The organism is Streptomyces sp. NPDC048636 (genome assembly GCF_040650655.1).
GTDB lineage: Bacteria > Actinomycetota > Actinomycetes > Streptomycetales > Streptomycetaceae > Streptomyces.
The window spans coordinates 1-113,490 of the sequence record NZ_JBEZHR010000001.1; the positions used below are offsets into that span (position 1 = coordinate 1).

Annotated in this window: 102 protein-coding genes and 2 rRNA genes (1 of these 104 only partly in view); 69 read left to right on the forward strand and 35 right to left on the reverse strand. The window is 70.6% G+C overall.

The window, feature by feature from the left end; translation table 11 throughout:
* From AB0C66_RS00005 to AB0C66_RS00050, 10 genes are all read left to right on the forward strand, one after another.
* Positions 1-1,398, forward strand: a 23S ribosomal RNA gene (locus AB0C66_RS00005); the annotation flags it as partial.
* A gap of 73 nt (positions 1,399-1,471) precedes the next feature.
* Positions 1,472-1,588, forward strand: a 5S ribosomal RNA gene (rrf, locus tag AB0C66_RS00010).
* 88 nt (positions 1,589-1,676) lie between these two features.
* Positions 1,677-2,333, forward strand: coding sequence for an HAD family hydrolase (locus AB0C66_RS00015; protein ID WP_362430850.1), 657 nt, complete (start codon positions 1,677-1,679; stop codon positions 2,331-2,333).
* Between the two features lie 25 nt (positions 2,334-2,358).
* Positions 2,359-3,579, forward strand: coding sequence for an MFS transporter (locus tag AB0C66_RS00020; protein ID WP_362430851.1), 1,221 nt, complete (start codon positions 2,359-2,361; stop codon positions 3,577-3,579).
* Positions 3,548-4,720: an acetoin utilization protein AcuC gene (locus tag AB0C66_RS00025; protein WP_362430852.1), complete on the forward strand. Its 1,173-nt coding sequence runs from the start codon at positions 3,548-3,550 to the stop codon at positions 4,718-4,720. Before AB0C66_RS00020 ends, AB0C66_RS00025 begins: the two co-directional genes overlap by 32 nt.
* A gap of 103 nt (positions 4,721-4,823) precedes the next feature.
* The gene (locus AB0C66_RS00030) at positions 4,824-5,639 is read left to right on the forward strand and encodes a phosphatase (protein ID WP_362430853.1); all 816 of its coding nucleotides are present in this window, start codon (positions 4,824-4,826) and stop codon (positions 5,637-5,639) included.
* Positions 5,640-5,767: 128 nt separating this feature from the next.
* On the forward strand, positions 5,768-5,977 hold the full coding sequence (locus AB0C66_RS00035) for a helix-turn-helix domain-containing protein (protein ID WP_014053989.1): 210 nt from the start codon (positions 5,768-5,770) through the stop codon (positions 5,975-5,977).
* A gap of 128 nt (positions 5,978-6,105) precedes the next feature.
* Positions 6,106-6,204, forward strand: coding sequence for an AURKAIP1/COX24 domain-containing protein (locus tag AB0C66_RS00040; RefSeq protein WP_003948845.1), 99 nt, complete (start codon positions 6,106-6,108; stop codon positions 6,202-6,204).
* A gap of 222 nt (positions 6,205-6,426) precedes the next feature.
* Positions 6,427-7,470 carry an NAD-dependent epimerase/dehydratase family protein gene (locus AB0C66_RS00045; protein ID WP_362430854.1) on the forward strand — a complete coding sequence of 348 codons (1,044 nt, stop codon included), beginning with the start codon at positions 6,427-6,429 and terminating at the stop codon, positions 7,468-7,470.
* A gap of 14 nt (positions 7,471-7,484) precedes the next feature.
* Positions 7,485-8,543, forward strand: a complete 1,059-nt coding sequence (locus tag AB0C66_RS00050; protein WP_362430855.1) for a lysophospholipid acyltransferase family protein — start codon at positions 7,485-7,487, stop codon at positions 8,541-8,543.
* A gap of 211 nt (positions 8,544-8,754) precedes the next feature.
* On the opposite strand, the gene AB0C66_RS00055 is transcribed toward AB0C66_RS00050, so the two are convergent.
* The 4 genes from AB0C66_RS00055 to AB0C66_RS00070 form a co-directional block, all read right to left on the reverse strand.
* Positions 8,755-9,981, reverse strand: a complete 1,227-nt coding sequence (locus tag AB0C66_RS00055) for a DUF5667 domain-containing protein (protein ID WP_362430856.1) — start codon at positions 9,979-9,981, stop codon at positions 8,755-8,757.
* Between the two features lie 217 nt (positions 9,982-10,198).
* Positions 10,199-11,005, reverse strand: a complete 807-nt coding sequence (locus AB0C66_RS00060; protein WP_362430857.1) for an ECF subfamily RNA polymerase sigma factor, BldN family — start codon at positions 11,003-11,005, stop codon at positions 10,199-10,201.
* Positions 11,006-11,519: 514 nt separating this feature from the next.
* Complete coding sequence (locus AB0C66_RS00065) at positions 11,520-12,443, reverse strand: HAD-IB family hydrolase (protein ID WP_362430858.1); 924 nt, start codon at positions 12,441-12,443, stop codon at positions 11,520-11,522.
* A 182-nt stretch (positions 12,444-12,625) separates the two neighbouring features.
* Entirely contained in the window at positions 12,626-12,910 is a 285-nt protein-coding gene (locus AB0C66_RS00070; protein WP_362430859.1) for a glutaredoxin family protein, read from the reverse strand.
* A gap of 306 nt (positions 12,911-13,216) precedes the next feature.
* Here AB0C66_RS00070 and AB0C66_RS00075 point away from each other — a divergent pair, with 306 nt between their 5' ends.
* The 5 genes from AB0C66_RS00075 to hemB are packed head-to-tail and all read left to right on the forward strand — an operon-like array spanning position 13,217 to position 19,149.
* Complete coding sequence (locus AB0C66_RS00075) at positions 13,217-14,023, forward strand: redox-sensing transcriptional repressor Rex (protein WP_362430860.1); 807 nt, start codon at positions 13,217-13,219, stop codon at positions 14,021-14,023.
* Complete coding sequence (locus AB0C66_RS00080; protein WP_362430861.1) at positions 14,020-15,489, forward strand: glutamyl-tRNA reductase; 1,470 nt, start codon at positions 14,020-14,022, stop codon at positions 15,487-15,489. The genes AB0C66_RS00075 and AB0C66_RS00080 overlap by 4 nt, the downstream gene beginning before the upstream one ends.
* The gene (gene hemC, locus AB0C66_RS00085) at positions 15,486-16,484 is read left to right on the forward strand and encodes a hydroxymethylbilane synthase (protein ID WP_362430862.1); all 999 of its coding nucleotides are present in this window, start codon (positions 15,486-15,488) and stop codon (positions 16,482-16,484) included. The genes AB0C66_RS00080 and hemC overlap by 4 nt, the downstream gene beginning before the upstream one ends.
* Positions 16,481-18,145 (forward strand): uroporphyrinogen-III synthase, encoded by a 1,665-nt coding sequence (locus tag AB0C66_RS00090; RefSeq protein WP_362430863.1) that lies wholly within the window; start codon positions 16,481-16,483, stop codon positions 18,143-18,145. The genes hemC and AB0C66_RS00090 overlap by 4 nt, the downstream gene beginning before the upstream one ends.
* Complete coding sequence (hemB, locus tag AB0C66_RS00095) at positions 18,142-19,149, forward strand: porphobilinogen synthase (protein WP_362430864.1); 1,008 nt, start codon at positions 18,142-18,144, stop codon at positions 19,147-19,149. Before AB0C66_RS00090 ends, hemB begins: the two co-directional genes overlap by 4 nt.
* 22 nt (positions 19,150-19,171) lie before the next feature.
* On the opposite strand, the gene AB0C66_RS00100 is transcribed toward hemB, so the two are convergent.
* From AB0C66_RS00100 to AB0C66_RS00110, 3 genes are all read right to left on the reverse strand, one after another.
* Complete coding sequence (locus tag AB0C66_RS00100; protein ID WP_362430865.1) at positions 19,172-19,792, reverse strand: nucleoside/nucleotide kinase family protein; 621 nt, start codon at positions 19,790-19,792, stop codon at positions 19,172-19,174.
* Positions 19,793-19,841: 49 nt separating this feature from the next.
* The gene (locus AB0C66_RS00105) at positions 19,842-20,648 is read right to left on the reverse strand and encodes an SDR family NAD(P)-dependent oxidoreductase (protein ID WP_362430866.1); all 807 of its coding nucleotides are present in this window, start codon (positions 20,646-20,648) and stop codon (positions 19,842-19,844) included.
* 101 nt (positions 20,649-20,749) lie between these two features.
* Positions 20,750-21,331, reverse strand: a complete 582-nt coding sequence (locus AB0C66_RS00110) for a hypothetical protein (protein WP_362430867.1) — start codon at positions 21,329-21,331, stop codon at positions 20,750-20,752.
* Between the two features lie 226 nt (positions 21,332-21,557).
* Here AB0C66_RS00110 and AB0C66_RS00115 point away from each other — a divergent pair, with 226 nt between their 5' ends.
* Positions 21,558-23,054: an alpha/beta fold hydrolase gene (locus AB0C66_RS00115; protein WP_362430868.1), complete on the forward strand. Its 1,497-nt coding sequence runs from the start codon at positions 21,558-21,560 to the stop codon at positions 23,052-23,054.
* A 123-nt stretch (positions 23,055-23,177) separates the two neighbouring features.
* Here AB0C66_RS00115 and argS read toward each other — a convergent pair whose 3' ends face one another.
* Entirely contained in the window at positions 23,178-24,971 is a 1,794-nt protein-coding gene (gene argS / locus AB0C66_RS00120) for an arginine--tRNA ligase (RefSeq protein WP_362430869.1), read from the reverse strand.
* Between the two features lie 148 nt (positions 24,972-25,119).
* Here argS and lysS point away from each other — a divergent pair, with 148 nt between their 5' ends.
* Positions 25,120-26,874 (forward strand): lysine--tRNA ligase, encoded by a 1,755-nt coding sequence (lysS, locus tag AB0C66_RS00125; RefSeq protein ID WP_362430870.1) that lies wholly within the window; start codon positions 25,120-25,122, stop codon positions 26,872-26,874.
* Between the two features lie 94 nt (positions 26,875-26,968).
* Here lysS and AB0C66_RS00130 read toward each other — a convergent pair whose 3' ends face one another.
* The 3 genes from AB0C66_RS00130 to AB0C66_RS00140 form a co-directional block, all read right to left on the reverse strand.
* Complete coding sequence (locus AB0C66_RS00130) at positions 26,969-28,384, reverse strand: DUF2637 domain-containing protein (RefSeq protein ID WP_362430871.1); 1,416 nt, start codon at positions 28,382-28,384, stop codon at positions 26,969-26,971.
* A gap of 95 nt (positions 28,385-28,479) precedes the next feature.
* Positions 28,480-29,292: a hypothetical protein gene (locus tag AB0C66_RS00135; RefSeq protein WP_362430872.1), complete on the reverse strand. Its 813-nt coding sequence runs from the start codon at positions 29,290-29,292 to the stop codon at positions 28,480-28,482.
* A gap of 144 nt (positions 29,293-29,436) precedes the next feature.
* Positions 29,437-30,372 carry a DUF3558 domain-containing protein gene (locus tag AB0C66_RS00140; protein WP_362430873.1) on the reverse strand — a complete coding sequence of 312 codons (936 nt, stop codon included), beginning with the start codon at positions 30,370-30,372 and terminating at the stop codon, positions 29,437-29,439.
* Positions 30,373-30,531: 159 nt separating this feature from the next.
* Between AB0C66_RS00140 and AB0C66_RS00145 the strand changes: the two genes are divergently transcribed.
* A complete protein-coding gene (locus tag AB0C66_RS00145; protein ID WP_362430874.1) occupies positions 30,532-31,725 on the forward strand; it encodes an RtcB family protein in 1,194 nt (397 codons plus the stop codon).
* Positions 31,726-31,875: 150 nt separating this feature from the next.
* Here AB0C66_RS00145 and AB0C66_RS00150 read toward each other — a convergent pair whose 3' ends face one another.
* Positions 31,876-32,631 (reverse strand): SDR family oxidoreductase, encoded by a 756-nt coding sequence (locus AB0C66_RS00150; RefSeq protein ID WP_362430875.1) that lies wholly within the window; start codon positions 32,629-32,631, stop codon positions 31,876-31,878.
* A 221-nt stretch (positions 32,632-32,852) separates the two neighbouring features.
* Between AB0C66_RS00150 and AB0C66_RS00155 the strand changes: the two genes are divergently transcribed.
* Complete coding sequence (locus tag AB0C66_RS00155; protein ID WP_362430876.1) at positions 32,853-34,091, forward strand: hypothetical protein; 1,239 nt, start codon at positions 32,853-32,855, stop codon at positions 34,089-34,091.
* A 69-nt stretch (positions 34,092-34,160) separates the two neighbouring features.
* Here AB0C66_RS00155 and AB0C66_RS00160 read toward each other — a convergent pair whose 3' ends face one another.
* Together AB0C66_RS00160 and AB0C66_RS00165 are read right to left on the reverse strand one after the other, a co-directional pair.
* A complete protein-coding gene (locus AB0C66_RS00160; protein ID WP_362430877.1) occupies positions 34,161-34,967 on the reverse strand; it encodes an aminotransferase class IV family protein in 807 nt (268 codons plus the stop codon).
* A 103-nt stretch (positions 34,968-35,070) separates the two neighbouring features.
* Entirely contained in the window at positions 35,071-35,619 is a 549-nt protein-coding gene (locus tag AB0C66_RS00165; protein ID WP_362430878.1) for a hypothetical protein, read from the reverse strand.
* A 116-nt stretch (positions 35,620-35,735) separates the two neighbouring features.
* On the opposite strand from AB0C66_RS00165, the gene hemL reads away from it, so the two are divergent.
* From hemL to ccsB, 7 genes are all read left to right on the forward strand, one after another.
* Positions 35,736-37,052 (forward strand): glutamate-1-semialdehyde 2,1-aminomutase, encoded by a 1,317-nt coding sequence (gene hemL / locus AB0C66_RS00170; RefSeq protein ID WP_362430879.1) that lies wholly within the window; start codon positions 35,736-35,738, stop codon positions 37,050-37,052.
* Positions 37,053-37,060: 8 nt separating this feature from the next.
* Positions 37,061-37,747 (forward strand): histidine phosphatase family protein, encoded by a 687-nt coding sequence (locus tag AB0C66_RS00175; protein WP_362430880.1) that lies wholly within the window; start codon positions 37,061-37,063, stop codon positions 37,745-37,747.
* Positions 37,748-37,957: 210 nt separating this feature from the next.
* Positions 37,958-39,136 (forward strand): hypothetical protein, encoded by a 1,179-nt coding sequence (locus AB0C66_RS00180; protein WP_362430881.1) that lies wholly within the window; start codon positions 37,958-37,960, stop codon positions 39,134-39,136.
* A 101-nt stretch (positions 39,137-39,237) separates the two neighbouring features.
* The gene (locus AB0C66_RS00185; RefSeq protein ID WP_362430882.1) at positions 39,238-39,852 is read left to right on the forward strand and encodes a TlpA disulfide reductase family protein; all 615 of its coding nucleotides are present in this window, start codon (positions 39,238-39,240) and stop codon (positions 39,850-39,852) included.
* A 5-nt stretch (positions 39,853-39,857) separates the two neighbouring features.
* Positions 39,858-40,622: a cytochrome c biogenesis protein CcdA gene (locus AB0C66_RS00190; RefSeq protein ID WP_362430883.1), complete on the forward strand. Its 765-nt coding sequence runs from the start codon at positions 39,858-39,860 to the stop codon at positions 40,620-40,622.
* Between the two features lie 3 nt (positions 40,623-40,625).
* Positions 40,626-42,488, forward strand: coding sequence for a cytochrome c biogenesis protein ResB (locus tag AB0C66_RS00195; RefSeq protein ID WP_362430884.1), 1,863 nt, complete (start codon positions 40,626-40,628; stop codon positions 42,486-42,488).
* The gene (gene ccsB, locus AB0C66_RS00200) at positions 42,485-43,591 is read left to right on the forward strand and encodes a c-type cytochrome biogenesis protein CcsB (RefSeq protein WP_362430886.1); all 1,107 of its coding nucleotides are present in this window, start codon (positions 42,485-42,487) and stop codon (positions 43,589-43,591) included. Before AB0C66_RS00195 ends, ccsB begins: the two co-directional genes overlap by 4 nt.
* Positions 43,592-43,695: 104 nt before the next feature.
* On the opposite strand, the gene AB0C66_RS00205 is transcribed toward ccsB, so the two are convergent.
* Entirely contained in the window at positions 43,696-44,112 is a 417-nt protein-coding gene (locus AB0C66_RS00205) for a PLD nuclease N-terminal domain-containing protein (protein WP_362430888.1), read from the reverse strand.
* A gap of 89 nt (positions 44,113-44,201) precedes the next feature.
* Between AB0C66_RS00205 and AB0C66_RS00210 the strand changes: the two genes are divergently transcribed.
* The 3 genes from AB0C66_RS00210 to AB0C66_RS00220 are packed head-to-tail and all read left to right on the forward strand — an operon-like array spanning position 44,202 to position 47,291.
* Entirely contained in the window at positions 44,202-45,653 is a 1,452-nt protein-coding gene (locus AB0C66_RS00210) for a menaquinone biosynthesis decarboxylase (protein WP_362430889.1), read from the forward strand.
* Positions 45,650-46,552, forward strand: a complete 903-nt coding sequence (gene mqnP / locus AB0C66_RS00215; protein WP_362430890.1) for a menaquinone biosynthesis prenyltransferase MqnP — start codon at positions 45,650-45,652, stop codon at positions 46,550-46,552. Before AB0C66_RS00210 ends, mqnP begins: the two co-directional genes overlap by 4 nt.
* Before the next feature lie 34 nt (positions 46,553-46,586).
* A complete protein-coding gene (locus AB0C66_RS00220; protein ID WP_362430891.1) occupies positions 46,587-47,291 on the forward strand; it encodes a UbiX family flavin prenyltransferase in 705 nt (234 codons plus the stop codon).
* Here AB0C66_RS00220 and AB0C66_RS00225 read toward each other — a convergent pair.
* A complete protein-coding gene (locus tag AB0C66_RS00225) occupies positions 47,288-47,455 on the reverse strand; it encodes a hypothetical protein (protein WP_362430893.1) in 168 nt (55 codons plus the stop codon). The genes AB0C66_RS00220 and AB0C66_RS00225 overlap by 4 nt on opposite strands.
* A gap of 115 nt (positions 47,456-47,570) precedes the next feature.
* Here AB0C66_RS00225 and AB0C66_RS00230 point away from each other — a divergent pair, with 115 nt between their 5' ends.
* From AB0C66_RS00230 to AB0C66_RS00260, 7 genes are all read left to right on the forward strand, one after another.
* The gene (locus AB0C66_RS00230) at positions 47,571-48,032 is read left to right on the forward strand and encodes an Lrp/AsnC family transcriptional regulator (protein ID WP_362430894.1); all 462 of its coding nucleotides are present in this window, start codon (positions 47,571-47,573) and stop codon (positions 48,030-48,032) included.
* Positions 48,033-48,099: 67 nt separating this feature from the next.
* The gene (gene mqnE / locus AB0C66_RS00235) at positions 48,100-49,293 is read left to right on the forward strand and encodes an aminofutalosine synthase MqnE (protein ID WP_362430895.1); all 1,194 of its coding nucleotides are present in this window, start codon (positions 48,100-48,102) and stop codon (positions 49,291-49,293) included.
* 35 nt (positions 49,294-49,328) lie between these two features.
* Complete coding sequence (locus tag AB0C66_RS00240; protein ID WP_362430896.1) at positions 49,329-49,853, forward strand: GNAT family N-acetyltransferase; 525 nt, start codon at positions 49,329-49,331, stop codon at positions 49,851-49,853.
* Positions 49,854-49,914: 61 nt separating this feature from the next.
* Entirely contained in the window at positions 49,915-50,202 is a 288-nt protein-coding gene (locus AB0C66_RS00245) for a DUF4229 domain-containing protein (protein ID WP_362430897.1), read from the forward strand.
* A gap of 346 nt (positions 50,203-50,548) precedes the next feature.
* Positions 50,549-51,904 (forward strand): dicarboxylate/amino acid:cation symporter, encoded by a 1,356-nt coding sequence (locus AB0C66_RS00250; protein WP_362430898.1) that lies wholly within the window; start codon positions 50,549-50,551, stop codon positions 51,902-51,904.
* A 235-nt stretch (positions 51,905-52,139) separates the two neighbouring features.
* On the forward strand, positions 52,140-52,757 hold the full coding sequence (locus AB0C66_RS00255) for a TetR/AcrR family transcriptional regulator (protein WP_362433249.1): 618 nt from the start codon (positions 52,140-52,142) through the stop codon (positions 52,755-52,757).
* Between the two features lie 143 nt (positions 52,758-52,900).
* Positions 52,901-53,344 (forward strand): cupin domain-containing protein, encoded by a 444-nt coding sequence (locus AB0C66_RS00260; protein ID WP_362430899.1) that lies wholly within the window; start codon positions 52,901-52,903, stop codon positions 53,342-53,344.
* A 177-nt stretch (positions 53,345-53,521) separates the two neighbouring features.
* On the opposite strand, the gene AB0C66_RS00265 is transcribed toward AB0C66_RS00260, so the two are convergent.
* Entirely contained in the window at positions 53,522-54,403 is an 882-nt protein-coding gene (locus AB0C66_RS00265; RefSeq protein WP_362430901.1) for a MurR/RpiR family transcriptional regulator, read from the reverse strand.
* A 122-nt stretch (positions 54,404-54,525) separates the two neighbouring features.
* On the opposite strand from AB0C66_RS00265, the gene AB0C66_RS00270 reads away from it, so the two are divergent.
* From AB0C66_RS00270 to AB0C66_RS00295, 6 genes are read left to right on the forward strand one after another with little or no spacing between them, the layout of a single operon-like run.
* Positions 54,526-55,689 (forward strand): C45 family peptidase, encoded by a 1,164-nt coding sequence (locus AB0C66_RS00270; protein WP_362430903.1) that lies wholly within the window; start codon positions 54,526-54,528, stop codon positions 55,687-55,689.
* A 20-nt stretch (positions 55,690-55,709) separates the two neighbouring features.
* Positions 55,710-57,398, forward strand: a complete 1,689-nt coding sequence (locus AB0C66_RS00275) for an ABC transporter substrate-binding protein (protein WP_362430904.1) — start codon at positions 55,710-55,712, stop codon at positions 57,396-57,398.
* Positions 57,399-57,403: 5 nt separating this feature from the next.
* A complete protein-coding gene (locus AB0C66_RS00280) occupies positions 57,404-58,354 on the forward strand; it encodes an ABC transporter permease (RefSeq protein WP_362430906.1) in 951 nt (316 codons plus the stop codon).
* A gap of 23 nt (positions 58,355-58,377) precedes the next feature.
* A complete protein-coding gene (locus AB0C66_RS00285) occupies positions 58,378-59,208 on the forward strand; it encodes an ABC transporter permease (protein ID WP_362433252.1) in 831 nt (276 codons plus the stop codon).
* Positions 59,209-59,212: 4 nt separating this feature from the next.
* Positions 59,213-60,214: an ABC transporter ATP-binding protein gene (locus tag AB0C66_RS00290; RefSeq protein WP_362430907.1), complete on the forward strand. Its 1,002-nt coding sequence runs from the start codon at positions 59,213-59,215 to the stop codon at positions 60,212-60,214.
* Positions 60,214-61,044, forward strand: coding sequence for an ATP-binding cassette domain-containing protein (locus AB0C66_RS00295; protein ID WP_362430909.1), 831 nt, complete (start codon positions 60,214-60,216; stop codon positions 61,042-61,044). Before AB0C66_RS00290 ends, AB0C66_RS00295 begins: the two co-directional genes overlap by 1 nt.
* Before the next feature lie 92 nt (positions 61,045-61,136).
* On the opposite strand, the gene AB0C66_RS00300 is transcribed toward AB0C66_RS00295, so the two are convergent.
* On the reverse strand, positions 61,137-61,340 hold the full coding sequence (locus tag AB0C66_RS00300) for a cold-shock protein (protein WP_009715975.1): 204 nt from the start codon (positions 61,338-61,340) through the stop codon (positions 61,137-61,139).
* 397 nt (positions 61,341-61,737) lie between these two features.
* Between AB0C66_RS00300 and AB0C66_RS00305 the strand changes: the two genes are divergently transcribed.
* From AB0C66_RS00305 to AB0C66_RS00325, 5 genes are all read left to right on the forward strand, one after another.
* Complete coding sequence (locus tag AB0C66_RS00305) at positions 61,738-62,574, forward strand: menaquinone biosynthesis protein (protein WP_362430913.1); 837 nt, start codon at positions 61,738-61,740, stop codon at positions 62,572-62,574.
* An 87-nt stretch (positions 62,575-62,661) separates the two neighbouring features.
* On the forward strand, positions 62,662-64,416 hold the full coding sequence (locus AB0C66_RS00310; RefSeq protein ID WP_362430916.1) for a protein kinase: 1,755 nt from the start codon (positions 62,662-62,664) through the stop codon (positions 64,414-64,416).
* A 107-nt stretch (positions 64,417-64,523) separates the two neighbouring features.
* Positions 64,524-65,723 (forward strand): cyclic dehypoxanthinyl futalosine synthase, encoded by a 1,200-nt coding sequence (gene mqnC, locus AB0C66_RS00315; RefSeq protein WP_362430919.1) that lies wholly within the window; start codon positions 64,524-64,526, stop codon positions 65,721-65,723.
* Between the two features lie 10 nt (positions 65,724-65,733).
* Positions 65,734-66,297: a hypothetical protein gene (locus AB0C66_RS00320; protein WP_362430922.1), complete on the forward strand. Its 564-nt coding sequence runs from the start codon at positions 65,734-65,736 to the stop codon at positions 66,295-66,297.
* A gap of 74 nt (positions 66,298-66,371) precedes the next feature.
* Positions 66,372-67,064, forward strand: a complete 693-nt coding sequence (locus AB0C66_RS00325; protein WP_362430924.1) for a demethylmenaquinone methyltransferase — start codon at positions 66,372-66,374, stop codon at positions 67,062-67,064.
* Between the two features lie 24 nt (positions 67,065-67,088).
* On the opposite strand, the gene AB0C66_RS00330 is transcribed toward AB0C66_RS00325, so the two are convergent.
* Complete coding sequence (locus AB0C66_RS00330) at positions 67,089-67,595, reverse strand: GNAT family N-acetyltransferase (RefSeq protein ID WP_362430927.1); 507 nt, start codon at positions 67,593-67,595, stop codon at positions 67,089-67,091.
* A 105-nt stretch (positions 67,596-67,700) separates the two neighbouring features.
* Between AB0C66_RS00330 and AB0C66_RS00335 the strand changes: the two genes are divergently transcribed.
* The gene (locus AB0C66_RS00335) at positions 67,701-69,011 is read left to right on the forward strand and encodes a geranylgeranyl reductase family protein (protein ID WP_362430929.1); all 1,311 of its coding nucleotides are present in this window, start codon (positions 67,701-67,703) and stop codon (positions 69,009-69,011) included.
* A gap of 58 nt (positions 69,012-69,069) precedes the next feature.
* On the opposite strand, the gene AB0C66_RS00340 is transcribed toward AB0C66_RS00335, so the two are convergent.
* Positions 69,070-69,858: a VOC family protein gene (locus AB0C66_RS00340; protein WP_362430931.1), complete on the reverse strand. Its 789-nt coding sequence runs from the start codon at positions 69,856-69,858 to the stop codon at positions 69,070-69,072.
* Positions 69,859-70,107: 249 nt separating this feature from the next.
* On the opposite strand from AB0C66_RS00340, the gene AB0C66_RS00345 reads away from it, so the two are divergent.
* Entirely contained in the window at positions 70,108-70,530 is a 423-nt protein-coding gene (locus tag AB0C66_RS00345) for a CBS domain-containing protein (protein ID WP_362430933.1), read from the forward strand.
* A 94-nt stretch (positions 70,531-70,624) separates the two neighbouring features.
* Here AB0C66_RS00345 and AB0C66_RS00350 read toward each other — a convergent pair whose 3' ends face one another.
* Positions 70,625-71,431, reverse strand: coding sequence for a C40 family peptidase (locus tag AB0C66_RS00350; RefSeq protein WP_362430936.1), 807 nt, complete (start codon positions 71,429-71,431; stop codon positions 70,625-70,627).
* An 823-nt stretch (positions 71,432-72,254) separates the two neighbouring features.
* Between AB0C66_RS00350 and AB0C66_RS00355 the strand changes: the two genes are divergently transcribed.
* The 14 genes from AB0C66_RS00355 (at position 72,255) to nuoN (ending at position 88,580) form a co-directional block, all read left to right on the forward strand.
* Positions 72,255-72,614 carry an NADH-quinone oxidoreductase subunit A gene (locus AB0C66_RS00355; RefSeq protein ID WP_176181410.1) on the forward strand — a complete coding sequence of 120 codons (360 nt, stop codon included), beginning with the start codon at positions 72,255-72,257 and terminating at the stop codon, positions 72,612-72,614.
* Between the two features lie 32 nt (positions 72,615-72,646).
* The gene (locus tag AB0C66_RS00360; protein WP_362430939.1) at positions 72,647-73,201 is read left to right on the forward strand and encodes an NADH-quinone oxidoreductase subunit B family protein; all 555 of its coding nucleotides are present in this window, start codon (positions 72,647-72,649) and stop codon (positions 73,199-73,201) included.
* Between the two features lie 30 nt (positions 73,202-73,231).
* Positions 73,232-73,966, forward strand: coding sequence for an NADH-quinone oxidoreductase subunit C (locus AB0C66_RS00365; protein ID WP_362430941.1), 735 nt, complete (start codon positions 73,232-73,234; stop codon positions 73,964-73,966).
* Entirely contained in the window at positions 73,966-75,351 is a 1,386-nt protein-coding gene (locus tag AB0C66_RS00370) for an NADH-quinone oxidoreductase subunit D (RefSeq protein WP_362430943.1), read from the forward strand. Before AB0C66_RS00365 ends, AB0C66_RS00370 begins: the two co-directional genes overlap by 1 nt.
* 109 nt (positions 75,352-75,460) lie before the next feature.
* On the forward strand, positions 75,461-76,270 hold the full coding sequence (nuoE, locus tag AB0C66_RS00375) for an NADH-quinone oxidoreductase subunit NuoE (RefSeq protein WP_362433254.1): 810 nt from the start codon (positions 75,461-75,463) through the stop codon (positions 76,268-76,270).
* A complete protein-coding gene (gene nuoF / locus AB0C66_RS00380; RefSeq protein ID WP_362430945.1) occupies positions 76,270-77,652 on the forward strand; it encodes an NADH-quinone oxidoreductase subunit NuoF in 1,383 nt (460 codons plus the stop codon). The genes nuoE and nuoF overlap by 1 nt, the downstream gene beginning before the upstream one ends.
* Positions 77,649-80,144: an NADH-quinone oxidoreductase subunit G gene (locus tag AB0C66_RS00385; RefSeq protein WP_362430948.1), complete on the forward strand. Its 2,496-nt coding sequence runs from the start codon at positions 77,649-77,651 to the stop codon at positions 80,142-80,144. Before nuoF ends, AB0C66_RS00385 begins: the two co-directional genes overlap by 4 nt.
* Entirely contained in the window at positions 80,141-81,496 is a 1,356-nt protein-coding gene (gene nuoH / locus AB0C66_RS00390; RefSeq protein ID WP_362430951.1) for an NADH-quinone oxidoreductase subunit NuoH, read from the forward strand. Before AB0C66_RS00385 ends, nuoH begins: the two co-directional genes overlap by 4 nt.
* The gene (gene nuoI / locus AB0C66_RS00395) at positions 81,489-82,082 is read left to right on the forward strand and encodes an NADH-quinone oxidoreductase subunit NuoI (protein WP_362430954.1); all 594 of its coding nucleotides are present in this window, start codon (positions 81,489-81,491) and stop codon (positions 82,080-82,082) included. Before nuoH ends, nuoI begins: the two co-directional genes overlap by 8 nt.
* Positions 82,079-83,074 carry an NADH-quinone oxidoreductase subunit J gene (locus AB0C66_RS00400; protein ID WP_362430956.1) on the forward strand — a complete coding sequence of 332 codons (996 nt, stop codon included), beginning with the start codon at positions 82,079-82,081 and terminating at the stop codon, positions 83,072-83,074. Before nuoI ends, AB0C66_RS00400 begins: the two co-directional genes overlap by 4 nt.
* A complete protein-coding gene (gene nuoK, locus AB0C66_RS00405; RefSeq protein ID WP_254746398.1) occupies positions 83,071-83,370 on the forward strand; it encodes an NADH-quinone oxidoreductase subunit NuoK in 300 nt (99 codons plus the stop codon). The genes AB0C66_RS00400 and nuoK overlap by 4 nt, the downstream gene beginning before the upstream one ends.
* Before the next feature lie 15 nt (positions 83,371-83,385).
* The gene (gene nuoL, locus AB0C66_RS00410) at positions 83,386-85,281 is read left to right on the forward strand and encodes an NADH-quinone oxidoreductase subunit L (RefSeq protein ID WP_362430959.1); all 1,896 of its coding nucleotides are present in this window, start codon (positions 83,386-83,388) and stop codon (positions 85,279-85,281) included.
* A gap of 3 nt (positions 85,282-85,284) precedes the next feature.
* Complete coding sequence (locus AB0C66_RS00415) at positions 85,285-86,931, forward strand: NADH-quinone oxidoreductase subunit M (protein WP_362430962.1); 1,647 nt, start codon at positions 85,285-85,287, stop codon at positions 86,929-86,931.
* A complete protein-coding gene (nuoN, locus tag AB0C66_RS00420; RefSeq protein WP_362430965.1) occupies positions 86,928-88,580 on the forward strand; it encodes an NADH-quinone oxidoreductase subunit NuoN in 1,653 nt (550 codons plus the stop codon). Before AB0C66_RS00415 ends, nuoN begins: the two co-directional genes overlap by 4 nt.
* Positions 88,581-88,706: 126 nt before the next feature.
* Here nuoN and AB0C66_RS00425 read toward each other — a convergent pair whose 3' ends face one another.
* From AB0C66_RS00425 to fahA, 8 genes are all read right to left on the reverse strand, one after another.
* On the reverse strand, positions 88,707-91,445 hold the full coding sequence (locus AB0C66_RS00425) for a fumarate reductase/succinate dehydrogenase flavoprotein subunit (RefSeq protein WP_362433256.1): 2,739 nt from the start codon (positions 91,443-91,445) through the stop codon (positions 88,707-88,709).
* Between the two features lie 38 nt (positions 91,446-91,483).
* The gene (locus AB0C66_RS00430; RefSeq protein ID WP_362430967.1) at positions 91,484-92,275 is read right to left on the reverse strand and encodes an ABC transporter ATP-binding protein; all 792 of its coding nucleotides are present in this window, start codon (positions 92,273-92,275) and stop codon (positions 91,484-91,486) included.
* A complete protein-coding gene (locus tag AB0C66_RS00435) occupies positions 92,272-93,171 on the reverse strand; it encodes an ABC transporter permease (RefSeq protein WP_362430970.1) in 900 nt (299 codons plus the stop codon). Before AB0C66_RS00435 ends, AB0C66_RS00430 begins: the two co-directional genes overlap by 4 nt.
* Complete coding sequence (locus AB0C66_RS00440) at positions 93,168-94,526, reverse strand: ABC transporter substrate-binding protein (protein WP_362430972.1); 1,359 nt, start codon at positions 94,524-94,526, stop codon at positions 93,168-93,170. Before AB0C66_RS00440 ends, AB0C66_RS00435 begins: the two co-directional genes overlap by 4 nt.
* Positions 94,527-94,537: 11 nt before the next feature.
* On the reverse strand, positions 94,538-94,765 hold the full coding sequence (locus AB0C66_RS00445) for a ferredoxin family protein (protein ID WP_362430974.1): 228 nt from the start codon (positions 94,763-94,765) through the stop codon (positions 94,538-94,540).
* A 45-nt stretch (positions 94,766-94,810) separates the two neighbouring features.
* Positions 94,811-95,593 carry a GntR family transcriptional regulator gene (locus AB0C66_RS00450; RefSeq protein WP_362430976.1) on the reverse strand — a complete coding sequence of 261 codons (783 nt, stop codon included), beginning with the start codon at positions 95,591-95,593 and terminating at the stop codon, positions 94,811-94,813.
* A 244-nt stretch (positions 95,594-95,837) separates the two neighbouring features.
* Positions 95,838-96,338, reverse strand: coding sequence for a hypothetical protein (locus AB0C66_RS00455; RefSeq protein ID WP_362430978.1), 501 nt, complete (start codon positions 96,336-96,338; stop codon positions 95,838-95,840).
* 49 nt (positions 96,339-96,387) lie between these two features.
* The gene (fahA, locus tag AB0C66_RS00460) at positions 96,388-97,656 is read right to left on the reverse strand and encodes a fumarylacetoacetase (RefSeq protein ID WP_362430980.1); all 1,269 of its coding nucleotides are present in this window, start codon (positions 97,654-97,656) and stop codon (positions 96,388-96,390) included.
* Between the two features lie 209 nt (positions 97,657-97,865).
* Here fahA and AB0C66_RS00465 point away from each other — a divergent pair, with 209 nt between their 5' ends.
* From AB0C66_RS00465 to AB0C66_RS00490, 6 genes are all read left to right on the forward strand, one after another.
* On the forward strand, positions 97,866-99,110 hold the full coding sequence (locus tag AB0C66_RS00465) for an ATP-grasp domain-containing protein (protein WP_362430983.1): 1,245 nt from the start codon (positions 97,866-97,868) through the stop codon (positions 99,108-99,110).
* Positions 99,111-99,129: 19 nt separating this feature from the next.
* Positions 99,130-100,335 carry an FAD-dependent oxidoreductase gene (locus AB0C66_RS00470; protein WP_362430985.1) on the forward strand — a complete coding sequence of 402 codons (1,206 nt, stop codon included), beginning with the start codon at positions 99,130-99,132 and terminating at the stop codon, positions 100,333-100,335.
* A 236-nt stretch (positions 100,336-100,571) separates the two neighbouring features.
* Positions 100,572-101,582 carry a polyprenyl synthetase family protein gene (locus AB0C66_RS00475; protein ID WP_362430988.1) on the forward strand — a complete coding sequence of 337 codons (1,011 nt, stop codon included), beginning with the start codon at positions 100,572-100,574 and terminating at the stop codon, positions 101,580-101,582.
* Between the two features lie 309 nt (positions 101,583-101,891).
* Positions 101,892-103,145: a DUF2092 domain-containing protein gene (locus AB0C66_RS00480; RefSeq protein WP_362430990.1), complete on the forward strand. Its 1,254-nt coding sequence runs from the start codon at positions 101,892-101,894 to the stop codon at positions 103,143-103,145.
* 107 nt (positions 103,146-103,252) lie between these two features.
* A complete protein-coding gene (locus tag AB0C66_RS00485) occupies positions 103,253-104,200 on the forward strand; it encodes an ABC transporter ATP-binding protein (RefSeq protein WP_362430992.1) in 948 nt (315 codons plus the stop codon).
* Complete coding sequence (locus tag AB0C66_RS00490; RefSeq protein ID WP_362430995.1) at positions 104,187-105,095, forward strand: ABC transporter permease subunit; 909 nt, start codon at positions 104,187-104,189, stop codon at positions 105,093-105,095. The genes AB0C66_RS00485 and AB0C66_RS00490 overlap by 14 nt, the downstream gene beginning before the upstream one ends.
* A 46-nt stretch (positions 105,096-105,141) precedes the next feature.
* Here the strand turns inward: AB0C66_RS00490 and AB0C66_RS00495 are convergent, their stop codons facing one another.
* The 6 genes from AB0C66_RS00495 to AB0C66_RS00520 form a co-directional block, all read right to left on the reverse strand.
* Positions 105,142-106,158, reverse strand: a complete 1,017-nt coding sequence (locus AB0C66_RS00495; protein ID WP_362430998.1) for a M28 family metallopeptidase — start codon at positions 106,156-106,158, stop codon at positions 105,142-105,144.
* Positions 106,159-106,320: 162 nt separating this feature from the next.
* A complete protein-coding gene (gene rarD / locus AB0C66_RS00500; protein WP_362431000.1) occupies positions 106,321-107,466 on the reverse strand; it encodes an EamA family transporter RarD in 1,146 nt (381 codons plus the stop codon).
* A 141-nt stretch (positions 107,467-107,607) separates the two neighbouring features.
* On the reverse strand, positions 107,608-109,605 hold the full coding sequence (locus tag AB0C66_RS00505) for an APC family permease (RefSeq protein ID WP_362431003.1): 1,998 nt from the start codon (positions 109,603-109,605) through the stop codon (positions 107,608-107,610).
* A 135-nt stretch (positions 109,606-109,740) separates the two neighbouring features.
* A complete protein-coding gene (locus tag AB0C66_RS00510; protein WP_362431005.1) occupies positions 109,741-110,820 on the reverse strand; it encodes a 2-oxoacid:ferredoxin oxidoreductase subunit beta in 1,080 nt (359 codons plus the stop codon).
* Complete coding sequence (locus tag AB0C66_RS00515; RefSeq protein ID WP_362431008.1) at positions 110,813-112,765, reverse strand: 2-oxoacid:acceptor oxidoreductase subunit alpha; 1,953 nt, start codon at positions 112,763-112,765, stop codon at positions 110,813-110,815. The genes AB0C66_RS00510 and AB0C66_RS00515 overlap by 8 nt, the downstream gene beginning before the upstream one ends.
* A 298-nt stretch (positions 112,766-113,063) precedes the next feature.
* Positions 113,064-113,490, reverse strand: the 3' portion of a protein-coding gene (locus tag AB0C66_RS00520; protein ID WP_362433258.1) for a response regulator transcription factor. 233 nt of this gene lie beyond the right edge of the window; the window shows 427 of its 660 coding nt (coding positions 234-660); its start codon lies off the right edge, out of view; it ends in the stop codon at positions 113,064-113,066.

Genomic DNA, 113,490 nt, shown 5'->3' on the forward strand with positions numbered 1-113,490 from the left:
ATGAGCCTGAGACCTGATGCCGAGCCGATTGTGGTGAAGTGGATGATCCTATGCTGTCGAGAAAAGCCTCTAGCGAGTTTCATGGCGGCCCGTACCCTAAACCGACTCAGGTGGTCAGGTAGAGAATACCGAGGCGTTCGGGTGAACTATGGTTAAGGAACTCGGCAAAATGCCCCCGTAACTTCGGGAGAAGGGGGGCCATTGCTGGTGATGAGTCTTGCACTCGGAGCTGGTGGTGGCCGCAGAGACCAGCGAGAAGCGACTGTTTACTAAAAACACAGGTCCGTGCGAAGCCGTAAGGCGATGTATACGGACTGACGCCTGCCCGGTGCTGGAACGTTAAGGGGACCGGTTAGCTCCATTTCGGTGGGGCGAAGCTGAGAACTTAAGCGCCAGTAAACGGCGGTGGTAACTATAACCATCCTAAGGTAGCGAAATTCCTTGTCGGGTAAGTTCCGACCTGCACGAATGGCGTAACGACTTCTCGACTGTCTCAACCATAGGCCCGGTGAAATTGCATTACGAGTAAAGATGCTCGTTTCGCGCAGCAGGACGGAAAGACCCCGGGACCTTTACTATAGCTTGATATTGGTGTTCGGTTCGGCTTGTGTAGGATAGGTGGGAGACTGTGAACTCTGGACGCCAGTTCAGGGGGAGTCGTTGTTGAAATACCACTCTGGTCGTGCTGGATGTCTAACCTGGGTCCGTGATCCGGATCAGGGACAGTGTCTGGTGGGTAGTTTAACTGGGGCGGTTGCCTCCTAAAGAGTAACGGAGGCGCCCAAAGGTTCCCTCAGCCTGGTTGGCAATCAGGTGTTGAGTGTAAGTGCACAAGGGAGCTTGACTGTGAGACTGACGGGTCGAGCAGGGACGAAAGTCGGGACTAGTGATCCGGCGGTGGCTTGTGGAAGCGCCGTCGCTCAACGGATAAAAGGTACCCCGGGGATAACAGGCTGATCTTCCCCAAGAGTCCATATCGACGGGATGGTTTGGCACCTCGATGTCGGCTCGTCGCATCCTGGGGCTGGAGTCGGTCCCAAGGGTTGGGCTGTTCGCCCATTAAAGCGGTACGCGAGCTGGGTTTAGAACGTCGTGAGACAGTTCGGTCCCTATCCGCTGTGCGCGTAGGAGTCTTGAGAAGGGCTGTCCCTAGTACGAGAGGACCGGGACGGACGAACCTCTGGTGTGCCAGTTGTCCTGCCAAGGGCATGGCTGGTTGGCTACGTTCGGGAGGGATAACCGCTGAAAGCATCTAAGCGGGAAGCCTGCTTCGAGATGAGGGCTCCCACCCACTTGATGGGTTAAGGCTCCCAGTAGACGACTGGGTTGATAGGCCAGATATGGAAGCCGGGTGACCGGTGGAGTTGACTGGTACTAATAGGCCGAGGGCTTGTCCTCAGTTGCTCGCGTCCACTGTGTTGGTTCTGAAGTAATGAACCGTGTCATGTCCGGTTTGTTTTCTTCATAGTGTTTCGGTGGTCATTGCGTTAGGGAAACGCCCGGTTACATTTCGAACCCGGAAGCTAAGCCTTTCAGCGCCGATGGTACTGCAGGGGGGACCCTGTGGGAGAGTAGGACGCCGCCGAACAACCTTTAGAAGAAGCCCGGTTGGGAGCATAGCCTCCCGACCGGGCTTTTTCATTTGCCGGTTCGCGTCCACTTTGTAGGCTGACGGTATGCGCTATGCCCTGGTCATCTTCGATAACGACGGCGTACTCGTCGACAGCGAGCCCATCTCCAATCGGCTCCTGGCCGGCTACCTCACCGAGTTGGGCCACCCCACCAGCTACGAGGACTCCATACGTGACTACATGGGGTCCGCCATGCACCGCGTCCATGAACTGGTCCTGACCCGTACCGGACAGCGGCTGCCCGCTGATTTCGACGCCACCTTCCATGACCGGGTCTTCGACGCCTTCCGCCGTGAGCTGGAGCCGGTGGCCGGAGTGCGGACGGTGCTGGAGAAGCTGCGTGCGGACGGCGTCCCGTTCTGCGTCGCCTCCTCCGGAAGCCATGAGCGCATCCGCGTCGCCCTGCGGAAGACCGGGCTCTACGAACTCTTCGACGAGGAGCGCATCTTCAGCTCCGAGGATGTGGGCCGGGGCAAGCCCGCCCCCGATCTCTTTCTGCACGCCGCCGAGCGGATGGGCGTCGCCGCCCGGGACTGCGCGGTGATCGAGGACAGCCCCCTCGGCGTCCAGGCCGCGGTGGCCGCCGGGATGGACGTCTTCGGCTTCACGGCGATGACACCGGCCGACAAGCTGGCGGCCGCCCAGGCGCTCTTCGCCGACATGGCCGCACTTCCCCAACTGCTCGCATCTACCCACAAGTAGCAGCCGGGCCGTACGCTCCACGGCCATGACGGATTCGCGCCCGACCCCACGTCTGAGACATGGCCGGACCGCACTGGCCCTCAGCTTCTTCGTCCAGGGCGCGATGTTCGCTCTGCTGGTGACCCGGATCCCCGCGCTCCAGGACCGCTACGGGATATCCGACGCGCTGCTGCCCGCCTTCCTCGCCGCCGTTCCGGTCCTCGCGGGCGCGGGCAGCGTCGGCACCGAGTACCTGGTGAAGCGGGTACGGCCGAGCCAGGTGCTGCGCTGGGTGCAGCCCGTCGTCTCCCTCGCCCTGCTCGCGGCCGGCTCCGGCACGGCGCTCTGGCAAGCGGCCGTCGCGCTCGGGGTGTTCGGGCTGACCGTCGGGGCGCTCGACGCGTCCATGAACATGCTCGGGGTGAGTCTGCAACGCGCGTACGGGCGGAGCATCATGCTCGGCTTCCACGCCGCGTACAGCCTGGGTGGGATCACCGGTGCCAGCGCGGCCTGGGCGGGAGCCCATGTCGACCTGCCGCTGCCCATGCTCTACGCACCGGTGGTCGCCCTGCTGGTGCCGGTCGCCCTCATCGCCTCCCGCTGGTTCGTGGACCGGCGGGACATGGCCCCGCCGGAGGCAGAGGGGCCGCGGGCCGTCGCCGACGCACCCGTGAGCATGAAGCCGCTGCTGCCGCTCTGCCTCGTCATGGCGTTCACGTACATCGGGGACTCGACCGTCTCCAACTGGAGCGCCAAGTACGTGGAGGACGTGCTGCACGGCTCCGAGCAGCTGGCCACCCTCCCGTACAACCTCTACATGGTGACCACTCTCCTCGGCCGCTCCTTCGGCGACCTCGGGGTGCGTCGCTTCGGTGCCGTCGCCGTGGTCCGGGCCGGAACGCTGCTGGCCGCCGGGGGGTTCGTGGTGGTCGCGACGGCTCCCGGCCCGTATATGGGAATGCTCGGCTTCCTGCTGCTGGGGCTCGGGCTGTGTGTGCTGGTGCCGCAGACCTTCGCGGCCGCCGGGCGGCTCTTCCCCGGGGCCTCCGACGCCGCCGTCGCCCGTCTCAACATCTTCAATTACGTCGGCTTCCTGGTCGGCTCACCGCTTGTGGGCGCACTCGGCGGCGCATGGAGCTATCGGGGCGCGATGCTGGTGCCGATGGCGCTCGTGCTCGCGACGATGCTGTATGCGCGGTCGTTCGCTCCTGTACCAGCCAGATACGGTGACGGTCATGAGCGGCCGAGCACAGTTGATGTGGGATGAGGCAGTAACCGGGTACGACTTCGGCACCGGGCATCCGATGGACCCGGTCCGGCTCGCGCTGACCATGCGACTGGTCGAGGCGTACGGGCTGGACCGCGCGGTCGGCGTCGTGGCGGCCAAGGCGGCCGGGGATTCGACGCTCCGGCTGGTCCACCGCCAGGAGTACATCGACGCGGTGCGGCGGGCCTCGGCCGATCCGGCGGCGGCGGACGGTTCGTTCGGCCTCGGGACGATGGATGACCCGGCGTTCGCGGGGATGCACGAGGCGTCGGCGCTGATCGCCGGGCAGTCGGTGGGCGCGGCGGAGAGCGTCTGGCGCGGGGAGGCGCTGCACGCGGTGAACTTCGCGGGCGGGCTGCACCACGCGATGCCGGGGGGCGCCTCCGGGTTCTGCATCTACAACGACGCTGCGCTCGCCGTGGCGCGGCTGCTGGAGCTGGGCGCCGAGCGGGTCGCGTACGTGGACGTCGACGTCCACCACGGGGACGGTGTGCAGGCGGCGTTCTGGGACGATCCGCGGGTGCTGACGATCTCGCTGCACGAGCACCCCCGCACCCTCTTCCCGCAGACCGGCTGGCCGGAGGAGACGGGCGGGGAGGGTGCCGAGGGCAGTGCGGTGAATCTGGCGCTGCCGGCCGGGACCGGGGACGCGGGATGGCTGCGGGCCTATCACGCGGTGGTGCCGGAGCTGTTGGCCGCGTTCCGGCCGCAGGTGCTGGTGACACAGCACGGCGCGGACACCCATATCGAGGACCCGCTCGCCCACTTGGGCGTGACCGTGGACGCGCAGCGGGCGGTCGCGGAGAGCTGTCACCAACTGGCGCACGACCACGCCGAGGGGCGCTGGATCGCGCTCGGGGGCGGCGGTTACGCGGTGGTGGAGGTGGTGCCGCGGTCGTGGACGCATCTGGTGGCGATCGCGGCCGGGCGTCCGGTGGCTCCGGAGACCGAGGTGCCGGAGGACTGGCGGCGGGAGGTCTACCGGCGGACCCGGCTGGACGCGCCGCGGCGGATGACGGACGGACGGGAGCCGCGCTGGCGGGAGTTCGCGGAGTTCGGCTATGACCCGGCGGACCGGCTGGACCAGTCGATCCTGGCGACCCGGCGCGCGGTGTTCCCGCACCACGGCCTGCTTCCGTAGCGCGGCGGGCCGGTCCTCGAGGTCCCGGCGGCCGTTAGGCCAACCGTGGGGTCTCGAGCCGTTCCCCGGCAGCGGTCAGCCATGATCCGCCAGCATCGTGGGCGTGTTGAGTACCGCCGCGTTGCGTGCGCATCTGCTGGCGGCGCGGCTCGCCGGACCGGTGTCGACCAGCCGGGAGGAGAGCCTGCGCCGCTATCGGCACTTCGCTGCCCGGGATCCCCGGGTGCTGCTGGGGCTCGAGCCCGATAGCGACTGGTCGTTCCTGGAACTGCTTCGCCTGATGGGCGACAAATGCGGGGTTTCGACCAATCCGGACCACACTTCAGGCCAGGATGTGATCGATCCGGAGCGCACGATCATTGCTCTGGACGCTTTCGCGGACCGGCTGCGGGCCGTCGCCCTGGCCCGCCTCCCGGTGCTGCTCGGCACCGGGCACCCCCACCGTCTCCTGGGGTTCTACGCCTCGTTGGCGTCGGCGCTCTCGGCGGCCGGCTGCCGTGTTCTCACCCCGGGGCAGGGTGGATGTGTCGACATAACGACCCGGTTCGGGGTACGTATGCACCAGCTCGTCTACGTACGAGGAGTCGCGATGGTGCGGGCGCCCGGCGCCCGCTGGAGCCCGAGTGAGCCGGGCGCCCACAGTCACTCCCCGCTCCCGGTTCGGGTCGCGCTCGGCTGTGCCGCGGCGTCCGGCGGCGCTCTGCCGGGGCTGGTGATCGGGGACCACGGATGGGTCTGCGGAGCAGGTCAGCTGGGCTTTGAGGCCATCGGGCTGGGTGACACCGACGACCCCGCGCTGTTTGTCGGGGAGGCCGAGGGGCGGGTGTCGGTCGCCGTTCCGCTTGATGACGCTGTGCGGTCTGGTTGCTACCGGCCGCTCACTCGCTATGTACTCAATCGGGCGTGTCTGTCACAGTAGGCGTCCGATAGCTACTCCTCTTCCCCACTTGCATCACGCGCCCCTAACCTGGGGAGGAGCGCGCATGCGACCAGGAGTCACCGGAGGGGAAGCCGGTGCCCGACATGTGCGGAAGGTTCAGGTGTGTCATGGCTGCTGGCGAAAGGCCTCTGAACGAGGTTCAGTTTCTGACCGTGGCGGAAGTTGCCTCGGTGATGCGAGTGTCCAAGATGACCGTGTACCGCTTGGTGCACAGCGGTCATCTGCCGGCGATCCGGGTGGGCAGGTCTTTCCGGGTCCCAGAGCAAGCGGTTCATGAGTACCTCCGCGAGTCCTATGTGGGGGTGGAGTCCGCCTAAGCCCGGCCGGAGCCTGGGGAGGACCCTCGGATTACGTGGTTCGCTCGGTGCCGGGTAGGCTGGCCCGATGTAGGTCGTGTGGGCTCGGACGCCCCGCACCGAGTGAATCGAAGTGAGCGAGGGTAGTCGTGGGCTCTGTTATCAAGAAGCGGCGCAAGCGGATGGCTAAGAAGAAGCACCGCAAGCTGCTCAAGCGCACGCGCGTCCAGCGTCGCAACAAGAAGTAAGCAAGCGACGCTGTGTTCGTCTCGCAGCCCTTCCACCGCCGGTGGAAGGGCTGCGGTGTGTTCACGGTCCACACCGTGATGTCGGCCGTGACCCCGGTCACAGTCGTGGCCACGGCTTAAAACGCCGGTCGCGCGGCGAGTGGTCATCACAGCGCAACATCGACCGGTTACGGTGTTCGGCACAGCCCAGCTCGGACGAGGGTGGGAAGGAAGGCGCTGATCTTGGGAAAGGTCGTGCTCGTCACCGGGGTCGCACGCCAGCTGGGAGGCCGTTTCGTACGGCGCATACAACGTGAGCCCGATGTCGACAGGGTGATCGGCGTGGACGCCGTGGCACCCGAACACCACCTGGGCGGCGCCGACTTCGTCCGGGCCGACATCCGCCACCCCACGATCGGCAAGCTCCTCGCCGAGTTCGGCGTCGACACCGTCGTCCATATGGACATCAACGGCACCCCGCTGGGCGCCCGTGGCAATCGTGCCTCCGTCAAGGAGACCAACGTCATCGGCACCATGCAGCTGCTCGGTGCCTGCCAGAAGGCGCCGTCGGTCCAGCGGCTGGTGGTCAAGTCCAGCACCAATGTGTACGGCTCGGCACCCCGAGACCCCGCCGTCTTCAGCGAGACCACGCCCCCCAAATCGCTGCCCAGCGGTGGCTTCGCCAAGGACGCCGTCGAGGTCGAGGGCTATGTCCGCGGTTTCGCCCGGCGCCGCCCGGACGTCGCGGTGTGCGTGCTGCGCTTCGCGAACATCCTGGGGCCCTGCGCGGATTCCCCGCTCGCCGAGTACTTCGCGCTGCCGGTGCTGCCCACCGTCATCGGCTACGACCCCCGGCTCCAGTTCGTCCATGAGAAGGACGCCATCGAGGTGCTGCGGATCGCCGCCTCCGAGCCCCGCCGCTCCACGCTCAACAGCGGCACGTTCAATATCGCCGGAGACGGTGTGCTGCTGCTCTCGCAGGCCGCCAGACGGCTCGGCCGCCCCACACTGCCGCTGCTGTTGCCCACCCTCCGCTGGGCCCGCACCGCGCTGCGCTCCCTGGGCGTCACCGACTTCTCGCCGGAGCAGGTCCGGCTGCTCACCCACGGCCGGGTCGTGGCGACCAACCAGATGCGCGAGACCCTGGGCTTCGATCCCGAGCACACCACCGCCGGTGCCTTCGCGGATTACGCGCACAGCCGCGGTCCCGGGCTGCTCCCGCCCGAGACCCTCGCCCGTACCGTCGACCGGCTCGCCGGGCTGCTGCCCGCCGGCGCCCAGAGCTGAGGAGCGCAACCACCATGGCGGATGCCAAGGTCATTCCGTTCGGTGAGGAACCGCGGTCCCGGAGGAAGGGCCCCCGGCAGGGCCGCGCCAAGCGGTCCCAGGGCTCGCTGAAGCCCGTACCGCAGCAGCGTGACGAGGAGCTGGAGCGGGGCGCCGACGCGACCGAGGCCACCACGGCGGCGTCCGCGGTGCCGCCCCTGCCGCCGCACCCGCCCAAGCGCGCGCCGGGCGGCGGCGACTGGGAGCGCCGACTCGCCCATGGGCTGAGCTTTCTGCGCCGCCGGATCACCGGTGACTACGAGGTCGACGACTTCGGCTACGACCACGACCTCACCGACCAGGTCCTGATGTCGCTGCTGCGCCCGATGTACGACAAGTACTTCCGGGTCGAGGTGAAGGGCATCGAGAACATTCCGGACAGCGGTGGCGCGCTGGTGGTCGCCAACCACTCCGGGGTGCTGCCGCTGGACGGGCTGATGCTCCAGGTCGCCGTGCACGACAACCACCCGGCCGACCGTCATCTGCGGCTGCTCGCCGCCGACCTGGTCTTCATGCTGCCCGTCGTCAACGAGCTGGCACGTAAGGCGGGCCACACCCTGGCCTGTGCCGAGGACGCCCAGCTGCTGCTGGAGCGCGGCGAGGTGGTCGGGGTGATGCCGGAGGGTTTCAAGGGGATCGGCAAGCCGTTCTCCGAGCGCTACAAGCTCCAGCGCTTCGGTCGCGGCGGCTTTGTCTCGACGGCGCTGCGCGCGGGGGCGCCGATCGTGCCGTGCTCCATCGTGGGCGCGGAGGAGATCTACCCGATGGTGGGGAACGCGAAGACGGTGGCGCGGCTGCTGGGTGTGCCGTACTTCCCGATCACGCCGACCTTCCCGCTGCTCGGGCCGCTGGGCGCGGTGCCGCTGCCGACGAAGTGGACCATTCAGTTCGGCGAGCCGATCCCGACGGACGGGCATCCGCCCGAGGCGGCGGACGACCCGATGCTGATGTTCAACCTCACCGACCAGGTACGAGAAACGATCCAGCACACCCTCTACAAGTTGCTGGTGCAGCGGAGGTCGGTCTTCTTCTGAAGCGGATCGGTGCAGCGGGGCAGGCCCCACGACCCGACGGACGGAGTCCGGCGCAGACGGCCGATGCCGGTGAGGCCCGCCAGGGCCGAATCTTGCGAGGGCGGCCGGAAGGAGGGGCCAAGTTGCTGGTGCAGCGGAGGTCGGTCTTCTTCTGAGAACGGTGGGGCCGGTGGTGGTGACGTCTGGCGTCCCACCACCGGCCCCGGCCGTGTCACCTCGTGTCGTCGCCGTCGAGGTCGAGACCCGGCAGAAGGTCGGGCAGCAGCGGCGGGATGGTGATGTCCGGCTGCCCCGGCCTGCTGCCGGTGTCGCCGCGGCCCGGGGACGGGCTCGGCGTCACCCCGCTGGCCGGTGGGTCGAGCAGATCGCCCGCGCCACCGATCAGCCCCTGATCGTCGATGGCGGCCGGGGACGACGGGCCCGGCCGGCTGGTCTCGCCGGTGCGGCCGCCGCTCGGGGCGGCCGAGGACGTGGACGACGGGCGCTGCGGCGCGGTCCCGCCCGGGCGCTGCGGTGCCTCACCGCCCGGCTGGCCCGACTGGCTCCGCTGGTCCTTGGTGGTGGGCAGCAGCGGCTGGAGCGGGCCGACCTCCTGGTCTATGGCGGCGAAGACCGAGCTCACCTCGTCGCCGACGTCCGCGAGCTGCAACGGCAGCTTCTCGCGGAGCTGACTCCACCCGTCGCGGTGGGCCTTGGCGAACGAGGACAGCTCCTGCATCGGGCCGAGCGAACCCTCGCGCTGATAGACCTGGTGCAGCAGCCGGTGGCCCTCGGAGGCGTCATGGCGCATACCGGACAGGGCGCGGCGGATCTCGCGCAGCGAATCGTGGTCCAGCTCGCCGGCGCGGGCCCGCTCCATCAGCCGGCGCGCCTCGCTCATGCGGGTGGACGCCTGGTCCAGATAGATCCGGCCGCGGGCGGAGTCGCCGTCCGCCATCTCCAGCTTGAGGTCCTCCATGCCGCGCTTGAACCCGTAGAGGGTGTCGCCCGGCAGGGCGTCCGAACTGGCCGCGGCGACCCCGCCGAACGCGCCCGCCGCGACCCCGACCGTGAGCCCCCCGGCCGCGAGCCCCTTGGACCAGCGCGAACGGGGCCGCAGTCTGGACACCGGTGGCTTGGCGCGATGGGCGCCGCCGGGGCGGCGGCGCTGCTCGGGCACCCGCGGTGTGCCCTCGGCGAAGGCCGCTTCCATGGCGGCGATCAGCTGGGCCCGCTGTGTGGTCCTGACCTCGGGGTCCAATGCCGGTGCCGGCAATTCGCCGAGCCCGCTCGCCAGGGCCACCATCCGTCTCTGCTCGGCGCTCTCCGCCGATGAGCCGGGTGGTTGGTGCGGCGTCTCGTCCCGGGGGGCCTGGTGCTTGCTCTCCAGGGCCTCCAGGGCCTCCAGGGCCTTGGCGAAGGCGTTCGCCCGCCGATGTGCCGATACGTTCGCGATCACAGGCGGCACCTCCTCTCGTCGTGACGGTCGACTCCCCAGGACACCCGAAGGTTCCTTCCCGCCCGTGCGTCCACCCGATCGAGTGAGTGGGTACGGGCAGGGTACGACCACAAGGCGCCTGCATCCCCCACAACGAGCGGTGCAGCACCCGGGTTACGCCCTCCCGAGGAGCTCACCGGGCGTGCCGGAGGTGTCACCGCGGGGCCGTGGACGCCGGTCAGCGGGCGTCGTCCGGGAGGAGCCTGGCCAGGGTGCGTACGGCCCGGTACTGAAGGGTCTTGATCGCACCTTCGTTCTTCCCCATCACCCGGGCGGTCTCGGCGACCGAGAGCCCCTGGAGGAAGCGGAGCGTCACACACTCCTGCTGCTGTGGATTGAGCTTGCGCACCGCTTGCAGCAGGGCCGCGTTGGACAGCGACTCCAGGACGGAGTCCTCCGGGCTGCGCTCGACCTCGTTGGCGTCGAGCATCTCGCCGGTGGTGACCTCCAGCCGGAAGCGGCTGGACTTGAAGTGGTCGGCGACGAGGTTCCGGGCGATGGTGACCAGCCAGGCGCCGAAGTCACGCCCCTGCCAGGTGAAGGTGCCGATGCGGCGCAGGGCGCGCAGGAACGTCTCACTGGTGAGGTCCTCGGCCGTGGCCCGGCCGCCCACCCGGTAGTAGATGTACCGGTAGACGGTGTCGGCGTACTGGTCGTAGAGCCGGCCGAAGGCCTCGGCCTCGCCCGCCTGGGCACGCTCGACCAGGTCCATCATCCGGCGGCTGTCGCTGTCGGCACTCGGTCGGCGGGCGGTGGAGGCGCCGCCGCGGGAGCGTCTGCCGACCGCCGCTCCGCCATCGGCCAGGGCATAGCAGGAGCTGGCCTGGTTGGGCTGGTGGACCGTGCCGACGGATGGGCTGACGGGCACGGGCGTGGCGAGCGCGGGGACGGCATACGCGGTGGGGACGAAGCCGCGCAGACAGTCGAGGACCGTTGCGCGCAGCGTAGCCAGGCCCGAGGCGTCAACCCCGACGTGTGGGTACACGGGACTCCCAGAGGCAGAGCTTCCATCACGTGCAGTACGGGACCGTTCACCCGCCGTAGGGACGCGTGGGTACCGGCTTGCGTCTAAGGAGAATAACGCTTCGTACAGGCGGCGCTACACCCAGTTGCTCAAATCATCGTTTCCGTTCACTCCGTTATGGGTTGATGACGCATCAAGTATCGAACGTTGAACAGGTTTTGATCGGAAACGTTCCTGCAATGTGCGATTACATGGCGTGTTGTGACAAACCGGCGGTAAGGGGACTGGCGGGGGCGCTGTGGGGTAGGAAGTGCGGAATGACTGAAACAGGATGGTCGCCATCGGTCGGTGACGCTCCGTATCCATGGGCACGCCGTCACGCAGCGCGATCGGCGGTCAGTCCTGACCGTGCTCGGTCAGGCTCGTGCGCGCTCGGTCGCGGATAGCCGTCACCGCTGGTGGGAGCGGACGCACGGGGCCTGTGCGGAGCGGGAGGGGTCCGGGGGGAAAGCGGGAGGGGTGCGCCGGTGCGCGGTCAGCGACGGCGCCGGTGCAGCGCCACGGCGGCCGCCGTGCCACCCGCGACCGCGCCCACTCCGGCCGCCGCCGGGATGCCGATCCGGGCCGCCTTGCGGCCGGTGCGGTAGTCCCGCAGCCGCCAGCCCTTGTCCCGGGCGTGTTTGCGCAGCCGCCCGTCCGGATTCACGGCGTACGGATGGCCCACGATCGACAGCATCGGGATGTCGTTGGAGGAGTCGCTGTACGCCGCGCAGCGGGTCAGGTCCAGCCCCTCGGCCGAGGCCAGCGCCCGCACCGCCTCCGCCTTGGCCGGGCCGTGCAGCGGCTCGCCGACCAGCTTGCCCGTATAGATGCCGCCGACGGACTCGGCCACCGTGCCCAGCGCTCCGGTCAGCCCCAGTCGCCGGGCGATGATCGTCGCGGTCTCGACCGGGGCCGCGGTCACCAGCCAGACCCGCTGTCCGGCGTCCAGATGCGCCTGGGCCAGGGCCCGGGTGCCGGGCCAGATGCGGTCGGCCATGTACTCGTCGTAGATCTCCTCGCCGATCGACATCAGCTCGGAGACCCGGTGGCCCTTGACGATGGACAGCGCGCTGCTGCGCACATCCTCCATATGCGCCGGGTCCTCGACACCGGCCATCCGGAACCAGGTCTGCTGCCAGGCGAAGCGGGCCAGTTCGCGCTTGCGGAAGAAGTGCCGCTTGTACAGGCCGCGGCCGAAGTGGAAGAGGGCGGCGCCCTGCATGACCGTGTTGTCCAGGTCGAAGAAGGCGGCGGCCCGCTCGTCCCCGACGACGGGGAACTCCGGTTCGGCGGCGGGCTGCGGCGGGGGAGTCTCGGCCGATGACTTGCGCGCCGCCTCTGCCGACGCCTCTCCGGCGAGGACGCTCCGCTCCGTGGCGGGTCGTCGACGGCGGGTGAACCATCCCAGTGCGGCCATGAAAGGAGCATAGCCAGCGGTGCGGCCCATCCCGTTACGCCCGGGTGTCGGGACGATTCAGGTTGCGCGAAAGGCAGGCGGCCCCCGCCGGTCCGGCGGTTCCCCGGTCCGGCTGCTCCCTTGGTCCGGTGGTTCCCCGGTCCGGCCGCTCCCGCCGGTCGCGGCTGCTCCCCGGCGCTGGATCAGCCGCCCAGCGCGGTCCGCAGCCGCTTGGGGTCCACCCGCCAGAAGTCGTGCTGGGCGCCGTCCACCAGGATCACCGGGATCTGCTCCCAGTAGGCGCGGTACAGCTCCGCGTCCTGGGTGATGTCCTTCTTCTCCCAGGGGGTGCCCAGTTCGCCGCAGACCTTCTTGATCACGGCCTCGGCGTCCTCGCAGAGGTGACAGTCGGGCTTGCCGATCAGCGTCACCGTGCGCTCGGCGGGGTTCTTACGGGTGCGGCGCAGCAGGGGACTCATGCTCGCCATTGTGCCCGGGTCCCCGGGGTCGTTTACGATCGTGGGCGATTTATTGGTGTCCGGGGGTAAAAAGGTGAGGAGTGAGAGCCTGTGCTCCCGTCGGCACCCCATGGGTACGCAGCTGCCTGCCGGGAACGGTGTGGCGCAGGTCGTGGTTCCGGGCGCGGCCGGAAAGCGCGCGTGACACCGGTCACTTTGCTCGGACAAAGCGGACACCATCTTTGTGCACGCGTTCACAAAGACATAGCCTGCTGTCGATGGGGCGGTCATGGAACTGTGGGCCGCCCGCAGCCCCGCTCTACCCGCAGGAGCACCGTGGCAACTGGCCGAACTCACCGACCGGCGACCCGAAGCCGAGGGATTCCCGAGGCCACCGTCGCCCGTCTACCGCTGTATCTGCGCGCCCTGACAGCGCTCTCCGAGCGCTCGGTGCCCACGGTGTCCTCCGAAGAGCTGGCGACCGCGGCCGGAGTCAATTCGGCCAAGCTCCGCAAGGACTTCTCCTACCTGGGTTCGTACGGCACCCGCGGGGTCGGCTATGACGTGGAGTACCTCGTCTACCAGATCTCGCGGGAGCTCGGCCTCACCCAGGACTGGCCCGTGGTGATCGTCGGTATCGGTAACCTCGGCGCCGCCCTGGCCAACTACGGCGGCTTCGCCTCCCGCGGCTTCCGTGTCGCCGCGCTGATCGACGCCGATCCGGCGATGGCGGGCAAGCCCGTCGCGGGCATCGCGGTCCAGCACACCGATGAGCTCGAGAAGATCATCGATGACAACGGTGTGTCGATCGGCGTGATCGCCACCCCGGCGGGCGCGGCCCAGCAGGTCTGTGACCGGCTCGTCGCCGCGGGTATCACCTCCATCCTCAACTTCGCGCCCACCGTGCTGTCCGTTCCGGACGGGGTGGACGTGCGCAAGGTCGACCTCTCCATCGAGCTCCAGATCCTCGCCTTCCACGAGCAGCGGAAGGCGGGCGAGGAGGCGGCCGGTGACGAGGAGGGCGCGGACGCCGTTCCGCAGGCCCCCGTGACCCCCCACCGGACGGCCGCGGGCGGCCACGGCGCCGACAGCAGCGGCCGGCAAGGACCTGACGGGGACGTACCCGCCGTGATGCCGGCATGAGTCTCCTCGTCGTCGGACTGAGTCACCGCAGCGCGCCCGTGAGCGTGCTGGAGCGCGCCGCCCTGGTCGGGGACGAGGCGGCGAAGCTGGTGCAGGACACCCTCGCCGCCGAGCCCGCCACCGAGGCCGCGGTGCTGGCCACCTGCAACCGCATCGAGCTCTACGCCGACGTGGACAAGTTCCACGCCGGGGTCGCCGAGCTGTCCACGCTGATCTCCCAGCACACCGGCGTCGGCCTGGACGAGCTCACCCCCTATCTCTACGTCCACTACGAGGACCGGGCCGTCCACCATCTCTTCTCGGTGGCCTGCGGACTGGACTCGATGGTCGTCGGCGAGGGCCAGATCCTCGGCCAGATCAAGGACGCGCTGGCGCTCGGACAACAGCTGCACAGCGCGGGCCGGATGCTCAACGACCTGTTCCAGCAGGCGCTGCGGGTCGGCAAGCGGGCGCACAGCGAGACCGGTATCGACAAGGCCGGGCAGTCGCTGGTCACCTTCGGCCTGGAGCAGCTGGCCGGACCGGAGCCGGTGGCGGAGTGGGCCGCGGGCAAGCGTGCGCTGGTGATCGGCGCGGGCTCGATGTCCTCGCTGGCCGCCGCGACCCTCGCGCGCGCCGGTGTGGCAGAACTGGTGATCGCCAACAGGACGTTGGAGCGGGCGCTGCGGCTCGCCGAGTCGCTGGCCGAGCAGCACGCCGCCACCGACACGGTCCGGGTCGCCGGGCTGGTCGCCCGCGCCGTACCGCGGGACCGGGTCACCGCCGAACTCCCGCACGCCGACATCGTCGTCTCCTGCACCGGCGCCACCGGCCTGGTGCTCACCGCCGACGAGCTGCGCACCGCCCTCGCCCAGCGCGCCGCCTGCCCCCCGGCGGGCGGGCCCGGCGGCGAGGGAGAGGTCGCGCTGCTCGACCTGGCCATGCCGCGGGACATCGACGCCGCGGCCCACCGGGTCGAGGGGCTGGCGCTGGTGGACATCGAGTCGCTCGCCGAGGCGGCCGCCACCCCGGCCGACGGACCGGGTCCGGCCGCCGGGGCGATGGCCGCCGACGTCGACCAGGTCCGAGCCATCGTTTCCGCGGAGGTCGCCGCCTTCGGGGCGGCCCAGCGCGCCGCGCACATCACGCCCACCGTGGTCGCGCTGCGTACCATGGCGGCGGATGTCGTCGCGGGCGAGGTCGCCCGGCTCGAGGGACGTCTTCCCGACCTGGACGACAAGCAGCGGTCCGAGATCACCCAGACCGTGCGGCGGGTCGTCGACAAGCTGTTGCACGCCCCCACCGTGCGGGTCAAGGAACTGGCGAGCACCCCGGGGGGTGCCGGGTACGCGGACGCGCTGCGCGAGCTGTTCGACCTCGACCCGCAGGCGGTCGCCGCCGTCAGCCGCGCCGACGCGGGCGCCCCCGGAGCCGTCCCCGCACGCGGCACAGCCGAACCGAACGACCCGAAGGGAGGCCGGGCATGAGCGCCACCCCTGCCACCCCCGCCACCTCCACCGCGCCGCTGCGCCTGGGCACCCGCCGCAGCAAGCTGGCCATGGCCCAGTCCGGGCTGATCGCCGACGCGGTGCGGAAGCTGACCGGACGCCCCGTCGAACTGGTCGAGATCACCACCTACGGCGACACCTCGCGGGAGCAGCTCGCGCAGATCGGCGGTACCGGCGTCTTCGTCTCCGCGCTGCGCGAGGCGCTGCTGCGCGGTGAGATCGACTTCGCCGTGCACTCGTTGAAGGACCTGCCGACCGCCGACCCCGAGGGTCTGGTGCTGGCCGCGATACCGCGCCGCGAGGACCCGCGCGACGCGCTGATCGCCCGCGACGGGCTCACCTTCGCGGAACTCCCCCCGGGGGCCCGGATAGGCACCGGCTCGCCCCGCCGCGCGGCCCAGCTCAACGCGTGGGCCCGGGCGTACGGCCTCGCCATAGAGACCGTGCCGATCCGCGGCAATGTCGACACCCGTATCGGCTATGTGCGTTCGGGGGAACTGGACGCCGTGGTGCTCGCCGCCGCCGGTCTGATCCGTATGGGACGGATCGGCGAGGCGACCGAGCTCCTCGACGCCGACCACATTTTGCCCGCCCCCGGCCAGGGGGCTCTGGCAGTCGAATGCGCCGCGTCCGACGCGGCCCTCGCTGCCCTGCTCGCCGAGCTCGACGACCCGCGTACGCGGGCCGCCGTGACCGCCGAGCGATCCCTGCTCGCCGCCCTGGAGGCCGGTTGCAGCGCACCTGTGGGGGCGCTGGCCGACCTGCTGGGCGACGCTCAGGATGTCACCGAAATGCGCCTGCGCGGCGTCGTCGGCACCACCGACGGCTCGGCGCTGGTGCAGCTGTCCACCACCGGTCCCGTACCCGCTTCACCTGGTGAGGCCGTGTCGCAGGCTCAGATCATGGGTCGCGAACTCGCCACCGAGATGCTCGCGAAAGGTGCGGCCGGTCTTATGGGGGAGCGAGCACTTTGAACCCCACCGCCCCGAACCACCCTGGCTGCGGACAGGTCACCTTCCTCGGCGCAGGACCGGGTGATCCGGGCCTGCTGACGCTGCGCGCCGTGGAGGCACTTGCCGCCGCCGACGTACTCATCGCCGACCCTGATGTGCTCGACGTGGTGCGCACACACGTCAGGCCGGGGGTGGCCGCGGACGCCCAGGGCGCACCGCAGCACGCGGAGGCTGACGGTCCGTCAAACTCCGCTGATGTCCCGGTACTCCGGGACACCGCCAATCTTGTCATGGCGGCCGCGCGCGGCGGCAAGCGGGTCGTCCGCGCCGTCGTGGGCGACCCCGGTCTCGACGGGTACGCCGCCGACGAGATGCTCGCCTGCGCCGCCGAGGGCATCGTCTTCGAGGTGGTGCCGGGCATCGCGGCCGCGGTGGGGGTGCCCGCCTACGCGGGGGTGCCGCTGCGCGACGCGCGGAACGCCGATGTGCGCTTCGTGGACGCGCGGACCGCGGACGAGCGCTGCTGGAGCGAGGTCGGCTCCTCGGACGCCACCGCCGTCGTCTCCGCCACGCTGGAGACCGTCGCCGCCGCGGCCGGGGAGCTGGTGGCCGCGGGCCGCAAGCCGGACACCCCGCTGACCGTGACCGTCGCGGGCACCACCACCCGTCAGCGGACCTGGTCCGCGACGCTCGGATCCATCGCGCAGGTGCTGAAGTCCGCGAAGGTGCTGCCGTCGCCGCAGGGCGCGCAGCCGGTGATAGCCGTGGTGGGCGAGCGGGGCGCGGCCGACCGGCGCGACCAGCTGTCCTGGTTCGAGTCCAAGCCGCTGTTCGGCTGGAAGGTCCTGGTCCCGCGGACCAAGGAGCAGGCGGCCTCGCTCTCCGACCAGCTGCGCAGCTACGGCGCGGTGCCCAGCGAGGTGCCGACCATCGCGGTCGAACCGCCGCGCACCCCGCAGCAGATGGAGCGTGCGGTCAAGGGCCTGGTCACCGGGCGCTACGAGTGGATCGCCTTCACCTCGGTCAACGCGGTCAAGGCGGTACGCGAGAAGTTCGAGGAGTACGGGCTCGACGCCCGCGCCTTCGCCGGGATCAAGGTCGCCGCGGTCGGTGAGCAGACCGCCAGGTCGCTGGTCGACTTCGGCGTCAAACCGGATCTGGTGCCCAGCGGTGAGCAGTCCGCGGCCGGGCTGCTGGAGGACTGGCCGCCCTACGACCCGGTCTTCGACCCGATCGACCGCGTCTTCCTGCCGCGCGCCGATATCGCCACCGAGACCCTGGTCGCCGGGCTGATCGAGCTGGGCTGGGAGGTCGACGACGTCACCGCGTACCGCACCGTGCGCGCCTCGCCGCCGCCGGCCGAGACCCGCGAGGCCATCAAGGGCGGCGGGTTCGACGCGGTGCTGTTCACCTCGTCGTCCACCGTGCGGAACCTCGTCGGTATCGCGGGCAAGCCGCACAATGTCACCGTCATCGCCTGTATCGGCCCGGCCACCGCGAAGACCGCGGAGGAGCACGGCCTGCGGGTGGACGTCCTGTCGCCCGAGCCCTCGGTGCTCAAACTGGCCGAGGCGCTCGCGGACTTCGGGGCCGCGCGGCGCCAGGCCGCGCTCGAGAACGGGGACCCGGTCACCCGCCCGAGCGAGCGGCGGCCGGGATCGAGGAGGAGGGCACGCTCGTGACAACTGGCAGGTACGGCGGTTTCCCGCAGGCGCGGCCGCGGCGGCTGCGCACCACACCGGCGATGCGGCGCATGGTCGCCGAGACCCGGCTGCACCCGGCCGGGCTGATCCTTCCCGCCTTCGTGCGGGAGGGCGTGAGCGAGCCGGTGCCGCTGGTGTCGATGCCGGGCGTGGTCCAGCACAGCCGGGACACCCTGCGGAAGGCGGCCGTCGAGGCCGTCGAGGCGGGCGTCGGCGGGATCATGCTGTTCGGGGTGCCGGAGGAGGCCAAGAAGGACGCTGTCGGCACGCCCGGCACCGATCCGGACGGCATTCTCCAGGTCGCCATCCGGGACGTGCGGGCCGAGGTCGGCGACGACCTGGTGATCATGTCGGACCTGTGTCTGGACGAGCACACCGACCACGGCCACTGCGGGGTCCTGGACGCCGAGGGCCGGGTCGACAACGACGCCACGCTGGAGCGCTACGCCGAGATGGCGCGGGTGCAGGCGGACGCGGGCGTCCACACGGTGGGCCCCAGCGGGATGATGGACGGCCAGGTCGGGGTGGTCCGCGAGGCGCTGGACGGCATCGGACGCCAGGACGTGTCGATCCTGGCCTACACCGTCAAGTACGCCTCCGCCTTCTTCGGTCCGTTCCGCGAGGCGGTCGGCTCCTCGCTCCAGGGCGACCGCAAGACGTACCAGCAGGACCCGCCCAACGCCCGTGAGGCGCTGCGGGAGCTGGAGCTGGACCTCGCCGAGGGCGCGGACATGGTCATGGTGAAGCCCGCGCTGCCCTATCTGGACATCGTGCGGCAGATCGCCGACGCGGTGGATGTGCCGGTGGCGGCGTACCAGATCTCCGGTGAGTACGCGATGGTCGAAGCGGCCGCCGCCAACGGCTGGATCGACCGCGACCGCGCCATCATGGAGACGCTGACGTCCGTGCGGCGCGCGGGCGCCGGGATGATCCTCACCTACTGGGCCACCGAGGTCGCCCAGCGGCTGAGCCGCGGGGAGTAGGTCCCGGAGCAGGGGCCGGTGGTCACCGGCCCCTGACCACAAGATCGGCCGCCGCCCGCCCGGGTGCCACCCGGCGGGCGTTGGCCTCGTCGGAGCCGAGCACGAACCGCTCGGCCTCCGCGCGCGGTTTGCCGAACCGCTCATGACGGTCGATCAGCCTGCGCACCCGTTCCTCGCCGTCCAGCTCGATCCACCAGGTCTCGTCCAGCAGCTCCCGCACCGGACGCCACGGTTCCTCGTCGAGCAGCAGATAGTTCCCCTCGGTGATCACCAACGGGATCTCCGGTGCCACCGGGAGGGCGCCCGCGAGCGGCTGCTCCAGCGCACGGTCGAACCCCGGCGCGTACACCGTCTCCCCGGCGCGGGGTGTGCGCAGCCGCCGCAGCAGGGCGGCGTAGCCGTACGCATCGAAGGTCTCCGGGGCGCCCTTGCGGTGCGCCAGGCCGAGTCTGCGCAGTTCGGCGTCGGCGAGGTGGAAGCCGTCCATCGGGACCAGGGCGGCCCGCCGCGGGCCGAGCGCGTCCACCAGCCACCCGGCCAGGGTGGACTTCCCGGCTCCGGGCGCTCCGGCGATGCCGAGCAGCCCGCGGCCGCCGGTGGCGGCCAGCCGCTCGGCGCGGTCCAGCAGATCCCGGGGATTCATGGCGGCGCTTTCGGACGGGTGGATGGGCGGCGGGGGAGCCCTGTCCGGTTCAGGCTCGCATACCGCCGTCGACCGGCAGCACCGCGCCGGTGACATAGGAGGCGCGGTCGCTGAGCAGCCAGGCCGCGGCCTCGGCGACCTCGGCCGGCTGGGCGGGCCGGCGCAGCGGGGTACGGGCGTTGAGGCGGTCGATGACGCCGGGCGACCGGTCGGCCCACGCCTCGATCATCTCGGTCATGGTGGTGCCGGGCGCGACGGCGTTGACGCGGATGCCCTCCGGGCCGTAGGTGAGCGCGGCGGACTCGGTGAGGCTGTTGACGGCCCGCTTGACCGCGCCGTACGCGGGCAGCTCCGCATTGCCGCGGAAGCTGCCGACGCTGGAGTTGTTGACGAGGGCGCCGCGGCCCGCGGTGGCCCGGATGGCCTTGATCTCGGCCGCCATGGAGAGCCAGACGCCCTTGAGGCTGACGGTGGTGATCAGGTCGAAGTCCGCTTCGGCCACATCGGCCAGCGGGGCGGGCGGTATCGCCGCCCCGGCGTTGTTGAACGCGGCGTCCAGTCTGCCGTGCAGGGCGACGGTGTGGTCCACGGCCGCCTGGACGCTGGCCGCGTCGGCCAGGTCGCACCGCACGTAGTCGGCGGTGCCGCCGGTCGCCCGGATCTCCTCGGTCACGGCCTTCAGCTGGGACTCGGTGCGTGCGGTCAGCACCACCGTCGCGCCCTCGCGGGCGAAGAGCCGGGCCGACGCGGCGCCGATGCCCCGCCCGGCGCCGGTGATCAGTATGACCTTGTCGTCGAGCAGACCGGGGGCCGTGGCGGAGCGGGGGCGTGGGGGCTTGCTGTTCGGTGCGTTCATTCCCTCATTCTGGACGGCGCCCCGCACGGGCCGGCCGGACACGGTGGCCGGCCCGTGCGGGGCGGGGGCGGACACGGGTCCGCCCCCGCCGTCCGGCGGCGTCAGCGCACCGCGTTCCAGGAGTGCGCCACGTCCACGATCACGTGGCCGTCGGACTGGAGCACCCGGAACGGAAGCCGGGCCCGCACGCCCAGCCCGACCTGGGTGTCGCCCTCGAAGCTGCTGCCGAACCGGGTGTCCTTGAAGGTCTTGTACCCCGTCAGGTTCACACCCGGAAGAGGCTTGCGGGCCCGACCCGGATAGGACTCGGCACCGGTCTGCGGGTCATAGCTGGGCGAGGACACCCGGATCTCCAGTACGGCGCCGCCGTTGACCGGGATCTCCTCGCCGGAACCGTCCTGGTAGAGGGTGTCGACGTAACTCACCCGGTAGCCGGTCTTGTTGGCGGCCGTGGCGCCCTTGACGTCGAAGACCATGCGGTCGAAGCAGTCGTGCCGACCGGTCCTGATGTTCTCCAGCGGCTTGTAGGCCGCCGTCTGCGCGCTCTTCTCACCGCTGCCCCAGCCGGTGGCGCAGGCGGCCCCGGCCGACGGCTTGGCGGCGGCGTGCGCCGTCCCCATCGTCGTCGCCAGTCCGGCTCCCGCCAGTGCCATCGCCGCGAGCGCGGTCCCCCACCGTCGCATATCGGACCCCCAGGTGAATCGATATCGGATGTATCGGATGTACACGGGGTTCGACGGACCGTAGCCGCCCGGGGTTGTGCGGCTGAGAGAAACTGTCGCAAAGAGGACGATCGTGTTCCGGCCACGGTACGCCGATCGGTGGACGGACGGGCGGGGGTTACCCCCCACCGCGTCCGGCGGGTGGCCGGATGGGCCCGGCGGCCCGGTTCCACCAGGCTCCTGTGCCATGCGGATCCTCTCCGGTAAGACCACCGCGCTGGCCCTCGCCACCGCCGTCACCGCCACTCTCCTCACCACCGTCTCCGGCGCCGACGCGGCCGTCGGCGACCTGACCGCCCCCGCTCGGCCGCTCGACTGGGGGCCGTGTCCGGGCACCTCGCTCGATCCGCGCCAGGAGTGCGCGACGCTGAGGGTGCCGCTGGACTACCGCGATCCGGGCGGGAAGCGGATCTCGCTCGCGGTCTCCCGGATCCGCGCCGAGCGGCCGCGGGAGCGCCGGGGTGTGCTGCTGCTGATCCCGGGCGGCCCGGGGTCGCCGGGCCTGGACCGGCCCACCACGCTCGGCAAACGGCTGCCGCGATCGGTGCGGGACGGCTATGACCTCGTCAGCTTCGATCCGCGCGGGATGGGCGGCTCCACCAAGGCCGACTGCGGACTGTCCACCGCCGACCTGGCGTTGACCGCCTCCCGCCCCTGGCCCGCGGCCGACGGGAGCATCGCGGGGAACGTCACCACGGGACGCCGCCTCGCCGACCGTTGCGCCCGCAATGGCGGCGAGCTGCTGCGCACCATCAGTACGGTGAACGAGGCGCGGGACATCGACAGCGTCCGCCGGGCGCTGGGGGAGCGGAAGCTGTCCGCCTGGGGCGTCTCCTACGGCACCTACGCGGGCTCGGTGTACGCCCAGATGTTCCCCGAGCACACCGACCGCTGGGTGCTGGACAGCAATGACGACCCGGACCCGGAGCGGGTGGCGCGCGGCTGGCTGGCCAACTACACCGTCGGCGTCGAGGACACCTTCCCGGACTTCGCCGCCTGGGCCTCCGACCCCGACAGCCCCGCCCGGCTGGCCGAGACCCCGTCCGGGGTGCGCCGCCGGGTGCTGGACCTCGCCGCCCGGCTGGATACCCGGCCACTGCCGTGGCCCGGCGCCAACCCGCCGGAGCTGAACGGCAATGTGCTGCGCCAGAGCGTGCTCAACGCCCTGTACTCCCGGGACAACTTCGCGTCCCTCGCCAAGCTGATCGCCGACGCGGACGCGGGCAGGGTGCCCGGCGCGGTGCCGCCGGACCCCACCCAGGACACCATGGCCGTGTCCCTGGCGACCATCTGCAACGACGTGGAGTGGCCCAAGTCCCTTCCGGCCACGGCGCGCGAGGTCGCCGCGAGCCGGAGGAGCCACCCGCTGACCGCCGGTATGCCGGTGAACGTCACGGCGTGCACGTTCTGGCATGACGCACCGCGGGACAAGCCGGTGCGGATCACCGACCAGGGGCCGTCGAACGTACTGCTGGTGCAGAACACACGTGATGTGGCCACCCCGTACGCCGGGGCGCTGAAGCTGCGGCACGCGCTCGGCGACCGGGCGCGGATGGTCGGTGTGGACGCGATGGGGCACGGCGCGGCCTACGCGGCCGGGGGCGGCAACGCCTGCGCGGACCGGCGGGTCACCGACTTCCTGCTGACCGGTGAGCGCCCGGCGCGCGATGTGCTCTGCCGCTGAAGCCCCGGCCGTCGCCGGTGCCGTCGGCGGCGCCGCCGACGGCACCGTCACGGAGGCTGTCACCGACGCGAAGCGCCCCGCCCCCTCGCTGACGGGGGGCGGGGCGCCGCGGACGGTCGGGGATCAGAGCCGCTCGGGGGTGCGGATGCCGAGCAGATCCATGCCCTGGTGCAGGGTGCGCGCGGTGAACTCGCACAGGAAGAGGCGGTTCTCGACCTGGGACGGGCCGCCCTCGGCGTTGAGCACCGGGCACTGGTCGTAGAAGGTCGTGAACAGCGAGGCCAGCTGGTAGAGATACGCGGCCAGCTTATGCGGCTCGTACCCCTCGGCGACCTCGCGCACCGTCTCCGCGAACTGGTCCAGGTGCAGCCCCATGGCCCGCTCGGCCGGGGTCAGCGGCAGCTCGGGGCGGGCGACCGGCGCCCGCTCCGCACCGGCGCGGCGCAGGATCGACTTGATCCGGGCGTACGCGTACTGGAGGTACACCGCGGTGTCCCCGTTGAGCGAGACCATCTGGTCCAGGTCGAACTTGTAGTCGCGGGAGGCGGAGGTGGACAGGTCGGCGTATTTCACGGCGCCGATGCCGACCTGGGCGCCGCGCTCGGCGATCTCGTCCTCGCTGAGGCCCAGCTTCTCCTCGCTCTTCTCCCGGACGACGGCCGCCGCCCGGTCGATCGCCTCGTCCAGCAGGTCGATCAGCCGCACCGTCTCGCCCTCACGGGTCTTGAACGGCTTGCCGTCCTTGCCGAGGACGGTGCCGAAGGCGAGCTGGGAGGCATGGGTCTTCTCGTTCAGCCAGCCGATCCGGCGGGCGGTTTCGAAGACCATCTTGAAGTGCAGCGACTGCCGGGCGTCCACCACATACAGCAGGGTGTCGGCCCGGAGGTTCTGCACCCGGTCGCGGATCGCGGAGAGGTCGGTGGCCGCGTAGCCGAAGCCGCCGTCGGACTTCTGGACGATCAGCGGAACCGGCTTGCCCTCCGGGCCCTTGACGTCGTCGAAGAAGACGCAGAGCGCGCCCTCGGAGCGGACCGCGACCCCGGACTCCTCCAGCAGGCGGCAGGTCTCCGCCAGCATGTCGTTATAACCGGACTCGCCGACCACATCGGGGTCGCGGATCTCCATGTCCAGCTTGTCGAAGACGGAGGAGAAGTAGAGCTTCGACTCATCGACGAACCTCCGCCACAGGGCGACGGTCTCCTCGTCCCCGGCCTGGAGCTCGACCACCCGGCGCCGGGACCGCTCCTTGAACTCCGCGTCGGCGTCGAAGAGGGTGCGCGCGGCCTTGTAGAGGCGGTTGAGATTGGACATCGCCTCCTCGCCGGAGGATTCCCTGTCCTTGTGGTCCAGCTCGTGCGGATGCTCGATCAGATACTGGATGAGCATGCCGAACTGGGTGCCCCAGTCGCCGATGTGATGGCGGCGGATCACCTTCTCGCCGGAGAACTCCAGGATCCGGACGACCGCGTCACCGATCACGGCCGAGCGGAGATGGCCGACGTGCATCTCCTTGGCCACGTTCGGCTGGGCGTAGTCGATGACGGTGGTGCCCGCGTCCGGTGCGTAGGGCACGCCGAGGCGGTCGTCGGCGGCGCGCGCGGCGAGGGTCGCGGTGATGGCGGAGTCGGCGACCGTGATGTTGAGGAAGCCGGGGCCGGAGACCTCGATATCCGCGATCACCGAATCGGGGTCGGCCGAGGTGGCGGCCACCGGGATGTGCTCCACGACCTTCGAGGCCAGCTCGCGCGGATTCCCCTTCAGCCGCTTCGCCAGCGCCAGCATCCCGTTGGCCTGGAAGTCGGCCCGGTCGCTTCGTCGCAGCAGCGGGTCGGCGGAAGCGGCCTCCGGCAGGGCAGCCGAGAGGGCGTCCGAGACGCGCTGATGGACCGTAGCGGCAAGAGAGGGAACCGAGGCCATGGGTGAGCTGCCGTTCCGTAGAGGACTGGGTGGCTTATGAGGCCACACCAGTATTTCACGGTGCGTCCAACCCGTTTTCCGGTCCTGTGGACAGACTGTCCACAGGGCCACGGGGACACCTGTTCCGTCTGGGACAATGGGCGGTGCCATGACCGCAAGGAAGGAAGTGCCGACCGTGGCTCAGAGCACCGAGACCGACTGGGTCTCCCGATTCGCCGACGAGGTCATTGCCGAGGCGGAGCGCCGCGCCCCTGGCAAACCGATCGTCTGCGCCTCGGGTCTCAGCCCGTCCGGCCCGATCCACCTCGGCAATCTGCGCGAGGTCATGACCCCGCACCTGGTCGCCGACGAGATCCGGCGCCGGGGATACGCATGCGTCCACATCCTGTCCTGGGACGACTACGACCGGTACCGGAAGGTTCCGGCCGGGATCGACCCGTCCTGGTCCGAGCACATCGGCAAGCCGCTCACCTCCGTCCCGGCCCCGCCGGGATCCGCCCACGCCAACTGGGCCGAGCACTTCAAGGCGCCGATGGTCGAGGCGTTGCGGCAGATGGGCATCGAGTTCCACGGCATCAGCCAGACCGAGCAGTACACCTCCGGGGTCTACCGCGAGCAGATCCTGCACGCGATGCGCCACCGCGCCCAGATCGACGCGGTGCTCGACCGCTACCGCACCAAGGACAAGCCGGGCGCCGCCAAGGGCGGTAAGAAGCAGCAGCAGAAGCCGGTCGACGAGGCCGAGCTGGCCGCCGCCGAGGGCTCCGGCGCGGCCGCCGAGGACGACGGCAGCGCGGGCGGCGGGAGCTACTACCCGTACAAGCCGTACTGCTCGGTGTGCGCGCGCGATCTGACCACCGTCACCGCGTACGACGACGCGACCACCGAGCTGAGCTACACCTGTGTGTGCGGCCATGGCGAGACGGTCGCGCTCAGCGAGTACAACGGCGGCAAGCTGGTCTGGAAGGTCGACTGGCCGATGCGCTGGGCGTACGAGGGCGTGGTCTTCGAGCCCTCCGGGGTGGACCACACCTCGCCCGGCTCCTCGTTCGTCGTCGGCGGGCAGATCGTGCGCGAGGTCTTCGGCGGCGATCAGCCCATCGGCCCGATGTACGCCTTCGTCGGCATCAGTGGGATGGCCAAGATGTCGTCCTCCAAGGGCGGGGTGCCGACCCCGGCCGACGCCCTGGAGATCATGGAGGCCCCGCTGCTGCGCTGGCTGTACGCCCGCCGTCGGCCCAACCAGGCGTTCAAGATCGCCTTCGACCAGGAGATCCAGCGCACCTACGACGAGTGGGACGCGCTGGAGCGCAAGATCACCGAAGGCTCGGCCCAGCCCGCGGACGCCGCCGCCTACGGCCGCGCGACCCGCACCGCCTCCGGACCGCTTCCGGCCACCCCGCGTCCGCTGCCCTACCGCACGCTGGCGTCGGTGGTGGACATCACCACCGGCCATGACGAGCAGACGCTGCGCATCCTCAGCGAGCTCGACCCGGAGAACCCGGTGAAGTCGCTGGACGAGACGCGGCCGCGGCTCGACAAGGCCGAGCGCTGGATCACCACCCAGGTCCCGGCCGACCAGCGCACCCGGGTGCGCGAGGAGCCGGACACCGAGCGGCTGGCCTCGCTCGGCGAGACAGAGCGGGAGTCGCTGCGGCTGCTGCTCGAGGGTCTGGACGACCACTGGTCGCTGGACGGGCTCACCACCCTGGTCTACGGAGTGCCGAAGATCCAGGCCGGGCTGGCCCCGGATGCCAAGCCCACACCGGAGCTGAAGGTCGCACAGCGGACGTTCTTCGCACTGCTCTACGAGCTGCTGGTCGGCCGGGACACCGGCCCCCGGCTGCCCACGCTGCTGCTGGCGGTCGGCGCCGACCGGGTGCGCAAGCTGCTCGCGGCCTGACGGCCCGGAGGCGCATCGCGCCGGAAGGGGGCGGACCGGGAAACCGGTCCGCCCCCTTCCGGCGCGTACGGATGTCTTCTCCGGACAGCGGCGGTTACGGGATCTGCTCGGCCGCCATCTCCATCCGGTACCGGTCCTTGAAGTCGTTGACGTACGCCCCCAGCTCGTTGTTGTTGAGCTCGGTGACGCCGTAGGTCTCCCGCAGGCGCTGCCCGAACTGGAACGCCGAGGGGAACATGCCGTTGTCCGCGAGGTACTGGCGGAAGGCCCCGTAGAAGACCTCCTCCCGCGGGACGTCGTCCGGCAGCTCGGCCATCGGCTGCCCCACCGTCTCGTACTCGGGGTACGACTCCGGCTCGCGCTGCTCGGGGAGGTAGACGCCCTGGCCGTTCACCACACCCTGGCGGCCGAGCTGGCGCACCCTGCCCGGTCCGACCGGGACGGTCACCTGCTGCTGCTCGGGCGAGTCCGGCTGCTCTGCCTGCCGCTCATGGTCGGGCTGCTGATAACCGGCCTGCTCATAGCCGCTCTGCTGGTACCCGGCCTGCTGGTACCCCGCCTGCTGGTAGACCGGCAGCGGCAGGGAGAGCGGCAGCTCCTGCGGTCCGGGGGCGGGCGCCGGGGCCGGGGCCGGGGCACCGGCATCGGGGGCTCCGGGCACACCGGCGGCTCCGGAGGCGGTAGGGGCGGTGGGGGCGCCCGGTACGCCCGGTGCGCCGGGCGCACCGGACATGTCGTACGCCGCTCGGCCGGTGGCGCCGTCCGCATCGGCGGCGGTGGACGCGGCAGCGCCCGTACCGGCCGGCAGCGCGGACGGCAGGACCGCGTTCGCCTCCAGCCCGGCCGCGGCGAGCCCCGCCGGGGCGGTCTCCCTCAGCGGCACCCCGTACCGCGCCAGCCGCAGCGGCATCAGCGACTCGACGGGTGCCCGGCGGCGCCAGGCGCGCCCGTAGCGGGCCCGCAGCCGGGCGCGGTAGACCAGCCGGTCCTGCTCCAGCTTGATGACCTCGTCGTAGGAGCGCAGCTCCCACAGCTTCATCCGGCGCCAGAGCCGGAAGGTGGGCACCGGCGCGAGCAGCCAGCGGGCGATGCGGACCGACTCCATATGCCGGTCGGCGGTGATGTCGGCGATCCGGCCGACGGCGTGCCGGGCCGCCTCGACGGAGACGACGAAGAGCACCGGGATGACCGCGTGCATACCGACGCCCAGCGGATCCGGCCAGGCGGCGGCGCCGTTGAAGGCGATCGTGGCGGCCGTCAGCAGCCAGGCCGTCTGACGCAGCAGGGGAAAGGGTATCCGGATCCAGGTGAGCAGCAGATCCAGGGCGAGCAGGACGACGATCCCGGCGTCGATGCCGATGGGAAAGACATTGGCGAACTGCCCGAAGCCCTTCTCCCGCGCGAGATCGCGCACGGCCGCGTAGGAGCCGGCGAAGCCGATCGCCGCGATCACCACCGCTCCGGCGACGACCACCCCGATCAGTATTCGATGCGTGCGTGTCAATTGCATCGCGGCCACCCGCGATCCCTCCCCGTCCTTGGCAACAGCGCGCCCAGCGTCGCATACACGTCAAGCGCCGCGGACGGGAAGGGGTGGCGGATGGTTCAGGCGCCGCTCTTCTTCTTGTCCTTGTCGGAGGAGCCGCCGTCGGACTTGCCGCCGGACTTGCCGCCCGAACCGCTGGAGCCGTTCGCGTCGCTGGAGTCGCTCGAGGTGCCCTTGCCGCCCTGGTCACCCTTGGCGACGGACTCCACGACCTCCTTGGCCGCGTCCTTGGCGTCCTTCATCAGCTCCGCGGCGTCCGGCGCCTTGGCGGTCTCGTAACCGGCGCCGTCGTACTCGATCACCACGACGACATTGGCCGTACGGGCGACCACCGTCTGGTTACGGAAGTCGTCGCCGTCCTTCTTGGCCTTGGTGCTGACCGTGGTCGCCGCATCGCCGATGCCCCCGGCCTGCTCGGTCTTGGCGTCCTTGGCACCGTCGGCCGTGGCGGCCTTGGTCGCCTGCTGGCCCGCGTACGCCTGGGCACGCTTGTCCCCGCTGCCCATTCCGGAGTCGGAGTGGAAGAGCTTGAGGGAGACGGTCAGCGACCGGTACTTGAATCCGTCGAGGCCGTTCCACAGGCAGCTCGCGGAGGAGTTGGTGTCCGCCGACGGCAGCGCCTTGCCCTTCTTGGCCTCCGCCTTCGGGACGAGCTCACCGACACTCTTCCCCGACAGGGAGGTGCAGACATCGGGCAGCTTGCCGAACTTTGCTGCCGCTACGGTCGGGGAGGGACTGGACCCGGCGGATCTGGACGGACTGTCCTCGCTCTTCTTGTCCTTGTCGGAACCGGAGGAGCAACCTGCCACCAGCAGCACAGGTACGGTCGCGCAGGCGAGTATTCGGGCGAGTCGCGGGGCTGAACGGTGCATGGATCCTTCGCTCATTCTCTGTCGATGGGCGGACGTACCGCCCGCGTCATTAGTCGGCACGGTACGCGGCCGATGCGCGGGCGTCCCAATCTCCGAGGTCTTCGCGGGGTGTCCGAGGTCATTCCACGGGAGGTGCGGGGCCCGTTACTCGTTGAGGGTGTCGGTCAGCTCCTGGGCCAAGTCTTCCGCGTTCTCCTGGAGTTCTTCGCTATCGGGAATGCTCTTCTTGTCGGTCGACCACTGGTTGTAGCGAATGGTGGCAATCACATTCGAGGACCGGAACACCACGGTGATGTCGCGGTGGATACCGGAGTCCTTGGTGATCAGCTGGTCGTTGAGGAAGGCGGCGTCGCCGAGGTCGTCGAGGCGGCGCGGGGCGGTGTCCGCCGAATCCTCATCATTCGTAGCGCTTTGATCGCTTTCGGGTGTCTCGTCGCCCTTGGGATCCTTGGTGGCCTTATCGCCACTATCCCCTTTGTCATCCTTTTTGTTGGCGTCGCTCTCGTCGGCGCCGGGCGTCGAACCGGCGACCGTGTTGCTGTCGCCACCGCTCTCGCCACCGCCCGCGTCCCCGGCCTCGTCCTCGGGCGGCTCGGGGGACGCCGGGGGGTCGCTCGGAGCGTCCGGGATATGCGCGGCGACGGCCTTCTTCTCGTAGGTGTCCTGCGCCCGGTCGTCATCGCTGATGGCCGGGTCGTAGGAGACCACCCGCTCGAAGTCCAAGGTCAGATAGCGCGTGCCGCCGGGTGTCTCCATCTTCCAGCGGCAGCCGTCGCGCCGGTCGATGTCGTAGGTGAGCGCCGCCTGCCCCTCGTACGCCTTGTCCTCCTCGTCGCCGCCGGGCAGTAGGGTCTGGAGGGTCTTCGGGCTCACGGCGCCGCACGCCTCGGGCAGCGACCGGTAGCGGCCGGGCTCGGCCGAGACCTGCTGGCCGGAGTCGTCGGAGGTGCCGTCGTCCCCGCTGGGCTTCGAGTCGGAGCCGGTGCATCCGCTGAGCCCGGCGGCGGCGAGCACGCCGATGAGCACGGCGACGGCCGGGGCGGCCCGCCTTCCGTACGCCCTTCGCTGCGCTGGCTGCACTGTCCGTGTCCCTTCGAGCGAAAACTGCTTGCCGCCCGTAGGCGACGGCTGGACACAATGTCTACCGCACGTGCTGCCGTGCTTGCCGGTCGACCGCCATCAATGAGGCATAGGCCCGGTTTTTGCGTTTTCTGTATTTCACGGGGGAATGAGTAAATCATGTCGTACGTAGAGGTGCCCGGGGCGAACGTCCCGATCCGCATGTGGACCGACCCCTCGACGGTCGAGGACGTCGCCATGCAGCAGCTGCGGAACGTCGCCACCCTGCCGTGGATCGAGGGGCTCGCCGTGATGCCCGATGTGCATTACGGCAAGGGCGCCACGGTCGGCTCGGTGATCGCCATGCGGGGCGCGGTATGCCCGGCGGCGGTCGGCGTCGATATCGGCTGCGGTATGTCGGCGGTCAAGACCTCACTCACCGCGAACGATCTGCCCGGGGATCTGTCCCGGCTGCGCTCCAAGATCGAGCAGGCGATCCCGGTGGGCCGGGGGATGCACGACGACCCGGTGGACCCGGGTCGGCTGCACGGCTTCCCGACGGCCACATGGGACGACTTCTGGGGACGCTTCGTCGGCGTCGCGGAGGCGGTCAAGTTCCGCCAGGACCGGGCCACCAAGCAGATGGGTTCGCTCGGTTCGGGAAACCACTTCATCGAGTTCTGTCTCGATGACACCGGCTCGGTCTGGCTGATGCTCCACTCCGGCTCCCGCAACATCGGCAAGGAGCTGGCCGAGTACCACATCGGCCAGGCCCGGAGCCTTCCGCACAACCAGAACCTGGTCGACCGCGACCTGGCCGTCTTCATCGCGGACACCCCGCAGATGGCGGCGTACCGGCACGATCTCTTCTGGGCGCAGGAGTACGCGAAGTACAACCGCTCGATCATGATGGCGCTCTTCCAGGACGTGGTGCGCCGGGAGTTCAAGAAGGCCAGGCCGGTCTTCGAGCCGGTGATCTCCTGCCACCACAACTATGTCGCCGAGGAGCGCTACGAGGACGTGGACCTGCTGGTCACCCGCAAGGGCGCGATCCGCGCGGGCAGTGGGGACTACGGGATCATCCCGGGGTCGATGGGCACCGGTTCGTACATCGTGCGCGGCCTGGGGAACGCGGCGTCGTTCAACTCGGCCTCGCACGGCGCGGGCCGGAGGATGAGCCGCAACGCGGCGAAGAAGCACTTCTCGACGCGGGATCTGGAGGAGCAGACGCGGGGCGTGGAGTGCCGTAAGGACTCCGGCGTCGTGGATGAGATCCCGGGCGCGTACAAGCCGATCGAGAAGGTCATCGACCAGCAGCGGGATCTCGTCGAGGTGGTGGCGAGGCTCAAGCAGGTCGTCTGTGTGAAGGGTTGACGGCCCGAGCCGGGACGGCGTCCCGGACCGGGCGGAGAGCCCGGTCCGGGACAACGGCGGGCCGGGCCGAGGTGCCCGGCCCCATGACGGGGGTGGGGGCCGGGCACCGGCGCGTCTGCCTCGTGGCGTTGCGCTTCTTGGACCGGTCGCTCAGCGCTCGCGGTGGACCTTGTGCTGGGCGGCCTGGGCGCGGGGCCGGACGACCAGCAGATCGACGTTGACGTGGGAGGGCCGGGTGACGGCCCACTCGACGGTGTCGGCGACATCGTCCGCGGTGAGCGGTTCGGCGACGCCCTCGTAGACGGCCGCGGCCTGGGACGCGTCGCCGCGGAACCGGTTCACGGCGAACTCGTCCGTCTTGACCATGCCGGGCGCGATCTCGATGACCCGCACCGGCTCGCCGCACAACTCCAGCCGCAGGGTGGCGGCGATGGCGTGCGCGCCGTGCTTGGCGGCCACGTAACCGCCGCCGCCCTCGTACGCGAGAAGGCCCGCCGTCGAGGACATCACGACGACCGTGCCGTCGCCGGAGGCGGCGAGCGCGGGCAGCAGGGCCTGGGTGACCTGGAGGACACCCATCACATTCACCTCGTACATCGCCCGCCAGTCGTCCGGGTCGGCCTTGGCGACGGTCTCGGCGCCGATGGCGCCGCCCGCGTTGTTCACCAGGACGTCGCAGCGGTCGAGGGAGGCGGCGAAGGCGTTGACGGCGTCGCGGTCGGTGACGTCCAGGACGTACGCCTGGGCCTCGTGACCCGCCTCGGTCAGCTCACCGGCGAGCGCCTCGATCCGGTCCGCGCGGCGCGCGGTGAGGACGACGCGGAAACCGGCGGCGGCGAGACGGTGGGCGGTCGCGGCGCCGATGCCGCTGCTGGCGCCGGTGATGACGGCGGTACGGGTGGTCATCGGCCCTCCTAGGACGAATGGTGACGACGGGCTGGCGGCTGGATGCGGACGGGTGTGACCGCACATGATCCATACGCAGGATATGACGGTCTTATTTACCTCCAATCAGGGGACTCAAGATCGGAAACCGCTACGGGCTCCATGGGCCGGGGAAGGGAGCACAGCGACCGGCGTGGCGCCGGCGAAGGAGCATCCCCATGCCCAAGGAGTGATTGCAGCCCATGACGCAGCAGAACAGATTCGTGCAACGGTCCCGTCGGTCCTTCCGCCGCTGGGGCGTCGTCTCGGCAAGTGCCGTCGCGGCGGCGGCGCTGGTGACCGGCGCGCCGACGGCCGCGTGGGCCGCGGCCTCGCACCCCGCGCCGAACGGCGCGTGCCAGCGGGCCCAGGACCCTGAGCACCACAACCACGAGCATGGGGACGGCCGCCAGCACGAGCAGCACCAGCAGAGCGGGCACCACGAGCACGGCAACGGGCAGCAGCACGAGCAGAGCGGTGCGCGCGAGCAGCAGGGCCAGCAGCACGAGCACAACGGCCCGCGCGAGCAGCAGGCGCAGCAGCAGAGCGAGAACGAGCAGAGCGGTGGTCGCGAGCAGTACGGGCAGGGCGGCCAGGGCGAGGAGAATGGCGGTCGCGAGCAGTACGGGCAGGGCGGCCAGGGCGAGGAGAGCGGTGGTCGCGAGCAGTACGGGCAGGGCGGCCAGGGCGAGGAGAACGGTGGTCGCGAGCAGTACGGGCAGGGCGGCCAGGGCGAGGAGAACGGTGGTCGCGAGCAGTACGGGCAGGGCGGCCAGGGCGAGGAGAATGGCGGTCGCGAGCAGTACGGGCAGGGCGGCCAGGGCGAGGAGAACGGTGGTCGCGAGCAGTACGGGCAGGGCGGCCAGGGCGAGGAGAATGGTGGTCGCGAGCAGTACGGGCAGGGCGGCCAGGGCGAGGAGAACGGTGGTCGCGAGCAGTACGGCCAGGGCGGCCGTTACGACGAGGGCCACTACGGCGACGGCTCCCAGCAGCAGGGCAGGCCCCAGCCCGCACCGCAGCCCCAGGACCGCGGCGCGATGCGTCCCGCCCACGGTGACCACCAGAGCGACCCCGCCCACCACAAGGCCGAGAAGGCCGACAAGCAGAAGCACAACGGCCCGGTGACGATCGCCGAGGCGGCCCGGATCGCCGAGTGCGAGGTCGGGGGCCGTGCCCTCAGCGTCGAACTCGTCGAGGACTGCCCTCCGGAGGACGCGCACCACAAGGGCCGGCCGCAGGACCGGTCGGGCATGAGCGACCCCCACAAGGCTCCCGAGCACCAGAAGAAGCGCCTGGTGTGGGCGGTTGAGGTCGAGTGTGACCACACCGTCAAGCGGGTCCTGATCGACCCGGACACCGGCTGTGTGCTGAACACCACCCAGGCGGAGAAGAACAAGGACAACCACGACAACCACGAGCACCAGGGCCACCCCGGCGCGTAAGCGCGCCGCGGTTCACGACGCCCGGCCGGGGCAACCCCGGCCGGGCGTCGTCCGCGTGGGGCCGTGCCGTCAGGGCGAGGTGAGCGGTTCGGCCTCGTAGGCGCGGTGCAGCAGTTCCACGAAGGAGGGCGCCTCGGGGACGGCCGTCTCGTCGATGCGGTGCACCGGTACGCCCGGTGTCCAGGAGTTCATGACCACGGCACCCGCCAGTCCCGGTACGTCGGCCAGCGTGATCTCCGCGTCCCGCTGGGGCGCCCCGAGCCGGTCCAGCTGGCGCCGGACGATTCCCATCGTCACGCCGCCCAGCATCCGGGCGACGGGCCACACCACGGTGGAGCCGTCCCAGAAGGCCAGGTTCCAGATCGACCCCTCGCTGAGCCGCCCCCGTCGGTCCACGAACACGGCGTCGTCGAAGCCGCGTGTGGCGGCCTGCCGCGGGTAGTACGTCTTGGCCATCTCGCCGACGTGCTTCACCGCCGGGAGGACCCCTTCGTACTCGACGGCCTCCACGGCGAGCGGCCCGGCGGGCCCGGTCACGGGCGGCCCCGTACGCACCAGAACGTCCAGCTCCGGCCCGGACCCGTCGTCCGTTCCTGCCCCCACCGGGGCGTAGACGGTGGCCCTCAGCGACACATCGGCCGTACCGCCCGCCGCCAGCGCCACCCGCAACAGCTCCCGCACCCGCTCATCGGGCAGCGCCGTCCCGAACATCTCCTGCGACGCCACCCGCAGCCGCCGCATATGCAGATCGAGCCCCCGCACCCCGCCGTCACGCACCTGCGCCGCGGTGAAATGGGCATTCCCCGCGAACGCGAGCGGCGCCAACTCCTCGACCGTCGCGGCCCGTCCATTGCGCTGAACGACATACCCGCTCATATCTCACCCCGTTGGAACGAACTCGATACGCGGTATGCCGCGCACACGGCGACATTAGGGCAACGGGGAGAGGGGCGAGGGCTCCGAGGCCGTCAGCGGCGCCTTACGGCCATACCAGGCAATACGGCTGATGCCCCGCCTCATGCAGGCGGTGGGAGAAGTCCTGCCACTCATGCAGCAGTTGGTAGACGGTGAAGGCGTCGCGGGGGCCGCCGCGGTCGGGGACGGTGGACCAGATGAAGGCGGCGGCGCCGACGGCTTCTTCGCCTACGCCGCGCAGCGGGTCGACCGCGGTCATCGGGAGCTTGACGACGGCGTAGTCGGGGTGGAGGACGACCAGCTCGAGCGGGGGGACCTTGTGGAGAGGGACGCCTTCGATGCCGGTGAGGACCATCGCGGCCACCGTCTCCGGCTTGATCTTGGTGAACATGCCGTGGCCGAGCTCGTCGCCGCCGAGCTCCTCGGGGCGCATGGAGATGGGGACCCGGGCGGCGGTGGCCCCGTCGGGCGCGCCGAAGTATTTGTAGGTCACCCCCATGCGGCCCCCGCTTCTGCTCGCTCCGCCCGCATTCTCCCGCCGATGGCGTCCGGGGCGTGCGCGCTCGGGGCCTCGGTCGTCAGTCCCTTCACCCAGTTCGCCACCGCGATGCATATCTCCACCCGACCACTCGCGGCCACCACCGCGCAACCCGATCAATGTGAGAGAGACCTCCCCCGCACCGGAGCGGTGAAACGCCCCACGGCAGGACTCCGTCGGCCTCTGACAACATGGCGTGCGTGAGCTATCCGTACGCAGCCCCAGTTTCGCAGACGCTTTTCGATCGCGCGGCGGTCGTGACACCCGGCGGCGTGAACTCTCCGGTGCGGGCCTTCCGCGCCGTGGGGGGTACGCCCCGATTCATGGTGTCCGGTGCCGGTCCGTACCTCACGGATGCCGATGGAAGGGAGTATGTCGACCTCGTGTGTTCGTGGGGACCGATGATCCTCGGCCATTCCCACCCCGAGGTCACGGCGGCCGTGCAGGCCGCGGTCGCACGCGGTACGTCCTTCGGTACGCCCGGTGAGGGCGAGGTGGAGCTCGCCGAGGAGATCGTGGACCGGGTCGGCCCCGTCGAGCAGGTGCGCCTGGTGTCGTCCGGCACCGAGGCGACGATGTCGGCGATCCGGCTGGCCCGCGGCTTCACCGGACGGGCCAAGGTGATCAAGTTCGCCGGGTGCTACCACGGTCATGTGGACGCGCTGCTGGCGTCGGCCGGGTCCGGGGTGGCGACCTTCGGACTGCCGGACACCCCGGGGGTGACGGGAGCGCAGGCGGGGGAGACCGTGGTGCTGCCGTACAACGACCTCGAGGCGGTGCGGGAGGCGTTCGCCGCGCACCCGGGCGAGATCGCCTGTGTGATCACCGAGGCGTCGCCGGGCAATATGGGCGTGGTGCCGCCGCTGCCGGGGTTCAACGCGGGGCTGAAGCAGCTGTGCGCGGAGAACGGCGCCCTGTATGTCTCCGACGAGGTCATGACCGGATTCCGGGTCTCCAGGGCGGGCTGGTACGGCCTCGACGGGGTGGAGCCGGACCTGATGACCTTCGGCAAGGTGATGGGCGGCGGCTTCCCGGCCGCGGCCTTCGGCGGGCGCGCCGACATCATGGCGCGGCTGGCCCCGGCCGGACCGGTCTACCAGGCGGGCACGCTGTCGGGGAACCCGGTCGCGACGGCCGCCGGAGTGGCGCAGCTGCGGCTGCTGGACGACGCGGCGTACGCCAAGGTCGACGCGTTCTCCGGGCGGCTGCGGTCGCTGGTGACGGAGGCGCTCGCCAAGGAGGGCGTGGCGCACCGGCTCCAGGTCGCGGGCAATATGTTCTCGGTCTTCTTCACCGGTGAGGACGTCACCGACTACGAGAAGGCGAAGACGCAGGAGGCGTTCCGCTTCACCGCGTTCTTCCACTCGATGCTGTCGCAGGGCGTGTATCTGCCGCCGTCCGCCTTCGAGTCGTGGTTCGTCTCCACGGCCCATGACGACCGGGCGCTGGAGCGGGTGGCCGCGGCTCTGCCGGGGGCGGCGCGGGCCGCCGCCGAGGCGACTGAATGATGGGTGACATGACTCAGCGCGAGAACGAGATCACCGTCGTCCATGTGATGCGCCACGGTGAGGTGGAGAACCCCGAGGGTGTGCTGTACGGGCGGCTGCCCGGGTACCACCTCTCCGAACTGGGCCGCCGGATGGCCGACCGGGTCGCCGAGCACCTCGCCGACCGTGACATCACCCATGTCGTCGCCTCCCCGCTGGAGCGGGCGCAGGAGACGGCGGAGCCGATCGCCAAGACGCATGGGCTGGACGTGGCGTCGGACCGCCGGCTGATCGAGGCGGCGAACGCCTTCGAGGGCAAGACCTTCGGCGTGGGCGACGGCGCGCTGCGCAAGCCCGCCAACTGGCGCCATCTCACCAACCCCTTCCGCCCCTCCTGGGGTGAGCCGTATGTCGACCAGGTCGTGCGGATGATGGGGGCGCTCGGCGCCGCGCGGGACGCGGCGCGCGGCCATGAGGCGGTGTGCGTCAGCCACCAGCTGCCGATCTGGATCGTGCGCAGCTTCGTGGAGCGGCGGCGGCTGTGGCACGACCCGCGCAAGCGGCAGTGCACGCTGGCCAGCCTGACCAGCTTCACCTACCGCGGTGACCAGATCGTGTCGGTCGGCTACAGCGAACCGGCCCGCGATCTCGTTCCGGCGCATCTGCTGGCGGGCGCCAAGCCGGTGAAAGGGGCGTCGAAGGGCTTCGGCGCGTGAACAGGTGCGTGCATAAGGGCTCGTACGCGCATAAGGGCTCGACGGTTCTCCATGCGTATGGGTTCCCACGCATGCGGTAATCACCCGGAGTCAAATGTGTCGCTTGTGTAATTGACCGCGTCCCTCCGGAACCCCGCTATTCGTCTCGCCATCTCAAAAGTTGTCCGCCAGCCCGGACAACGGTTACCGCGAGTGCGAATCGAGGACGTTATGCGTGAGGTCAGCCGGAGGGGGATCCTCGGTCTTGGTGCGGGAGCGATGGCGTCACTGGCCGTCGCCGGCTGCTCCTCGCCGGGATCGAAGCCGAAGCCGAAGGAGACGCAACAGGCCAAGCCGATCGGTGACGGCTCGACCTCCCGGGGCGCCCAGCGGCCGAAGGAGCCGAAGCCGGAGCGGCTGGAACGGGGCCAGAAGCCGCCGCAGTTCGTGGTCTTCTCGTGGGACGGCGCGGGAGAGGTCGGCAACGGTCTCTTCCCGCGGTTCCGCAAGCTGGCCAAGGACCACGGCGCCACCATGACCTTCTTCCTCTCCGGCATCTACTGCCTGCCGGAGTCGAAGAAGTCGATGTACCGGCCGCCGAACAACCCGGTCGGCGCCTCCGATATCGGCTATCTCACCGATGAGCACATCCGGGCGACCCTGGAGAACGTGCGGAAGGCGTGGCTGGAGGGCCATGAGATCGGCACCCACTTCAACGGCCACTTCTGCGCCGGAAGCGGTTCGGTCGAGCACTGGACGCCCGCCCAGTGGAAGTCCGAGATCGACCAGGCTGTGTCCTTCGTCACGGAATGGCGGACGAACACCGGCTTCAAGGACCTCGATCCGCTGCCGTTCGACTACCACAAGGAGCTCATCGGCGGCCGGACCCCGTGTCTGAAGGGCCAGGACAACCTGCTGCCGACGGCCAAGAAGCTGGGCTGGCGCTATGACGCCAGCTCACCCGGCGGGCGGCAGGTGTGGCCCTCGAAGAAGCAGGGGCTGTGGGACTTCCCGTTGCAGCAGATTCCCTTTCCCGGGCACACCTTCGAAGTGCTCTCGATGGACTACAACATCCTGGCCAACCAGTCGCAGAATTCCACGAACGGTTCGCCGGCGAGGTACCCGGGCTGGCGCAAGCAGGCCACGGAGGCTTACATATCCGGATTCCGGCGCGCCTATGAGAGCAATCGCGCGCCGCTGTTCATCGGAAACCACTTCGAGCAGTGGAACGGCGGCATCTATATGGACGCCGTCGAAGAAGCGCTGAAGCATATGGCGGACGAGAAGCACAAGGACGTGCGGCTGGTCTCCTTCCGGCAGTTCACGGACTGGCTGGACGCCCAGGACCCGGCGGTCCTGGAGGATCTGCGCTCGTTCGAGGTGGGCGAGGCCTGGCGGGCCAACCGCTGACCGACCGCTGACGGCCCGGGGCGTGGCTGCGGAACCGTACGCGGCGGCCGGGCCAAGGGGGGTGGCGAAGATCCCCAAAAGGTCCATGCGAAACTTTTCACATGAGTGCCTGCCGCGCCCCTCGGCGCATCGCGACCCGTCGCGCAACCGTGCTGGCCACCGGCGCCGCGGTTGCCGCGCTGGCCCTTACCGCCTGTGGTTCCGGCGGTGCCTCGGGCGGCTCCTCCGACACCAAGTTCGTGCAGGGCAAGGGCGGTGTGGACACCGTTCCCCGGAGCAAGCGCACCGACGCTCCCGAGCTGTCGGGGGAGACCCTCGCGGACAAGCGGCTCGATGTCGCCGACTACAAGGGCAAGATCGTCGTGCTGAACGTCTGGGGTTCGTGGTGTGCGCCATGCCGGGCGGAGGCGCCGAACCTCGCCAAGGTCGCGAAGGAGACCAAGCGCGACGGCGTGGAGTTCGTGGGGATCAACACGCGTGACAACGACCGCGCCCCCGCGCGCAGGTTCGAGAAGTCGTTCGGCGTCGAGTACCCGAGCCTGTACGACCCGATGGGGAAGCTGATGCTGCGCTTCCCCAAGGGCAGCCTCAATCCGCAGGCCATCCCGTCCACCATCGTCCTGGACCGGGACGGCAAGATCGCGGCCCGGACGCTCACCGCGCTGAGCGAGGAGCGGCTCCGTACGATGCTCGACCCCCTGATCGCGGAGAAGTGAGCTCCGTGAGCACACTGGCCGCCGTCTCCGGATACAACGAGACCGTGATGACCGGGGGACTGCTGGTCTCCCTGCCGATCGCCGTCTTCGCCGGACTGGTCTCCTTCTTCTCCCCCTGTGTGCTGCCGCTGGTGCCGGGCTATATGTCGTATGTCACGGGGATCACCGGCGCCGATCTCGCCGAGGCGCGACGCGGCCGGATGCTCGCGGGCGCCTCGCTGTTCGTGCTCGGGTTCAGCGCGGTCTTCGTCTCCGGTGGGGCCCTCTTCGGCAACTTCGGCCAGGACCTCCAGGAGCACCGGGAGACCCTGAGCAAGATCCTCGGGGTGGTCACCATCGTGCTGGGCCTGGCCTTCATGGGGGTGCTGAAGGGCTTTGGACAGCGGGAGTTCCGCTTCCACATCAAGCCCACCATGGGGCTGGCGGGCGCCCCGGTGCTGGGGGTCCTGTTCGGCGTCGGATGGACGCCGTGTCTCGGGCCGACGCTCAGCGCCGCCAGCACCCTGGCCTTCCAGCAGGGGACGGCGGCGCGCGGCGCGCTGCTCGTCGCCGCCTACTGTCTGGGGCTGGGGCTGCCGTTCATAGCGGTGGCCCTCGCCTACCGCCGTACGCTGGGCGCCTTCGGCTGGGTCAAGCGGCACTACGTCTGGGTGATGCGGGCCGGTGGCGGGCTGCTGATCACCCTGGGGGTGCTGATGCTCACCGGCGTGTGGGACACCATGATGAGCGAAATGCAGAGCTGGGCCGCGGGCTTCAACGTTGGGATCTGATCGATGTCCACCACCGATACCGACACCGCGGCCGACAAGGCGGCCGACGCCACCGCCGAGGAGAGCGAACTCGGCGCGGCGGGCTCGCAGCTGTCCACGGCGCCCGCCGAGGAGATCAACCTCCCCTCGCTGGGGGTGCTGGGCTGGGCCCGGTGGTTCTGGCGCCAGCTGACCTCGATGCGGGTCGCCCTGCTGCTGCTCTTCCTGCTGTCGCTGGGCTCGATCCCCGGTTCGCTGATCCCGCAGACCAGCATCGATCAGCTCAAGGTCGAGAGCTTCAAGGACAAGCATCCGACGCTGACGCCGGTCTACGAGAAGCTCCAGCTGTTCCACGTCTACAGCTCGGTGTGGTTCTCCGCGATCTACATCCTGCTGTTCATCTCGCTGATCGGCTGCATCGTGCCGCGCACCTGGCAGTTCGTCGGTCAGCTGCGCGGCCGCCCGCCGGGCGCCCCGCGCCGCCTCACCCGGCTTCCGGCGTATACGACCTGGCGCACCGACGCCGCGCCGGAGGAGGTGCTCCGGGCCGCCAAGAGGATCATGAAGGGGCGCCGCTTCCGCACCGAGGGCTCGGGAGACGCGGTCGCCGCGGAGAAGGGCTATCTGCGCGAGGTGGGCAACCTCCTCTTCCATATCGCGCTGATCGTGCTGCTGGTGTCCTTCGCCGCCGGGCAGCTGTGGAAGGTCGAGGGCAGCAAGCTGGTCGTGGAGGGCGACGGCTTCAGCAACAGCCTGGTGAGCTACGACGACATCAAGTCGGGCCAGCTGTTCGACCGCGACGATCTGCCCCCCTTCGGCTTCCAGCTGGACCGCTTCACCGCGACCTACGAGCGCAGCGGTCCGCAGATGCGCACCCCGCGCACCTTCAACGCCGACGTCACCTACTGGGAGGGTGCGGACGGCGCCGAGCGCACGTCCCGGATCAAGGTCAACGAGCCGCTCGAGATCGCGGGTTACAAGGTCTATCTGCTGAACCACGGCTATGCGCCGGTGGTCACGGTCAGGGACGGAAAGGGCGAGGTCGCCTACAAGGGGCCGGTGGCCGGTCTGCCGATCGACGGGGCCAACCTCACCGAGAGCATGGTGATCAAGGTCCCGGACTATCGCAACAAGGCGGGCAAAAAGGATCAAATCGCCTTCCAGGGTCAGTTCCTGCCCACCTGGGTGCGCAGCCAGGGGATGTTCTCCGTTTTCCCCGCGCTGGACAACCCGGCGCTGGTGCTGACCGCCTACCACGGCAGCCTCGGCGTGGACGGCGGTACTCCGCAGAGCGTGTACCAGCTGGACAAGTCGCGGATGAAGCAGTTCATGGAGTCCGACGGCAAGACCAAGTACGCCCGGGCGCTCGGGGTCGGCGACACCATGAAGCTGCCGAACGGCGCGGGCTCGCTGAAGTTCGACGGGATCAAGGAGTGGGCCAGCTTCCAGGTCTCCCACAAGCCCGGTACCGAGGGCGCCCTGATCGGCGCCGTCGCCGCCCTGGTGGGCCTGGCCGCGTCCCTGTTCATCCAGCGCCGCCGGGTGTGGGTGCGCGCGGTGGCCGGCAAGGACGGCACCACCGTGATCGAGATGGCCGGGCTCGGCCGCAGCGAGTCCGCCAAGCTGCCGGAGGAGCTGGCCGATCTGGCCGTCCGCCTCCAGGCCGAAGCGCCCCCCGCGCCCGAAGCCGACGCGTCCCCCGCCTCCGAAGCCGACGCGTCCGAAGCCGTCGCACCAGCCGCGTCCGGGACGGATCCGGAACGCCAACCGGAACCCACACCGGAATCGACGTCGGAACCCGAGTCGGAGGAGGGACCGGAAGCTGATCCGGCGCCCGGGACCGACGGCACGGATCCGGCAGATCCATCCGAAGGAGCGCACGCGTGAACCTCGCCGCCGAAGTCAACGAGACACTGGCGCACAACAGCAATGTGCTGATCTATTCGGCGATGGCGGTCTACACCCTCGCCTTCCTCGCCCATATCGCCGAGTGGGTGTTCGGCAGCCGCAGCGCCGTCGGCCGCACCGCCGCCGCGATCACCGCCGAGGCGGCCGCCGCCCCCTCCCGCGCCCAGGTCGCCGTCCGGGTCGGCGGGAACACCGCCGAGAAGGGCGGCACCGCCGTGCTGGAGCGGCCCAAGGTGATCACCCGCTCCGCCGCGGGCAGCCGGGACATCCCGGACGGCCCCGGCGCCGCGGGCGGCACCGAGAAGGGCGATGTGTACGGCCGGATCGCGGTGGGTCTGACCGTACTGGCGCTCCTCTTCCACACCGCCGGTGTGCTCACCCGCGCCCTGTCGGTGCGGCGCGCCCCCTGGGGCAACATGTACGAGTTCTCCACGACCTTCGCCATGGTCGCGGTCGCCACGTACCTCACGATGCTGGCGCTGAAGAAGAATGTGCGCTGGATCGGACTGCCGCTGGTCACCACGGTCCTCCTCGACCTCGGTCTCGCCGTCTCTGTCTTGTACACCGACAGCGACCAGTTGGTTCCCGCCCTCCACTCCTACTGGCTGTGGATCCACGTCAGCTGCGCGATCGTCTCCGGCGCCTCGCTGTACATCGGCGCCGTCTCCACGCTGCTCTACCTCTTCCGCGACCGGTACGAGGCGCGGCTGGAGGACCCGAAGGGGAAGAAGACCGGCCGGTTCGCCGCCTCCGTTCTGGAGCGGGTGCCCTCGGCGGCGTCCCTGGACAAGTTCGCCTACCGGATCAACGCCACGGTCTTCCCGCTGTGGACCTTCACGATCATCGCGGGCGCGATCTGGGCCGAGGCCGCCTGGGGCCGCTACTGGGGCTGGGACCCCAAGGAGGTCTGGTCCTTCATCACCTGGGTCGCCTACGCCTGTTATCTGCACGCCCGGGCCACCGCGGGCTGGAAGGGCCGTAAGGCCGCGTACCTCGCGCTGATCGCTTTCGGCTGCTACCTGTTCAACTACTACGGCGTGAACATCTTCGTCACCGGCAAGCACTCCTACGCCGGGGTCTGACCGGTCCCCGGGGTCTGACCGGTCCGGCGACCCCGCCCCGCGGGTAACGGGTCACCCGGGGAGGGGTACGAGCATCCGCTCGTGCCCCTCCCCGCCGTGACGTCCTACTCGTTGGTGTCCCCGAGGCCCTCGCCCTTGCGGCGCAGCTCTTCCTCGCGGCGGCGCAGATCGGCCTCCCAGCTCTTCAGCCGCTCCTCGTCGTCCTCCGCGGGCGGCTCTCCCGCCTCCCCCGTGTCCTTCTGCTCGCCCAGCGACTTCAGGAACTCGGGGTTGTCGTCCGGCGCGACCCAGCCGCCACCGCGCGAACCGGCCCGGGGTCCGTCCCCGCCCTGGCCGCCCGCCGCGCGCCGACGGCCCGCGATCAGCCAGGAGACCGAACCGACGACCGGGAACAGCAGCACCAGAATCGCCCAGATCGGCTTGGGGAGATAACGGATGTCCTGCTCGTCGGTGGTGATGCAGTCGATGAACGCGTAGATGCTGAGTGCCAGCGGCACCAGGATCATCAGCACCCGGAGCATGAGGCGATCCCCCTGCGTGTGGTGTTCGGGGCCGGGGGCACGGCCCCCAGTTACGGGACCAGGGTAGTGCGTACCGGATACTGGACCGCATGGCTTATGACGATCTTCGTTCCTTTCTGCGGGCGCTGGACAGGGAAGGTGACCTCAAGCGGGTCAAGGCCGAAGTCGACCCGCACCTGGAGGTCGGCGAGATCGTCGACAGGGTCAACAAGGCGGGCGGCCCCGCGCTGCTCTTCGAGAACGTCAAGGGCTCGTCGATGCCGCTGGCGATGAACGTCTACGGCACCGACCGCCGCCTGCTGAACGCCCTCGGCCTGCGCTCCTACGACGAGATCAGCGAGAAGATCGGCGGGCTGGTCAAACCCGAGCTGCCGCACGGCTTCGGCGGTATCCGCGAGGCGTTCGGGAAACTGGGCGCCATGGCGCACGTACCGCCGAAGAAGGTCAGGGAAGCGCCCGTCCAGGAGACCGTCCTCACCGGTGAGGACGTCGATCTGGAGGCGCTCCCGGCCCTGTTCACCTGGCCCGAGGACGGCGGCTCGTTCTTCAACCTGGGCCTGACGCACACCAAGCACCCGGAGACCGGGGTGCGCAATCTCGGCCTCTACCGCCTCCAGCGCCATGACCGCCGCACCATCGGGATGCACTGGCAGATCCACAAGGACAGCCGTAACCACTACCAAGTGGCCGCACGGCGCGGTGAGAAGCTGCCGGTGGCCATCGCCTTCGGCGCGCCGCCCGCGGTGACGTACGCCTCCACCGCCCCGCTGCCCGGCGATATCGACGAGTACCTCTTCGCCGGGTTCCTCCAGGGCCGGCGGATCGAGATGGTCGACTGCAAGACGGTGCCGCTCCAGGTCCCGGCCCACGCCGAGGTGGTCATCGAAGGGTGGCTGGAGCCGGGGGAGATGCTGCCGGAGGGTCCGTTCGGCGACCACACCGGCTTCTACACCCCGCAGGAGCCGTTCCCGGCGCTGACCATCGACTGCGTGACGATGCGCAGGCGGCCGCTGTTGCAGTCGATCGTGGTGGGGCGGCCGCCGACCGAGGACGGTCCGCTGGGCCGGGCCACCGAGCGGTTCTTCCTCCCACTGCTCAAGATCGTCGTCCCGGACATCGTGGACTACCACCTCCCCGAGTCCGGCGGCTTCCACAACTGCGCGATCGTCTCGATCGACAAGAAGTACCCCAAGCACGCGCAGAAGGTGATGCACGCCATCTGGGGCGCCCACATGATGTCGCTCACCAAGCTGATCGTGGTGGTCGACGCCGACTGTGATGTGCACAACCTCCATGAGGTCTCCTGGCGCGCGCTGGGCAACACGGACTACGCACGCGACCTCACCGTGGTCGAGGGCCCGGTCGACCATCTCGACCACTCCTCGTACCAGCAGTTCTGGGGCGGCAAGGCCGGGATCGACGCCACCGCGAAATGGCCCGAGGAGGGCTATACGCGCGACGGCGGCTGGCCCCGCATGGTCGAGTCCGATCCCGCGACATCCGACCGGGTGACGCGCCGTTGGAAGGAGTTCGGGCTGTGACATCGGCCGCCGCTGCCGCGCCGCGCCCCGGGGCCACCAAGTCGTTCCTGCGGCTGGTGATGATCGAGCACTCCGTCTTCGCGCTGCCCTTCGCCTATATCGCCGCGCTCACCGCGATGTTCCGGCTGGACGAGACCGTCCACTGGACCCGGCTGCTGCTGATCACGGTGGCGATGGTGGGGCTGCGCACCTTCGCGATGGCCGCGAACCGGATCATCGACCGCGAGATCGACGCCCGTAATCCGCGCACCGCCGGGCGCGAACTGGTCACCGGTGCCGTGTCCGTGCGCACCGCGTGGACCGGGGCGTTCATCGCGCTCGCGGTCTTCCTGGGCGCCGCGGCCCTGCTGAACCCGCTGTGTCTGGTGCTGGCGCCGGTCGCCGTGGTGCCGATGGTGGTCTATCCGTACGGCAAGCGGTTCACCGACTATCCGCACGCGATCCTCGGGCTGGCCCAGGCGATGGGTCCGGTCGGCGCCTGGATCGGGGTCACCGGTGAGTGGTCCTGGGAGGCGGTGGTCCTGGGGCTCGCGGTCGGCGTCTGGATCGGCGGCTTCGACCTGATCTTCGCCTGCCAGGACGTGGCCGCCGACCGGGCACACGGGGTGCGGTCGGTCCCGGCCCGCTTCGGGATCGCGGGGGCGCTGTACGGGGCGCGCGTCTGCCATGTGCTCACCACCGCCCTGCTGGTCTGGTACGCGGTGGCCACGGACGCCGGGGCGTTCTTCTGGGCGGGGCTGGTGATCGTCGCGGTGGCCTTCGGGTACGAGCACACCATCGTGCGTCCGGGCGATCTGTCGCGGCTGAACCGCGCCTTCTTCACGGTCAACGGCTTCATCGGGATCGCGCTGTTCTGCTGTGCGCTGCTCGACCTGGTGGTGCGGGGGCTGAGCCTGTGAGAGCGGCCGGACGGCGGCGGATAGGCTCGGTCGTGTGGAGCCGCCGCAGGAGCCGTACAGGCCGTACGAACAGGTGAGCCGCCGCCCCTGGGTGGTCGGTGTGTCCGGTGCGTCCGGGACGCCCTTCGCCGCCTCGGTGCTGCGCGCGCTGCTGACGGCGGGTGAGGCCGTCGATCTGGTGATCAGCCGGGCGTCCCGGCTGACGCTGCTGGACGAGACCGGGATCGCCTTCCGGGACGCGCACTGGCAGGAGGATCTGCGCCGTTGGCTGGCCCGTGGCGCGGACGGCACCCCCGACGCCTTCGAGGTGCCGGCCGGGGTGGCGGATGTGCGCCACTGGGCGGCCGGGGACCTGGCCGCCGGGCCGTCCTCCGGCTCTTACGAGACCAAGGGGATGCTGATCGTCCCGGCCAGCACCGCGTGTGTGGCCGGAGTGGCGCTGGGGCTGTCCAAGGATCTGCTCCAGCGGGCGGCGAGCGTGACGCTCAAGGAGCGGCGCAGGCTCGTGGTCGCCGTACGGGAGACCCCGCTGAACGGCCGGACGCTCCGGCACCTGGTGTCGCTGGACGAGGCGGGCGCGGTGGTGCTGCCCGCCTCTCCGGCGTTCTACGCGGGGGCGACGCATATCCAGGACCTGGTGGACTTCGTCGCGGGGCGGGTACTGGACGCGGCCGGGGTGCCGCACAAGCTGTACCGCCGGTGGGAGGGGGAACTCGGTGGGGACCGGGGGAGGGGCTAGCGGGTCCAGCGCTTCCGGGCCAGCGCGGCGCGGGCCGCGACGACGACCGCGCGGCGCCCCGCGCGGGAGGTGGGCCGATGGGTCGCACGCGAGCGGTTGGCCAGGTCCCGCAGCTCATGCATGCGGGCTTCAAGACCTTCGATCGTGTACACGGTGAGTCTCATCTCCTGAGGAAAAACAGGTCGATCGCCTAAAAGATTTACAGGGCCTGTGGCCCTGATGCCTTAGATTCTACATGTAATGTCGCTCGAACTCTGAATAATGGAAGGCGTACGGCATATGGACGCGGTGGACAGGCAGCTCATCCAGGCGCTGCGGGAGAACGGCAGGGCCTCGTACGCGGAGCTGGGCAGGCTCGTCGGCCTGTCCGGGCCCAGCGTCACGGACCGGATCAACCGCCTGGAGGCGGCCGGTGTCATCACCGGTTATCGCGCGACCGTCGACGCCGCCTCCCTCGGGCTCGGGGTCACCGCGCTGATCGGCATCCAGCTCTCCGACGCCACCGACCACGAGGACGTGGCGCAGCGGATGCGCGAGCTGGCCGAGATCGAGGACTGCTGGTTCATCGCGGGCGACGACTCCTACATGCTCAAGGTGCGCGCCTCGGACGTGGACGGCCTGGAGCGGACCATCCGCCGGCTGTCCGGCACCAAGGGCGTCTCCCGGACCCGCACCACGATCGTGCTGTCCACCAAGTGGGAGAACCGGGTCGGAGAACTCCCGGAGGACATCGAGGCGTAGTCTCGGCGAAGCCGATATCGGCAGTGGAAGGGCCGGACAGACACGGCCGGACGCAGGGGGCGAACGCATGGGAGGCGACCGCGTGACGGCGACCACACACGACGCGGGTTTCAAGCGGGAGTTGGAGCAGAAGGTTCGCGCGGGGGAGCGGCTCTCCCGTGAGGACGGCATCGCCCTGTACGCGTCCGACGATCTGGCGTGGCTCGGCGGCCTGGCCCATGAGGTCCGCACCCGCAAGAACGGTGACGTCGTCCACTTCAACGTCAACCGTCACCTCAATATGACGAACGTGTGCACCGCGTCCTGCGCCTACTGCTCGTTCCAGCGCAAGCCGGGCGAGAAGGACGCGTACACGATGCGGATCGAGGAGGCGGTGCGGCTCGCCAAGGCGATGGAGGGCGAGAACCTCACCGAGCTCCACATCGTCAACGGACTGCACCCCACCCTCCCCTGGCGCTACTACCCGCGGTCGCTGCGGGCGCTGAAGGAGGCGCTGCCGGAGGTCTCGCTGAAGGCGTTCACCGCCACCGAGATCCACCACTTCGAGAAGATCTCGGGACTCGGCGCCTCGGAGATCCTCGACGAGCTGATCGACGCCGGTCTGGAGTCGCTGACCGGCGGCGGCGCCGAGATCTTCGACTGGGAGGTCCGCCAGCACATCGTCGACCACGAGACCCACTGGGAGGACTGGTCGCGGATCCACCGGCTGGCTCACCAGAAGGGGCTGAAGACGCCCTCCACCATGCTGTACGGGCATATCGAGGAGCCCCGGCACCGGGTGGACCACGTCCTGCGGCTGCGTGAGCTCCAGGACGAGACCGGTGGTTTCCAGGTCTTCATCCCGCTGCGTTACCAGCATGACTTCGTGGACATGAAGGACGGCAAGATCCGTAACCGGCTCCAGGCGCGCACCACCATGGCGACCGGCGCCGAGGCGCTGAAGACCTTCGCGGTCTCCCGGCTGCTGTTCGACAACGTTCCGCATGTGAAGGTCTTCTGGGTCATGCACGGTGTGCAGACCGCGCAGCTCGCGCTCAACCACGGTGCGGACGATATGGACGGCTCGGTCGTCGAGTACAAGATCACGCACGACGCGGACAACTACGGCACGCCCAACAAGCTGACCCGTGACGATCTGCTGGAGCTGATCCGGGACGCGGGCTTCCGCCCGGTCGAGCGGAACACCCGCTACGAGATCATCCGCGAGTACGAGGGCCCGGACGCGGACCGGCGGGAGTCGCCGCAGCCCATGCGGGTGTGAGTTCCCGGCTGGTTCCGACTGGTTATCGTCGATCCATGGCACTGACGTTCGCACTCGACCCGGCCGTCACCCCCGAACTGCGCGACGGGATATGCGCCCTGTGGGCCGACACCTCGAACGCGGACGGGGCGGTCGGCTTCGTCCCGCCCGTCACGGTCGACGACGTCCGCTCCGAGCTGGTCAAACACCTGGTGGCGATGGCCGAGGACCGCGCCCGGCTGCTGATCGGCCGGGACGAGGACGGCGCGGTCGCCGCGACCGCCGTCCTCGGCCTCAACACCCACCGGCTGATGCGCCACTGGTGCTGGCTGTTCACCGTGATGGTGCACCCCTCCCACCAGGGCAAGGGGTACGGCCAGGCGCTGATGGCGGCGGTCGAGGAGGCCGCCCGCGGCCTGGACGGGATCACCGGGATCCGGCTGACCTGCCGCGGCGGCCGCGGCCTGGAGCGGTTCTACGGCGCCTGCGGCTACAAGGAGGTCGGCCGGGTACCGGACGCGATCCGCGTCGCGGAAGACGAGTTCCGCGACGACATCACGATGTGGCTGCCGCTGAATTGATCGAAATCCGGACGTGCTTCACTGGGAGGGCAGTATCCCCCCAGCAGAAAGAAGACCAGCCGTGTCACTCCAGCTGAGCGCCACGTTCCGCTACACCCTGATGCGCCTGGGAATCTTCGCCGGTTCCTTCCTGGCCATCTGGGCGCTGGTCTGGTTCCGGCTGGTCCCCTCCGGCTTCGGCCGCTCGAACCTGTTCTGGGTGGCCCTGCTCGCCCTGATCGTCTCCGCCCCGCTCAGCTGGGTGCTGCTGCGCAAGCAGCGGGAGGCCATGGCGGTCCAGGTCGCCGGGCGGGTGGACCGGGCCAAGGAGCGCCTGGCGGCGAACCAGAGCCAGGAGGACGGCGTCTGACCGGTCCCGCACCGGCCGCGCCTGTAACCCTCCTCACACCTCGGCAACGCCCCCCGGGCCAGCGTCCGCTGCCCCGGGGGGCGTTGCCGCGTTCCGGCCCGGCCGGGGTAAAAGAAAACCTTTGGGTTCCCCAAAGCAGTGGTGTTAATGTACGTGCCATGAAGACAGCAGCCGCGCCCCGTATCGCAGCGAGCGTTCCGCTCGTGGCGCGCCTGCACATCGATCTTTGCCGCTGCCTGTCCGCGGCCTGTCGCCGCCGCTGACCCCCTCGCGTACAGCGGCCGGAGATCCCCGTACGGACTCCTGGCTTTCTTCACCCTCTTTGACCTCCCCCGGAGTGTGTCCGTTGTCGTCCGTCCCCGAGGCGTCCGCCGCGACGTCCCCCAAGACGCCGTCGTCCTTCCGTCTGCCCAAGGTCCCCTTCTGGGCCCAGATCCTGCTCGGCCTGGTGCTGGGCGTGCTGCTCGGCTGGGTCGCCCGGAGCGGTGACGTCGGCTGGCTGGTCACCACCCTCGACAAGATCGGCACGATCTTCGTCCAGCTGCTGAAGCTGGCCGTGGCCCCGCTGGTCTTCTTCGCGATCCTGATATCGATCACCAACCTGCGGAACGTCAACAACGCCGCCCGGCTGGCGACCCGCACCCTGCTGTGGTTCATGGCCACCTCGCTGATCGCGGTCGCCATCGGCCTCACCATCGGCCTGCTCACCAACCCCGGCTCCGGTACCGACCTCACCCCCAAGGACGGCGCCAAGCCCGAGGAGGCCGGCTCCTGGCTGGACTTCCTGACCGGGATCGTGCCGACCGACGTCGTCACGCCGTTCACCGAGCTCAACGTCCTCCAGATCGTCTTCCTCGCCGCCGTGGCGGGCGTCGCCGCCCTCCAGCTCGGCGAGAAGGCCCAGCCGATCCTGAACCTGAGCCAGGCCGTACTGGAGCTGCTCCAGAAGGCGCTGTGGTGGGTCATCCGGCTCGCCCCGCTGGGCACCCTCGGCCTCATCGGCTTCGCCATCGCCGAGTACGGCTGGGACCTCATCGGCAAGTACGCGACCTTCACCGCCGACATCTACATCGGCTGCGCGCTGGTGATGTTCGGCGTCTACCCGCTGCTGCTCTCCACGGTCGCCAAGGTCAACCCGCTGAACTTCTTCAAGGGCGCCTGGCCCGCCATCCAGCTCGCCTTCGTCTCCCGCTCCTCGGTCGGCACCATGCCGCTGACCCAGAAGGTCACCGAACGCCTCGGCGTCCCCAAGGAGTACGCCTCCTTCGCGGTGCCGTTCGGCTCCACGACGAAGATGGACGGCTGCGCCTCGATCTACCCGGCCATCGCCGCGATCTTCATCGCCCAGATCTTCGACGTCCAGCTGGGCATCGGCGACTACCTGCTGATCGCCTTCGTCTCGGTCATCGGCTCCGCCGCCACCGCGGGCCTCACCGGCGCCACGGTCATGCTGACCCTGACCCTCTCCACCCTGGGCCTGCCCCTGGAGGGCGTCGGCCTGCTGATGGCCATCGACCCGGTCCTCGACATGATGCGCACCGCGACCAACGTGGCGGGCCAGGCGCTGGTCCCGGTACTGGTCTCGGCCCGGGAGAAGATCCTCGACCGCGACGCCTACGCCCACGCCTCCGCGTCCCCGCTGGACGACCAGGACGGCGCCGCCCAGGCGGACCCGGCCGAACCGCAGCTGGCCGCCGCGTAACCCCGCGACCGGCCCACCGCCGAAGCCGCGCCCCCGAGCCCCCGGACCCCACCGAGGTCCGGGGGCCGGTGTGTTGGGCGGCTGGATAGAGTGATCGTCATGTCGGCTGCGATCCGGCGCGCGCCTGGGCTGGCCGGCGATATGGGGGTGCGGGGGCACGATCGACGAGGGGGCGGTCTGCGTGGGCGGGGCGACGAGGGGCAAGCGCGTACCGCGGGCGGTACGGGAGCAGCAGATGCTGGACGCGGCGGTGCGGGCGTTCGCGCGCAGTGGCTATCAGCACGCCTCGATGGATGAGATAGCGGAGGGGGCGGGGGTCTCCAAACCGCTGGTCTATCTCTATCTCCACTCCAAGGAGGAGCTGTTCGCGACGTGCATACGGCGCGAGGCCGCGGCCCTGGTGACGGCGGTGCGGGCCGCGGTCGAGCGGGGGGCGCCCGCCGACCGGCAGCTGTGGAGCGGGCTGAGCGGGTTCTTCGCGCACACCGCCGCCCATCCGGACGGCTGGACACTGCTGCATGTCCAGGCCCGTACGCATGGACGGCCGTTCGCGCATGAGGTGGCCGCGATGCGGGAGGAGCTGGTGGCCTTCGTGACCCAGCTGCTGGCCGTCGCGGCGCGGGACAACGGGGCGCGGGAGCGGCTGGACCGCGCGGATGTGGCCGCCATCGCGTATGCCCTGGTGGGCGCGGCGGAGTCGCTGGCCGACTGGGCGGGCGACCGGGGCGGACCGTCGGCCCGGGAGGCGGCGGCGACCCTCATGGACTTCGCCTGGGCCGGGCTGGGTAATGTGCTGCGGGGCGGGGGCTGGTCCCGCGAGACCGTCTCGCACCGGGCCGCCCACGGCGGTTGACGCCTCGTCAGCCGCCGCGCTCCCGGGCGCGGTGGTCACCCGGCCGGGCGCGCGCGTCCGCGGTGCGCCGCCGTCGGACTCCGCGCGGTGGCTAGTCTCGACAGGCCCGGTCGGACGTGTGAGAGCGGTGAGCGAGTATGGCCATGAATCGTCTTCCCGCCACGGCCGAGGGTCTCGGCCTGCGGCCGCATCCGGAGGGTGGCTGGTACCGGGAGACCTGGCGCAGTGAGGTGTCGGCGCGGTTCCCGGGGTACGCCGGTGAGCGGGCGACGGCCACGGCGATCTACTTCCTGCTGACTCCGGGTGAGGAGTCCCGCTGGCATGTGGTGCGCTCGGCCGAGCTGTGGCTGTGGCACAGGGGCGGTCCGCTGCGGCTGCTGCTGGGCGGGGCGGGGGAGCGGCCGGAGGCGGACCGGCCCACCGAGGTGGTGCTGGGGCCCGATATCGCGGACGGGCAGCGGCCCCAGGCGGTCGTGCCGCCCGGGGTGTGGCAGTCGGCGCGTCCGGCGGCGGACGAAGAGGTCCTGGTGAGCTGTGTGGTCTCACCGGGTTTCGACTTCGCCGACTTCCGCCTGCTGGAGGACTGACCCGCCTCACCGCTGCCCGGCGGCGGGGTGCGTGCGCCCTGAGTGCCCGACCCGTACCCGACGCGTACTCGACGCGCGGCCCCGGTACGGCCGGTGGTACCGGGTTCGCTCCCGCCGCCCCCGTACAGCGCCGCGGCCGAGCGCCCCGCGGGGCGAACGCGTACTCGGAGCCGGGGGTCAGCTCCGCCGCAGCAGCTCCTCCCGCAACGCGGTCAGCTGGTGTGAGGTCTCCACCGCCCGGGTCTCGTCGAGCGTGGCGAGCGCGAGCAGCAGCGCGTCCGCGACGACCAGACCGGCGAGCGATTCGGCCGTGATGCCCGTCGGGGTGTGCGGAGCGGTGAGCACCGCTTCGATTCGGCCCTCGAAGGCGTTGCCCAGCTCGTCCGTGACGAAGAGGACCTTCGCCCCTACCGCGCGCGCCCGCTCCACCAGCACGGTGAACTCCGCGAGCGGTCGGCCCGGCTGGAAGACCACGACCGCGTCGCCGCGCCCGAGAGGGAGGAGCGAGTCGGCGAAGGCGAAACCGGTGGCGCCGATGAAGCGGGCCCGGCGGCCGAGCCTGCCGAGGGCCAGCGCCAGATGGCGGGCGGCCAGCTCGGAGGCGGCGACGCCGTAGCAGTAGACCTCGGCCGCCTCGGCGAGGGTGGTCACCGCGCGCTTGAAGGTGTCGGCGTCGGTCAGCCGCCGGCAGTGCTCGATACGCTCCCGTGCCTCGTCGAAGACATCGGACCAGATGGCCTCCAGGTCCTGGCCGACGTGGGCGATCCGCTGCTTGAGCCGTACTTCGGGAGCCACGGCCGAGGTGAAGTCGGTGGTCAGCGAGCGCTTGAGGGCGGGCAGCCCGGCGTAGCCGAGCCGCTGGAGGGCGCGGACGACCGTGGCGTTGCTGGTGCCGCTGGCGGAGCCGAGCTCCTGGGCGCTGGCGAAGAGCAGCTGCTCGGCGGGGGCGTTCGCGAGGTACTGGGCGACGCTCCGCTCGGAGGCGGACAGCTCGTCCCACAGGTCGCGGACGGCGGCCCGCAGCCGCGTCACGCCGGTCTCACGTTCTGGATTCTTCATTACAACCATTGACTTCCGTGTGGTCGCCATTACGATCCTGGGCAGTGCATTCCAAGAGCTCCCGTTGCTGAAATGGACGTTACAGCAGTAAGTCGCGGCGCGGGGCCATGGTGAGGAGAAGCATGGCAACACGCACCCTTCCGGTCATCGAGATCTCCGGTACCCCCACCGAGCGCGGACGGCGGTACGGGGAGGCCGTCCGTGACCGGATCCGGACGGCGCTCGACTACTACGAGGCCGCCTTCGGCGCCTCCTCCGGGCTGACCTGGGACCAGGTGACCGCCCGCGCCGCCCGCTGGCTGGAGCCCGTCCGCGATCACGCGCCGCACTTGGCCGACGAGATGAGCGGGATCGCCGACGGGGCCGGGGTGTCACTGCTCGACATCCTCGCGCTCAACGCCCGCGGCGAGGTCCTCTACGACAAGTCGTTCGTGGAGATGGCGGAGGGAAGGGCGGAAGCCGGGGAGCCCGAGCCCGCCGAGGGCTGTACCTCCTTCGCCGCCTTCGGGGAGGCCAGCGGCGACGGCCATGTCTACGCCGGTCAGAACTGGGACTGGCGGGCCGGGGTCGCCGACACCGTCGTCATGCTCCGTGTCGTCCAGCCGCCCGCCCCCACCCTCGTCATGCAGGTCGAGGCCGGGCAGATCGGCCGCCAGGGCGCGAACTCCGCGGGTATCGCGCTCAACGCCAACGGGCTCGGCGGTCGCTTCGACGCCGCCGTCGGACTGCCGCAGACCGTCGTCCGGCGCAGTGTGCTGGATCAGCCGAGCATCACCGACGCGCTCGAGGTGCTGTGCCGCACCCGGGCGCATATCGCCAGCAACGCCCTGCTGACCTGCCGCGGAGGCTTCGCGATCGATCTGGAGACCACCCCCGCCGGGCATGGCTGGCTCTATCCGGAGGACGGTCTGCTGGTCCATGGCAACCACTACCAGGCCCAGCTCCCCGCCCGGCTGGCCGCCGCCGGATACCGGCCGGCGTCCTCCGACTCGCTGGTGCGGGTGCCGCGTGCCGAGGCCGGGCTGCGGGCGCTGCGCACCGCCGGTTCGCCCGACGCGTCGCGGAAGGTGATCCGGCAGGCGATGTCCGACCATCTCGGCCATCCCGAGTCGCTGTGCACCCACCCCGACCCCCGCGAACCCGCCCTCACCCACTGGACGACCCTCGTCTCCTCCTGTGTGGACCTGACCTCGGGCGACTACCACGTGACCGCAGGGACGCCCTGTGATCACGAGTACCAGCACATGCCCTGGAACCTCCACGACGGTCCGTACGGCCTGAACTGACGAGCATCAGGAGCCCCACCGTGAAACTCACCTCCCCACTGGCCGCGTTCGGCCTCGTCGGTGCGCTGCTGCTCACCGCCGGATGCTCCGGCGCGACGAACACCGGCGGCACCGGCCGGGCCGCCGATGCCTCCCGGCTTCGGCTCGACCCCACCACCCCCAAGGCGGCGGGCGCGCCGGGGACCGTCAACTGGCTGCTGGAGGACGAGCCGGACTCGCTCGACCTCGACACCCAGGGCACCAGCGCCGGGCGGACCGTCCTCAGCAATGTCTGCGAACGGCTCTATCAGCTGCGGCCCGATATGTCCGTACGCCCCTGGCTCGCGACCAAGGCGACGCGGCCCGATCCCACCACCCTCGTCCTCTCCCTCCGCCGCGATGTCACCTTCCACGACGGATCGAAGCTGACCGCCGACGATGTGCTGTGGAGCCTCAAGCGCCACGCGGATCCGGACATGGAGCAGTCGGACGAGTTCGCCAGCGTGAAGAAGATGGCCAAGACCGGCGACCATGAGGTCACCATCACCTTCAAGCGGCCGGACGCCCTGTTCACCAAGGCGCTCGCGGGGGACGCGGGCATCGTCTACCACCGCGACGGGGTCGAGCGGGCGGGCGAGGACTTCGGCACCCCGGGTCAGGGCGACGCCTGTTCCGGCCCCTACGCGCTGGCGCGCTGGAAGTCCGGCGACTCGCTGGCCATCCGGGCCTACGACGGCTACTGGGGCGCGAAGCCGCGGACCGACGAGGTGGTCTTCCGGTGGGCCACCGACACCGCGCTCGTCAACGCGCTGACCACCGGCGCCGCCGACGGCGCGTACACCGAGACCCCCAACACCGCCGCCGCGCTGCGCGGTAAGCGCGGGCTCGACGAGTACTACGGGCCGTCCACCGCCACCCTCACCCTCATCCCGACCGACCGCGGCGGGCTCACCGATCCGAGGATCCGCAAGGCGCTCTCGCTCGCCCTCGACCGTTCCGGAATAGCCAAGTCCGGATACGGCGGGCTGGTTCAGCCCTGGGCCACCCCGGTCGGCTCCGGCGCCTGGGGCTACCAGAAGCCCGTCTTCGCCGCCGCGCAGAAGAAGCTGGCGACGAACGTGCCCGCGCGCCCGGACGCGGACGACATCGCCGAGGCCAAGCGGCTGGTGAAGGCGGCCGGGGAGCCGGACGGGCCGGTCGTCATCGGCACCGACAGCAGCCAGGGCCGTACGGTCGTGGCGAGTGCGGTGCGCGCCGCGCTGCAACGCATCGGCCTCCAGGGGCAGATCAAGACCGTACCGACCGCGCAGTTCGAGGAGTTCTACAGCGACCCGCGGGCGCGCGCCGAGATCGATGTGCTCGCCGGTGACTGGTACATCTCCAAGAGCGATCCGCTCGGCTTCTACGACAACGGCCTGTCCGACAGCCCCAACAACTGGGTCGGCTACCGGAGCAGGGCCTATGACGCCAAGGTCGCCCAGGCGCTGCGGACCCTCGACGACGGCAAGCGCGCGAAGCTGGCGGTCGACATCCAACGGCGGTTCACCGACGCGGCGGTGTGGATCCCCCTCGCGCAGGTGCCGTCCATCCTCGTCATCGACGACAAGCTGACCGGACCGCCCGCCTCCATGGCCTACCTCTACTACCCATGGGCCGCCGACCTCGGCACCAAGGCACGCGGCGACAAGGCACCCGGCGACAAGGCCGACGCGCCGAAGGCGAAGGGCTGACCGCCATGTTCGCCAGGATCTCCCGACGTGTCGCGGGTCTGCTCGCGACCCTCCTCGCCGCCTCGTTCGTCATCTTCGCCGCCGTCTTCGCCGCACCCGGCGACCCCGCCGTCTTCCTCGCGGGCGGCCGCGACAAGCTGACCCCGGAGAAGCTCGCGGCCGTCCGCGAGCAGTACCACCTGGACGAGCCGCTGGTCGTCCAGTACGGCCGCTGGCTGTGGGACTGCGCCCACGCCGACCTCGGCCGCTCCTTCAAATACAGCGACCAGGTCGCCGACCTGCTCACCTCCCGGCTGCCCACCACACTCGCCCTGGTCGGCTACGCCACCGTGCTGTTCGTGGTGCTCGGCGTCGGCGCCGGGATCCTGGCCGCCGTCCGCCGCGGCTGGGTCGACTCGGCCGTCGTCGGCGCCACCACGCTCGCCGCCTCCGTCCCCTCCTTCGTCGCCGCCATCGCCCTGGTCTCGCTGTTCGGCGTGCGCCTCGGCTGGTTCCCGGTGACCGGCGGCGGTACGGGCTTCACCGGTACGGTCCACCACCTCACCCTCCCCGCCGTGTCCATGGCGCTCGGCGCGCTCGCCCTCATCAGCCGGGTGACCCGGCAGGCCATGCTGGACGCCGGCGCGGCCGACCATGTGGAGGTGGCGCGCGCCTCGGGGCTCGGCGAGCGCGACATCGTGCTGCGGCATGTGCTGCGCAACGCACTGGGCCCGATCGTCACCATGTGCGGCCTGGTCACCGCCGGAATGCTGGCCGGGACCGTGGTCATCGAGACCGCCTTCGGCCTCAGCGGTATCGGCTCGCTGCTGGTGGGTGCGATCAACACCCATGACTTCCCGGTCGCCCAGGCCGTCCTGCTGCTCATGGTCACCGGCTACATGGTCGTGACCACCCTCGTCGACCTGCTGCAACCCGTGTTCGACCCACGGGTGACGGCGGAGCGGAGCGCGACGTGACCACCACCCTCACCCCCGCGGGCATGGCATCCGCCGCGCCCCGCCGCCCCCGGACCCGGATCGGCACCCTGGTCGCGGGCGGGTTCCTCGTCCTGGTCGTGCTCGCGGCGGCGTTCGCACCGCTGCTGGCCCCGTACGCCCCCGACACCATCGATCTGAACGCCTCCCTCGTCGGCACCGGCGGGGACCATCCGCTCGGCACCGACGCCTCCGGTCAGGACCTGCTCTCCCGGGTGCTCCACGGGGCGCGTGGCAGTCTGCTCGCGCCCTTGCTGTTGCTCGCGCTCGCGGCGCTGATCGGTGTCACCCTCGGGACCGTCGCCGCCTGGCGCGGCGGCTGGGTGGACACCCTGCTGTCCCGGGTCACCGACGTGATGTACGCCTTCCCCGGGCTGCTCTTCGTCGTCCTGATCATCGCCGTGTTCGGCGCGGGTATCACCACCTCGGTGATCGCCCTCGGCTTCGCCTTCGCACCCACCGTCGCCAGGTACACCCGGAGCATCGCCCTCACCGAACGCGCCAAGCCCTATATCGACGCCTACCGCGTCCAGGGCATGAGTGGCACCCGTATCTGCGTCGCCCATCTGGTCCCGGGCCTCGCCCGCTCGCTCGTCGGCTATCTGGTCGTGCTCTTCGGCGAAGCCCTGATGAGCCTGGCCACCCTCAGCTATCTGGGCTTCGGCGCCCAGCCGCCCAGCTCGGACTGGGGGCTGATGGTGCAGGAGGGGCAGGCGGCCCTGGTGCAGGGCGCGTTGCTGCCCGCGATGGTGCCGGGAACGGCCGTCGCCGCCGTCGTCGTGGCCTTCAACGTGGTCGGCGTCCGGGCGGCGGACCGCCTGGGCACAGAAAGGTAGACCCGTGCTGCTGGAAATCAACCACCTCACCGTCGATCTCCCGGACCTCGCCCGGCCCCTGCTCGCCGATGTCTCCCTACGGGTCGCCGAGGGCGAAGTCGTGGGGCTGGTGGGCGAGTCGGGCTCCGGGAAGTCCACCACCGCCAAGGCCGCGCTGCGGATCCTCCCCGACCGGGCCCGCACGGACGGCGGGGTGCGCGTGGACGGCACCGATGTGCTCGCCCTGTCCGGCGCCCGGCTCCGCGACCACCGCGCCCGTACCGTCGCGATGGTCCACCAGGACCCCCGCTCGGCCCTCAACCCGGTGCGCCGCGTCGGCGACTTCCTGGTCGAGCGGCTGGTGCGGACGGGGGGCGCGGATCGCCGCGGCGCCCGCGCCCGGGCCGTCGAACTCCTCGACGCCGTGGGCCTGCCGGAGCCCGAACGGCGGGCGCGCCAGCGCCCCCACGAACTGTCCGGCGGGATGCTGCAACGCGTGGTCATCGCGGGCGCGCTCGCCGCCGAACCCCGGCTGCTGCTCGCCGACGAGGCCACCAGCGCGCTGGACGTCACCACCCAGGCGGAGATCCTCGCGCTGCTGCGCACCCTGCGCCAGGAACGGGAGCTGGGGATGCTCTTCATCACCCACGATCTGCATCTGGCCGCCGCCTACTGCGACCGGGTCTATGTGATGTACGCGGGCCGGGTCATGGAACAGCGGCCCGCCCGCGCCCTGTTCGACCGGGCGCTGCACCCCTACACCCGGGCGCTCCTCGACTGTTCCCCCGCACTGGGCTCCGGAGCGGCCCCGCCGCACCCCATCCCCGGCCGTCCGCCGTCCCTCGCGGACACCTTCCCCGGCTGTCCCTTCGCACCGCGCTGCGCGGAGGCGGAACCGGAGTGCGAGAGCTGGAGACCGGAGCAGCGCGAGCTCACCGGCGGGGGCGGCGAGGCGGCGTGCCGCCGCATCCCCACCGACGCGACGGCCCCCACGGTCCCGCCCGTTTCCGCGGAGAGGAGCGCCTGATGGCCGAGGAACCGGTGCTCGCGGTGCGCGGGCTCGGCAAGTCCTATCCCCTTCCGGGCGGCGGACGGCTCACCGCGGCCCGCGATATCTCCTTCACCCTGCCGTCCGGAGGGTCGATCGGCGTCGTGGGCGAGTCCGGCTCCGGGAAGACCACGGTCGCCCGGATGCTCGTCGGACTCGTACGCCCCGACACGGGCAGTGTCGCCGTGGCCGGACGGGAGCGGGTCGGGGCGCCGGTCCGCGGGGCCGCGGCCCGGCTGGCCCGCGCCCGGGAGCTACAGATGGTCTTCCAGGACCCGTACACCTCGCTCGACCCCCGGCTGACCGCCCGCCAGTGCCTGCTCACGGCGCTGCGGCTGCACGGCCGGGACCGCGAGACGGCCGGGGCGCGGGCGGCCGAGCTGCTGGACCAGGTGGGGCTCGGGGCGCGGGAGGCCGGGGCGCGCCCGCACGGTCTCTCCGGCGGGCAGCGGCAGCGGCTCGCCATCGCCCGCGCACTCGCCGTGGATCCGCGGGTACTGGTGCTCGACGAGGCGGTGGCGGCGCTGGATGTGTCCATCCAGGCGCAGATCCTCCAGCTGCTCGGGGAGATCAGGCGACAGACCGGGGTGGCGCTGGTCTTCGTCAGCCACGATCTCGCGGTGGTCCGGCATATCACCGACGAGACGCTGGTGATGCGGCGCGGCCGGGCGGTCGAGCAAGGGCCGACGGCCCGGGTGCTCGCTCAGCCCGCGGACCCCTATACCCGAGCGCTGCTGGCGTCCGTGCCGACGGCGGAAGGCTGGGATCCGGCGGAGGCGGCCCACGCCGCCCGCGGCGCCAGGAGCTGAAAAGGCAGGGAGCCAAAGGGCAGGAAGGCGAAAGGCAGGAGCCCTGCTCCTCCGCCGGCGCGGAGAAGCAGGGCTCCTTGGGTATTGCTAGATCAGACCGCGCTGACGTTCTCAGCCTGCGGACCCTTCGGGCCCTGAGTGACGTCGAAGGTCACGGCCTGGTTCTCCTCCAGGGAGCGGAAGCCAGACGCGTTGATCGCGGAGTAGTGAACGAAGACATCGGGACCGCCGCCGTCCTGGGCGATGAAACCGAAGCCCTTTTCGGCGTTGAACCACTTGACGGTTCCGGTAGCCATAAAGCCCTCCTTGGGCCAAAGGGTTGCCCTGCTCCAGAACCTGCAAGAAGTCTGAAAACTACAAAAGCCCGCGGTTACATGCTCCGCAGGCTCTGTACTGCAAGGGAAACCAAACTGCAACTTGCGGTGAGCTTAGCACGCTGCGTGTGCGCGGGGAAAGAGCCGAAGATCACGAAAACGAGGGGTTTCCGGCGCCCTGAGAGTGGATAAGATCGCAGGTCGGGCGGGTGCGGGTCGGGGAATCGCGGACCACCGCGCGCCCCCCGCCGCCGCCGTGGGAGCGGTCCGGGGCTAGCCTCCGCACGTGGACATTTCACCGAGTTCCCCCTCGCGGAGTACACCGGGTGCCTCCGAGGGCGGCACGCCCGATGGCGGCCGCCGGCGCAGCCGCCCGAGAGTGGGCCACATCCAGTACCTCAACTGCATGCCGCTGTACTGGGGCCTCGCCCGGACCGGTGCGCTCCTCGACTTCGAGCTCACCAAGGCCTCGCCCGACGCCCTGAACGACCTGCTCGTCCGCGGCGACCTCGACATCGGCCCGATAAGCCTCGTCGAGTATCTCCGCAACGCCGACGATCTGGTGGCGCTCCCGGATATCGCGGTGGGCTGCGACGGGCCCGTGATGTCCTGCGTGATCGTCTCGCAGCTGCCGCTGGAGCGGCTGGACGGGGCCCGGGTGGCGCTCGGCTCGGCCTCCCGCACCTCCGTACGGCTGGCCCGGCTGCTGCTGGCCGAGCGGTACGGGATCACGCCCGACTACTACACCTGCCCGCCCGACCTCAGCCTGATGATGCAGGAGGCCGAGGCGGCGGTGCTCATCGGTGACGCCGCGCTGCGCGCCAACCTCCACGACGCCCCCCGGCTGGGCCTCCAGGTCCATGACCTCGGCCAGATGTGGAAGGAGTGGACCGGGCTCCCCTTCGTCTTCGCGGTGTGGGCCGCCCGCCGCGACTACCTGGAGCGGGAACCGATGATCGTGCGCAAGGTGCACGAGGCGTTCCTCGCCTCCCGGAACCTCTCGCTGGAGGAGGTCGGCAAGGTCGCGGAGCAGGCGGCGCGCTGGGAGGCGCTGGAAGCCCCGGTGCTGGAGCGCTACTTCACCACCCTCGACTTCAGCCTCGGCGAGGCGCAGCTGAAGGGCATCGCCGAATTCGCCCGGCGGACCGGGGACGGCGGGGGCTATCCGGCGGACGTCCGGGTGGAGCTGCTGGACGGCCTGGTCTCCGGGGTCTGAACGGTCGCCGGGGTCCGGGCGCGCGGCTGGGCCGCCGTCCCGGACCCCGCCTAAGCTGGACCGCGCCGTCGAGGGGGGAGCTACGCCATGGATCCGCTGGCAGAGGACGACCCGCGGGCCATCGGCGGGTACCGGCTGCTCGGCAGGCTCGGATCGGGCGGTATGGGCCGGGTCTATCTCGGGCGCAGCGCCGGAGGGCGCACGGTCGCGGTCAAGGTGGTGCACGCCCACTTCGCGCTGGACGAGGAGTTCCGCGCCCGCTTCCGGCGTGAGGTGGAGGCCGCGCGCCGGGTCGGTGGCGCCTGGACCGCGCCGGTGCTGGACGCCGACCCCGGGGCCCGCGTTCCATGGGTGGCCACGGGCTATGTGGCGGGACCCTCGCTCAGCCGGGCGATATCGGACGATGGACCGCTGCCGGAGGCTTCGGTACGCGCCCTGGGGGCGGGGCTCGCGGAGGCACTGGGCGCCGTGCACGCGCTCGGCCTGGTCCACCGCGACGTCAAACCGTCCAATGTGCTGCTGGCCCTCGACGGGCCGCGGCTGATCGACTTCGGGATCGCCCGGGCCACCGACGGCACCGCCTCGCTCACCTCCACCGGCGCCTCCATCGGCTCGCCCGGCTATATGTCGCCCGAGCAGATCCTCGGCGAGAGCGTCGGCGGCCCGACGGACGTCTTCTCCCTCGGCTCGGTGCTGGCGTACGCGGCGACCGGTGAGGGCCCCTTCCCGGGCGACAGCTCCGCGGCGCTGCTGTACAAGGTGGTCCACGCCGAGCCGCGGCTCAGTGCGGAGCTCACCGGTGAACTGCGCGAACTGGTGGCCGCGTGCCTCGCCAAGAACCCCGCCGACCGCCCCACCCCGGAGCAGATCGTCGGTCGGCTGGCACCCGGGAGCGGCGCCTCGGGGCTGGTACGGTCCGGCTGGCTGCCGGCGACGCTGGTGGAGCGGGTGAGCCGACGGGCGGTGCAACTGCTCGATCTGGAGGCGGAAGCGGAGGATCCGGAACCGGCCGCGAGACCCGAAGCGGAAGCAAGACCGGAACCGTCCGCGAGACCGGAAACGGAAGCAGGACCCGAACCGTCCGCGCCCCGGCCCCCGGTGGCCGCGGAAACCCCCGCCACCGGCTCCGCCGGATCATCCGCCCTGGGCACGTTCGGGCCCCCGGACCCCTCGTACGCGGGCGGCGTCCCCGGCAGTGAGCCCGCCGACCGCCCCACCCAGCCGCCGCTGCCGTCGTCGTACCCCGCCCCGCCCCCGGAGCGGGGCCGCGGCCTCGCCCTCAGCGCGTCCGTGGGCGGCAGGAAGCGCCCGAGGGCGCTCAGCTGCACCCTCGTGCTGTCCGTCGCGGGCGCCCTGGCCGCCGCGACGACCGCCGCGGTGGTCTTCGACGTCCTGCCCGGCAGCGGTAAGGACAACAGCGCCCGTCACGACAGCGGCGAACCCCGGCCCGGCGATCCGGCCGGGACGCCCGACACCGGCGCGGACCCGGGCGCGATCCCCAAGAAGTTCCTCGGCACCTGGCGGGGCGACCTCACCTCCGACTCGGGCATCCCGGTGGGCACCATGACGATCACCTTCCGGCAGGGGAGGGTCGGCGAGCAGGTCGCGAGCGGCCGGGTGACGCTGTCGGTGCTGCGCTGCGACAGCAACTGGAAACTGCTCTCCGCCTCTTCCGGTGAACTCCGGCTGGACGCCGCGCTGAAGCGGAACGGCCCCCAGGAGGGATGCAGCGACGCCTCCACGGACGAGCGGTTCGTCCTCGTCAAGGGTGACGCCCTGCGCTACCGCGCGAAGGACGATCAGGCGGGCGATCCGAGCGGCACCCTGCACAGGCTCCGTTAAGCCCGGTCAGGGCCCTGCGGCGGACCGGACACGCCCCCGAAGCGGCGCACGGCCGCTGGCGTAGGCTGAGTCGGTCCGCCCGTAAACCTCCGAAAGGGTCCGCCCCGGTGACCGCACACGCAGACTTGCAGGCAGTCCTCGACCGCGCCGCCGACGGGGGCCGGATCACCCCGGAAGAGGCGCTCGACCTCTACCGGTCCGCGCCGCTGCACGCGCTGGGAGCCGCCGCCGACGCCGTCCGCCGGCGCCGTTACGCGGGTACCGAGCACATCGCGACGTACATCATCGAGCGGAACATCAACTACACCAACGTCTGTGTGACGGCGTGCAAGTTCTGCGCCTTCTACGCCGCGCCCAAGGACACCGCCAAGGGCTGGAGCCGTGATCTCGACGACATCCTGCGCCGCTGCGCCGAGACGGTCGAACTCGGCGGCACCCAGATCATGTTCCAGGGCGGCCACCACCCGGACTACGGCGTGGAGTACTACGAGGAGCACTTCTCGGCGATCAAGAAGGCGTATCCGCAGCTGGTGATCCACTCGCTGGGGGCGTCCGAGGTCGAGCACATGGCGCGGATCTCGGGGGTCTCGGCCGAGGAGGCGATCCGACGGATCCACGCCGCCGGTCTGGACTCCTTCGCGGGCGCGGGCGCCGAGTTGCTGCCCGAGCGGCCGCGTAAGGCCATCGCGCCGCTGAAGGAGTCCGGTGAGCGGTGGTTGGAGATCATGGAGGTCGCCCACGGCCTGGGGGTGGAGTCCACTTCCACGATGCTGATGGGCACCGGTGAGACCAACGCGGAGCGGATCGAGCACATCCGCATGATCCGCGACGTCCAGGACCGTACGGGCGGCTTCCGCGCCTTCATCCCGTACACCTACCAGCCGGAGAACAACCATCTGAAGGGGCGGACACAGGCGACGATCTTCGAGTATCTGCGAATGATCGCCATCGCCCGGCTGTTCCTCGACAACATCGCTCATATCCAGGGCTCCTGGCTGACCGTGGGCAAGGAGGCGGGCCAGCTCTCGCTGCACTACGGCGCGGACGACCTCGGCTCGGTGATGCTGGAGGAGAACGTGGTCTCCTCGGCGGGTGCCAAGCACCGCTCCAACCGGATGGAGCTGCTCCACCTCATCCGCGCGGCGGGCCGCGTCCCGGCGCAGCGCGCGACCACCTACGAGCACCTGGTGGTGCACGACGACCCGGCCAACGACCCGGTCGACGACCATGTGGTCTCGCATCTGTCGTCCACGGCCATCGACGGAGGCACCGCCCACCCCGAGCTGAAGCTCATCGACGCGAAGTGACCGTGCGGCCGTGCTGACGATCCACCGGGTGCGCGCGGTCCGCCTGGTGGTGGACCACCCGTCCGAGGAGCGCACGGAGCCCGGGTACGCGGTGGTCGTCACCGGCGCCCGCTTCGAGGCCATCGGGCCGTACGAGGAGCTCCTCGCCGCGTACGGCGAACGGGCCAGGATCCGGGAGTGGGACGGGGTGCTCACACCCGGCCGGTACGAACCGGACGGCGCCGCGTATCTCGAGGCCACCTACCACCCCGATCCGCGCGAGACCGACGAGCTCGGCGGCGAACTGCTCACCGGGGAGGCGCTCGCGGCCCTGGGGATGACCGAGACGCGCTGGGGCGCCAGCGCCCGGCGCGGGGTGCAGCGCCTGTTGGCGCGCGGCACGACCGTGCTCACCGGACCGTTCGTCCGCCCGGCGGTCCGTACGGCCGTCGCCCGGTCCGGTATCCGGGAGGCGTCCGGCCCGCGGCCGCGCGCTCTGGTCCCGAGCGGCGTCGCCGACTTCGCGGTCTTCGCCGACAACGGGGACTGCCTCGTCACGGCCCTGGACGGGCGGCTGGTGCACCGCCGGCGGTGACCGGCGACGCGGCGCGGCGACGGGCGGGCGACCCCTGCGGTGGATCAATGCCGCGCGAGGTGAACAATGGGGCCGTGACCCGAGCATCCCTGGACAAGCAGCCGCAGGAAGTCGCCACCATGTTCGACGACGTGGCGGCCAAGTACGACCGCACCAATGACGTGCTGTCCCTCGGGCAGGCCCGTCAGTGGCGCAAGGCGGTCGCCCGCGCGGTGGACGCGCGCCCCGGCGAGCGGGTGCTCGACCTCGCCGCCGGTACCGGCACCTCCTCGCTGCCCTTCCGCGCCGCGGGCGCCTATGTGGTCCCCTGCGACTTCTCGATCGGCATGCTCAGGGAGGGCAAGAAGCGCCATCCCGCGCTGCCGTTGACCGCGGGCGACGCCACCCGGCTGCCCTTCGCGGACGGGGTCTTCGACGCCGTCACGATCTCCTTCGGACTGCGCAATGTGCAGGACACCGAGGGCGCCCTGCGCGAGATGCTGCGGGTGACCCGGCCCGGCGGCCGGATCGTGATCTGCGAGTTCAGCCACCCCACCTGGGCGCCGTTCCGCACGGTCTACACCGAGTACCTGATGCGCGCGCTGCCGCCGATCGCCACCGCGGTCAGCAGCAGCCCGGACGCGTATGTCTATCTCGCCGAGTCCATCCGCGCCTGGCCCGACCAGGCGGGGCTGGCCGCGCGGCTGGGCCGGGCGGGCTGGTCCCGGCCCGCCTGGCGCAACCTCACCGGCGGTGTGGTGGCCCTGCACCGCGCGTACCGGCCGTAACCCGGACCCGGGCGGTACCGGCGCTCACAGGTCCAGCCGGTGGCAGATGGCCGGGGTCCGGGAGACCGGGCTCCGAAGGTGTTCCGCGGACCGCATGCCCAGCCGCCGGGTCACCGCTATGGAGCGCTCGTTGCGGGCGTGCACCATCGCGACCACATGGCCGACCCCGGCGGCCCGCACCCGCTCCAGGGCGGCCTCCGCGGCCACCGTGGCGTAGCCCCGCCCCCAGTACGCGCGGCCGAGCCGCCAGCCGATCTCGATCTCGCCCACCGGACCCCAGTCCTGGGGCCACGGCTGGGCGCCGGTGAAGCCGATCACCTCGTCCGAGGCGTCCAGCAGGGTGTAGAGGCAGAAGCCGTACCGCTCGGCGTGCGCGCGCTGGCGGGCGGTGAACTCCTCGTAGTGGGCGAGGTCATGGGAGGCCCCGCCGTGGAACTCCATCACCTCCGGATCGTCGAAGACGCGGTGCCAGGCGGCGGCGTCGTCGGGGGTGGGCACACGCAGGCGTACGGCAGGCGGAGTCACGGTCATCAGGGACGGCCCTTCGCGAGTGGTGGACTACGGCCCCCATAGACTGCTGCTGTCCAGTGCCCGGCGCGACCGGCACGCCGTTACCGAGGCCTCGGGAGACCCCGCGTGAGCGAGACCGCACCCATCCAGAGCGCGTCCTCCGGGAGCTCGGAGCGCAGCGCCGACGTGATCGTCGTCGGCGCCGGACCGGCCGGTTCCACTACCGCGTACTACCTGGCCAAGGCGGGTCTGGACGTTCTGCTGCTGGAGAAGACGGCCTTCCCGCGCGAGAAGGTGTGCGGCGACGGGCTGACCCCGCGCGCCACCAAGCAGCTGGTCGCGATGGGCATCGACGTCTCCGAGGAGGCGGGCTGGCTGCGCAACCGGGGGCTGCGGATCCTCGCCGGCGGGCTGCGGCTGGAGCTGGACTGGCCCGATCTGGCCGCGTATCCGAACTACGGACTGGTCCGCAAGCGCGACGACTTCGACGAGCAGCTGGCGAACCAGGCGCAGAAGGCCGGGGCGCGGCTGTACGAGCGCTGCAACGTGGGCGCGCCGATCACCGACCCGCGCACCGGCCGGATCACCGGGGTCGAGGCCAAGCTGGGCGAGGAGAAGACGCCGGTCACCTTCCACGCCCCGCTGGTCGTCGCCGCCGACGGCAACTCCACCCGGCTGTCGCTGGGGATGGGGCTGCACCGGCGCGAGGACCGCCCGATGGGCGTGGCGGTGCGTACGTACTTCACCTCGCCCCGCCATGACGACGACTACCTGGAGTCCTGGCTGGAGTTGTGGGACCGGCGCGGTCCCCAGGACCGGCTGCTGCCCGGCTACGGCTGGATCTTCGGCATGGGCGACGGTACGAGCAACGTCGGCCTCGGTGTGCTGAACACCTCGTCGTCCTTCAAGGAGTTGGACTGGCGGGAGATCCTCAAGGCGTGGTGCGCCTCGACGCCGGAGGAGTGGGGCTACACCCCGGAGAACATGACCGGGCCGATCCGCGGCGCCGCCCTGCCGATGGCGTTCAACCGCCAGCCGCACTACACCCGTGGGCTGCTGCTGGTGGGCGACGCGGGCGGCATGGTCAACCCGTTCAACGGCGAGGGCATCGCCTATGCGATGGAATCCGGGCAGCTGGCCGCGGATGTGATCGTGCAGGCGCACGCCCGCGCCACCGCCACGCAGCGCGAGATGGCCCTCCAGCGCTATCCGAAGGTCCTCAAGGACACCTACGGCGGCTACTACACGCTGGGCCGGGCCTTTGTGAAGCTGATCGGCAACCCGAAGGTGATGAAGCTCGCGACCGAGCGCGGGCTGACCCATCCGATGCTGATGCGCTTCACCCTGAAGCTGCTGGCGAACCTGACCGATCCGACGGGCGGGGACGCGATGGACCGCATCATCAACGGGCTGACCAAGGTGACGCCGAGGGCCTGAGGGTCCGGTCGCGGGTCCCGCGGGTCCGGTCGCGGGTCCCGCGGGTCCGCCGGGGAGGTCAGCCGCCGCCGTCCGGGGCCGCGCTGGTGATGACGCCGAACGGCGCCCCGGCCACGTCCGTCAGCCACGCCATCCGGCCGATTCCCTCGGCGGACATCGCGGGCATCAGCACCGAACCACCCAGCTCCTGCCCCTTCGTGACCACTTGGTCGCAGTCCGTGACCTCGATATAGGGCAGCCACTGCGGTGGGGTCGAGTGCCCCTCCTGGAGCTGGGCGACCCCGCCGAAGGAGCCGTCCCTTCCGGCACCGGCCGTGGTGAGCACGGTGTACGTCCCGCCGGGGAGCGACATCTCCTCGGCGTCCCAGCCGAAGACGGCGCCGTAGAAGGCGACGGCCACGGCGGGGTCGTGGGAGTGCAGTTCGGTCCAGCAGAGGCTGCCCGGTTCGGTGACCAGCTCCAGGCCCGCCGTCTTGCCGGGCTGCCAGACGGCGAACCGGGCGCCGCCGGGATCGCTGAAGTGGGCCATCCGCCCCTCGTCGAAGACGTCGAACGGCGCGACCGCCACCCCACCGCCCGCCAGCTCGACGGATTTCGCCGTGGCGTCGGCGTCGGGCGTGTGGAAGTACGGCGTCCAGGCGGCGCGTGCGCCCTGCTCGGTGAGCGGACCGAGGGCGGCGACGGTTTCACGGTTCCGCTTGAAGAAGCCGTATCCGCCCGCCTCGGGGCCGGCCGACTCGAAGCTCCAGCCCAGCAGCCCCTGGTAGAAGGCCACGGCCGCGTCGGTGTCGGGAGCGCCGAGATCGAGCCAGTTGGGCGCGCCGGGGGCGAAGTCGGTGGTGAGCATGGACGCTCCTTCAACGATCGGGCGTGAAGGACCTCTCGTCCTCAGTCTGGCACCCGCCGCCGAGCCCCGCCGCCGGGGCGGGAAACATCCCGTTCGTCCGTGAAGCGGCGCGGAGTCCGATATGACGTCATCGCCCGGGGGCGGTGACAATGAACGTGAGGGGGGCGCCGTGTGCGTCAGCCGCGGTGACCGGAACGATGGGGCCCGCGGGCCGGTTCCGCCGCCGGTGGGCCGTCAGGAGGTACACCCATGACGAAGGCAGCGGACATCATGCACCCGGGCGCGCAGTGGATCCCGGCCACGGAGTCGCTGGACCGCGCCGCCCAGCTGATGCGCGAACTGAACGTCGGGGCGCTGCCGGTCAGCGACACCAACGAGCGGCTGTGCGGCATTCTCACCGACCGCGACATCGTCGTCGGCTGTGTGGCACGCGGTGGCGATCCGTCCCGGATGACCGCCGGGGACCTCGCCAAGGGCACCCCGCGCTGGATCAGCGCGGACGCCGATGTCGGCGAGGTGCTGCGGGAGATGGAGGAGCACCGGATCCGCAGACTGCCGGTGATCGACAAGAACAAGCGGCTGGTCGGCATGATCAGCGAGGCGGATCTCGCCCGTCACCTCTCCGACCAGCAGATCGGCGAGTTCGTGGAGAAGGTGTACGCCACGACGTGAACGGCATGAGGCCGCCGCCCCCGGAAGGGAACGGCGGCCCCGAGGCCCGTTCGTCACCGCGCGGTGCGCGCGGTAACGCGGCGGTGCGCGGAAGTTACAGGACGCGCACGGCACCGGTGGGCATGTCGTAGTCCAGCGAACGCTCGACGATGCCGGTGCTCGGGTTCTGGGCGCCGATGAACTTGCCGTCGCCGACGTAGACACCGACGTGGTAGGCGCTGCCGGAGCTGCCCCAGTAGAGGATGTCGCCCGCCTGGAGGTTGTCCAGCGACACCTGGGTGCCGGTGGCGGACTGGTCCTGGGAGACCCGCGGCAGGTCGATGCCGACCTGCTTGAACGCGGCCTGGGTCAGACCGGAGCAGTCGAAGGAGCTCGGGCCGCTGGTGCCGAGCACGTACGCCTTGCCGAGCTGCGCCTTCAGGAAGCTGATGACGGTGGCGGCGTTGCCGGTGGCCTTGGTGGCGCCGGGGGCGGAGGAGAGGGTGGTGCGCTCCGCGGAGCGGGACGCCTTCTCGGCCTTGGCCTCGGCGGCACGCTTGGCGGCTGCCTTACGCGCCTCTTCCCGGGCTTCCTTGGCCTTGCGGTCGGCCTCCGCCTTGGCCTTCTTGGCCGCGGCCTTCGCGTGGGCGGCGGCCTGGTCCTGCTGCGCCTGGAGCTGGTAGTCGGACGCGGCCTGCTGCGTGGCGTCGGCGGTCTGGGCGGCCGTGCTCGCCAGCGTGGCGCTCACGGTCGGCATCTCGATCGTCGAGTCGACGGCCGAGGAGTCGGTGGCGGAAGCGGGCACGGCGGCACCGGCCACCGCGATGGTGAGGAAGCCACCGGTCACCCCTGCGCGGAGGGTGCCCTTGGACGCGGCACGGCGGGGCTTCCGGTGGCTGGGTATGTGTGCGACTGGGGACATAGGTCACTGGCTATCAGGGCCGAAAGGCCCGGATCAACAAAAGTGGTGTGCGCCACATTTGGCGTGTACACGTCTGGAAATCGACGTTTCCGATCTCCGCGGCGGCGCTCGGCGCGATGTCCGAATTTCTCGATCATGTCTCTACGCACGGCTTTTGGCGGCCGTGCGGAGCCTGTGGGCGGCCTACCACCGATACGGCCCGCACATCAAAGATTCCCGGGAATTCGGGTTCCACAACCCATGGGAACGTGGGATACCTCACTCCCCATGGGCCACTCTCGGAACAACCCGGGGTCGGCGGTGAAGGGGCGGGGGCCGACGTGTGACGGCGTCGTGGTCCGCTCGTGAATCACGGCGCGAACCGGCGATCAAGAAGAGGCGATCAAGAAGACCGGAGGGGATCGGTCCGGATCCGGGGGAGACCTGGGAGTGGTGTGCGCGTCGGCCCGGAGACCGGGTCACCCGGGAGGGTGGCTGATCGATATCAGCTGACGATGGCCCTCGCAAATTTGCATGTATGTACCATGTCTTGGTAAGGGCGCAACGTCCCCACCAGTGATGACGCCCCCGAATGTCACTTCTCGTGGTCGTTCGGATGCTTCGTGTACAAGATCACCGCTCATCCGACTTCATGATCCTTCGTCAGGTGGTGGAGATCACAAAGACGTTGTCGTACCCCGTGTCGCAGATCACAGACCGACGGGCATAGGATGCAGGCGAAACGGGCTTGTGAACTGCCTCACATGAGCACGATCTTCGTGGGGCGACAGCACGCACGTGCGGTCCGCCAGACAGTCATCGTCGACTGAAGGGAGCGAGGACGGTGAACGCATACGCGCCCATCCTCGTACTGGGAGCCCTCGGGGCAGGTTTTGCGATCTTCTCGGTTTTCATGGCCGCGATCATCGGCCCCAAGCGCTACAACCGGGCCAAGCTCGAGGCCTATGAATGTGGCATCGAGCCGACTCCGCATCCGGCCGGCGGTGGGCGCTTCCCCATCAAGTACTACCTGACGGCGATGCTCTTCATCGTCTTCGACATCGAGATCGTCTTCCTCTACCCCTGGGCCGTCTCGTTCGACGCCCTGGGGCTGTTCGGGCTCGTGGAGATGCTCCTCTTCGTGCTCACCGTCTTCGTCGCCTACGCCTATGTGTGGCGGCGCGGCGGGCTGGAGTGGGACTGACGGGGCTCAAGAGGAGATAGGGGAAACAGCGCATGGGTATCGAAGAGAAGCTCCCGAGCGGCTTCCTGCTCACCACCGTGGAACAGGCCGCCGGACTGGCCCGTAAGTCCTCCGTGTTCCCGGCCACCTTCGGCCTGGCCTGCTGCGCCATCGAGATGATGACCACCGGTGCCGGCCGCTACGACCTCGCCCGCTTCGGCATGGAGGTCTTCCGGGGCTCGCCCCGGCAGGCCGACCTCATGATCGTCGCCGGTCGGGTCAGCCAGAAGATGGGTCCGGTGCTGCGCCAGGTCTACGACCAGATGCCGAACCCCAAGTGGGTCATCGCCATGGGCGTCTGCGCCTCCTCCGGAGGCATGTTCAACAACTACGCGATCGTGCAGGGCGTCGATCACCTCGTCCCGGTCGACATCTATCTGCCCGGCTGTCCGCCGCGCCCCGAGATGCTCTTGGACGCCATCCTCAAACTGCACCAGAAGATCCGCGAGGAGAAGCTCGGCGTGAACCGCGAGCAGGCGGCCCGGGAGGCGGAGGAAGCGGCGTTGAAGGCGCTCCCGACGATCGAGATGAAGGGGCTGCTCAGGTGAGCGACGCAGGCGAGGGAACGGAGGTACGCGGTGAGTGAGGCAGGCGGGGTCAACCCGGACCAGGATCTCAACGCGGAGAACCTCCCCGGCAGGCGTGGTGACCACGGCGAGGCCATCCGCGTCCAGCGCGGCATGTTCGGCGCCAACAACGGCGGTGACACCACCGGTTACGGCGGTCTGATCCGCCCGGTGCGGCTGCCCGGCCAGGCCACCCGTCCGTACGGGGGCTGGTTCGACGAGGTCGCCGATGAGCTCGAAGGCGCCCTGGAGGAGCAGTCGCTGCTCCCGGAGAACGCGATCGAGAAGACCGTCGTGGACCGCGACGAGCTGACCTTCCATATCGCGCGCGAGCATCTGCCGAGGGTCGCCCGGACCCTGCGCGACGACCCGGCGCTCCGGTTCGAGCTGTGCACCGGGGTCAGCGGGGTCCACTTCCCCGGTGACAAGGGCCGTGAGCTGCACGCCGTGTACCACCTGCGGTCGATCACCCACAACCGGATGATCCGGCTGGAGGTGAGTGCTCCGGACGACGATCCGCATATCCCGTCGATCGTCGATGTGTATCCGACCAACGACTGGCACGAGCGCGAGACCTACGACTTCTTCGGCCTGGTCTTCGACGGCCATCCCGCGCTGACGCGGATCATGATGCCTGACGACTGGCAGGGCTTTCCGCAGCGCAAGGACTACCCCCTCGGCGGTATCCCCGTCGAGTACAAGGGCGCCCAGATCCCGGCTCCGGACCAGCGGAGGTCGTACAGCTGATGTCTGCCACCCACGCCCACCCGTCACCCGGCCCCCGCCCCTCAACGGGGCCCTCCGGGCCGCAGCCACCCTCCTCCGCCTCCTCGCGCGAGACCACCGAGGGCACCGTCTACACCGTCACCGGCGGCGACTGGGACGAGGTCGTGGCCGCCACGGCCAAGGCCGACGACGAGCGGATCATCGTCAACATGGGTCCGCAGCACCCCTCCACCCACGGGGTGCTCCGGCTGATCCTGGAGATCGACGGCGAGACGGTCACCGAGGCCCGCTGCGGAATCGGCTATCTGCACACCGGAATCGAGAAGAACCTCGAATTCCGGAACTGGACGCAGGGCACCACCTTCGTGACCCGCATGGACTATCTGACGCCCTTCTACAACGAGGCGGCCTACTGCCTGGGCGTCGAGAAGCTGCTCGGCATCGAGGACCAGGTGCCGGACCGGGCGTCGGTCATCCGGGTGCTGCTGATGGAGCTCAACCGGCTCTCCTCGCATCTGGTGGCCATCGCCACCGGCGGTATGGAGCTGGGCGCGACCACCGTGATGATCTACGGCTTCCGCGACCGCGAGCTGATCCTCGACATCTTCGAGCTGATCACCGGGCTGCGGATGAACCACGCCTATATCCGGCCCGGTGGGCTGGCCCAGGATCTGCCGCCGGGAGCGGTCGACCAGATCCGGGCCTTCCTCATCAAGATGCGCAAGAACCTGCCCGAGTACGACAAGCTCGCGACCGGGAACCCCATCTTCAAGGCCCGGCTCCAGGACGTCGGTTATCTCGACCTGGCGGGCTGTATGGCCCTCGGGGTGACCGGCCCGATACTGCGTGCCACCGGGCTCCCGCACGATCTGCGCAAGTCCAATCCGTACTCCGGCTACGAGAACTACGACTTCGAGGTGCCGACCGCCGAGAGCTGCGACGCCTACGGCCGCTTCCTGATCCGGCTGGAGGAGATGCGCCAGTCGCTGCGGATCGTGGAGCAGTGCCTGGAGCGGCTGGAGCCCGGCCCGGTGATGGTCGAGGACAAGAAGATCGCCTGGCCCGCGCAGCTGGCGCTCGGCCCGGACGGCCTCGGCAACTCGCTGGACCACATCAAGAACATCATGGGTACCTCGATGGAAGCCCTGATCCACCACTTCAAGCTGGTGACCGAGGGATTCCGGGTCCCGCCCGGACAGGCGTACATCGCGGTGGAGTCGCCCAAGGGCGAACTCGGCGCGCACATGGTCAGCGACGGCGGCACCCGCCCCTACCGCGTCCACTTCCGGGATCCGTCGTTCACCAATCTGCAAGCCGTGGCGGCGATGTGCGAAGGCGGCCAGGTCGCCGACGTGATCGTCGCCGTCGCGTCCATCGACCCCGTGATGGGAGGCGTTGACAGGTGACCGACGCACGCGCGGCCTCCGGGCCGCGGATGAGGACGATGGCCGCACCTCTGCGCCGCGCGGGCGGAGAAGGGAACGGTGGAGCACAGTGACCGATGTATCGCTGGGGATGCCGCAGCTTCCCGCCCCCGACTATCCGGCGGAGGTGCGTGACCGGCTGGAGGCGGACGCCCGGGAGGTGATCGCCCGCTACCCGGACAGCCGCAGCGCGCTGCTGCCGCTGCTGCACCTGGTGCAGGCCGAGGAGGGCCATGTCACCCGCACCGGGATGCGGTTCTGCGCCGAGATGCTGGACCTCACCACCGCCGAGGTCACCGCTGTCGCCACCTTCTACACCATGTACCGGCGCAAGCCGTCCGGGGATTACCAGGTCGGGGTGTGCACCAACACCCTGTGCGCGGTGATGGGCGGCGACGCCATCTTCGAGGAGCTCCAGCGCCATCTGGAGGTGGGCAACGGGGAGACCACCGAGGACGGCAAGGTCACCCTGGAGCACATCGAGTGCAACGCGGCCTGCGACTTCGCCCCCGTGGTGATGGTCAACTGGGAGTTCTTCGACAACCAGACGGTGGAGTCCGCCAAGCGGCTGGTCGACGACCTCCGGGCGGGCCGGACCGTCGAACCGACCCGTGGCGCGCCGCTGTGCACCTACAAGGAGACCGCGCGGATCCTCGCCGGATTCCCCGACGCCCGGCCGGGCGCCGTGGAGGCCGGTGGCTCCGCCGGACCCGCCTCACTGGTCGGACTGCGGCTGGCCAAGGGCGAGTCCGCGCCGGGCAGGGTCGTCTCGCCGAGGTCGGCGGGGGCCCCGTCGGACGAGGCCCCGCCGACGCATCCCAGCTCGCATGACGCGCCGCAGCGGACCTCCGCCTCCGATCCGCACCACCCGTCCGGTCCGGTCACCGAGGAGGGGGAGTGATGACCGTGACGACCGAGATCAACGAACACAGCCCGGAAAAGCTGCTGGCACCGGTGCTCTCCGCGTTCTGGGACCAGCCCAACGCGTGGACCCTGCGCACCTATCTGCGCCATGAGGGCTACGAAGGCATGCGCAAGGCCCTCGGGATGGCCCCCGACGATGTGATCGCGCTGGTGAAGGAGGCGGGTCTGCGCGGCCGTGGCGGCGCGGGCTTCCCCACCGGAATGAAGTGGCAGTTCATTCCGCAGGGCGACGGCAAACCCCACTACCTCGTGGTCAACGCCGATGAGTCGGAGCCGGGTACCTGCAAGGACATCCCCCTTCTCTACGCCAATCCGCACTCCCTCATCGAGGGCATGGTGATCGCCTGCCACGCCATCCGCTCCGAACACGCCTTCATCTATCTGCGCGGTGAGGTCGTCCCCGTACTGCGGCGGCTGCACGAGGCGGTGCGCGAGGCGTACGAGGCGGGCTACCTCGGCACGGCCGAACGGCGCAGCCAGAAGCTGGGGGTGGCGGGACTTCCCGGTCTCGACATCACGGTGCACGCGGGCGCCGGCGCGTACATCTGCGGTGAGGAGACCGCACTGCTGGACTCGCTGGAGGGGCGGCGCGGTCAGCCCCGGCTGCGGCCCCCCTTCCCGGCGGTCGCGGGTCTGTACGCGTGCCCCACTGTGGTGAACAACGTCGAATCCATCGCCTCGGTTCCCTCGATCCTCAACAAGGGCAAGGAATGGTTCCGTTCGATGGGGAGCGAGAAGTCCCCGGGCTTCACGCTCTACTCGCTGTCCGGCCATGTGGCCAGCCCCGGCCAGTACGAGGGCCCGCTCGGCATCACCCTGCGCCAACTGCTCGATATGAGCGGCGGGATGCGCCCCGGTCACCGGCTGAAGTTCTGGACCCCGGGCGGTTCGTCCACCCCGCTGCTCACCGATGAGCACCTCGACGTCCCGCTGGACTACGAGGGTGTGGGCGCGGCCGGGTCGATGCTGGGCACCAAGGCGCTCCAGTGCTTCGACGAGACCACCTGTGTGGTGCGGGCGGTGACCCGCTGGACCGAGTTCTACGCCCATGAGTCCTGCGGCAAGTGCACACCCTGCCGTGAGGGCACGTACTGGCTGGTGCAGCTGTTGCGCGATCTCGAGGCCGGCAAGGGGCGGATGGACGACCTCGACAAGCTGGCGGACATCGCCGACAACATCAACGGCAAGTCCTTCTGCGCACTGGGCGACGGCGCGGCCAGCCCGATCTACTCCTCCCTCAAGTACTTCCGCGAGGAGTACGAGCGGCACATCACCGGCGGCGGCTGTCCCTTCGACCCGGCCAAGTCCACGGTCTGGGCCGACCAGCCGCGCTCCACTCACCTGGGGGTGAACGCATGACCGTGACCACCAACGCACCCTCGGGAGGCGGGGGGGCGGCGGTGCCGCGAGAGGATCTGGTCTCCGTCACCATCGACGGAGTCGAGATCTCCGTCCCCAAGGGGACCCTGGTCATCCGCGCCGCCGAGCTGCTCGGCATCGAGATCCCGCGGTTCTGCGACCATCCGCTGCTGGACCCGGCCGGTGCCTGCCGCCAGTGCATCGTCGAGGTCGAGGGCCAGCGCAAGCCGATGGCCTCGTGCACCATCACCTGCACCGACGGGATGGTGGTGAAGACCCAGCTCACCTCGCCGTCCGCCGAGAAGGCGCAGCGCGGGGTGATGGAGCTGCTGCTGATCAACCACCCGCTGGACTGTCCGGTCTGCGACAAGGGCGGTGAGTGCCCGCTCCAGAACCAGGCGATGTCCACCGGTGCCGCCGACAGCCGCTTCGAGGGCAGGAAGCGGACGTTCGAGAAGCCGGTGCCGATCTCCACACAGGTGCTGCTGGACCGTGAGCGCTGTGTGCTCTGCGCACGCTGCACCCGCTTCTCGAACCAGATCGCCGGCGACCCGATGATCGAGCTGCTGGAGCGGGGCGCGCTCCAGCAGGTCGGCACCGGGGAGGGCGATCCCTTCGAGTCCTACTTCTCCGGCAACACCATCCAGATCTGCCCGGTGGGAGCGCTCACCTCGGCGGCGTACCGCTTCCGCTCCCGCCCCTTCGACCTGGTCTCCTCGCCCAGCGTGTGCGAGCACTGCGCGGGCGGCTGCGCGACCCGCACCGACCACCGGCGCGGCAAGGTCATGCGGCGCCTCGCGGCGGACGACCCCGAGGTCAACGAGGAGTGGATCTGCGACAAGGGCCGCTTCGGCTTCCGCTACGCCCAGCTTCCGGACCGGCTCACCACCCCGCTGGTGCGCGACAAGGAGACCGGTGAGCTGGCGGCGGTGAGCTGGCCGGAGGCGCTGGAGGCGGCGGCCGCCGGGCTGGCCGCGGCGCGCGGCCGGACCGGGGTGCTGACCGGCGGCCGGCTCACGGTCGAGGACGCCTACGCCTACGCGAAGTTCGCCCGGCTGGCCCTGGAGACCAACGACATCGACTTCCGCGCCCGGGTGCACAGCCGGGAGGAGGCCGACTTCCTGGCCGCCCATGTCGCGGGCCGCGGCCGTGACCTGGACGGCACCGGGCTCACCTACGCCACGCTGGAGAAGGCCCCGGCGGTGCTGCTGGTCGGCTTCGAGGCGGAGGAGGAGGCGCCCGGGGTCTTCCTGCGGCTGCGCAAGGCCCACCGCAAGCACGGCCAGCGCACCTTCTCGCTCGCCACCCATGTCACCCGGGGCCTGGAGAAGGCGGGCGGCACCCTGCTGCCCGCCGCGCCCGGCACCGAGACCGAGTGGCTGGACGCCATCGCGGGCCGTACCGGTCTGGACGAGACCGGGGAGGGCGCGGCCGACGCGCTGCGCGCCGAGGGCGCGGTGATCCTGGTGGGCGAGCGGCTGGCGTCCGTGGCGGGCGCGCTGACCGCCGCGGTGCGGGCCGCCGCCGCCACCGGGGCCACCCTGGCGTGGATCCCCCGGCGGGCGGGGGAGCGGGGCGCGCTGGAGGCCGGGGCGCTGCCCGGGCTGCTGCCGGGCGGCCGTCCGGCCGACGACCCGCGCGCCCGTGAGGAGACCGCGTCCGTATGGGGCGTCTCCGATCTGCCGCACCAGGAGGGCCGGGATACCGGTCAGATCCTCGAGGCCGCGGCCTCCGGGGGGCTCGGCGCGCTGCTGGTCGCCGGGGTCGAGGTGGCCGATCTGCCCGATCCGGCCGGTGCGTTGGCGGCCCTGGACGCGGTCGGGTTCCTCGTCAGCCTGGAGCAGCGGCCCTCGGAGGTCACCGAGCGGGCTGATGTGGTGCTGCCGGTCGCGGCCGCCCCGGAGAAGCAGGGCACCTTCCTCACCTGGGAGGGGCGGGGCCGGCCGTTCGAGGCGGCGCTCAAACCCGACCAGATGACCCGTCGGCACGTCCTCCCGGACACCCGGGTGCTGCATATGCTGGCCGACGCCCTCGACACCCCGCTGGACCTGCCGGATGTGGACGCGGCCCGCGCCGAACTGTCCCGGCTGGGCGGCTGGCGGGGCCCGCGCGCCACCGCTCCGATGGAGACCGGGGGTCCGCTGCCGCGGCCCGCCGAGGGCGAGGCGGTCCTCGCCGGCCACCGGCTGCTGCTGGACCACGGACGGCTCCAGGAGGGCGACCCGGCGCTGGCCGGCACCCGGCACGCCGCCGTGGCCCGGCTCTCGGAGGCGACCGCGGAGGAGGCGGGGGTGACGGACGGCCAGGCCCTCCGGATCACCGGCCCCGCCGGATCCGTCCAACTGACGCTGGCCGTCACCGACATGCCCGACCGGGTCGTCTGGCTGCCGATGGCCTCCACCGGCGGTGGTGTCCACCGGGATCTGGGGGCGCGCCCCGGTGATGTGGTGCGGATCGCCGCACCCGCGACCGAGCCGGAGGTGACCGCATGAGTTTCGCCGCTGAGGACCTGTCGATGTTCGGCCGCGACCCATGGTGGCTGATCCTGATCAAGGCCGTCTTCTGCTTCGCCTTCCTGATGCTGACCGTGCTGATCTCCATCGTCATGGAGCGCAAGGTCGTCGGCTGGATGCAGCTGCGCATCGGGCCCAACCGGCACGGCCCCTGGGGCATGCTCCAGTCCCTCGCGGACGGCGTGAAGCTCATGCTCAAGGAGGACGTGACCGTCAAGGGCGCGGACAAGGCGGTCTACCTCCTGGCGCCGATCGTCGCGGCCATCCCCGCCTTCATGGCGGTCGCGGTGATCCCCTTCGGCCCGTCCGGCAACGAGATCTCGGTCTTCGGCCACCGCACCACGATGCAGCTGACCGATCTGCCGATCGCCGTCCTCTACATCCTGGCCACCGCGTCGGTGGGGATCTACGGGATCGTGCTGGCGGGCTGGTCGTCGGGTTCGACCTATCCGCTGCTCGGCGGCTTGCGCTCCTGCGCCCAGATGATCAGCTACGAGATCGCGATGGGGCTGTCGTTCGCGGCGGTGTTCCTCTACTCCGGGTCGATGTCGACCTCGCAGATCGTCGCCTCCCAGCAGGACCGCTGGTACGCGGTGCTGCTGCCGGTCTCGTTCCTCATCTACATCATCGCGATGATCGGTGAGACCAACCGGGCGCCGTTCGATATGCCGGAGTCCGAGGGCGACCTGGTCGGCGGTTTCAACACCGAGTACTCCTCGATCAAGTTCGCGCTGTTCATGCTCGCCGAGTACGTCAACATGGTCACCGTCTCGATGGTCGCGGTCACCCTCTTCCTCGGCGGCTGGCGGGCGCCCTGGCCGATCAGCACCTTCTGGGCGGGCGCCAACCATGGCTGGTGGCCCCTGCTGTGGTTCCTCGGCAAGGTCGTGACCTCGCTGTTCGTCTTCATCTGGGTCCGCGGCACGCTACCGCGCGTGCGCTACGACCAGTTCATGAAGCTGGGCTGGAAGGTGCTCATCCCGATCTCGATGGTCTGGCTGATGCTGGTCGCCACCGTGCGGGCGCTGCGCAACGAGAACTACGCCTACCAGGACATCGTGCTCTACGTGGGCGGCGCGGTGCTCGCGCTGCTGCTGCTCTCCTTCGTCGTGGACATCTTCCGCGACCGCGAGGCGACCAAGGCCGCGGCCGCGGCGGCGGAGGCCCCCGAGCCCGCCTTCGACCCGATGGCGGGCGGCTTCCCGGTGCCACCGCTGCCCGGACAGTCCCTGCCACCCGTTCCCCGTCGACAGTCCCGCCAGGAACGCGAGTTGATTGTCAGTGGCGGCCCCGACACTGTCAGTGACGGAAAGGAGGCCGACGGTGTCTGACTTCCAGAACCCGGTGGCCGGCTTCGGCGTGACCTTCAAGGCCATGTTCAAGAAGCGGCTCACCGAGCAGTACCCCGAGGAGAAGAAGCCCACCGCGCCCCGCTTCCACGGACGCCACCAGCTCAACCGCCATCCGGACGGGCTGGAGAAGTGCATCGGCTGCGAGCTGTGCGCCTGGGCCTGCCCGGCGGACGCGATCTATGTCGAGGGCGCGGACAACACCGAGGAGGAGCGCTACTCCCCGGGGGAGCGCTACGGCCGCGTCTACCAGATCAACTATCTGCGCTGCATCCTGTGCGGCCTCTGCGTCGAGGCGTGCCCCACCCGGGCGCTGACCATGACCAATGACTACGAACTGGCCGACCGCAGCCGTGAGTCGCTCATCTACACCAAGGAGGAGCTGCTCGCCGGGCTCGAGGAGGGGATGGTCGACAGTCCGCACGCCATCTACCCCGGGATGGACGAGCAGGACTACTACCGGGGCCTGATCACCGAGGCCGCGCCCGGGACCCGGCGGCAGCCCGCGGTCAGCAAGGGCGAGACCCTCTCCGACCAGGCCGCGGGAAACGAGGAGGTGCAGGCATGAGCGGTGCGCTGGCCGCGGCGGCCTCCACCACCTCCACCGGCGAGGCCATCCAGTTCTGGGTGCTCGGCACCGTCGCCGTGATCGGCGCGCTGTGCACCATCCTGATGCGCAAGGCCGTGCACAGTGCACTGTGCCTGGCCGGGACCATGATCGTCCTGGCGGTGTTCTACCTCGCCAACGGCGCGTACTTCCTGGGCGTCGTCCAGATCGTCGTCTACACCGGCGCGATCATGATGCTCTTCCTCTTCGTGGTGATGCTGGTCGGTGTCACCGCCGCCGATTCGCTCAAGGAGACCCTGAAGGGGCAGCGCTGGCTCGCCGCCCTGTGCGGTCTCGGCTTCGGCATCCTGCTCTGCGTCGGGATCGGCAATGCCTCGATCACCACGTGGAACGGGCTGGGCCAGGCCAACTCCGGCGGCAATGTGGAGGGGTTGGCGGCGCTGGTCTTCACCAAGTACGTCTTCGCCTTCGAGATCACCGGTGCGCTGCTGATCACCGCGGCGGTCGGCGCCATGGTGCTGACCCACCGCGAGCGCATCGAGCGGGCGCGCACCCAGCGCGAGCAGTCCGAGGCGCGGGTGCGCACCGGGCGGAATGTCCCGCCGCTGCCCGCCCCCGGTGTCTACGCCCGGCACAACGCGGTGGACATCCCCGGTCTGCTGCCCGACGGCACCACCTCCGAGCTCACGGTCAACGCGACGCTGCGCGGCCGCGGTCAGATCCGGGATGTCTCCGGTGACGCGCTGGCCGAGCTGGCGGCGCTGGAGCAGCGCTCCGAGCGCTGGCTGGGCCGGAAGCCCAAGGGCGCGGAGGCCAACGGCGCGGCGTCCAAGGACACGGGCGCGAACGGCACCTCGGCGAACGGGGCCGTGGGCGGCGCCAACGGGAACGACGCCGACGGGAAGGGCGCGAACGGCGCCGCGCACGCGAACGGCAAGGGTGTCGACGAGCGGTCCGAGGACGCCGACAGCCACAAGGGAGCCGCCAAGTGAATCCGGTCTACTACCTGTACCTGGCCGCCCTGTTGTTCACCATCGGTGCGGCCGGGGTGCTGATCAGGCGGAACGCGATCATCCTCTTCATGTGCGTCGAGTTGATGCTGAACGCGTGCAACCTCGCCTTCGTCGCCTTCTCCCGGCTGCACGGCAATCTCGACGGCCAGATCATCGCCTTCTTCACGATGGTCGTCGCCGCGGCGGAAGTCGTGGTCGGCCTCGCGATCATCGTGACCGTCTTCCGCTCCCGCCATTCGGCCTCGGTCGACGACGCCAGCCTGATGAAGCTCTAGAAGGGTCGCGTTCACGTGGAGAACCTCATCGGATTGCTTGTCGCGGTGCCGCTGTTCGGAGCGGCGCTGCTGCTGTGCGGCGGTCGGCGGCTGGACGGCAAGGGTCACTACATCGGCACGGCGCTCGCGGCGGGCTCCTTCGCGATCGGCGCGGTGCTCTTCGCCGACATGCTCGGCCGCGGTGAGCATGACCGCGCCCTGCACAGCAAGGTGTTCAGCTGGATCCCGGTGGGTGGCTTCCGCGCGGACGTCGCCTTCCAGCTCGACCAGTTGTCGATGACCTTTGTCCTGCTGATCACGGGTGTGGGCACACTGATCCACATCTACTCGATCGGCTATATGGAGCACGACGAGCGCCGCCGCCGCTTCTTCGGCTATCTCAATCTCTTCCTCGCGGCGATGCTGCTGCTGGTCCTCGCCGACAACTACCTGCTGCTGTACGTCGGCTGGGAGGGTGTGGGCCTCGCCTCGTACCTGCTGATCGGCTTCTGGCAGCACAAGCCCAGCGCGGCCACGGCGGCGAAGAAGGCGTTCATCGTCAACCGCGTCGGCGATGTCGGCCTGTCCATCGCGATCATGCTGATGTTCACGACCTTCGGGTCGTTCGCCTTCGCCCCGGTGCTGGCCGAGGCGGACCGGGCGGGCGAGGGCAAGCTCACCGCCATCGGGCTGATGCTGCTGCTGGCCGCCTGCGGCAAGTCGGCCCAGGTACCGCTCCAGTCCTGGCTCGGGGACGCGATGGAGGGCCCGACTCCGGTCTCGGCCCTGATCCACGCGGCCACCATGGTGACCGCGGGCGTCTATCTGATCACCCGCTCCGGCGCGATCTTCAACGCGGCGCCGGACGCCCAGACCGCGGTGGTCACCGTCGGCGCGGTCACGCTCCTCTTCGGTGCGATCGTCGGTTGCGCCAAGGACGACATCAAGAAGGCCCTCGCCGGATCGACCATGTCGCAGATCGGCTACATGATCCTGGCGGCCGGGCTCGGCCCCATCGGCTATGTCTTCGCGATCATGCACCTGGTGACCCACGGCTTCTTCAAGGCCGGGCTCTTCCTCGGCGCCGGTTCGGTCATGCACTCCATGAACGAGGAGGTCGACATGCGCAAGTACGGCGGCCTGCGGAAGTACATGCCGATCACCTTCATCACCTTCGGCCTCGGCTACCTGGCCATCATCGGCTTCCCCGGACTCTCCGGCTTCTGGTCCAAGGACAAGATCATCGAGGCCGCCTTCGCCAAGGGCGGCACCGAGGGCTGGATCCTCGGCGGGGCCGCCCTGCTGGGCGCCGCCATCACCGCGTACTACATGACCCGTGTGATGCTGATGACCTTCTTCGGCGAGAAGCGCTGGGTCGCCGATGAGAACGGCGATGAACCGCATCCGCACGAGTCGCCGGGGTCCATGACCTTCCCCATGATCGTCCTGGCCTTCGGATCGGTCTTCGCGGGTGGGCTGTTCAGCCTGAACGACGCGTTCGTGAAGTGGCTCGAGCCGGTCACCGGCCACAGCCACGGCGACTCACCGCTCAGTGCCGCCGCCGTCACCGGCGGCACCATGGTGGTGCTGCTGATCGGTGTCGCCCTCGCCTGGGCGCAGTACGGGCGGCGGCCGGTGCCGCGCACCGCCCCCCGCGGCAGTCTGCTCACCCGGGCCGCCCGGCGCGATCTGCTCCAGGACGACTTCAACCATGTCGCCCTCGTCCAGCCCGGCCAGTACCTCACCCGCGGGCTGGTCTACGTCGACCACAAGCTCGTCGACGGCGTGGTCAACGGCACCGCGGCCTCGGTCGGCGGGCTCTCCGGCCGGCTGCGCAAGCTCCAGAACGGCTACGCCCGCACGTACGCGGTCTCGATGTTCGGCGGTACGGCGGTACTCATCGCCGCGACCCTGCTGATGAGGGCGGTCTGAGTCATGTCCTTTCCTCTGCTGACGGTCACGGCCGCGGTGCCCGCGCTCGGCGCCATCGCCACCGCCGCCGTGCCCGCCGCCAAGCGCGCCGCCGCCAAGTGGGTGGCGCTGGCCTTCTCGCTGGTCACGCTCGCCCTCGCGGCGATCGTGCTGGTCCGTTTCGACCCCGGGGGCAGCCGCTTCCAGCTCACCGAATCCCGGGCCTGGATCGCCGACTTCGGGGTCCGCTACGAACTGGGCGTGGACGGGATCGCGGTGGTCCTGATCGCCCTCACCGCGGTGCTCGTCCCGTTCGTCATCCTGGCGGGCTGGCATGACGCCGATCCGCTGGAAGGAGAGCGGCCCAACCGCCGCTGGCGGCCCACCCAGGGCTTCTTCGCGCTGATCCTGATGGTCGAGGCGATGGTGGTGATCTCCTTCGAGGCCACCGACGTCTTCCTCTTCTACATCTTCTTCGAAGCCATGCTCATCCCGATGTACTTCCTCATCGGCGGCTTCGGGGACCGGGCCGGCGAGCGGTCCGAGGAGGAGACGGCCACCCAGCGCAGTTACGCCGCGGTCAAGTTCCTGCTCTACAACCTGGCCGGCGGTCTGATCATGCTGGCCGCGGTGGTCGGTCTGTACGCGGTCACCGCCGATGACCTGGGCACCGGCACCTTCTCGCTCCAGCAGATCATCGAGGCGCGGGCCCACGGCGATCTCTCCATCGCGACCAGCACCGAACGGTGGCTGTTCCTCGGCTTCTTCTTCGCCTTCGCGGTGAAGGCGCCGCTGTGGCCGCTGCACACCTGGCTGCCCAACGCGATGGGGGAGTCCACCGCCCCGGTCGCCGTACTGATCACCGCGGTCGTCGACAAGGTCGGCACCTTCGCGATGCTCCGCTTCTGCCTCCAGCTCTTCCCCGAGGCCAGCAAGTGGGCCACCCCGGTGATCCTGGTGCTGGCGCTGATCAGCATCATCTACGGCGCGCTGCTCGCGGTCGGCCAGCGGGACATCAAGCGGCTGATCGCCTATGCCTCGATCTCCCACTTCGGCTTCATCATCCTGGGCATCTTCGCCATGACCACCCAGGGCCAGAGCGGAGCCACCCTCTATATGGTCAACCACGGGATCTCGACCGCCGCGCTGATGCTGGTGGCCGGGTTCCTGATCACCCGCCGCGGTTCACGGCTCATCGCCGACTACGGCGGGGTGCAGAAGGTCGCCCCGGTGCTCGCGGGCACCTTCCTGATCGGCGGTCTGGCCACCCTGTCGCTGCCCGGGCTCGCCCCGTTCATCAGCGAATTCCTGGTCCTGGTCGGCACGTTCAGCCGCTATCCGGTGCTCGGCGTCATCGCCACCGTCGGCATCGTGCTCGCCGCGCTCTACGTCCTGGTGCTCTACCAGCGCACCATGACCGGCCCGGTGAAGGCCGAGGTGCGCGGGATGCCCGACCTCAAGGCGCGCGAGCTGCTGGTGGTCGCCCCGCTCATCGCGCTGCTGATCTTCCTCGGCGTCTATCCCAAACCGCTGGCCGACATCGTCAATCCGTCGGTCGACCACACGCTGTCGGTGGTGGACAAGAAGGACCCCAAGCCCGACCACCCCGTTGACGCGGGCTGGTTCAGCTACAGCCCGATGCACGACGGTGCTTCCGGAGGTGCCAAGTGACCCACGCGGCCCCTGTCCACAGCCTGTGGACAACAGCGGCGGCGGCGCCCGACAAGATCCCCGCGCCGCATATCGAGTACGGCCAGCTGTCCCCGACACTGATCGTGCTCGGCGGGGCGATCCTCGGTGTGCTGGTCGAGGCGTTCCTGCCGCGCCGCCAGCGCTACGGCGCGCAGCTGTTCCTCTCCGTCGTCACCCTGGCCGCCGCGTTCGCCGCGGTCGTCGGGCTGGCCGCCGGGGACTACGGCACCGGCAAGGCCCATGTGGCGGCCATGGGTGCCATCGCGATCGACGGCCCCGCGCTCTTCCTCCAGGGCACCATCCTGCTGGTGGCGCTGGTCTCGGTGTTCACCTTCGCCGAGCGGCGGCTCGACCCGGTGGTGCACGGCAACCACGTCGACTCCTTCGCCGCGCAGGCGGCGGCGGTGCCCGGCGGTGACGCCGAAAAGGCCGCCGTGAAGGCCGGGTTCACCACCACCGAGGTCTTTCCGCTGGTGCTCTTCGCGGTCGGCGGCATGCTGGTCTTCCCGTCCGCCAATGACCTGCTGACCCTGTTCGTGGCACTGGAGGTCTTCTCCCTGCCGCTGTACGTGCTGTGCGCGCTCGCCCGGCGCCACCGCATGCTCTCCCAGGAATCCGCCGTCAAGTACTTCCTGCTCGGCGCCTTCTCCTCCGCGTTCCTGCTGTTCGGCATCGCCCTGCTCTACGGCTACGCGGGCACCGTCGGCTACGCGGGCATCGCGGATGTGGTCGACGGCCAGGTCCGGAATGTCACCCCGGCGCTCGCCGGGACCATGGGCAATGACGCGCTGCTGCTCATCGGCGGTGCCATGGTGCTGATGGGGCTGCTGTTCAAGATCGGCGCCGTGCCGTTCCATATGTGGACCCCGGACGTCTACCAGGGCGCCCCGACCCCGGTCACCGGCTTCATGGCGGCGGCCACCAAGGTGGCGGCGTTCGGCGCGCTGCTGCGGCTGCTGTATGTCGTGCTGCCCGGGCTGCGCTGGGACTGGCGGCCGGTGATGTGGGGCGTCGCGATCGTCACCATGCTGGGCGGTGCCATCGTCGCGGTCACCCAGACCGATGTGAAGCGGCTGCTGGCGTACTCGTCGATCGCCCACGCGGGGTTCATCCTCGCCGGTGTCATCGCCACCACGCCCGAGGGCATCTCCTCGGTCCTCTTCTATCTGGCCGCGTACTCCTTCGTGACGCTGGGCGCCTTCGCGGTGGTCACCCTGGTGCGGGACGCGGGCGGTGAGGCCACCCACCTGTCCAAGTGGGCCGGGCTCGGGCGCCGTTCGCCCCTGGTGGCCGCCGTCTTCGCGGTCTTTCTGCTGGCCTTCGCCGGTATCCCGCTGACCAGCGGCTTCGCCGGGAAGTTCGCCGTCTTCAAGGCGGCGGCCGACGGCGGCGCGGGTGCGCTGGTGGTCGTCGGTGTGATCTCGTCGGCCATCGCGGCGTTCTTCTACATCCGGGTGATCGTGCTGATGTTCTTCAGCGAACCCCGTACCGACGGTCCCTCGGTCGCCGTGCCGAGCGCGCTGACCTCGTCGGCGATCGCCATCGGTGTCGCGGTCACGCTGGTGCTCGGGGTCGCGCCGCAGTACTTCCTCGATCTGGCGGGTCAGGCCGGGGTGTTCGTGCGCTGACCACCCCTTCGGGGCCCCGCCCCGGCCGGACCACCGCCACGGTGCCGGCCGGGGCGGCGTTGCTTTCCCCTCCCGCCCCTTCCCGTACCAGGGGCCCCGCCCCTGAACCCCGGCCAGGGCGCCCCGCTAGGCGCTGGCCTTCGCCGCGTAGGCGCGGACATCGGCGTCCGGGTCCGAGTGGACCGTGGACAGGGCCTCCCGGGCGGCGGATTCGTGTGCGGCCAGGGGGAGCAGGGCCAGCACCGCCGCCTTGCGGACGTCGGCGTGCGGATCGGCCAGGGCACCCGCCAGCGCCGGGATGCCGAGCCCCGGCCCGGCGGCGGTCAGTGCCGTCGCCGCACCCTTGCGCACCTGCCACGCGGGGTCGTCCAGCGCCGCGACCGCCTCGGCGTCGAGCGGTGGCGGGCAACCGGCCGCCGCCAGCGCCGCCAGAGCGGCGGCCCGTACGTGCGTGTCCCGGTCGCGCAGCAGCGGAGCCAGCAGCTCACGTGCCTCGGCGGCACGGCCTTCGGCGGCGGCCAGCGTCGCCAGCGCACCCGCCGCCGCGACCCGTATCTCACGGGAGGCGTCGGCGGCGGCGGGTGCCAGCGCGTCGAGGGCGTCGACGGAGACCAGGGCCCGTACGGCCTGGAGGCGCACCTCGGTCACGGAGTCCGTCAACGCCCGGGTGAACAGCGGCGCTTCGCCGAGACGCAGCGCGCGCAGCACGTCGAGCGCCGCCGCGCGCACCGCCGGATCGGCCACCTCCAGGGCGTGGACCAGCGGCTCGCGCAGCTCCGGTTCGGGCGGCAGCACCTCCACCAGCTCGCGCAGCGAGGCGGCGGCTCCGGCCCGTACCCCGGCGTCGGGGTCGGCCAGCGCCGCCGCGAGCGCCGGACCGGTGCCCGGCGGCGCGGTCTCGGTGAGCGTGGCGACGGCGGACCGGCGGACCGCCGGATCGGGGTCGGCCAGATAGGGCCGGAGGGCGGACAGCTCCGGCTGCTCCTCGGCGAGGGCGAGGAGTTCGAGGATGCGCGGGGAGGCGGTGGCGGAGGTCCCGGGCCCCTCGGCGGAGGTGCCGGGCGCCCGCTCCGCCCCACTCGGCGCGGTGTCGCGCGGTCCGGCCGTGGCGACCTGCTCCGGGTGCACCTCGCCGATCCGCCGTGACGCCCCGCCGACCGGGGCGTATTCCGCCACCGGGACGAGGTAGGGCGCCACGGGCCGGGCGGTGAACTCCATCGCCCCCGACGCCGACTTGCGCAGATCCAGATGGTGCAGCCAGGCCGTGTCGTCGCGGAGCGGATGGTCGGTGCGCTCGTGGTACAGGCCCCACCGGCTCTCGGTCCTGGCGAGCGAGGAGCGGGCGGCCATCTCGGCGCAGTCGCGGATGAAACTCACCTCGGCGCAGCGCATCAGCTCATGCGGGGTGCGGGCGCCCATCGCGGCGATATCCCGGCGCATCCGCTCGAACGCCTCGACGGCGAGGGAGAGCCGGGCGCCGCTCTTGGGCGGGGCGACATAGTCGTTCACCATGCGACGCAGCTTGTACTCGACCTGGGGCTGCGGCGGGCCGTCGGGGTTCTTCAGCGGCGCGTAGATCAGCTCATGGGCGTCGGCGAGCTGGTCGCGCGGCAGTTCGCCCTCGTAACGGCGGTGCCGGGAGGCGTCGGCGCCCGCCAGATCGCCGAAGACAAAGGCCCCGATCATGTAGTTGTGCGGTACGCAGGCCAGGTCACCGGCGGCGTACAGCCCGGGGACCGTGGTGCGGGCGTGCTCGTCCACCCGTACCCCGGAGGCCGAATGGCCGCCGCACAGCCCGATCTCGGAGATGTGCATCTCCACGTCGTGGGTGCGGTAGTCCTGGCCGCGGCCCGCGTGGAAGGTGGCGCGGGTGGGGCGTTCGGTGGAGTGCAGGATGGACTCCAGCGCCGCCACGGACTCCTCGGGGAGATGGCTGAGCTTCAGATAGACCGGACCGCGCTCGCTCGTCACCTCCGCCGCGAACTCGGCCATCATCTGGCCCGACCAGTAGTCGGAGTCGACGAAGCGCTCACCGTGCCGGTTGACCTGGTAGCCGCCGAACGGATTGGCGACATAGGCGCAGGCCGGACCGTTGTAGTCCTTGATCAGCGGATTGATCTGGAAGCATTCGATCCCGGTGAGCTCCGCACCCGCGTGATACGCCATGGCGTAGCCGTCGCCCGCGTTGGTGGGGTTCTCGTAGGTGCCGTAGAGATAGCCGCTGGCGGGCAGGCCGAGTCGGCCGCAGGCGCCGGTGGCGAGGATGACGGCCCCGGCCCGGACGGCGACGAACCGACCGGTGCGGGTGTGGAATCCGGCGGCGCCCACGGCCCGGCCGCCGGAGGTGAGGACCCGCACCGGCATGACGCGGTTCTCGATGCGGATCCGTTCCCGCATCTCGCGGCGGCGCAGCTGCCGGTAGAGGACCTTCTTGACGTCCTTCCCCTCGGGCATCGGCAGGACGTACGAGCCGGAGCGGTGCACCTGGCGGACCGCGTAGGCGCCGTGCTCGTCCTTCTCGAACTTCACGCCGTACCGCTCCAGCCGCTGGACCATGGCGAAGCCGCGGGTCGCGGTCTGGCGGACGGTGGACTGGTCGACGATGCCGTCGTTGGCGCGGGTGATCTCGGCGACGTAGTCGTCGGGTTCGGCCCGGCCGGGGACGACCGCGTTGTTGACACCGTCCATGCCCATGGCGAGCGCGCCGGAGTGCCGGACGTGCGCCTTTTCCAGAAGGAGGACCGAGGCACCGTTTTCGGCGGCGGTGAGCGCCGCCATGGTGCCGGCGGTGCCGCCGCCGATGACGAGGACGTCGCAGGACAGCTCCTCGACCGTGTCGGGCGCGGGGACCTCCATGGTCTCCATGGCTTCCGTGACTTCCGTGGTGTCCATGGCCGGGCCTTTCACATACCGAGGGATTCGAGGACCTGGCGGCGCAGCGCCACGGTCGCGGCGGCGTCATGGGCGGTGTGCTCCCGCGGATGCGGTACGTCCAGCACCCGGCCGGAGTCCGCCGCACCGCCGAGCAGGGCGACGCGGTCACCGAGGAACAGGGCCTCGTCCACGTCATGGGTGACGAAGACGACGGTGGCGCGGGTCCCGCGCAACACCTCGACCAGCAGCGTCCGCATACCGGCCCGGGTCTGTGCGTCGAGCGCCCCGAACGGTTCGTCCATGAGGACCGCGCGCGGCTCGCCGACGAGCGCGCGGGCGAGCTGTACGCGCTGCCGCTGCCCTCCGGAGACCTGGTGCGGGTACCGCGTCAGATGGCCGCCGAGCCCGACCCGCTCCAGCCACTCCCCGGCGAGGGCGCGGCGCCGGGCCAGCGGTACGCCCCTTACGGCGAGCGGGAGTTCGACATTGGCGCGCACGGTGCGCCAGGGGAGCAGGGCGTCCTCCTGGAAGACCAGCGCCCGGTCGGCGTGCGGCCGGGTGACGGGCGCGCCGTCCTGGGTGACCCGTCCGCCGAGCGGTGGCAGCAGCCCGGCCAGGGTGCGCAGCAGGGTGGACTTGCCGCAGCCGGACGGGCCGACCACGGTGAGGAGTTCACCGGGTGCCACGTCCAGGTCGAGGCCGTGGAGGACGGCCGCGCCGGGGCGGCCGAGCGTGGCGTCCTCCAGACGCAGCCGGAGGCCCGGAGGTGCGGCGCGGTCGCCGGGCGGGGCGGGGGTGGTGGCGAGGCGGGGTGTGGTCACGGGGTGCCTGCTTCCTTGCGGCGCCGGGGACGGGGCGCCGCCGGTTCCGCGGCCCCGGTACGCGGCAGCCACCGGGTCAGCCGCCGTCCGGCCAGCTCGACCGCGGTGGAGGTGAGCCAGCCGAGCAGGCCGATGGTGGTCATGCCGACGAAGACGCCCGGATAGTCGACGATCGTGTAGTCCTGCCAGGTGCGGTAACCGACGCCATACGCACCGGAGATCATCTCGGCGGAGATCACACAGATCCATGAGACGCCGATACCGACGGAGAGCCCGCCGAGGATGCCGGGCAGCGCGCCCGGCAGCACCACGGAGCCCAGGACGCGCCACCGGCCGCCGCCCATGGTCAGCACCGCCTCCTCCCAGACCGGACTGAGCGCGCGGACCGCGTGCCGGGTGCTGACCAGCACCGGGAAGAAGGCGGCGGTGAAGGTGATGAAGACGATCCCCTGCTCATTGCTGGGAAACATCAGGATGGCCACCGGGACCAGCGCGATGGCGGGGATCGGGCGCAGCACTTCGAGGACCGGGCTCAGCAGGTCGGACACCAGGCGGGAGCGGGCGATGGCGGTGCCGACGGCCACCCCCAGGGCCGCGGCCAGCGCGAACCCGGTGAGGATGCGGGTGAGGCTGTCGGTGAGGTCCTGCCAGTAGGCGTCGGTGCCGAGCCGGTCGGAGAACTCCCGGGCCACCTCGGTCGCGGTCGGGAACTGCGCGAAGCGCAGCCAGAGGTTGATGTCCCGCGAGGTGAGCAGCTGCCACAGGCCGAGGGCGGCCAGCAGTGACCCGGCGCGCAGGGCGTAGCGGGGCCAGGGACGGCGGCGCGGACGCGGTGCGGCGGGGGCGGGGCGTGCGGGGGAGGACGGGGGCCGCAGCGGGGTCGTGGACGGGCTCATCCCGACTCCTTCAGGGCCGTGGCGTAGGAGACCGTGCGGGCGCCGGGGTGGGACGCCTTCCAGGTGCGGGCGTTGGCCGGGGTGACGAAGGCGCGCAGTCGGGAGCCGTCCTCGACCCAGACGGCCCGGTCCGCGTACCAGAGGGTGCCGGTGGCGGCATCGGGTACGTATCCGGCCCGGATCCGGTCGCGGTGGGTGCGCGCGAAGCGCAGCAGCTCGTCGGGGGTGCGGAAACTCCGGGTCCGGTTCTCGCCCTTCAGCCAGAGCTGGCTGGTCGGGGCGGGGGGTGTGGCGCGCAGCGCCTTCGTATAGGCGCCCGTGCTTCCGTACGCCCGTTTGAGATAGCGGTCGTCAACAAAGGAGTTCACGTCCACCGGGCCGACCAGTTCGGCCGCGCGCAGCACCGGGACGTCCTTCTTGAGGGCCGCTATCAGCCGGGGTTTCAGCGTCGGGTCGAAGGTGGCGATCCCGCCGTCGCCGTTGTAGAGGTAGACCACCTCCGGCGGCAGCCCGGTGGCCTTCGCGACCTTCTGGGCGGCGGGCAACGGGTGCTCGCGCAGATAGCGGGTCGCGTCGAGCTGGGCGGCGAGGAACGCCTGGACGACGGCCGGGCGCTGCCGGGCGAAGGCGTCGCGGGTGGTGACGCCGTGGAAGGTGGGGAGGTTCAGCCGCGCCCCGTCGTACAGGGCCTTCGCCTTGCCCTGGAAGGCCAGCAGTCCCGGCCAGGCCACGAACTGCGAGAGGGCGTCCACACTGCCCGCCTCGAGGGCGGAAGCGCCCACGGCGGGCTGCTGGTTGAGCTTGCGGACACCGTCCTCGGGGTCGATGCCGGCGCGCTGGAGGGCGCGTACGAGGGTGCCGTCGGCGGCCGAGCCCACACTGGTGGAGACTTGCTTGCCGCGCAGGTCGGACAGGTCGCGGAGATCGGAACCGGGGCGGGTGACGAGGGTGTTGAGTCCGCCGCGCGGGTTGTAGCCGGTGACGGAGACCAGCCGGGTCGGGGCGTTCAGCTGCTGACCGCGGCCGGAGTTGATCAGGAGCGGGAAGTCGCCCATCGAGCCGATGTCGACCTTTCCGGCCACCATCTGCGCCGTGATCGGCGCTCCGGTGGCGTAGTCCTGCCACTTCACCTTGTAGGTGTGGCCGTCGCGGCGGCCGAGGGCGCGCAGTTCGCGTTCGAAGGAGCCGAGCGCGCGCAGCAGGGTGCCCGCGGTCACGGTGTTGATGGTCTTGGACTGGTAGCCGACGGTGACGGTCACGGTCTTGCCGTCCGCCTCCGCGCCGCCGCCGCAGCCGGTGAGGGACAGCAGCAGTGCGCCGGTGGCGAGGGCAGCCGGGAGGGTGGTGCGCCGCATCGGGGAGCCTTTCACCTCAGGAGATAGGGCATGTTGACCGTGACCGCGCCGGTGGGACAGCGGGCGGCGCACGGACCGCAGTACCAGCACTCGTCCACGTGCATGAACGCCTTACCGCTGTCGGGGTGGATCGCGAGGGAGTCGAGGGGACACATGTCCACGCAGAGGGTGCAGCCGTCGATGCACTTCGACTCGTCGATCGTCACGGGCACGTCGGCACGCTGGGGCGCGAGAGGCATGGCTGTCTCCAGGGAGGGCGTTCGGAGCGGGTGTGTATGAGGGCGTCAGCCGGTGCGGCGCAGTTGGCCGCTCATGGTGATGCGGTCGCCACGGAACCGGATGAACTCCAGGTCCACGGGGCGGCCGTCGGACAGATGGGTGAGACGTTCCGTCATCAGGACGGCGGCACCGCGCGGTGCCTGAAGGACGGCGGCGGAGTGCGCGTCGGCGTTGACGGCCTCGAGGGTGATCTCGGCGGTGCCCAGATCCTGTCCGGTGATCTTCTCGATCAGCCGGAAGACATCGGTGTTCTCCAGGTCGGCGCCGAGGAGTTCGGCGCCGATGTCCATCGGGATATAGGTGAGGTCGAGGGAGAGCGGAAGTCCGCCCAGCCGCCGCAGCCGCTCGATATAGAGGACATCGGCGCGGGCGGCGACGCGCAGTCGGCCGGCGACACAGGAGGGCGCGGGCACGGGCCCGACCGTCCGTACCTCGTTGGTGACCCGGCCGTGCTCATGCAGGGTCTCGGCCAGTCCCATCAGCCGGTCGAGGCCATGCCGGTACTTCTCCGCCACGACCACCGTGCCCACCCCGGGCGACCGCTCCACCAGGCGTTCGGCGCGCAGCAGGTCGAGCGCCTGGCGCACGGTGTTACGAGAAGCGCCGTAGTCCGCGCCGAGCGCGTCCTCCAGCGGCAGTACGCCCTGGGGGAAGCCGCCGGTGAGGACCTGGTGGCGGAGCAGATCGGCGAGCTGTCGCGCCCGGTCGGCGCGGAGCCGGCGGCGGCGCGCGGCGGCGACCGGCGGGGCGTGCTCGCGGCTGCGGTCGCGGGTGCGTTCGGCTGGCATCGGCCGGCTCCGGGGTGAGCTGGGTGGGCGGCGGGTTGTGTCCGGACCATACCGAGGGGGTCGGCGCGATGGTGTTGCCACAGTGTTGCGCCACTTGACGGTGGCTTTGACACCGCCCCGACCTGCGGTTTCGTTCCCACTGACGGCAAGATCTGCCACTACGCGACGAGCCCCCCGGCGCATTCGCCGGGGGGCTCGGATTCCTTCGCGTCAGCTGTCGCCGAGGTTCAGCTGTCGTGGAGGTTCAGTTGTCGGGCAGGTCGGGCATACCGGTCGGCAGACCGGAGGGCAGCGACGTGGGGATGTCGGACGGGATGTCCTTCGGGGACGCCGTCTTGGTGAAGGTGTCGTTCTCCGAGAGCGCGTCCCAGTCGACGGTGAGCGTCTTGCCGTCGTTGCTCGGGGCCACGGTGCCCATGGTGCGGTCGGCGTTGCCGTCACTGCACTTGAGCATCAGCTTCTTCTCGCCGGTGTCGGTGTACTCACCGGAGCAGGTGTGCTTGCCCGCGACCAGGGCCGCCTTCTCACCGCTGATGGACAGCACCAGCGCCTCGTTGCCGCTCTTGGCGACGTAGGCGCCGGTCAGCTCGGCACCCGCGCCCCCCTCCGCCGGGGCGCTGGACTGCGAGGCCGACGGGGTGTCCTTGGAGGTGTCCTTCTTGCCATCGTCGCTGTCGCTGCCACAGGCCGTCAGCAACAGGGCGGCCGCGACCACCGTTCCGGCGAGGCTCGCTGCCTTGATCACGCACTTCTCCTCGATTGTTAGGGCAGGGGCACGACAACGTAGCAGCCGTTCAGGGCGTCGCCGGGACGACATGGCCGGTCACCTCGCCCAGACCGATGCGGGCGCCGTGCGGGCCGGGTGCCCAGGCGGTGAGCGTCACCTCGTCACCGTCCTCCAGGAAGGTGCGGGTGCTGTCCGCGACACGCACCGGATCCCGTCCGGACCAGGTGAGTTCGAGCAGACAGCCGCGCTCGGTGGGGCGCGGACCGCTGACCGTGCCGGAGGCGAAGACGTCACCGGTGCGCAGCGAGGCGCCGTTCACGGTCATATGGGCCAGTTGCTGGGCGGCGGTCCAGTACATGGCGGAGAACGGCGGGCGGGAGATGGTGTGGCCGTTGACGGCGACCTCGATCCGCAGGTCGAAGCCGAACGGTTCGGCGGCGGAGTCGTCGAGGTAGGGCAGCAGCGGGACATCGCGGGCGGGCGGGGCGGTACGGGCCGGGGCCAGGGCGTCCAGCGGGGTGATCCAGGCGGCGAGGGAGGTGGCGAAGGACTTGCCGAGGAAGGGGCCGAGGGGGCGGTACTCCCAGCTCTGGATGTCGCGGGCGGACCAGTCGTTGAGCAGACAGAGGCCGAAGACGTGGTCATGGAACCCGGAGAGCGGCACCGGTGTATTCAAAGGGGAAGGGGCGCCGACGACGAAGGCCACCTCCGCTTCGAAGTCGAGGCGGAGGGAGGGGCCGAAGACCGGAGCGGGGCCGGGAGCCGGAGCGGGGGAGGACGTATGGGACGAGGAGGAGTCCGCGGGCGGCAGATGCTGGCCCTGGGGGCGTACGACCGGGGTGCCGGAGACCAGGACCGTGCCGGCCCGGCCGTGGTAGCCGATCGGCAGATGCTTCCAGTTGGGGGTGAGCGCGTCGCCGTCCGGGCGGAACATCCGCCCCACGTTGGCGGCGTGGTGCTCGCTCGCATAGAAGTCGACGTAGTCGGCCACCTCGATCGGGAGGTGGAGGGCGAGGGTGGTGAGGGGGTGCATCAGGGGTTCGATGGTCGGCCGGTGTGCCGGGTTGGTCAGCCAGTCGAGCACCTCGGCGCGGACCGCCTGCCAGACCGGGCGGCCCGCGGCCATCAGCGGGTTGAGCGTGGCGGCGCCCAGCAGTTCGGCGTGTGGCGAGGCGGTGGCGGCCGCCGCTGCTCCCGCGTCCAGCACATGGCTCCCGTAGCGCACACCGATCCTGCGCAGATGCGGCGCATGCGGTGTGGTGAAGACGCCATAGGGGAGATTGTGCGGCCCGAAGGGGTCTCCTTCGGGCAGATCGAGCGGGCTTCGCTGCGGCATGGATGCTGCCTCGCCTTCTCCTCGTCACCGTGGTGGCCAGGCCACACCCTACGGCTCGCGGGACATGAGAGGAGGGGGCGACGGGTGGAGCCTAAAGAGATGGCAATGTCCGGATAGTCCTTGCTGGGGGCGGCAATTCCGAAGTAGCGTCCTTCATCAGGTCACACACAGTGGGGGGGCCACTGCGCTGAGGTGACCGAGGGGGGCTCGTGACGAGCACTGCCGTGCCGTATGCGCTGGACCGTTCCGTACCCGGACTGATCGTGAAGATCGGCGGCTATCCACTGCACCATGGGGGCGTCGGCGCCATCCGGTCCCTGGGCCGTCTGGGCATCCCCATGTACGCGGTGACCGAGGACCGTTGGACCCCGGCCGCGCTCTCGCGCTATCTCACCCGGGCCTTCGTCTGGCCGACCACCGGCAGGGAGCGGCCGGAGCGGCTGGTGGAGGGGCTGCTGCGGATCGGGCGGGCGATCGGCCGTCCGGCGGTGCTGCTGCCCACGGACGAGGAGGCGGCGGTGCTGATCGCCGAGCACGCGGATGTGCTCGCGGCGGACGGCCGGTTCCTCTTCCCCCGGGCGGAGCCCGGGCTGCCCCGGCGGCTGGCCAGTAAGCAGGGGCTGCACGAGCTGTGCGTCAAGCACGGGGTGCCCACACCGGAGGCCGCGTTCCCCGATTCGCTCGCCGACATCAAGGCGTTCGCGGTGCACGCCCGGTTCCCCGTGGTCGCCAAGAACCGGGAGGCGTTCGAGCGGCGGATGAAGCCCGCGGTGGGCGGCACCACCCGGATCGAGGGGCCGCGGGAGCTGCTGGCGCTGGCGCCGGAGTGGGGGCCGCGCCCCGGGGTGGTGCTCCAGGAGTATCTGCCGCGCGAGCACGCCGAGGACTGGATCGTCCACGGCTATGTGGACGCCCGGAGCACTCCGCTGGCGCTGTTCACCGGGGTCAAGGTGCGGTCCTGGCCGCCGCACGCGGGCATGACGGCATGTGCGTATGTGGTGGACAACAAGGAGCTGGCCCGGATGGCGGCCCAGTTCATCAAGCGGATCGGGTTCAGCGGCATCATCGATCTGGACTGGCGCTTCGACCGGCGCGACGGCCGGTACAAGCTGCTGGACTTCAACCCGCGGATGGGAGCGCAGTTCCGGCTCTTCGAGAACCGGGCGGGGATCGATGTCGTCCGGGCCCAGCATCTGGATCTGACCGGGCGTGAGGTGCCCGAGGCGGAGCAGATCGGCGACCGGCGCTTCCTGGTGGAGAACATCGACCTGCCCGCACTGCTCGCGTACCGCCGGGGCGGTTACACCACACCGCACGCACCGGCCAGACCCAGCGGTACCGAGCTGGCCTGGGCCGCCCGCGACGATATGCGGCCGTTCTTCACCATGCTGGCCCGCTCCGTGCGGCCCGGCGCGGCTCAGCTGTACCAGCAGTGGCGCGCCAAGAACAGGTAACGCCTTGGGGAGGGGTTTTGTGAACGATCCGGTAGCAGTCATCGGGGCCGGTCCGTACGGTCTGTCGACCGCCGCCCACTTACGCGCCCGCGGTCTGCCGGTCCGCGTCTTCGGGTCGCCGATGGTGAGCTGGCGCGAGCAGATGCCCGCGGGCATGCTGCTCAAGTCCACACCGGCGGCGTCCCATATCGACGCCCCGCAGCCGGGGCACTCCCTGTTCGACTACTGCCGGGCGACGGGCGGCAGACGGTATGAGTCCGACTGGGACATCGTGCCGGTCGAGACCTTCTCGGCCTATGGACTCTGGTTCCAGCGGCGGCTGGTGCCGGACCTGGAGCAGGTGCGGGTGGTCTCCGTCGACCGGCGGGGCGGCCGGTTCGAGCTCAAGCTGGACTCGGGGGAGCAGTTCACCGCCCGTGCCGTCGTGGTCGCCAGCGGGCTGAGCGGGCTGGCCCATCTGCCGCGTCCGCTCGCCGCCGCCGTGCCCGACGGCCCCTCCGCCGCGGGCCCGGTCTCGCACAGCTCCCTCCACCATGACCTCGGGCGGTTCGAGGGACAGCGGGTGGTGGTCGTCGGCGCCGGACAGTCCGCCCTGGAGAGCGCGGTACTGCTGGCGGAGGCGGGCGCCGCCGAGGTGCGGGTGGTGGCCCGCGGGGCCCGCGCGGTCGGCTTCGGCGCCCCGCCGGACCGCCAGCCGCGGCTGCGGCCCGAATCGCCCTTCGGCCGCGCCTGGTCGCTGTACGCGCTCTCGTACCACGCGGTGGGGTTCCGCAAGCTGCCCGCGTCCGCCCGGGAGTACCTGGTCCGCAGGGTGCTGGGGCCCAAGGGCGCCTGGTGGCTGCGGGACCGGTTCGCCGGCCGGGTGCGGGTCACCCAGGGGCAGCACATCCACCGGGCGGAGGTGGACGGCGACGGGCGGCCGGTGCTCTCGCTGCGCGGTGCGGGTGGCCGGGTCGGCGAGCTGGCCGCGGACCATGTCATGGCGGCCACCGGCTACCGGATGGACCTGGCCGCGCTGGGCTTCCTCGGCCCCGAGCTGCGGGCCGAGGTGGTCACCTCCGCCGGGGGACCCTGGCTGGACGCGGGTTACCGCTCCTCGGTGCCGGGGCTGTACTTCACCGGGCTGCCCGCGGCGGCGAGTTTCGGCCCGGTGATGCGGTTCGTCTGCGGCACCGCATACGCGTCGCCGCGGCTGGCGAAGGCGGTGGCGGCCGCCCACGGATGAGGCGAGGAGGGCCCGTTCCCCGGCCGTTCGGCGAACGGCCGGGGCGTGGGAGGAATGATCTGCTGGTGATCGAGGTACCGCGAGGGGATGCCGGTCGCTCAGGGGCATGGACGCTGTGAGGCGCACGAGGCGGGAAGCCGCCCACAGTGATCGATACCCGACCGGATACGCTGCCTGTTGGTGAAGGCAGCGACACATCGACATTCCGCGTGATCGTAGGCAGACAGGAGTACCCCGTGAGCGTCATCGGGCCCCTTGGGCTGAGCGTGCGGGACCAGACTCTGGAAGCCGACACCCAAGCCGGGCTGACGGCTGTCGAAGAGGGCCTGTTGGAGGCCACCAAGAGTGATGTGCCCTTCATCACCGAGGCCGCACAGCATCTGGTGCGGGCCGGCGGGAAGCGGTTCCGTCCGCTGGTGGTGCTGCTCGCCGCGCAGTTCGGCGATCCGCACGCACCCGGAGTGGTGCCTTCCGCCGTGGTCGTCGAGCTGACCCATCTGGCGACGCTCTACCACGACGATGTGATGGACGAGGCCGAGGTGCGGCGCGGGGTGTCCAGCGCCAACGCCCGCTGGGGCAACTCGGTGGCGGTCCTCACCGGCGACTTCCTCTTCGCCCGGGCCTCGCACATCCTGGCCGACCTCGGCCCGGAGGCGGTCCGGATCCAGGCCGAGGCGTTCGAGCGGCTGGTGACCGGCCAGATCCTGGAGACCGCCGGACCGCGCGACGGCCAGGACCCGATCGAGCACTATCTGGATGTGCTGGCGGGCAAGACCGGCTCACTGATCGCCGTCTCCGGACGGTTCGGCGCGATGATGTCCGGCGCCGACGAGTCGATCGTCAACATCCTGACCCAGTACGGCGAGCGGCTGGGCATGGCCTTCCAGCTGGCCGATGACGTCCTGGACATCGCCAGCGACAGCCATGAGTCGGGCAAGACCCCCGGCACCGATCTGCGCGAGGGCATCGCCACCCTCCCCGTGCTGCGGCTGCGGGCCCGGGCGGCGGCCAGTGGGTCGGCCGAGGACCGCGAGCTGTGCGAGCTGCTCGCCGGAGATCTCACCGACGACGCCCGTCACGCCGAGGTCCTGCGGCGGCTGCGCGCCCACCCGGCGCTGGAGGAGGCCCGCCGGGACACCCTCCGCTATGCGGCGGAGGCCCGTTCGATGCTGGCACCGCTGCCCGCGGGCCCGGCGAAGGCCGCCCTCGAGGGGCTGTGCGACGCGGTGGTGCACCGCGCGGGCTGACCCCGCCCCGATGCGCCGTGGCCTCTCCCCGGCGGCGGCCTCCTCCTGGCGGTGGCGTCCCCCAAGCGGCGGGCTTCCCCTAGGGGCTCCGTATGCCCCGGGGTCTCCCGTGGAAGTACGGGCTCACCCGCGCGGCGCCGGTTGTCATACCCGAGCATGAGAGTGCACTTGATCCCTCGGGCTGACGCCTCGAGGCGGTCGATTTGGTGGGATGAAACCACCACCACAGGGCGGGAACGGGCGACAATGGCCCGAGAGGTGGACGAGTGCAGGCTGACAACCGCCGCCCACGACGGAGGTAGAGCACACATGGCACGGATCCGACCGACACAGGTCGCGGACGATGGCTTCTGGGACGAGGAGCGCCCGACACGACGTACGAAGGCCGCGCGGTACGCCGTTCCGGTCGGGGTCGCGGGTATAGCCGCGGCCACGATCGGGCTGGTCCCGGCGCTTGCCAGCAGCGGTGACCCCGATCTGCCGAAGATCTCGGCGGAGCAGCTCATCAGCAAGATGGCCGCCTCGGACACCGAGCGGCTGTCCGGCTCGGTGAAGATCACCACCGACTTCGGACTGCCCTCGCTGCCCGGCGGCGCCTCCTTCTCGGACCTCGGCGGCGGACCGGGCGGGGACGGCGGCGACGGCTCCTCGGCCGCGCCCGAGTCCAAGCTGATGGAGCTGGCCTCCGGTTCGCACACCCTGCGGGTGGCCGCGGACGGCCCGGAGCGCCAGCGGGTCTCGATCATCGAGAACGCCGCCGAGTACAGCCTGATCCACAACGGCGACGAGACGTGGGCGTACGACAGCAAGTCCAACGCCGTCCTCCACTCCACCGCCCCGAAGGGCGCCGGAGCCAAGGAGGACCACCGCCGCGAGCTGCCGAAGGACCTCAAGGAGGTCACCCCGCAGGAGTTCGCCAAGCAGGCGCTCGCCTCCGTGGACGACACCACGGACGTCTCGGTCGACGGCACCACCCGGGTCGCCGGACGGGACGCCTATGAACTGCTGATCAAGCCGAAGTCGGACGAGACCACGGTCGGCTCGGTGCGGATCGCGGTGGACGCGGACAACGGCACCCCGCTGAAGTTCACCCTCACCCCCAAGAGCGGCGGCAAGGCCGTGGTCGACGCGGCCTTCACCAAGGTCGACTTCGCCAAGCCCGGGGCGGGCACCTTCGACTTCACCCCGCCCAAGGGCGCCAAGGTGACCGAGGAGAGCGACAACCGGCGCGGCGCCCAGGACGGTATGCACGGCAAGCAGGGCAAGAACGCGCGGGACGCCCTGTCCGGCCTGAAGGTGACCGGCGAGGGCTGGGACAGCATCGCCAGGCTCGACGGCCCCCGCGGCACCACCCCCGCGGCCCCCGGCAAGGGTGACGGTGGAGCGGGCAAGGAGGGTGGGGCCTTCCTCGACGGCCTCGGCAAGAAGGTCACGGGCGACTTCGGCTCCGGCCATGTCTTCAGCACCCGCCTGGTGAACGCGCTGCTCACCGACGACGGCAAGGTCTTCGTCGGCGCTGTCGACAAGGACGCCCTGGTCGCCGCCGCCAACAAGGCCAAGTGAGCCGCACGGCCGACTGAACCGGCGGTAAGCACCACATACCGGTATGCACCACACCGGTACGCACCACACAGCAGTACGCACCACAGCGGTATGGCGAAGGGGAGCCCGTGGAGGAAACCGGGGCCGCGGTCGAGACCCGCGGGCTCACCAAGCGTTACCGGGGCGGTCAGCTCGCCGTCGACGGGCTCGATCTGACCGTGCCGCGCGGCAGTGTCTTCGGCTTCCTCGGGCCCAACGGCTCGGGGAAGACGACGACCATCCGCATGCTCATGGGGCTGATCGAGCCCACCTCCGGGGCGGCCCGGCTGCTCGGCGAGCCCATGCCGCGCGCCGCCCGGACCGTGCTGCCCAGGGTCGGGGCCCTCATCGAGGGCCCCGCCCTCTACGCCTATCTGACCGGCCGGGACAATCTGCTGCGCTACGACGCCGCCGACCCCACCGCCGATCCGCGTACCCGCCCCGCCCGCGTCGCCTCCGCCCTGGACCGGGTGGGGCTCGGCGCGGCGGCCGGGAAGAAGGCGCGCGCCTACTCGCTCGGGATGAAGCAGCGCCTCGGCCTGGCCGCCGCCCTGCTCCAGCCGCGTGAGCTGCTGGTCCTGGACGAGCCGACCAACGGTCTCGATCCGCAGGGGATGCGCGAGATCCGCAGTCTGGTGCGGGAGCTGGCGGCGGAGGGCACCACGGTCTTCCTCTCCTCCCATCTGCTCGACGAGATCGAGCAGGTCTGCACCCATGCGGCCGTCATGGCCCAGGGCAAGCTGATCACCCAGGGCACCGTGGCCGAGCTGGCCGCCAGCAGCCGCGGCCGGCTGTCGGTCACCACCCCCGATCCGGCGGACGCGGTCCGCGTCCTGAAGGAGTACGGGGTGACGGATCTGGTGGTGCTCGACGAGCGGATCGTCGGTGAGCTGCCCCAGACGCCGCTGGAACTGGCGGATCTCAACGCCGCCTTGGTACGCGAAGGGGTGCGGGTCCGGGCCTTCGGCACCGAGCGCGCCTCGCTGGAGGACGCCTTCGTGGCGCTGACCGGGGAGGGATTCGATGTCGCGGGCTGACGCCGGAACGCCGGAGGCACCGGCGGCACGGCGGCCGAGTCCGTTGTGGACGCTGGCCCTCTTCCGCAGCGAGCTGACCACCACCTTCCGGCGCTGGCGGACCGTGGCCCTGCTCGGGGTGCTCGCGGCCGTCCCGGTCCTCATCGGCATCGCGGTGAAGATCGAGACCAGCGACGGCGGCGGGATCGGTCAGGGTGGCGGGGGCGGCGGGGGCGAGGGCGAGGCCCCGGCGTTCTTCTCCCAGATCACCAACAACGGGATCTTCCTGGTCTTCGCCGCGCTGGCGGCGACGCTGCCCGTCTTCCTGCCGATGGCGATCGGTGTGATCGCCGGTGACTCGATCGCGGGCGAGGCGAGCTCGGGCACACTGCGCTATCTGCTGGTGGCGCCCGCGGGCCGGGCCCGGCTGCTGCTGGCCAAGTTCACCACCGTGCTGGCCTTCTGCCTGGCGGCGACCCTGGCGGTGGCCGTGACCGGACTGGCGACCGGGGCGCTGCTCTTCCCGCTCGGGGATTTCACCCTGATCTCCGGTACCACCGTCTCCTTCGGTGACGGGCTGGTGCGGGCGCTGGGCGTGGCGGCGGTCGTGGCGCTGTCACTGGTGGGGGTCGCGACGCTGGGCGTGTTCATCTCCACCCTCACCAACAGCGGAGTGGCGGCGATGGCCACGACCGTGGGGCTGGTGATCACCACGCAGATCCTGGACACCATCCCGCAGCTGCACACGATCCACCCGTATCTCTTCCCCCACTACTGGCTGAGCTTCGCGGATCTGCTCCGGGACCCGGTCTACTGGGACGACCTGGTCAAGAATCTGGGGTTGCAGGGGCTGTACGCGGCCGTGTTCGGCTCGGCGGCCTGGGCCCGGTTCACCGCGAAGGACATCACGGCCTGAGCCGACCGGGCCGAACACGGCGCGGTACAGGGACCGGAGCGGAGGGTCAGGCGCCGCTCAGGGTCCAGATCGCGTAGGCGATGGCATCGCTGTTGCGGTCCAGCGCGGTGTCGTTGATGTTGCTGGTGGTGTCACAGGAGCGGTGGTAGCAGCGGTCGAACGGCTGCCCCGACGTGCCGCCCCACTTCTGGGCCTGGGCCGCCGTCTTGCGGTAGTCGGCGCCGCTGAACAGCCCGCCCACGGGCACGCCCACGTCCTTGAACGAGGCGTGGTCCGAGCGGCCGTCGCCCTCGGTCTCGGGCTCGGTGGCGATGTTCTGGCCGCTGAAGTACTGCTTGAAGACCGACTCGATGGCCGGGTCGTCGTCGTAGACGAAGTAGCCCGGGTTGGGCGAGCCGATCATGTCGAAGTTGAGATAGGCGTCGATCTTCGCGCGGTCGGCGGTGGACAGCCGGTTGACGTAGTTCCGGGAGCCGACCATCCCCATCTCCTCGGCGCCCCACCAGCCGAACCGCAGATGTTTGGTGGGCTGTGCCCCGGTGCGGGCGACGGTGAGCGCGGTCTCCAGGATGGCGGCGGAGCCCGAGCCGTTGTCGTTGATACCGGGCCCCGCGGAGACGGAGTCCAGATGGGCCCCGGCGAACACCACATTGCCGGTGTCACCGCCGGGCCAGTCGGCGATGAGGTTGTAGCCGGTGGTGCCGAAGTAGCTGAACTGCTGCACGGTGGTGGTGAATCCGGCGGCGTCCAGCTTGGCCTTGATGTAGTCGATGGACGCCTTGTAACCGGGGCGGCCATGGGCGCGGTTGCCGCCGTTGGCGGTGGCGATGGACTGGAGCTGGCCGAGGTGGGCCTTCACATTGGCCACCGGGATATCCGGTGCGGCCAGGGCGCTGCCGGGCGCCGCGGGACGGGTGGCCGCGGTGGCGGTGCCGCCCGGTGTGGCCGCGGGCGCGGCCCCGACCAGGGCGGCGATCGCGGTGCCGACGGCCGCGGCCGTCGAGGCGCGGCGCAGCCAGGATCTTCGGGACGTGAGGGAGTGCCGATCTGCCGATGAGGACATGGGGGGCTCCGAATTCCGAACGAGGACAGGACGGAATGACGTGGCGCTGTGGTGATGGCACGTGCCCGTGGGGGGCGATGGAGCGGTGAACCGGCGATGCGGTGGTGATGCGGCTGATGGTCCGGGTGGCGCTGACTCCGCGTCAAGAGCGGGAACCGGACATCAGCCGCCGGATATCGATCCGTCGCGCCTCTCGGGGGCGGTGTCCGGGGCGGTGTCCGGGGCGCTCTCCGCTACGGCGTCGGAGGCGGTCTCGGGCCCGGCGCCCGGAATGACATCGGGCACCACCCCTGCGGCGGCCTCCACGACGGCCACCGGCACCCCCTCGACACCGGAACCCGAACCGGAATCAGAACTGGGATCCGCGTCCGCGACCCCGGCGGATGTCCGGGCCCGTGCCGCGGCGTCCGCGAGCTCCCGCCGCGCCCGGTGTGCGGTATGCAGCGCGTCCCAGGTCAGCAGGGTGAGCGCCAGCCAGACCAGGGAGAAGCCCGCCCATCGCTCGGGCGGCATCGACTCATGGAAGACCACCAGCCCCAGGGTGAACTGGAAGATGGGCGCGATGTACTGGAGCATCCCGATCGTCGACAGCGGCAGCCGTACCGCGGAGGCCCCGAAGCAGATCAGCGGCAGCGCGGTGATCACACCGCAGCTCGCCAGCAGCGCCGAGTGGCCCGCGCCCCCGCTGCCGAAGGTGTTGTCGCCGCGCGCCCCGAGGAACATCAGGAAGCCGAGGGCGGGCAGGAACTGGACGGCGGTCTCGGCGGCCAGCGACTCCAGTCCGCCCAGCCCGATCCGCTTCTTCACCAGACCGTAGGTGGCGAAGGAGAAGGCGAGGGTGAGCGCGATCCAGGGCAGCTTGCCGTAGCCGAGGGAGAGCACCACCACGGCCAGCGTCCCGACGCCGACCGCCGCCCACTGCGCGGGACGCAGCCGCTCCCGCAGCAGCAGCACTCCGAAGGCGATGCTGACCAGGGGGTTGATGAAGTAGCCGAGGGCGGTCTCGACGACATGTCCGCTGTTGACGCCCCAGATGTACAGGCCCCAGTTGACCGAGATGACGCTCGCGGCGATCGCGATCAGGCCCAGCCGCCGGGGCTGCCGCAGCAGCGGCCGGATCCAGGCCCAGCGGCGCAGCGCGAGCAGGATCAGCCCGACGGCCGCCAGCGACCACACCATCCGGTGGGCGAGGATCTCCATCGCGTTCGCGGGCTCCAGCAGCGGCCAGAAGAGTGGTACCAGCCCCCACATGCCGTACGCGGCGAAGCCGTAGAGGAGTCCCGCGCGATCCTGTTGCTGCGGCTTCATAACCCCTGCCCGGCCTGTGGGACGTCCCTGCTGACGTCACGAAGGTAGCGCCCGGAACGGGACCTGTCATTCCCGTCTCACGGATACGGTGATGACACGTGAAGGCAGGCGACGAGAGGCGACGGCAGGTGAAGGCAGGGCTCAGCCGGAGCGGTCACGCCGGCCCCGCCGTCCCTTCCTGCGCCACCCCATCGTCCGCACCGCCCGGCCGACGTCGAACGGCAGGATCGTCACCGCCACCCCCGGAAGGTGTTCCAGCGCCTTCGCCAGCGCCTCCGCCGTCCCCCGGTGCAGCAGCTTGCCCAGCGACGAGGAGTAGGTGCGCCGCGGGACCAGCAGGGTCAGCGCGGTGCGGCCGTCCTCGGTGGTACGGGCCGCCAGCTCCATGACCGTATGGCGCAGCCGCCGGTCCGGGCACTCCACCACCTCCAGCGCCACGGTCACCCCGGGGGTCCGCTCCCACCGGGCCATCAGCCTGCGGGCATGGGCCTCGTCGACCATGATGTGCAGCGCCCGCACCTCGTCGGGCCGCAGCTCATGGGCGTAGCGCAGCGCCTCGACCGTCGCGAGGTCGATGCTGTCCGCCAGTACGTACACCACGTGCCGGCGCCAGCGTGAGGTGTCGTCGCCGAGGCTCGGGACCTCCTCCAGGGCCGCCGCCTCCGCGCGGTACTCGCGGTTGATCCGGATCAGCGCCCAGACCCCGAGCGGGAAGACCACCACCACCAGCCAGGCGCCCTCGGTGAACTTGGTGACCGCGAAGATCAGCACCACCGCCGCGGAGACCACCGCGGTGGTGAGGTTGACCGCGATCTTCCAGGTGCGGCCCCGCTCCCTGCGCCGCAGGTGATACGCGGTCAGCCCGGCCCCGGCCATGGTGAACGCGGTGAACACCCCGATCGCGTACAGCGCCACCAGCCGGTCCACATTGGCGTCCGTGACCACCAGCAGCGCGAGCGCCACCACGGCCAGCGAGATGATCCCGTTGGAGAACGCCAGCCGGTGGCCGCGCCGGGTGAGCTGCCGGGGCAGAAAGCGGTCCTCGGCGACAAAGCTGGCCAGGAAGGGGAAGCCGGTGAACGGGGTGTTGGCGCCGGTGTAGAGGATGAAGGCGGTGGCGAGCTGGACGAAGGCCAGCCCCAGCGCGCCCGGCACCCCGTCACCGAAGATCAGATGGGCCTCCTGGGCGAGCACGGTCGGCGTGCCGTCCCGGTAGGGGATGGCATGGGTGAAGTGGGCCATCGCGGAGACGCCCAGCACCAGCGTGCCCAGGACGCAGCTCATCGCGACCAGCGTGCGGCGGGCGTTGCGGCCCTGCGGTTCCCGGAAGACGGAGACGCCGTTGGAGATGGCCTCCAGACCGGTGAGCGAGGAGCCGCCGTTGGCGAAGGAGCGCAGCACGATGAAGAGGGAGGCGCCGTAGAGCAGTCCGTCGCCGGACTCGCCGAGCGGCACCGCGCCCGCGGCGTGCACATCGGCGTGCGGCAGCTGGCCGGTGAGCCCGCGGACCACCCCGACCACCAGCATCAGCCCGACGGCGAGCATGAACAGATAGGCGGGGACCGCGAAAACCCGTCCCGCCTCGCGCAGTCCGCGCAGATTGCCGTAGGCCAGGAACACGATCACCAGGGCGCTGAGCGGCAGTTGGAGATGGTCGAGCCCGGTCCAGGTGTCGCCCAGCAGATGGGCGAAGGAGATGATCGCGTTGGTACCGGCGGAGACCTGGACGGCGACGGTGACGATGTAGTCGACGAGCAGCGCGACCGAGGCGATCTGCGCGACGTCGGGGCCGAAGTTCTCCCGGGCGACGATGTACGAACCGCCCGCGCGGGTGTAGATCGTCACCACATCGCTGTAGCAGAGCGTCAGCAGCAGCAGTACCAGCAGGATCGCCCCGGTGACCGGCAGGATCAGGGTGAACGCCGCGACCCCGATGACGGGCACCAGCACCCGCAGCATCTCCTCGCTGCCGTAGGCGGTGGAGGAGATGCAGTCCGAGGCGAGGACGCTGAGGGCGACCGGATTGCGCAGCTTCTCGCGCCGGATGCGCTCGGTGACCAGGGGCGGGCCGAGCAGACGCCGCTTGACGCGGTAGCCGAGGCGGTCGGGCGGCTGGAGCGGGGCGGCGGTGTCGGACATGGGGTCATCAGAGCGGCTGCCCGGCCCTGCCGCGGTCCGACGCTCCGGCCGGGCGGCCCCCTGCGCCCGGACGTACGAACGCCCCCGCGGGCGCCGGAGCGCTCACGGGGGCGGGTACGGAACGGCGGTGGCGGCTCAGCCCACGACGGTCCAGGTGTCGTTCCCGGCGAGCAGTGCGCCGAGGTCGCCCTTGCCCTTCTGCTCGACGGCGGCGTCGAGTTGGGTCGCCATATCGGTGTCGTAGACCGCCCGCTCGACACTGCGCAGCACGCCGATGGGGGTGTGGTGCAGGGTGTCCGGGTGGGCCAGCCGCGACAGCGCGAAGGCCGTGGTGGGGGAGGCGGCGTGGGCGTCGTGGACCAGGATCCGGTCCTCGTTCTCCGCGGTGACCGTGACCACCTCCAGATCGCCGGTGGCCTGGTCGCGGACCACGCCCTTGGCCCCGTCGGCGCCGAAGCGGATCGGCCGGCCGTGCTCCAGCCGGATGACGGCCTCCTCGGCCTGCTGCTTGTCCTTGAGGACCTCGAAGGCGCCGTCGTTGAAGATATTGCAGTTCTGGTAGATCTCCACCAGCGCGGTGCCCGGGTGGGCGGCGGCCTGTCGCAGCACCTCGGTGAGGTGCTTGCGGTCGGAGTCCACGGTGCGGGCGACAAAGCTGGCCTCGGCGCCCAGCGCCAGCGACACCGGGTTGAAGGGCGCGTCCAGCGAGCCCATCGGCGTGGACTTGGTGATCTTGCCGACCTCGGAGGTCGGGCTGTACTGCCCCTTGGTCAGCCCGTAGATGCGGTTGTTGAACAGCAGGATCTTCAGGTTGACGTTGCGCCGCAGGGCGTGGATCAGATGGTTGCCGCCGATGGACAGCGCGTCGCCGTCACCGGTGACCACCCACACCGACAGATCGCGGCGCGAGGCGGCGAGACCGGTGGCGATGGCGGGGGCGCGGCCGTGGATGGAGTGCATCCCGTAGGTGTTCATGTAGTACGGGAAGCGGGAGGAGCAGCCGATACCGGAGACGAAGACGATGTTCTCCTTGGCCAGGCCCAGTTCCGGCATGAACCCCTGGACGGCGGCCAGGATCGCGTAGTCACCGCAGCCGGGGCACCAGCGCACTTCCTGATCGGACTTGAAGTCCTTCATGGACTGCTTGGCCTCGGCCTTGGGGACCAGTGAGAGCGCCTCGATGCCGGGCACCCCGTGCGCGACGGTCTCAGTCATCGATGGCCTCCTTAAGGGCCGTGGCGAGCTGCTCGGCCTTGAACGGCAGCCCCCTTACCTGGGTGAAGGAGCGGGCGTCGACGAGATAGCGGGCACGGATCAGGGTGGCGAGCTGGCCCAGGTTCATCTCCGGCACCACCACCTTGTCGTAACCCTCCAGCACCTTCCCGAGGTTGGCCGGGAAGGGGTTGAGATGACGCAGATGGGCCTGGGCGATCCGGTCGCCCGCGCCGCGCACCCGGCGGACCGCCGCGGTGATGGGTCCGTAGGTCGAACCCCAGCCCAGCACCAGGGTGCGGGCGTCGCCGGTGGGGTCGTCCACCTCGAGGTCCGGCACCTGGACACCGTCCACCTTGGCCTGCCGGGTACGGACCATATGGTCGTGGTTGGCCGGGTCATAGGAGATGTTGCCCGTGCCGTCCTGCTTCTCGATCCCGCCGATGCGGTGCTCGAGACCGGGTGTGCCGGGTACGGCCCAGGGGCGGGCCAGGGTCTCGGGGTCGCGCTTGTACGGCCAGAACACCTCGGTGCCGTCGGCCTGCACATGGTTGGGCCCGGTGGCGAACTGCGTCCGCAGATCGGGCAGATCGTCGATCTCCGGGATCCGCCAGGGCTCCGAGCCGTTGGCCAGGTAGCCGTCGGAGAGCAGGAAGACCGGGGTGCGGTAGGCCAGTGCGATCCGGGCCGCGTCCAGCGTGGCGTCGAAGCAGTCGGCCGGGGTCCGCGGGGCCACGATCGGCACCGGCGCCTCGCCGTTCCGCCCGTACATGGCCTGGAGCAGATCGGCCTGTTCGGTCTTGGTGGGCAGCCCCGTGGAGGGCCCGCCGCGCTGGATGTCGATCACCAGCAGCGGCAGCTCCAGCGACACCGCGAGCCCGATGGTCTCGGACTTCAGCGCCACCCCCGGGCCGGAGGTGGTGGTCACGGCCAGCGCCCCGCCGAAGGCGGCGCCCAGCGCGGCGCCGATGCCCGCGATCTCGTCCTCGGCCTGGAAGGTGCGCACGCCGAAGTTCTTGTGGCGCGACAGCTCATGCAGGATGTCGGAGGCCGGGGTGATCGGGTACGAGCCGAGGAACAGCGGCAGATCGGCCTGGCGGGAGGCGGCGATCAGCCCGTAGGACAGCGCCAGGTTCCCGGAGATATTGCGGTACGTGCCCGCCGGGAAGGCGGTGGTCGCCGGTGCCACCTCGTAGGAGACGGCGAAGTCCTCGGTGGTCTCGCCGAAGTTCCAGCCCGCCCGGAACGCCGCGACGTTGGCCTCCGCGATCTCCGGCTTCTTCGCGAACTTCTGGCGCAGGAACTTCTCGGTGCCCTCGGTGGGCCGGTGGTACATCCACGACAGCAGGCCGAGCGCGAACATGTTCTTGCTGCGCTCCGCCTCCTTGCGGGACAGCCCGAACTCCTTCAGGGCCTCGATGGTCAGGGTCGTCAGCGGCACCGGGTGGACGTGGTAACCGTCCAGCGAGCCGTCCTCCAGCGGGCTGGTCTCATAGCCCACCTTCGCCATCGGACGCTTGGTGAACTCATCGGTGTTGACGATGATTTCGGCCCCGCGCGGCACATCGCCCAGATTGGCCTTCAGCGCGGCCGGGTTCATCGCCACCAGCACATTGGGGGCGTCGCCGGGGGTGAGGATGTCGTGATCGGCGAAGTGCAGCTGGAAGCTGGAGACTCCCGGCAGTGTGCCGGCGGGGGCGCGGATCTCCGCCGGGAAGTTCGGCAGGGTGGACAGGTCGTTGCCGAACGACGCCGTCTCCGAGGTGAACCGGTCACCGGTGAGCTGCATACCGTCGCCCGAGTCACCCGCGAACCGGATGATCACGCGGTCCAGGCGGCGGATCTCCTTGGTGCCGTCCGATGTCCGCCGCTCCCCGGCGGACCCGGGCCCGCCCTGCTGATCGGCTGGTTCGGCCTGCTCGGCCGGGCTACTGACCTGGCTGGTCACTGCTTCGGACCTCCCTCGAGGCGGCGCTCCTGGACAGTCGGTGCCGACCGGTTGTCCCATGACCATCGTACGTCGGTAAGGGTCGCCTTCCTTGGCTGGATCACATGGTGGACGTCGCCACCTTGACCCTTTATGTCACGGTTTGACATGACGTGTACCCTCCCCCGTGTTGTCATCTCCGCTGATCCCCCGTTCAGCCTTTGGCCCCGCTTTGGCGCCGGGACGGCCCTGTACGCCCCCGTCCGGACCTGGGCCCTGACGACAGGTCACACCGGCGGTCACGGTTCTGATCGGCCGGTCAGGAGTTGAGATACGTGAGCACCGCGAGGACCCGACGGTGATCCCCGTCACTCGGCGACAGTCCCAGCTTCAGGAAGATGTTGCTGACGTGCTTCTCGACCGCCCCGTCGCTCACCACCAGCTGCCGGGCGATCGCCGAGTTCGTCCGGCCCTCGGCCATCAGCCCCAGCACCTCGCGCTCCCGCGGGGTGAGCCCGGCCAGTACGTCCTGCTTACGGCTGCGGCCCAGCAGCTGGGCGACCACCTCCGGGTCGAGTGCGGTACCGCCCTCGGCGACCCGCACCACGGCGTCCACGAACTCGCGGACCTCGGCCACCCGGTCCTTCAGCAGATAGCCCACCCCGCGGCTGCTGCCCGCCAGCAGCTCCGTCGCGTACTGCTCCTCCACGTACTGTGACAGCACCAGCACACCCAGTCCCGGGTGG

Excerpts from the sequence above, each read along its gene's own strand:
- AB0C66_RS00015 (WP_362430850.1), top strand. The coding sequence starts at position 1,677 with ATGCGCTATGCCCTGGTCATCTTCGATAACGACGGCGTACTCGTCGAC.
- AB0C66_RS00020 (WP_362430851.1), top strand. The coding sequence starts at position 2,359 with ATGACGGATTCGCGCCCGACCCCACGTCTGAGACATGGCCGGACCGCA.
- AB0C66_RS00025 (WP_362430852.1), top strand. The coding sequence starts at position 3,548 with ATGAGCGGCCGAGCACAGTTGATGTGGGATGAGGCAGTAACCGGGTAC.
- AB0C66_RS00035 (WP_014053989.1), top strand. The coding sequence starts at position 5,768 with ATGGCTGCTGGCGAAAGGCCTCTGAACGAGGTTCAGTTTCTGACCGTG.
- AB0C66_RS00050 (WP_362430855.1), top strand. The coding sequence starts at position 7,485 with ATGGCGGATGCCAAGGTCATTCCGTTCGGTGAGGAACCGCGGTCCCGG.
- AB0C66_RS00065 (WP_362430858.1), bottom strand. The coding sequence starts at position 12,443 with ATGGCCGCACTGGGATGGTTCACCCGCCGTCGACGACCCGCCACGGAG.
- AB0C66_RS00070 (WP_362430859.1), bottom strand. The coding sequence starts at position 12,910 with ATGGCGAGCATGAGTCCCCTGCTGCGCCGCACCCGTAAGAACCCCGCC.
- AB0C66_RS00080 (WP_362430861.1), top strand. The coding sequence starts at position 14,020 with ATGAGTCTCCTCGTCGTCGGACTGAGTCACCGCAGCGCGCCCGTGAGC.
- hemC (WP_362430862.1), top strand. The coding sequence starts at position 15,486 with ATGAGCGCCACCCCTGCCACCCCCGCCACCTCCACCGCGCCGCTGCGC.
- AB0C66_RS00100 (WP_362430865.1), bottom strand. The coding sequence starts at position 19,792 with ATGAATCCCCGGGATCTGCTGGACCGCGCCGAGCGGCTGGCCGCCACC.
- AB0C66_RS00105 (WP_362430866.1), bottom strand. The coding sequence starts at position 20,648 with ATGAACGCACCGAACAGCAAGCCCCCACGCCCCCGCTCCGCCACGGCC.
- AB0C66_RS00110 (WP_362430867.1), bottom strand. The coding sequence starts at position 21,331 with ATGCGACGGTGGGGGACCGCGCTCGCGGCGATGGCACTGGCGGGAGCC.
- AB0C66_RS00115 (WP_362430868.1), top strand. The coding sequence starts at position 21,558 with ATGCGGATCCTCTCCGGTAAGACCACCGCGCTGGCCCTCGCCACCGCC.
- argS (WP_362430869.1), bottom strand. The coding sequence starts at position 24,971 with ATGGCCTCGGTTCCCTCTCTTGCCGCTACGGTCCATCAGCGCGTCTCG.
- lysS (WP_362430870.1), top strand. The coding sequence starts at position 25,120 with ATGACCGCAAGGAAGGAAGTGCCGACCGTGGCTCAGAGCACCGAGACC.
- AB0C66_RS00130 (WP_362430871.1), bottom strand. The coding sequence starts at position 28,384 with ATGCAATTGACACGCACGCATCGAATACTGATCGGGGTGGTCGTCGCC.
- AB0C66_RS00135 (WP_362430872.1), bottom strand. The coding sequence starts at position 29,292 with ATGCACCGTTCAGCCCCGCGACTCGCCCGAATACTCGCCTGCGCGACC.
- AB0C66_RS00145 (WP_362430874.1), top strand. The coding sequence starts at position 30,532 with ATGTCGTACGTAGAGGTGCCCGGGGCGAACGTCCCGATCCGCATGTGG.
- AB0C66_RS00150 (WP_362430875.1), bottom strand. The coding sequence starts at position 32,631 with ATGACCACCCGTACCGCCGTCATCACCGGCGCCAGCAGCGGCATCGGC.
- AB0C66_RS00155 (WP_362430876.1), top strand. The coding sequence starts at position 32,853 with ATGACGCAGCAGAACAGATTCGTGCAACGGTCCCGTCGGTCCTTCCGC.
- AB0C66_RS00160 (WP_362430877.1), bottom strand. The coding sequence starts at position 34,967 with ATGAGCGGGTATGTCGTTCAGCGCAATGGACGGGCCGCGACGGTCGAG.
- AB0C66_RS00165 (WP_362430878.1), bottom strand. The coding sequence starts at position 35,619 with ATGCATCGCGGTGGCGAACTGGGTGAAGGGACTGACGACCGAGGCCCC.
- hemL (WP_362430879.1), top strand. The coding sequence starts at position 35,736 with ATGGCGTGCGTGAGCTATCCGTACGCAGCCCCAGTTTCGCAGACGCTT.
- AB0C66_RS00175 (WP_362430880.1), top strand. The coding sequence starts at position 37,061 with ATGACTCAGCGCGAGAACGAGATCACCGTCGTCCATGTGATGCGCCAC.
- AB0C66_RS00180 (WP_362430881.1), top strand. The coding sequence starts at position 37,958 with ATGCGTGAGGTCAGCCGGAGGGGGATCCTCGGTCTTGGTGCGGGAGCG.
- AB0C66_RS00185 (WP_362430882.1), top strand. The coding sequence starts at position 39,238 with ATGAGTGCCTGCCGCGCCCCTCGGCGCATCGCGACCCGTCGCGCAACC.
- AB0C66_RS00195 (WP_362430884.1), top strand. The coding sequence starts at position 40,626 with ATGTCCACCACCGATACCGACACCGCGGCCGACAAGGCGGCCGACGCC.
- AB0C66_RS00205 (WP_362430888.1), bottom strand. The coding sequence starts at position 44,112 with ATGCTCCGGGTGCTGATGATCCTGGTGCCGCTGGCACTCAGCATCTAC.
- AB0C66_RS00210 (WP_362430889.1), top strand. The coding sequence starts at position 44,202 with ATGGCTTATGACGATCTTCGTTCCTTTCTGCGGGCGCTGGACAGGGAA.
- AB0C66_RS00225 (WP_362430893.1), bottom strand. The coding sequence starts at position 47,455 with ATGAGACTCACCGTGTACACGATCGAAGGTCTTGAAGCCCGCATGCAT.
- AB0C66_RS00230 (WP_362430894.1), top strand. The coding sequence starts at position 47,571 with ATGGACGCGGTGGACAGGCAGCTCATCCAGGCGCTGCGGGAGAACGGC.
- mqnE (WP_362430895.1), top strand. The coding sequence starts at position 48,100 with ATGGGAGGCGACCGCGTGACGGCGACCACACACGACGCGGGTTTCAAG.
- AB0C66_RS00240 (WP_362430896.1), top strand. The coding sequence starts at position 49,329 with ATGGCACTGACGTTCGCACTCGACCCGGCCGTCACCCCCGAACTGCGC.
- AB0C66_RS00255 (WP_362433249.1), top strand. The coding sequence starts at position 52,140 with ATGCTGGACGCGGCGGTGCGGGCGTTCGCGCGCAGTGGCTATCAGCAC.
- AB0C66_RS00260 (WP_362430899.1), top strand. The coding sequence starts at position 52,901 with ATGAATCGTCTTCCCGCCACGGCCGAGGGTCTCGGCCTGCGGCCGCAT.
- AB0C66_RS00265 (WP_362430901.1), bottom strand. The coding sequence starts at position 54,403 with ATGAAGAATCCAGAACGTGAGACCGGCGTGACGCGGCTGCGGGCCGCC.
- AB0C66_RS00270 (WP_362430903.1), top strand. The coding sequence starts at position 54,526 with ATGGCAACACGCACCCTTCCGGTCATCGAGATCTCCGGTACCCCCACC.
- AB0C66_RS00280 (WP_362430906.1), top strand. The coding sequence starts at position 57,404 with ATGTTCGCCAGGATCTCCCGACGTGTCGCGGGTCTGCTCGCGACCCTC.
- AB0C66_RS00285 (WP_362433252.1), top strand. The coding sequence starts at position 58,378 with ATGGCATCCGCCGCGCCCCGCCGCCCCCGGACCCGGATCGGCACCCTG.
- AB0C66_RS00295 (WP_362430909.1), top strand. The coding sequence starts at position 60,214 with ATGGCCGAGGAACCGGTGCTCGCGGTGCGCGGGCTCGGCAAGTCCTAT.
- AB0C66_RS00300 (WP_009715975.1), bottom strand. The coding sequence starts at position 61,340 with ATGGCTACCGGAACCGTCAAGTGGTTCAACGCCGAAAAGGGCTTCGGT.
- AB0C66_RS00310 (WP_362430916.1), top strand. The coding sequence starts at position 62,662 with ATGGATCCGCTGGCAGAGGACGACCCGCGGGCCATCGGCGGGTACCGG.
- AB0C66_RS00330 (WP_362430927.1), bottom strand. The coding sequence starts at position 67,595 with ATGACCGTGACTCCGCCTGCCGTACGCCTGCGTGTGCCCACCCCCGAC.
- AB0C66_RS00340 (WP_362430931.1), bottom strand. The coding sequence starts at position 69,858 with ATGCTCACCACCGACTTCGCCCCCGGCGCGCCCAACTGGCTCGATCTC.
- AB0C66_RS00345 (WP_362430933.1), top strand. The coding sequence starts at position 70,108 with ATGACGAAGGCAGCGGACATCATGCACCCGGGCGCGCAGTGGATCCCG.
- AB0C66_RS00350 (WP_362430936.1), bottom strand. The coding sequence starts at position 71,431 with ATGTCCCCAGTCGCACACATACCCAGCCACCGGAAGCCCCGCCGTGCC.
- AB0C66_RS00360 (WP_362430939.1), top strand. The coding sequence starts at position 72,647 with ATGGGTATCGAAGAGAAGCTCCCGAGCGGCTTCCTGCTCACCACCGTG.
- AB0C66_RS00370 (WP_362430943.1), top strand. The coding sequence starts at position 73,966 with ATGTCTGCCACCCACGCCCACCCGTCACCCGGCCCCCGCCCCTCAACG.
- nuoE (WP_362433254.1), top strand. The coding sequence starts at position 75,461 with ATGCCGCAGCTTCCCGCCCCCGACTATCCGGCGGAGGTGCGTGACCGG.
- nuoF (WP_362430945.1), top strand. The coding sequence starts at position 76,270 with ATGACCGTGACGACCGAGATCAACGAACACAGCCCGGAAAAGCTGCTG.
- AB0C66_RS00385 (WP_362430948.1), top strand. The coding sequence starts at position 77,649 with ATGACCGTGACCACCAACGCACCCTCGGGAGGCGGGGGGGCGGCGGTG.
- nuoH (WP_362430951.1), top strand. The coding sequence starts at position 80,141 with ATGAGTTTCGCCGCTGAGGACCTGTCGATGTTCGGCCGCGACCCATGG.
- AB0C66_RS00400 (WP_362430956.1), top strand. The coding sequence starts at position 82,079 with ATGAGCGGTGCGCTGGCCGCGGCGGCCTCCACCACCTCCACCGGCGAG.
- AB0C66_RS00415 (WP_362430962.1), top strand. The coding sequence starts at position 85,285 with ATGTCCTTTCCTCTGCTGACGGTCACGGCCGCGGTGCCCGCGCTCGGC.
- AB0C66_RS00425 (WP_362433256.1), bottom strand. The coding sequence starts at position 91,445 with ATGGAGACCATGGAGGTCCCCGCGCCCGACACGGTCGAGGAGCTGTCC.
- AB0C66_RS00435 (WP_362430970.1), bottom strand. The coding sequence starts at position 93,171 with ATGAGCCCGTCCACGACCCCGCTGCGGCCCCCGTCCTCCCCCGCACGC.
- AB0C66_RS00440 (WP_362430972.1), bottom strand. The coding sequence starts at position 94,526 with ATGCGGCGCACCACCCTCCCGGCTGCCCTCGCCACCGGCGCACTGCTG.
- AB0C66_RS00445 (WP_362430974.1), bottom strand. The coding sequence starts at position 94,765 with ATGCCTCTCGCGCCCCAGCGTGCCGACGTGCCCGTGACGATCGACGAG.
- AB0C66_RS00450 (WP_362430976.1), bottom strand. The coding sequence starts at position 95,593 with ATGCCAGCCGAACGCACCCGCGACCGCAGCCGCGAGCACGCCCCGCCG.
- fahA (WP_362430980.1), bottom strand. The coding sequence starts at position 97,656 with ATGCCGCAGCGAAGCCCGCTCGATCTGCCCGAAGGAGACCCCTTCGGG.
- AB0C66_RS00480 (WP_362430990.1), top strand. The coding sequence starts at position 101,892 with ATGGCACGGATCCGACCGACACAGGTCGCGGACGATGGCTTCTGGGAC.
- AB0C66_RS00490 (WP_362430995.1), top strand. The coding sequence starts at position 104,187 with ATGTCGCGGGCTGACGCCGGAACGCCGGAGGCACCGGCGGCACGGCGG.
- AB0C66_RS00495 (WP_362430998.1), bottom strand. The coding sequence starts at position 106,158 with ATGTCCTCATCGGCAGATCGGCACTCCCTCACGTCCCGAAGATCCTGG.
- rarD (WP_362431000.1), bottom strand. The coding sequence starts at position 107,466 with ATGAAGCCGCAGCAACAGGATCGCGCGGGACTCCTCTACGGCTTCGCC.
- AB0C66_RS00505 (WP_362431003.1), bottom strand. The coding sequence starts at position 109,605 with ATGTCCGACACCGCCGCCCCGCTCCAGCCGCCCGACCGCCTCGGCTAC.
- AB0C66_RS00510 (WP_362431005.1), bottom strand. The coding sequence starts at position 110,820 with ATGACTGAGACCGTCGCGCACGGGGTGCCCGGCATCGAGGCGCTCTCA.